Source organism: Rhizobium sp. 01L410 (assembly GCF_056400165.1).
The window spans coordinates 1-109,165 of the sequence record NZ_JBFTST010000007.1 but is presented as its reverse complement, the minus strand read 5'-3'; the positions used below and the strand labels follow the sequence as shown (position 1 = coordinate 109,165).

General features: G+C 61.3%; 112 protein-coding genes and 1 pseudogene (1 of these 113 cut by a window edge). 57 read left to right on the top strand and 56 right to left on the bottom strand.

Translation table 11 applies throughout. The features are described 5' to 3' along the window. Nucleotides 1-370, bottom strand: the 5' portion of a protein-coding gene (locus AC1DV9_RS16800; RefSeq protein WP_112386270.1) for a 50S ribosomal protein L25/general stress protein Ctc. Its footprint begins 245 nt before the window's first position; 370 of the gene's 615 nt are visible here — the first part of the coding sequence; it begins with the start codon at nucleotides 368-370; its stop codon lies beyond the left edge, outside the window. Nucleotides 371-690: 320 nt separating this feature from the next. Between AC1DV9_RS16800 and AC1DV9_RS16795 the strand changes: the two genes are divergently transcribed. After that, on the top strand, nucleotides 691-2,778 hold the full coding sequence (locus AC1DV9_RS16795; protein WP_477949220.1) for a bifunctional diguanylate cyclase/phosphodiesterase: 2,088 nt from the start codon (nucleotides 691-693) through the stop codon (nucleotides 2,776-2,778). Nucleotides 2,779-2,873: 95 nt separating this feature from the next. Further along, entirely contained in the window at nucleotides 2,874-4,481 is a 1,608-nt protein-coding gene (locus tag AC1DV9_RS16790; RefSeq protein ID WP_477949219.1) for a hypothetical protein, read from the top strand. A gap of 61 nt (nucleotides 4,482-4,542) precedes the next feature. On the opposite strand, the gene AC1DV9_RS16785 is transcribed toward AC1DV9_RS16790, so the two are convergent. The 7 genes from AC1DV9_RS16785 to lgt all read right to left on the bottom strand — a co-directional run bounded on the left by AC1DV9_RS16785 (nucleotide 4,543) and on the right by lgt (nucleotide 11,154). Next, nucleotides 4,543-5,049, bottom strand: coding sequence for a Kazal-type serine protease inhibitor family protein (locus tag AC1DV9_RS16785; protein WP_477949513.1), 507 nt, complete (start codon nucleotides 5,047-5,049; stop codon nucleotides 4,543-4,545). Between the two features lie 118 nt (nucleotides 5,050-5,167). Further along, nucleotides 5,168-6,100: a ribose-phosphate pyrophosphokinase gene (locus AC1DV9_RS16780; protein ID WP_112386272.1), complete on the bottom strand. Its 933-nt coding sequence runs from the start codon at nucleotides 6,098-6,100 to the stop codon at nucleotides 5,168-5,170. 105 nt (nucleotides 6,101-6,205) lie between these two features. Further along, nucleotides 6,206-7,033 (bottom strand): hypothetical protein, encoded by an 828-nt coding sequence (locus AC1DV9_RS16775; protein ID WP_477949217.1) that lies wholly within the window; start codon nucleotides 7,031-7,033, stop codon nucleotides 6,206-6,208. 98 nt (nucleotides 7,034-7,131) lie between these two features. Then, entirely contained in the window at nucleotides 7,132-8,283 is a 1,152-nt protein-coding gene (locus AC1DV9_RS16770) for a M24 family metallopeptidase (protein WP_477949216.1), read from the bottom strand. Between the two features lie 4 nt (nucleotides 8,284-8,287). After that, nucleotides 8,288-9,082 carry a peptidoglycan editing factor PgeF gene (gene pgeF / locus AC1DV9_RS16765; RefSeq protein ID WP_477949214.1) on the bottom strand — a complete coding sequence of 265 codons (795 nt, stop codon included), beginning with the start codon at nucleotides 9,080-9,082 and terminating at the stop codon, nucleotides 8,288-8,290. Nucleotides 9,083-9,182: 100 nt separating this feature from the next. After that, nucleotides 9,183-10,283 (bottom strand): class I SAM-dependent methyltransferase, encoded by a 1,101-nt coding sequence (locus AC1DV9_RS16760; RefSeq protein ID WP_477949511.1) that lies wholly within the window; start codon nucleotides 10,281-10,283, stop codon nucleotides 9,183-9,185. A 22-nt stretch (nucleotides 10,284-10,305) separates the two neighbouring features. Beyond that, nucleotides 10,306-11,154, bottom strand: coding sequence for a prolipoprotein diacylglyceryl transferase (gene lgt, locus AC1DV9_RS16755; RefSeq protein ID WP_477949213.1), 849 nt, complete (start codon nucleotides 11,152-11,154; stop codon nucleotides 10,306-10,308). A gap of 193 nt (nucleotides 11,155-11,347) precedes the next feature. On the opposite strand from lgt, the gene AC1DV9_RS16750 reads away from it, so the two are divergent. The 4 genes from AC1DV9_RS16750 to AC1DV9_RS16735 all read left to right on the top strand — a co-directional run bounded on the left by AC1DV9_RS16750 (nucleotide 11,348) and on the right by AC1DV9_RS16735 (nucleotide 13,675). After that, complete coding sequence (locus AC1DV9_RS16750) at nucleotides 11,348-11,608, top strand: accessory factor UbiK family protein (protein ID WP_112386278.1); 261 nt, start codon at nucleotides 11,348-11,350, stop codon at nucleotides 11,606-11,608. A gap of 394 nt (nucleotides 11,609-12,002) precedes the next feature. After that, nucleotides 12,003-12,503, top strand: coding sequence for a type III secretion system chaperone family protein (locus tag AC1DV9_RS16745; protein ID WP_477949211.1), 501 nt, complete (start codon nucleotides 12,003-12,005; stop codon nucleotides 12,501-12,503). Nucleotides 12,504-12,509: 6 nt separating this feature from the next. After that, the gene (proC, locus tag AC1DV9_RS16740; protein WP_477949209.1) at nucleotides 12,510-13,328 is read left to right on the top strand and encodes a pyrroline-5-carboxylate reductase; all 819 of its coding nucleotides are present in this window, start codon (nucleotides 12,510-12,512) and stop codon (nucleotides 13,326-13,328) included. Nucleotides 13,329-13,333: 5 nt separating this feature from the next. Further along, complete coding sequence (locus AC1DV9_RS16735) at nucleotides 13,334-13,675, top strand: tRNA-binding protein (RefSeq protein WP_112537855.1); 342 nt, start codon at nucleotides 13,334-13,336, stop codon at nucleotides 13,673-13,675. On the opposite strand, the gene AC1DV9_RS16730 is transcribed toward AC1DV9_RS16735, so the two are convergent. The 5 genes from AC1DV9_RS16730 to AC1DV9_RS16710 all read right to left on the bottom strand — a co-directional run bounded on the left by AC1DV9_RS16730 (nucleotide 13,676) and on the right by AC1DV9_RS16710 (nucleotide 17,867). Further along, on the bottom strand, nucleotides 13,676-14,254 hold the full coding sequence (locus AC1DV9_RS16730) for a DUF1349 domain-containing protein (protein WP_477949207.1): 579 nt from the start codon (nucleotides 14,252-14,254) through the stop codon (nucleotides 13,676-13,678). It lies immediately after the preceding gene. 10 nt (nucleotides 14,255-14,264) lie between these two features. Next, complete coding sequence (locus AC1DV9_RS16725) at nucleotides 14,265-15,641, bottom strand: ATP-binding protein (protein WP_477949206.1); 1,377 nt, start codon at nucleotides 15,639-15,641, stop codon at nucleotides 14,265-14,267. A gap of 28 nt (nucleotides 15,642-15,669) precedes the next feature. Then, nucleotides 15,670-16,368: a response regulator gene (locus tag AC1DV9_RS16720; RefSeq protein WP_112386284.1), complete on the bottom strand. Its 699-nt coding sequence runs from the start codon at nucleotides 16,366-16,368 to the stop codon at nucleotides 15,670-15,672. Further along, on the bottom strand, nucleotides 16,369-16,812 hold the full coding sequence (locus AC1DV9_RS16715; protein WP_112386341.1) for a MarR family winged helix-turn-helix transcriptional regulator: 444 nt from the start codon (nucleotides 16,810-16,812) through the stop codon (nucleotides 16,369-16,371). 428 nt (nucleotides 16,813-17,240) lie between these two features. Continuing rightward, on the bottom strand, nucleotides 17,241-17,867 hold the full coding sequence (locus AC1DV9_RS16710) for a DUF1236 domain-containing protein (protein WP_477949204.1): 627 nt from the start codon (nucleotides 17,865-17,867) through the stop codon (nucleotides 17,241-17,243). Nucleotides 17,868-18,124: 257 nt separating this feature from the next. Between AC1DV9_RS16710 and AC1DV9_RS16705 the strand changes: the two genes are divergently transcribed. Continuing rightward, on the top strand, nucleotides 18,125-18,769 hold the full coding sequence (locus AC1DV9_RS16705; RefSeq protein ID WP_477949202.1) for an MBL fold metallo-hydrolase: 645 nt from the start codon (nucleotides 18,125-18,127) through the stop codon (nucleotides 18,767-18,769). A gap of 57 nt (nucleotides 18,770-18,826) precedes the next feature. Here the strand turns inward: AC1DV9_RS16705 and AC1DV9_RS16700 are convergent, their stop codons facing one another. From AC1DV9_RS16700 to AC1DV9_RS16690, 3 genes are all read right to left on the bottom strand, one after another. Continuing rightward, nucleotides 18,827-19,243, bottom strand: coding sequence for a BA14K family protein (locus AC1DV9_RS16700; protein WP_112386286.1), 417 nt, complete (start codon nucleotides 19,241-19,243; stop codon nucleotides 18,827-18,829). 178 nt (nucleotides 19,244-19,421) lie between these two features. Next, nucleotides 19,422-19,637, bottom strand: a complete 216-nt coding sequence (locus tag AC1DV9_RS16695; RefSeq protein WP_003581120.1) for a cold-shock protein — start codon at nucleotides 19,635-19,637, stop codon at nucleotides 19,422-19,424. Nucleotides 19,638-20,119: 482 nt separating this feature from the next. Then, entirely contained in the window at nucleotides 20,120-21,010 is an 891-nt protein-coding gene (locus AC1DV9_RS16690; protein WP_477949200.1) for a DMT family transporter, read from the bottom strand. Nucleotides 21,011-21,165: 155 nt separating this feature from the next. Here AC1DV9_RS16690 and AC1DV9_RS16685 point away from each other — a divergent pair, with 155 nt between their 5' ends. Continuing rightward, a complete protein-coding gene (locus AC1DV9_RS16685; protein WP_477949198.1) occupies nucleotides 21,166-21,585 on the top strand; it encodes a DUF3052 domain-containing protein in 420 nt (139 codons plus the stop codon). On the opposite strand, the gene AC1DV9_RS16680 is transcribed toward AC1DV9_RS16685, so the two are convergent. The 3 genes from AC1DV9_RS16680 to AC1DV9_RS16670 form a co-directional block, all read right to left on the bottom strand. Beyond that, nucleotides 21,582-22,724 (bottom strand): PQQ-dependent sugar dehydrogenase, encoded by a 1,143-nt coding sequence (locus tag AC1DV9_RS16680; RefSeq protein ID WP_477949196.1) that lies wholly within the window; start codon nucleotides 22,722-22,724, stop codon nucleotides 21,582-21,584. The genes AC1DV9_RS16685 and AC1DV9_RS16680 overlap by 4 nt on opposite strands. Nucleotides 22,725-22,792: 68 nt before the next feature. Then, entirely contained in the window at nucleotides 22,793-23,560 is a 768-nt protein-coding gene (locus AC1DV9_RS16675) for a class GN sortase (RefSeq protein WP_477949194.1), read from the bottom strand. Next, entirely contained in the window at nucleotides 23,560-25,899 is a 2,340-nt protein-coding gene (locus AC1DV9_RS16670) for a marine proteobacterial sortase target protein (protein ID WP_477949192.1), read from the bottom strand. Before AC1DV9_RS16670 ends, AC1DV9_RS16675 begins: the two co-directional genes overlap by 1 nt. A gap of 364 nt (nucleotides 25,900-26,263) precedes the next feature. On the opposite strand from AC1DV9_RS16670, the gene AC1DV9_RS16665 reads away from it, so the two are divergent. The 5 genes and pseudogenes from AC1DV9_RS16665 (at nucleotide 26,264) to AC1DV9_RS16645 (ending at nucleotide 28,905) form a co-directional block, all read left to right on the top strand. Next, entirely contained in the window at nucleotides 26,264-27,466 is a 1,203-nt protein-coding gene (locus tag AC1DV9_RS16665) for a pyridoxal phosphate-dependent aminotransferase (RefSeq protein WP_477949190.1), read from the top strand. Between the two features lie 106 nt (nucleotides 27,467-27,572). After that, a pseudogene (locus AC1DV9_RS16660) lies at nucleotides 27,573-27,867 on the top strand (nucleotidyltransferase family protein). Between the two features lie 52 nt (nucleotides 27,868-27,919). Then, nucleotides 27,920-28,210, top strand: a complete 291-nt coding sequence (locus tag AC1DV9_RS16655) for a HepT-like ribonuclease domain-containing protein (RefSeq protein ID WP_477949189.1) — start codon at nucleotides 27,920-27,922, stop codon at nucleotides 28,208-28,210. A 45-nt stretch (nucleotides 28,211-28,255) separates the two neighbouring features. Further along, a complete protein-coding gene (locus AC1DV9_RS16650; RefSeq protein WP_477949188.1) occupies nucleotides 28,256-28,516 on the top strand; it encodes a type II toxin-antitoxin system Phd/YefM family antitoxin in 261 nt (86 codons plus the stop codon). A 2-nt stretch (nucleotides 28,517-28,518) separates the two neighbouring features. After that, nucleotides 28,519-28,905: a type II toxin-antitoxin system VapC family toxin gene (locus AC1DV9_RS16645; protein ID WP_477949187.1), complete on the top strand. Its 387-nt coding sequence runs from the start codon at nucleotides 28,519-28,521 to the stop codon at nucleotides 28,903-28,905. Between the two features lie 8 nt (nucleotides 28,906-28,913). Here the strand turns inward: AC1DV9_RS16645 and AC1DV9_RS16640 are convergent, their stop codons facing one another. Continuing rightward, the gene (locus AC1DV9_RS16640) at nucleotides 28,914-30,011 is read right to left on the bottom strand and encodes a calcium:cation antiporter (RefSeq protein ID WP_477949186.1); all 1,098 of its coding nucleotides are present in this window, start codon (nucleotides 30,009-30,011) and stop codon (nucleotides 28,914-28,916) included. A gap of 224 nt (nucleotides 30,012-30,235) precedes the next feature. Between AC1DV9_RS16640 and AC1DV9_RS16635 the strand changes: the two genes are divergently transcribed. After that, entirely contained in the window at nucleotides 30,236-30,520 is a 285-nt protein-coding gene (locus tag AC1DV9_RS16635; RefSeq protein WP_112515770.1) for a DUF2188 domain-containing protein, read from the top strand. 33 nt (nucleotides 30,521-30,553) lie between these two features. Here AC1DV9_RS16635 and AC1DV9_RS16630 read toward each other — a convergent pair whose 3' ends face one another. Continuing rightward, nucleotides 30,554-31,462 carry a LysR family transcriptional regulator gene (locus AC1DV9_RS16630; protein WP_477949185.1) on the bottom strand — a complete coding sequence of 303 codons (909 nt, stop codon included), beginning with the start codon at nucleotides 31,460-31,462 and terminating at the stop codon, nucleotides 30,554-30,556. 87 nt (nucleotides 31,463-31,549) lie between these two features. On the opposite strand from AC1DV9_RS16630, the gene AC1DV9_RS16625 reads away from it, so the two are divergent. Further along, the gene (locus tag AC1DV9_RS16625) at nucleotides 31,550-32,554 is read left to right on the top strand and encodes an NAD(P)H-binding protein (RefSeq protein ID WP_477949183.1); all 1,005 of its coding nucleotides are present in this window, start codon (nucleotides 31,550-31,552) and stop codon (nucleotides 32,552-32,554) included. On the opposite strand, the gene AC1DV9_RS16620 is transcribed toward AC1DV9_RS16625, so the two are convergent. The 6 genes from AC1DV9_RS16620 to trxB all read right to left on the bottom strand — a co-directional run bounded on the left by AC1DV9_RS16620 (nucleotide 32,551) and on the right by trxB (nucleotide 38,659). After that, a complete protein-coding gene (locus tag AC1DV9_RS16620) occupies nucleotides 32,551-33,348 on the bottom strand; it encodes an aminoglycoside phosphotransferase family protein (RefSeq protein WP_477949509.1) in 798 nt (265 codons plus the stop codon). The genes AC1DV9_RS16625 and AC1DV9_RS16620 overlap by 4 nt on opposite strands. A 253-nt stretch (nucleotides 33,349-33,601) precedes the next feature. Continuing rightward, on the bottom strand, nucleotides 33,602-34,726 hold the full coding sequence (locus AC1DV9_RS16615; RefSeq protein ID WP_477949181.1) for an alkene reductase: 1,125 nt from the start codon (nucleotides 34,724-34,726) through the stop codon (nucleotides 33,602-33,604). Nucleotides 34,727-34,753: 27 nt separating this feature from the next. Next, complete coding sequence (locus tag AC1DV9_RS16610; protein WP_477949179.1) at nucleotides 34,754-35,920, bottom strand: MFS transporter; 1,167 nt, start codon at nucleotides 35,918-35,920, stop codon at nucleotides 34,754-34,756. A 2-nt stretch (nucleotides 35,921-35,922) separates the two neighbouring features. Continuing rightward, nucleotides 35,923-36,216 carry an ArsR/SmtB family transcription factor gene (locus tag AC1DV9_RS16605; RefSeq protein ID WP_477949178.1) on the bottom strand — a complete coding sequence of 98 codons (294 nt, stop codon included), beginning with the start codon at nucleotides 36,214-36,216 and terminating at the stop codon, nucleotides 35,923-35,925. Nucleotides 36,217-36,764: 548 nt separating this feature from the next. Further along, nucleotides 36,765-37,661 carry a LysR family transcriptional regulator VtlR gene (locus tag AC1DV9_RS16600; RefSeq protein ID WP_112386304.1) on the bottom strand — a complete coding sequence of 299 codons (897 nt, stop codon included), beginning with the start codon at nucleotides 37,659-37,661 and terminating at the stop codon, nucleotides 36,765-36,767. Nucleotides 37,662-37,684: 23 nt separating this feature from the next. Then, the gene (gene trxB / locus AC1DV9_RS16595) at nucleotides 37,685-38,659 is read right to left on the bottom strand and encodes a thioredoxin-disulfide reductase (RefSeq protein ID WP_310294438.1); all 975 of its coding nucleotides are present in this window, start codon (nucleotides 38,657-38,659) and stop codon (nucleotides 37,685-37,687) included. A 235-nt stretch (nucleotides 38,660-38,894) separates the two neighbouring features. On the opposite strand from trxB, the gene AC1DV9_RS16590 reads away from it, so the two are divergent. The 3 genes from AC1DV9_RS16590 to AC1DV9_RS16580 are packed head-to-tail and all read left to right on the top strand — an operon-like array spanning nucleotide 38,895 to nucleotide 40,903. Beyond that, complete coding sequence (locus AC1DV9_RS16590) at nucleotides 38,895-39,359, top strand: Lrp/AsnC family transcriptional regulator (protein WP_112386306.1); 465 nt, start codon at nucleotides 38,895-38,897, stop codon at nucleotides 39,357-39,359. A 10-nt stretch (nucleotides 39,360-39,369) separates the two neighbouring features. Continuing rightward, entirely contained in the window at nucleotides 39,370-40,215 is an 846-nt protein-coding gene (locus AC1DV9_RS16585) for a hypothetical protein (protein WP_477949175.1), read from the top strand. Nucleotides 40,216-40,243: 28 nt separating this feature from the next. Further along, on the top strand, nucleotides 40,244-40,903 hold the full coding sequence (locus tag AC1DV9_RS16580; protein ID WP_477949174.1) for a glycosyltransferase family 29 protein: 660 nt from the start codon (nucleotides 40,244-40,246) through the stop codon (nucleotides 40,901-40,903). A 29-nt stretch (nucleotides 40,904-40,932) separates the two neighbouring features. Here the strand turns inward: AC1DV9_RS16580 and AC1DV9_RS16575 are convergent, their stop codons facing one another. Further along, a complete protein-coding gene (locus tag AC1DV9_RS16575) occupies nucleotides 40,933-41,982 on the bottom strand; it encodes a polysaccharide pyruvyl transferase family protein (RefSeq protein WP_477949172.1) in 1,050 nt (349 codons plus the stop codon). A 116-nt stretch (nucleotides 41,983-42,098) separates the two neighbouring features. Between AC1DV9_RS16575 and AC1DV9_RS16570 the strand changes: the two genes are divergently transcribed. After that, nucleotides 42,099-43,073 carry a glycosyl transferase gene (locus tag AC1DV9_RS16570; RefSeq protein ID WP_477949171.1) on the top strand — a complete coding sequence of 325 codons (975 nt, stop codon included), beginning with the start codon at nucleotides 42,099-42,101 and terminating at the stop codon, nucleotides 43,071-43,073. A 93-nt stretch (nucleotides 43,074-43,166) separates the two neighbouring features. Here the strand turns inward: AC1DV9_RS16570 and AC1DV9_RS16565 are convergent, their stop codons facing one another. Beyond that, the gene (locus AC1DV9_RS16565; protein WP_477949508.1) at nucleotides 43,167-44,216 is read right to left on the bottom strand and encodes a glycosyltransferase family 4 protein; all 1,050 of its coding nucleotides are present in this window, start codon (nucleotides 44,214-44,216) and stop codon (nucleotides 43,167-43,169) included. A gap of 30 nt (nucleotides 44,217-44,246) precedes the next feature. After that, nucleotides 44,247-44,723 carry a transcription elongation factor GreA gene (gene greA / locus AC1DV9_RS16560; protein ID WP_112515781.1) on the bottom strand — a complete coding sequence of 159 codons (477 nt, stop codon included), beginning with the start codon at nucleotides 44,721-44,723 and terminating at the stop codon, nucleotides 44,247-44,249. Between the two features lie 241 nt (nucleotides 44,724-44,964). Here greA and AC1DV9_RS16555 point away from each other — a divergent pair, with 241 nt between their 5' ends. The 3 genes from AC1DV9_RS16555 to AC1DV9_RS16545 all read left to right on the top strand — a co-directional run bounded on the left by AC1DV9_RS16555 (nucleotide 44,965) and on the right by AC1DV9_RS16545 (nucleotide 48,202). Then, entirely contained in the window at nucleotides 44,965-46,197 is a 1,233-nt protein-coding gene (locus tag AC1DV9_RS16555) for a putative DNA modification/repair radical SAM protein (protein ID WP_477949506.1), read from the top strand. Continuing rightward, the gene (locus tag AC1DV9_RS16550) at nucleotides 46,197-47,672 is read left to right on the top strand and encodes a UdgX family uracil-DNA binding protein (RefSeq protein ID WP_477949169.1); all 1,476 of its coding nucleotides are present in this window, start codon (nucleotides 46,197-46,199) and stop codon (nucleotides 47,670-47,672) included. The genes AC1DV9_RS16555 and AC1DV9_RS16550 overlap by 1 nt, the downstream gene beginning before the upstream one ends. 92 nt (nucleotides 47,673-47,764) lie before the next feature. Continuing rightward, nucleotides 47,765-48,202 (top strand): VOC family protein, encoded by a 438-nt coding sequence (locus AC1DV9_RS16545; protein ID WP_477949167.1) that lies wholly within the window; start codon nucleotides 47,765-47,767, stop codon nucleotides 48,200-48,202. Nucleotides 48,203-48,235: 33 nt separating this feature from the next. Here the strand turns inward: AC1DV9_RS16545 and AC1DV9_RS16540 are convergent, their stop codons facing one another. From AC1DV9_RS16540 to AC1DV9_RS16530, 3 genes are all read right to left on the bottom strand, one after another. Next, the gene (locus AC1DV9_RS16540; RefSeq protein WP_477949166.1) at nucleotides 48,236-49,264 is read right to left on the bottom strand and encodes an alpha/beta fold hydrolase; all 1,029 of its coding nucleotides are present in this window, start codon (nucleotides 49,262-49,264) and stop codon (nucleotides 48,236-48,238) included. A 67-nt stretch (nucleotides 49,265-49,331) separates the two neighbouring features. Continuing rightward, on the bottom strand, nucleotides 49,332-52,820 hold the full coding sequence (gene carB, locus AC1DV9_RS16535; protein ID WP_112515786.1) for a carbamoyl-phosphate synthase large subunit: 3,489 nt from the start codon (nucleotides 52,818-52,820) through the stop codon (nucleotides 49,332-49,334). A 173-nt stretch (nucleotides 52,821-52,993) separates the two neighbouring features. Next, nucleotides 52,994-54,019 carry a zinc-dependent alcohol dehydrogenase family protein gene (locus AC1DV9_RS16530; protein ID WP_477949163.1) on the bottom strand — a complete coding sequence of 342 codons (1,026 nt, stop codon included), beginning with the start codon at nucleotides 54,017-54,019 and terminating at the stop codon, nucleotides 52,994-52,996. Between the two features lie 157 nt (nucleotides 54,020-54,176). On the opposite strand from AC1DV9_RS16530, the gene AC1DV9_RS16525 reads away from it, so the two are divergent. After that, nucleotides 54,177-54,662, top strand: coding sequence for a DUF2306 domain-containing protein (locus AC1DV9_RS16525; protein WP_477949162.1), 486 nt, complete (start codon nucleotides 54,177-54,179; stop codon nucleotides 54,660-54,662). An 80-nt stretch (nucleotides 54,663-54,742) separates the two neighbouring features. Next, nucleotides 54,743-55,666 carry a KPN_02809 family neutral zinc metallopeptidase gene (gene ypfJ, locus AC1DV9_RS16520; RefSeq protein ID WP_112515789.1) on the top strand — a complete coding sequence of 308 codons (924 nt, stop codon included), beginning with the start codon at nucleotides 54,743-54,745 and terminating at the stop codon, nucleotides 55,664-55,666. A gap of 39 nt (nucleotides 55,667-55,705) precedes the next feature. On the opposite strand, the gene AC1DV9_RS16515 is transcribed toward ypfJ, so the two are convergent. Beyond that, the gene (locus tag AC1DV9_RS16515; protein WP_477949161.1) at nucleotides 55,706-56,701 is read right to left on the bottom strand and encodes an aldo/keto reductase; all 996 of its coding nucleotides are present in this window, start codon (nucleotides 56,699-56,701) and stop codon (nucleotides 55,706-55,708) included. Nucleotides 56,702-56,799: 98 nt separating this feature from the next. On the opposite strand from AC1DV9_RS16515, the gene AC1DV9_RS16510 reads away from it, so the two are divergent. From AC1DV9_RS16510 to AC1DV9_RS16500, 3 genes are all read left to right on the top strand, one after another. Further along, complete coding sequence (locus tag AC1DV9_RS16510) at nucleotides 56,800-57,705, top strand: LysR family transcriptional regulator (RefSeq protein ID WP_477949159.1); 906 nt, start codon at nucleotides 56,800-56,802, stop codon at nucleotides 57,703-57,705. 155 nt (nucleotides 57,706-57,860) lie between these two features. Continuing rightward, nucleotides 57,861-59,105, top strand: a complete 1,245-nt coding sequence (locus tag AC1DV9_RS16505; RefSeq protein ID WP_477949157.1) for a TCR/Tet family MFS transporter — start codon at nucleotides 57,861-57,863, stop codon at nucleotides 59,103-59,105. A gap of 144 nt (nucleotides 59,106-59,249) precedes the next feature. Then, a complete protein-coding gene (locus AC1DV9_RS16500; RefSeq protein WP_477949155.1) occupies nucleotides 59,250-60,653 on the top strand; it encodes an MATE family efflux transporter in 1,404 nt (467 codons plus the stop codon). An 87-nt stretch (nucleotides 60,654-60,740) separates the two neighbouring features. On the opposite strand, the gene AC1DV9_RS16495 is transcribed toward AC1DV9_RS16500, so the two are convergent. Both AC1DV9_RS16495 and carA read right to left on the bottom strand, forming a co-directional pair. Beyond that, a complete protein-coding gene (locus tag AC1DV9_RS16495) occupies nucleotides 60,741-61,772 on the bottom strand; it encodes an acyltransferase family protein (protein WP_477949153.1) in 1,032 nt (343 codons plus the stop codon). 80 nt (nucleotides 61,773-61,852) lie between these two features. Then, nucleotides 61,853-63,058 (bottom strand): glutamine-hydrolyzing carbamoyl-phosphate synthase small subunit, encoded by a 1,206-nt coding sequence (gene carA / locus AC1DV9_RS16490; RefSeq protein WP_477949505.1) that lies wholly within the window; start codon nucleotides 63,056-63,058, stop codon nucleotides 61,853-61,855. A 273-nt stretch (nucleotides 63,059-63,331) separates the two neighbouring features. Between carA and AC1DV9_RS16485 the strand changes: the two genes are divergently transcribed. Then, nucleotides 63,332-63,784, top strand: coding sequence for a GatB/YqeY domain-containing protein (locus tag AC1DV9_RS16485; protein WP_112537821.1), 453 nt, complete (start codon nucleotides 63,332-63,334; stop codon nucleotides 63,782-63,784). Between the two features lie 14 nt (nucleotides 63,785-63,798). Here the strand turns inward: AC1DV9_RS16485 and AC1DV9_RS16480 are convergent, their stop codons facing one another. From AC1DV9_RS16480 to AC1DV9_RS16470, 3 genes are all read right to left on the bottom strand, one after another. Next, complete coding sequence (locus AC1DV9_RS16480) at nucleotides 63,799-64,656, bottom strand: hypothetical protein (RefSeq protein WP_477940235.1); 858 nt, start codon at nucleotides 64,654-64,656, stop codon at nucleotides 63,799-63,801. Nucleotides 64,657-65,229: 573 nt separating this feature from the next. Continuing rightward, entirely contained in the window at nucleotides 65,230-65,571 is a 342-nt protein-coding gene (locus tag AC1DV9_RS16475; RefSeq protein ID WP_477949152.1) for a BrnA antitoxin family protein, read from the bottom strand. Further along, nucleotides 65,537-65,863: a BrnT family toxin gene (locus tag AC1DV9_RS16470; protein ID WP_477949150.1), complete on the bottom strand. Its 327-nt coding sequence runs from the start codon at nucleotides 65,861-65,863 to the stop codon at nucleotides 65,537-65,539. Before AC1DV9_RS16470 ends, AC1DV9_RS16475 begins: the two co-directional genes overlap by 35 nt. A 130-nt stretch (nucleotides 65,864-65,993) precedes the next feature. Here AC1DV9_RS16470 and dnaG point away from each other — a divergent pair, with 130 nt between their 5' ends. Together dnaG and recQ are read left to right on the top strand one after the other, a co-directional pair. Then, nucleotides 65,994-67,991 (top strand): DNA primase, encoded by a 1,998-nt coding sequence (gene dnaG, locus AC1DV9_RS16465; RefSeq protein ID WP_477949149.1) that lies wholly within the window; start codon nucleotides 65,994-65,996, stop codon nucleotides 67,989-67,991. Further along, nucleotides 67,991-69,847, top strand: a complete 1,857-nt coding sequence (gene recQ / locus AC1DV9_RS16460) for a DNA helicase RecQ (RefSeq protein ID WP_477949147.1) — start codon at nucleotides 67,991-67,993, stop codon at nucleotides 69,845-69,847. Before dnaG ends, recQ begins: the two co-directional genes overlap by 1 nt. A gap of 6 nt (nucleotides 69,848-69,853) precedes the next feature. On the opposite strand, the gene AC1DV9_RS16455 is transcribed toward recQ, so the two are convergent. Beyond that, nucleotides 69,854-70,096 (bottom strand): type II toxin-antitoxin system VapB family antitoxin, encoded by a 243-nt coding sequence (locus tag AC1DV9_RS16455; protein WP_477949145.1) that lies wholly within the window; start codon nucleotides 70,094-70,096, stop codon nucleotides 69,854-69,856. A 143-nt stretch (nucleotides 70,097-70,239) separates the two neighbouring features. On the opposite strand from AC1DV9_RS16455, the gene AC1DV9_RS16450 reads away from it, so the two are divergent. From AC1DV9_RS16450 to AC1DV9_RS16410, 9 genes are all read left to right on the top strand, one after another. Next, nucleotides 70,240-71,427: a glycine C-acetyltransferase gene (locus tag AC1DV9_RS16450; protein WP_477949143.1), complete on the top strand. Its 1,188-nt coding sequence runs from the start codon at nucleotides 70,240-70,242 to the stop codon at nucleotides 71,425-71,427. Nucleotides 71,428-71,625: 198 nt separating this feature from the next. Continuing rightward, nucleotides 71,626-72,663 carry an L-threonine 3-dehydrogenase gene (gene tdh, locus AC1DV9_RS16445; RefSeq protein WP_477949142.1) on the top strand — a complete coding sequence of 346 codons (1,038 nt, stop codon included), beginning with the start codon at nucleotides 71,626-71,628 and terminating at the stop codon, nucleotides 72,661-72,663. 17 nt (nucleotides 72,664-72,680) lie between these two features. Beyond that, the gene (locus AC1DV9_RS16440) at nucleotides 72,681-73,028 is read left to right on the top strand and encodes a GFA family protein (RefSeq protein ID WP_477949140.1); all 348 of its coding nucleotides are present in this window, start codon (nucleotides 72,681-72,683) and stop codon (nucleotides 73,026-73,028) included. Nucleotides 73,029-73,487: 459 nt separating this feature from the next. After that, nucleotides 73,488-75,545 carry an RNA polymerase sigma factor RpoD gene (gene rpoD / locus AC1DV9_RS16435; RefSeq protein WP_112386334.1) on the top strand — a complete coding sequence of 686 codons (2,058 nt, stop codon included), beginning with the start codon at nucleotides 73,488-73,490 and terminating at the stop codon, nucleotides 75,543-75,545. 187 nt (nucleotides 75,546-75,732) lie between these two features. Then, nucleotides 75,733-76,443 (top strand): DUF930 domain-containing protein, encoded by a 711-nt coding sequence (locus AC1DV9_RS16430; RefSeq protein WP_477949138.1) that lies wholly within the window; start codon nucleotides 75,733-75,735, stop codon nucleotides 76,441-76,443. Between the two features lie 121 nt (nucleotides 76,444-76,564). Continuing rightward, nucleotides 76,565-77,809, top strand: a complete 1,245-nt coding sequence (locus AC1DV9_RS16425) for a DUF930 domain-containing protein (protein ID WP_477949136.1) — start codon at nucleotides 76,565-76,567, stop codon at nucleotides 77,807-77,809. Nucleotides 77,810-77,883: 74 nt separating this feature from the next. Next, nucleotides 77,884-78,045 carry a hypothetical protein gene (locus AC1DV9_RS16420; RefSeq protein ID WP_442207817.1) on the top strand — a complete coding sequence of 54 codons (162 nt, stop codon included), beginning with the start codon at nucleotides 77,884-77,886 and terminating at the stop codon, nucleotides 78,043-78,045. A 62-nt stretch (nucleotides 78,046-78,107) separates the two neighbouring features. Beyond that, entirely contained in the window at nucleotides 78,108-78,908 is an 801-nt protein-coding gene (locus tag AC1DV9_RS16415) for a helix-turn-helix domain-containing protein (protein WP_477949134.1), read from the top strand. A 67-nt stretch (nucleotides 78,909-78,975) separates the two neighbouring features. After that, nucleotides 78,976-79,860 (top strand): DMT family transporter, encoded by an 885-nt coding sequence (locus AC1DV9_RS16410; RefSeq protein WP_477949132.1) that lies wholly within the window; start codon nucleotides 78,976-78,978, stop codon nucleotides 79,858-79,860. Here the strand turns inward: AC1DV9_RS16410 and AC1DV9_RS16405 are convergent. Continuing rightward, nucleotides 79,857-80,726 (bottom strand): helix-turn-helix domain-containing protein, encoded by an 870-nt coding sequence (locus tag AC1DV9_RS16405; RefSeq protein WP_477949130.1) that lies wholly within the window; start codon nucleotides 80,724-80,726, stop codon nucleotides 79,857-79,859. The two genes, AC1DV9_RS16410 and AC1DV9_RS16405, sit on opposite strands and share 4 nt — an antisense overlap. Before the next feature lie 132 nt (nucleotides 80,727-80,858). On the opposite strand from AC1DV9_RS16405, the gene AC1DV9_RS16400 reads away from it, so the two are divergent. Together AC1DV9_RS16400 and AC1DV9_RS16395 are read left to right on the top strand one after the other, a co-directional pair. Continuing rightward, nucleotides 80,859-81,800 carry a phytanoyl-CoA dioxygenase family protein gene (locus AC1DV9_RS16400; RefSeq protein ID WP_477949128.1) on the top strand — a complete coding sequence of 314 codons (942 nt, stop codon included), beginning with the start codon at nucleotides 80,859-80,861 and terminating at the stop codon, nucleotides 81,798-81,800. A gap of 283 nt (nucleotides 81,801-82,083) precedes the next feature. Continuing rightward, a complete protein-coding gene (locus AC1DV9_RS16395) occupies nucleotides 82,084-82,482 on the top strand; it encodes a DUF427 domain-containing protein (RefSeq protein ID WP_477949126.1) in 399 nt (132 codons plus the stop codon). Between the two features lie 40 nt (nucleotides 82,483-82,522). Here the strand turns inward: AC1DV9_RS16395 and AC1DV9_RS16390 are convergent, their stop codons facing one another. From AC1DV9_RS16390 to AC1DV9_RS16380, 3 genes are all read right to left on the bottom strand, one after another. Continuing rightward, entirely contained in the window at nucleotides 82,523-83,551 is a 1,029-nt protein-coding gene (locus AC1DV9_RS16390; RefSeq protein ID WP_477949124.1) for a quaternary amine ABC transporter ATP-binding protein, read from the bottom strand. Continuing rightward, nucleotides 83,544-84,431 carry an ABC transporter permease gene (locus AC1DV9_RS16385; protein ID WP_112387442.1) on the bottom strand — a complete coding sequence of 296 codons (888 nt, stop codon included), beginning with the start codon at nucleotides 84,429-84,431 and terminating at the stop codon, nucleotides 83,544-83,546. The genes AC1DV9_RS16390 and AC1DV9_RS16385 overlap by 8 nt, the downstream gene beginning before the upstream one ends. Nucleotides 84,432-84,545: 114 nt before the next feature. Further along, nucleotides 84,546-85,544 carry an ABC transporter substrate-binding protein gene (locus AC1DV9_RS16380; RefSeq protein WP_112386903.1) on the bottom strand — a complete coding sequence of 333 codons (999 nt, stop codon included), beginning with the start codon at nucleotides 85,542-85,544 and terminating at the stop codon, nucleotides 84,546-84,548. Between the two features lie 304 nt (nucleotides 85,545-85,848). Between AC1DV9_RS16380 and AC1DV9_RS16375 the strand changes: the two genes are divergently transcribed. The 4 genes from AC1DV9_RS16375 (at nucleotide 85,849) to AC1DV9_RS16360 (ending at nucleotide 88,414) form a co-directional block, all read left to right on the top strand. Next, nucleotides 85,849-87,072: an MFS transporter gene (locus AC1DV9_RS16375; protein WP_477949122.1), complete on the top strand. Its 1,224-nt coding sequence runs from the start codon at nucleotides 85,849-85,851 to the stop codon at nucleotides 87,070-87,072. Between the two features lie 90 nt (nucleotides 87,073-87,162). Further along, entirely contained in the window at nucleotides 87,163-87,516 is a 354-nt protein-coding gene (locus tag AC1DV9_RS16370) for a DUF1428 domain-containing protein (RefSeq protein ID WP_112386905.1), read from the top strand. A gap of 64 nt (nucleotides 87,517-87,580) precedes the next feature. Beyond that, complete coding sequence (locus tag AC1DV9_RS16365; RefSeq protein WP_112515810.1) at nucleotides 87,581-88,003, top strand: secondary thiamine-phosphate synthase enzyme YjbQ; 423 nt, start codon at nucleotides 87,581-87,583, stop codon at nucleotides 88,001-88,003. 105 nt (nucleotides 88,004-88,108) lie between these two features. Beyond that, nucleotides 88,109-88,414, top strand: coding sequence for a hypothetical protein (locus tag AC1DV9_RS16360; protein WP_112515811.1), 306 nt, complete (start codon nucleotides 88,109-88,111; stop codon nucleotides 88,412-88,414). Nucleotides 88,415-88,864: 450 nt separating this feature from the next. Here AC1DV9_RS16360 and AC1DV9_RS16355 read toward each other — a convergent pair whose 3' ends face one another. Beyond that, nucleotides 88,865-89,125 (bottom strand): hypothetical protein, encoded by a 261-nt coding sequence (locus tag AC1DV9_RS16355; protein ID WP_477949120.1) that lies wholly within the window; start codon nucleotides 89,123-89,125, stop codon nucleotides 88,865-88,867. Nucleotides 89,126-89,438: 313 nt separating this feature from the next. Between AC1DV9_RS16355 and AC1DV9_RS16350 the strand changes: the two genes are divergently transcribed. Genes AC1DV9_RS16350 through AC1DV9_RS16340 form a run of 3 tightly spaced genes read left to right on the top strand, consistent with a single transcriptional unit; the run spans nucleotide 89,439 to nucleotide 91,681 of the window. Continuing rightward, nucleotides 89,439-90,608, top strand: coding sequence for a DUF2325 domain-containing protein (locus tag AC1DV9_RS16350; RefSeq protein WP_477949118.1), 1,170 nt, complete (start codon nucleotides 89,439-89,441; stop codon nucleotides 90,606-90,608). After that, a complete protein-coding gene (locus AC1DV9_RS16345; RefSeq protein WP_477949116.1) occupies nucleotides 90,605-91,273 on the top strand; it encodes a GntR family transcriptional regulator in 669 nt (222 codons plus the stop codon). Before AC1DV9_RS16350 ends, AC1DV9_RS16345 begins: the two co-directional genes overlap by 4 nt. A gap of 57 nt (nucleotides 91,274-91,330) precedes the next feature. Further along, nucleotides 91,331-91,681 (top strand): hypothetical protein, encoded by a 351-nt coding sequence (locus AC1DV9_RS16340; RefSeq protein ID WP_112386912.1) that lies wholly within the window; start codon nucleotides 91,331-91,333, stop codon nucleotides 91,679-91,681. A gap of 57 nt (nucleotides 91,682-91,738) precedes the next feature. Here the strand turns inward: AC1DV9_RS16340 and AC1DV9_RS16335 are convergent, their stop codons facing one another. After that, nucleotides 91,739-92,167, bottom strand: a complete 429-nt coding sequence (locus AC1DV9_RS16335) for an NUDIX hydrolase (RefSeq protein WP_477949114.1) — start codon at nucleotides 92,165-92,167, stop codon at nucleotides 91,739-91,741. Nucleotides 92,168-92,259: 92 nt separating this feature from the next. On the opposite strand from AC1DV9_RS16335, the gene AC1DV9_RS16330 reads away from it, so the two are divergent. After that, the gene (locus AC1DV9_RS16330) at nucleotides 92,260-92,469 is read left to right on the top strand and encodes a TOBE domain-containing protein (protein ID WP_112386914.1); all 210 of its coding nucleotides are present in this window, start codon (nucleotides 92,260-92,262) and stop codon (nucleotides 92,467-92,469) included. 11 nt (nucleotides 92,470-92,480) lie between these two features. Here AC1DV9_RS16330 and tsaA read toward each other — a convergent pair whose 3' ends face one another. From tsaA to AC1DV9_RS16310, 4 genes are read right to left on the bottom strand one after another with little or no spacing between them, the layout of a single operon-like run. Then, complete coding sequence (gene tsaA, locus AC1DV9_RS16325) at nucleotides 92,481-93,005, bottom strand: tRNA (N6-threonylcarbamoyladenosine(37)-N6)-methyltransferase TrmO (protein ID WP_477949112.1); 525 nt, start codon at nucleotides 93,003-93,005, stop codon at nucleotides 92,481-92,483. A gap of 12 nt (nucleotides 93,006-93,017) precedes the next feature. Further along, entirely contained in the window at nucleotides 93,018-93,800 is a 783-nt protein-coding gene (locus tag AC1DV9_RS16320) for an ABC transporter ATP-binding protein (protein ID WP_477949110.1), read from the bottom strand. Next, nucleotides 93,797-94,831, bottom strand: a complete 1,035-nt coding sequence (locus AC1DV9_RS16315; protein WP_477949503.1) for a FecCD family ABC transporter permease — start codon at nucleotides 94,829-94,831, stop codon at nucleotides 93,797-93,799. The genes AC1DV9_RS16320 and AC1DV9_RS16315 overlap by 4 nt, the downstream gene beginning before the upstream one ends. Next, complete coding sequence (locus AC1DV9_RS16310) at nucleotides 94,831-95,865, bottom strand: iron ABC transporter substrate-binding protein (protein WP_477949108.1); 1,035 nt, start codon at nucleotides 95,863-95,865, stop codon at nucleotides 94,831-94,833. Before AC1DV9_RS16310 ends, AC1DV9_RS16315 begins: the two co-directional genes overlap by 1 nt. Nucleotides 95,866-96,017: 152 nt before the next feature. Between AC1DV9_RS16310 and AC1DV9_RS16305 the strand changes: the two genes are divergently transcribed. Next, on the top strand, nucleotides 96,018-96,506 hold the full coding sequence (locus AC1DV9_RS16305) for a GAF domain-containing protein (RefSeq protein ID WP_477949106.1): 489 nt from the start codon (nucleotides 96,018-96,020) through the stop codon (nucleotides 96,504-96,506). Between the two features lie 3 nt (nucleotides 96,507-96,509). On the opposite strand, the gene AC1DV9_RS16300 is transcribed toward AC1DV9_RS16305, so the two are convergent. Then, nucleotides 96,510-96,842 carry a hypothetical protein gene (locus AC1DV9_RS16300; protein ID WP_112386919.1) on the bottom strand — a complete coding sequence of 111 codons (333 nt, stop codon included), beginning with the start codon at nucleotides 96,840-96,842 and terminating at the stop codon, nucleotides 96,510-96,512. Nucleotides 96,843-96,882: 40 nt separating this feature from the next. After that, nucleotides 96,883-97,134 carry a DUF2188 domain-containing protein gene (locus AC1DV9_RS16295; RefSeq protein WP_112386920.1) on the bottom strand — a complete coding sequence of 84 codons (252 nt, stop codon included), beginning with the start codon at nucleotides 97,132-97,134 and terminating at the stop codon, nucleotides 96,883-96,885. A gap of 205 nt (nucleotides 97,135-97,339) precedes the next feature. On the opposite strand from AC1DV9_RS16295, the gene AC1DV9_RS16290 reads away from it, so the two are divergent. Beyond that, entirely contained in the window at nucleotides 97,340-97,522 is a 183-nt protein-coding gene (locus AC1DV9_RS16290) for a hypothetical protein (protein WP_477949105.1), read from the top strand. A 25-nt stretch (nucleotides 97,523-97,547) separates the two neighbouring features. On the opposite strand, the gene AC1DV9_RS16285 is transcribed toward AC1DV9_RS16290, so the two are convergent. Continuing rightward, the gene (locus tag AC1DV9_RS16285; protein ID WP_477949103.1) at nucleotides 97,548-97,694 is read right to left on the bottom strand and encodes a hypothetical protein; all 147 of its coding nucleotides are present in this window, start codon (nucleotides 97,692-97,694) and stop codon (nucleotides 97,548-97,550) included. 96 nt (nucleotides 97,695-97,790) lie between these two features. Then, nucleotides 97,791-98,378, bottom strand: a complete 588-nt coding sequence (locus AC1DV9_RS16280; protein ID WP_477949100.1) for a hypothetical protein — start codon at nucleotides 98,376-98,378, stop codon at nucleotides 97,791-97,793. A 175-nt stretch (nucleotides 98,379-98,553) separates the two neighbouring features. Here AC1DV9_RS16280 and AC1DV9_RS16275 point away from each other — a divergent pair, with 175 nt between their 5' ends. Beyond that, nucleotides 98,554-98,799 (top strand): BON domain-containing protein, encoded by a 246-nt coding sequence (locus AC1DV9_RS16275; protein ID WP_162702682.1) that lies wholly within the window; start codon nucleotides 98,554-98,556, stop codon nucleotides 98,797-98,799. 3 nt (nucleotides 98,800-98,802) lie between these two features. Here the strand turns inward: AC1DV9_RS16275 and AC1DV9_RS16270 are convergent, their stop codons facing one another. After that, nucleotides 98,803-98,943: a hypothetical protein gene (locus AC1DV9_RS16270; RefSeq protein ID WP_162698677.1), complete on the bottom strand. Its 141-nt coding sequence runs from the start codon at nucleotides 98,941-98,943 to the stop codon at nucleotides 98,803-98,805. A 195-nt stretch (nucleotides 98,944-99,138) separates the two neighbouring features. On the opposite strand from AC1DV9_RS16270, the gene AC1DV9_RS16265 reads away from it, so the two are divergent. From AC1DV9_RS16265 to AC1DV9_RS16245, 5 genes are all read left to right on the top strand, one after another. After that, complete coding sequence (locus AC1DV9_RS16265; RefSeq protein WP_162698676.1) at nucleotides 99,139-99,390, top strand: DUF982 domain-containing protein; 252 nt, start codon at nucleotides 99,139-99,141, stop codon at nucleotides 99,388-99,390. Between the two features lie 349 nt (nucleotides 99,391-99,739). Beyond that, nucleotides 99,740-101,683: a PrkA family serine protein kinase gene (locus tag AC1DV9_RS16260; protein WP_477949098.1), complete on the top strand. Its 1,944-nt coding sequence runs from the start codon at nucleotides 99,740-99,742 to the stop codon at nucleotides 101,681-101,683. 18 nt (nucleotides 101,684-101,701) lie between these two features. Beyond that, nucleotides 101,702-102,976, top strand: a complete 1,275-nt coding sequence (locus tag AC1DV9_RS16255) for a YeaH/YhbH family protein (RefSeq protein ID WP_477949096.1) — start codon at nucleotides 101,702-101,704, stop codon at nucleotides 102,974-102,976. Next, a complete protein-coding gene (locus AC1DV9_RS16250; protein ID WP_477949094.1) occupies nucleotides 102,973-104,517 on the top strand; it encodes a SpoVR family protein in 1,545 nt (514 codons plus the stop codon). The genes AC1DV9_RS16255 and AC1DV9_RS16250 overlap by 4 nt, the downstream gene beginning before the upstream one ends. A 181-nt stretch (nucleotides 104,518-104,698) precedes the next feature. Further along, on the top strand, nucleotides 104,699-106,423 hold the full coding sequence (locus tag AC1DV9_RS16245) for a peptidoglycan D,D-transpeptidase FtsI family protein (protein ID WP_477949092.1): 1,725 nt from the start codon (nucleotides 104,699-104,701) through the stop codon (nucleotides 106,421-106,423). A gap of 660 nt (nucleotides 106,424-107,083) precedes the next feature. Here the strand turns inward: AC1DV9_RS16245 and AC1DV9_RS16240 are convergent. Further along, nucleotides 107,084-108,583 (bottom strand): hypothetical protein, encoded by a 1,500-nt coding sequence (locus tag AC1DV9_RS16240; protein ID WP_477949090.1) that lies wholly within the window; start codon nucleotides 108,581-108,583, stop codon nucleotides 107,084-107,086. Between the last annotated feature and the right edge of the window lie 582 nt (nucleotides 108,584-109,165).

The window sequence follows — 109,165 nt, the reverse complement described above, 5'->3', positions numbered from 1 at the left end:
CGATCTTGAGACCCTGCGACTTCTCTTCATTGATGAAGTGAACCGGGATCTCAACGGTAACCTGCGTGTTGCCGGAAACGCGGAGGAAATCCACGTGCATCGTGAAGTCACGAACCGGGTCGAGCTGGTAGTCCTTCGGGAGAACCTGGTACTTCTTGCCGCCGAGGTCGATCGTGGCAACGGTGGTCATGAAACCGCCGGCATGGATACGCTTCGTCACCTCGTTGGTGTTGAGCGTAATGGAAATCGGGGCCTGCTTGTCACCATAGATGACAGCGGGAATCAAACCGTTGCGGCGAAGTTCACGGGCGGACCCCTTACCAACCCGTTCGCGCGCCTCGGCCTTGAGCTCGTAAGTTTCGTGGCTCATGGCTATTCCTTTCGAGGTTATATGGAGAGTCGAAGTCCGGCATATGCCGTCCTTTGACTGGAAGCACCTTTTTTGGGAAGCTTCATCCGCATTGCCTCCAAGGGTGTCTGTGCGGACGCGTGCGCTATAGTATAAGTCCGGCTGAAACGCAAGCTCGGCAAGGCCGGGCGCGCCCTTTGCTCCTGTGGTTGTGGCTTTCTTTTGCGCGGTTGTAAAATCTGACGGTTATTTAACCAATGAATCGCAATTAAAACGCCAATTAATGAATCCTACTATGCGAATACATATAGGTGATCACGGTTTCAATCGCGGTCTCAATCATGTTGCGTATCATCTCCTGCATCACAGTCGAACACAGCCTGTCGCATCTCCTTTTCGCGACCGTGATCTGCGTTCTGGGCTCACTGCTGACGATGCGGCTTTTCACCCGGGTACGGCGCACAGAGGGCCTGCAGAAGTTCAACTGGCTGTTTCTCTCCGGCTTCGTCGGCGGATCGACGATCTGGACGACGCATTTCATCGCCATGCTCGGCTACCAGTCGCCGGCGATGAACGGCTATGAGCCCGAACTCACCCTGATCTCGCTGTTCATCGGCATCGCTGCCAGCATCATCGGTTTCACCGTTGCCGCCAGCACGCCGAAGACCATGCTGGTCGAAGCGGGCGGGGCGATCGTCGGCCTCGGTATTGCCTGCATGCATTATGTGGGGATCGCCGGATACAAGGTTGCAGGCCACATGGTCTGGAGCCAGCCCTATGTCCTGACCTCGCTGGTGCTGGCCGCGGCCTTCGGCGCCGTTGCCACCAATCGCGTTGCGCGTCCGGTCACCCGGTTCTGCAAGCACGGCTCCGGCCTGGCCCTGATCCTGGCGATCGTGCTGACGCATTTTACCGGCATGGCTGGCCTGACGATCGTTCCCGACAGCGCCATTCCGGTCGCGGGAGAGCTGATTTCCGTCAACATCATGACCGGCCTTGTCGTCGCAGTCATGGTGGTTATCCTCGCGCTTGGTGCGTCGACCTATGTCATCGACATTCAGTCCAGCCAGGCGGCCGTCGAGCGCTATCGCCATCTGTCGCTGCATGATCCGCTGACTAACCTGCCGAACCGCGCCGCCTTCAACGAGCATCTTGCGGCGCTGACGAAACGGCCGAAGGACATGACGGCGAATATCGCCGTACTCTCCTTTGATCTCGACCGCTTCAAGGAAATCAACGACGTCCACGGCCATGCGGCCGGCGACGCCGTGCTGCGGACGGTTGCCGAACGGCTGATGCTGCTCAGCAACGACAGCCAGTTCATGGCCCGCGTCGGCGGCGACGAGTTCGTGGCCGTGATGCACAAATATTTCATCCGCGCCGATGCCACTGGCCTGGCGCAACGGATCATCGACGAGATCGCCAAGCCGGTTTCCTGGGAAGAGCAGACGCTCTGCGTCGGCACCAGCGTTGGCATCTCGACCTTCCCGGGCCAGGCAACCACGATCGACGATCTGCTGTCGCAGGCCGACATTGCCATGTACCGGGCGAAATCGACCTCCAGCAACAGCATCTGCTTCTACGATGCCTCGATGGACCAGATCTCCCGCGAGCGGAACGCGCTTGCAATCGAGATGCGTGAAGGATTGCGGCGCCGGGAGTTCGAACTGTTCTACCAGCAGCAGAACGATACGGTGACGCGCGAGGTCGTTGGCTTCGAGGTCTTGCTGCGCTGGAAGCATCCGGTGCGCGGCTATATCGCGCCGATGGAGTTCATTCCGATTGCCGAGCGTAACGGCTTCATTCTGGAGCTCGGCGAATGGGTACTGCGCGCCGCCTGTGCGGAAGCTGCAACCTGGAAGAACCCGCTGCGCATCGCCGTCAACGTCGCGCCGCAGCAACTGAGCGATCCCCGCCTGCCGCAGATCGTCCACGAAATCCTGCTGCAGACCGGCCTCCCGGCTTCGCGCCTCGAAATCGAGATCACCGAATCCGGCATCATCGCCGACCACCAGCACGCGCTGCATGCGATCCGCAGGCTGAAGGCGCTGGGGATCAAAGTGGCCATGGACGACTATGGGACCGGCTACTCGTCGCTTTCGACACTGCAGAGCTTCCCCTTCGACAAGATCAAGATCGATCGCGCTTTCGTCGATGGCGTCGTCACCAACAAGCAGTCGGCGGCAATCGTCCGCTCGACGCTGATCCTGGCCGCAAGTCTCGACATCCCGGTTCTGGCCGAAGGTGTCGAGAACGAAGATCACATCGACTTCCTGCGCCGGGAAGGGTGCCTGCAGGTGCAGGGCTTCCTTTTCGGCAAGCCGGTGCCGCGGTCGGGCATCGAGGCGATCGTCGGCACCGACGCGCCCGCCAAGCCTCAACCTGAAGTGATGGCTGTGGATGAGATTAAGGCCGCGGCAGCCGCCTGAGAAGAAAATATCAACCCGCGGATGAGGCTGGCTTGACATCCGGCCTCTGGCAATCTCACATGCGCGCCTTCATGCCCCAAGGGAGAATTATCGAGATGCGTCACAGGCTTATCACGGCGACGAGCGCCATTGTTCTGGCTTTGGCCACGGGAGCGTCCGCCGCTGACATCAGTCAGGACGGTGCGAACGCCATCCGTGACAATCTCAATCACCTGCTGCCGAAGGACATCGCCAAGAGCCAGCCGGTCACCGTGAAGCCGGCAGGCTCGCGTTACGAGATCACCTATGATTTCGCCAAGCTCCTGGAGAAGGTCAAGAAGCAGGATTTCGAGATCAAGGGTCTCGTGCCGTTCAAGATGTTCGCGACACCGCAGGATAGCGGGCTGTGGAACCTCGAAGGCAACAACAACCTGAATGTGACCGGCCATTTCGGCGGACCGGACAAGGCGCGCACGGACTTCACCTATTCGATCGCTCAGATGGATTTCACCTCGGTCTTCGACCCGGCGATCAGCTATCTGCGCTCGGGTGATTTCAGCGCCAAGGACCTGAAGATCAGCTCCACGACCGATACGGAATCCGTCAATGCCAGCTTCGGGGACATGGTCTACAAGCTGAGCTCCGCAGACAGCGCCACGGCGGGACGTCTGGATTTTGCCGCCAACGGCAAGTTCAGCGCCTTTGCCGAGCAGGTCAGCGGCAAGGAAATGCCGCCGATCCAGATCTCTGCCGACAGCCTGGATTTCGATGCCAAGGTCAATGGCATCGCCGCCAAGGACATCAAGGAGATGGTCCTTTTCGTGCTCGATCATGCCGATGAGAAGCAGCTGACCAAGGAGAGCGAGGCGAAGCTGAAGGGCATGCTCGGCAATGCTTTCCCGCTGCTGAGCTCGCTTGAGGAAACCATCAAGCTCAACAACCTCGCCGTCACCAGTGCGGTTGGCAGCGGTGGCGCCAAGTCCTTCGGCTATCACTTCACCGTCGATGGTCCGAGCAATGCGACGCGTATCGGCGTCGCGATGGATGCTGCCGACGTGACACTCGACAGCGCGCTCGTTCCTGCCGGTTACACCGCGTTCCTGCCGCAGGCGCTCGATATCCAGTTCGGCGTTCCCGGCATGGATTTCGCGGCCTTCGCGGACGAGTTCATGAAGATGGATTTCACCAAGTCCACCGACGACAGCGAGAAGGCCGGGCAGCAGGCTGCCGAGAAGCTTTTCCCAGGCGGTATTCTGAAGGTCGATTTTCCGAAGGTCAGCGCCAAGTCCAGCGTCTATGACGTCGAGGTCTCCGGCGAGCTGGAAGGCCGGGTCGATACGCAGAAAGATTACAAGCTGAATGCTTCGATCGTGGCGCGCGACTACGACAAGACGATCGCCGCCATCCAGGAACTGGCAAAGACCAACCCAGACCTGACCCAGGCATCCTTCGGCCTGATGATGATAAAGGGTTTTGCCAAGGCTGATCCCGATGGCGCGCAGCGCTGGGATGTGGCTGTAGCAAGCGACGGCTCGGTCAGCGTCAATGGCCAGCAGATCAAGGGTCCGGATGCACCGGCCACTGAAGAAGCTGCTCCCTCCGACGAGACGGATCCTTCGGATGAGGCCGCTCCTTCAGACGAGGCTACTCCGGATGAGACCGCTCCGTCTGACGATGCGGCGCCCTCGGATGATGCTACGCCGTCCGAAGAGACCAAGCCCTGATTTAGAAAGGCCCGCTTCGAAGCGGGCCTTTTCGTTTGGCTGGATAGTGGAGAGGCGCGGCCTACTGGCGGCACTCTCCACCGCTGATGATGCTGAAGCCCGCATTGCCGGCTTCGCAGGCATTTGGGAAGGTTTGCGTCTGGCGGCCGCGTTCGCCGCAGACCGGGCGGTATTCGCGGGTGCAGATGCCATCGGGGCGGCCCGGGCGGTCGGGTCTATCCGGTCTTTCGGGCCGGTCGGGCCTGCCTGGACCATCCGGCCAGTCCGGGCGGCCGGGACGGTCTGGTTCCGGACGCGGGAAGGGTGGCGGCCCGCCGCGGCATTCGCCGCGTCCAACGATCACGAAGCCGCTGCTGCGCGCCTGGCAGGCATTGCTGAATGTTTGCGTGCGCCCGCCGCGCTCGCCGCAGACCGGGGCATATTCCATCGTGCACATTTGTGGCTGAGGCGGCCGGGGACGCGGCGGTGGCCGCGAATAGCCGGGATCGACGTCGACGGTGCAGGCCGACAGCAGCGGAATAAGCGCTATCAGCGCCAGCCGCCTGCCGGTTTTCAGATGGTTTCGGATGTTCGTCACAATTGCTCCCCCGTGCAAACAAATCACAGGGGAAGCCTAGTCGAAACAGTCAGCGCGATGAAGCAGCAAATGCAACTTCGCCGCTCCGAACAGGGCAGGGATGGAACCGTCAGTCGAAGAGACTGGAGACGGACTCTTCCTGGCTGGTGCGGTTGATGGCTTCGCCGATCAGATTGGCGGTCGTGATGACGCGGATATTGTGGGCCGACTGCACAGCCGTGGTCGGCTGGATGGTGTCGGTGATCACAAGTTCGCGCAGCTTCGACGAGGTGATGCGGGTGACCGCGCCGCCGGAGAGAACGCCGTGAGTGATATAGGCCGTGACGCTGGCTGCGCCCTGCGCGAGCAGCGCATCGGCAGCATTGCAGAGCGTGCCGCCGGAATCGACGATATCGTCGATCAGGATGCAGTCCTTGCCTTCGACTTCGCCAATGATGTTCATGACTTCGGATTCACCCGGGCGGTCGCGGCGCTTGTCCACGATCGCCAGCAGACAGTCGAGGCGTTTGGCAAGCGCGCGGGCGCGCACCACGCCGCCGACGTCAGGCGAAACAACGGTGATGTTGCTGGTGTCGTAGTGAGCCTTGATGTCGCGCGTCAGAACCGGCACCGCATAGAGGTTGTCAGTCGGGATATCGAAGAAGCCCTGGATCTGGCCGGCATGCAGGTCGAGCGTCAGAACGCGATCGGCGCCGGCTTCGGTGATCAGGTTGGCGACCAGCTTGGCCGAGATCGGCGTGCGCCCCGAGGCGCGGCGATCCTGGCGGGCATAGCCGAAATAGGGAAGAACTGCCGTGATGCGGCGGGCCGACGAGCGGCGCATCGCATCGATCATGATCAGCAATTCCATCAGATGGTCGTTGGTCGGGAACGATGTCGACTGAACGAGGAACACGTCCTCGCCGCGCACATTTTCCTGAACTTCGACGAAGATTTCCTGGTCGGCAAATCTTCTGACGCTGGCCTTGCCCAAGGACACATTGAGATAGGTGCAGATCGCTTCGGCGAGATGCCGGTTCGAATTGCCTGCGAAAACCTTCATTTTGGCCCGCCTATTGTCTGCTGATAGCCGCGCTTTTTAGCCAGCTTGCTTCTGAATGCAAGCGCAAAGGCGACACAGGGCTTGATATTTATCAAAACCCTGTTGCTAACCGCCCTGAGATTGGCGCCAGACGTTGAATTCGGCGATGGTTTTGGTGCCGATCTGCTGCATGACCGAGGCGGGGACACCGGCCCAGGGGTCCTGAGCGGCGGAGGGGACCTTCTCTTCGCCTTGAATGCGGTGCAGCCGGCCGCCGCTGCTGTCGAGAACGTCCCAGACATAGGTGACGGTGACATTGCCCGCGTCGGTGAAGGCCGAGAGATAGCCCTTCAGGATGTAATCGCTGCTGTTGTCGGTGGAACTCTTGATCCACAGGCCGTGCGAACGGGCCTCGGTGCCGAGCTGACGCGAGAGCGGGGTGACGGCCTGAACGGGTGCACCGATAATCGGCAGGAAGCGGACGGTATTGCCACGGGTCGAGCCTGACTCGACCGGATCGATGGCGGCCACCTGCTGCGTCTCCTGACGCTGCCGGCGCGGCGGCGGCGCCTGGTCGCCCATATCCTGCTCTTCGGCTTCGGCGTTGGATAGCGGCTCGCTCTCGACGGCCTCGGGCGCGCGATAGCTTTGCGGCGCCTGCGCCGAAAGGGCGTCGGCCTGCGCCTGCATGGATGTCGGCGGTGCGCCGGGGCCGGGGCGGTAGGCTTGATTATAGGCGGGGTGATAGCCTTCCTGCGGCTCGGCGGCAAAGGCCTGGCGGGATTGCGACCCGGCCATGCGCTCGACTTCGCGCTGGGTCACCGGCGAGGAGCGCGGCGCCACGGAGGAATCGCCGATATCGACGAGCGGCGTCATCGCGTCGGTGGTATTGCAGGCGGCGAGCAGGCTGGCGAGGCATGCAAGAAGTGCTGGCGCAGTCAGCGATCGCGTCATCCTTCCAGCTTTCCTTCCGTCATTCGCATCAGCCCCGCCCAGTTTATGCGGGCGGGGATGGTCTTGTGTCAATTCCGGATTCTTGCCGGTGAAGTCTCTCAGGCGCCGAGGAAATCCAGTCCGTGGCGCGAAAGCGCCCGCGGTGCACCCGATGTCGTCAGGTAGGTCTGGCCGAGCGTCATGGCAGTTCCGCTGTCGGAATCGGCGATGATCATGTGGACGAAGAGCGACATGTTGGGCTCGATCGGCTGCGGATTGCCGACATGGAACATCTGGTGCTCCATCCAGGACGGCGAGAAGCGGGCGCCGAGCGAATAGCCGCAGGCGTTCAGGCGGTGGCGGGCAAGGCCGCGCTCGTCCATGATCTTGGCATGCATGTCGAACACGTCGCCGAAGGTGTGGCCGGGCGTCAGCACGGTCTCGATCGCCTGCAGGTTTTCCAGGCAGGCGCTGAACAATTCGCGGTGACGGTGGGTCGGTTCGCCGACGACGATCGTGCGCATCATCGCCACATGGTAATGCGCGTAGGTACCGGCCCATTCGATCGTCAGCTGGTCATTGGCATCGAGCTTGCGGCGCCCGGCCTTGTAGCGGCAGAGCAGGGCGTCGGCGCCGGAGCCGATGATATATTCGTTGGCCGGATAGTCGCCGCCGCCGCTGAAGACGGCACCCTGCATGGCCGCGAGAATGTCGGCTTCGTCGGCGCCGGCCTTGGTGAGCCGGATCGCCTGATCCAGCGCATCGTCGGCAAGGGCCGCAGCGCGCTCGACATAGGCGACTTCGGCCGGGCTCTTGATCAGGCGCAGGCGGCTGACGAGATAGGAGGCATCGCTGATCTGGCCGAAGCTCGAAAGCTGCGCGTCGAGCAGGCGGGCGACGCGGCCGGTCATGCCGTGGGTATCATATTCGACGCCGATGCGGGCGCCGAGCAGATCCATTTCGACAAGCAGGTTCTTGAGATCGACGGTCGGATCGGCGTTGACGCGATCGACCCAGACATGGACGTCCTCAAGGATCGAGGTGTGCTTGGCCTGGCGAAGGTCTGCCGAGCGGGTGATCAGCGCCATCGTGCCATCCGCCTTGACCACCAGCGTCTGGAAGAAGCAGTAGCCGAAGGTGTCATAGCCGGCCAGCCAGTACATGCTTTCCTGGGCGAAGATTAGCAGGGCGTCGAGCTTTTCCTCGCGCATCTGTTCGGTGACACGGGCTAGGCGGCTGGCGAACTCGCTCCGTTCGAAGTGCAGTGCCATTGTCTCAAATCTCCCTGATGCTGATCGCTGAAATCTGGCGGCCGTAATCCGGCTCGTTGTTATGGGTGGTGCGGCGGTACGAGAAGAAGCGCTCGCTGTCCGGATAGGTGCAGAGGCCGACGCTTTCGGCGCGCACACCGGCCTTCTTCAACCGGCCGACCGTCAAGGCAGGCAGGTCGAACATCGAATGACCGGGCTTTGCCGACGGAATGAAATATTGCGCGTAAGCAGGATCCTGCGTGACGAAGCGATCGACGAATTCCGGACCGACTTCATAGCTCGCCTGGCTGATCGAGGGTCCGAGGCAGGCGACGATCGCCTCGCGCCGGGCGCCGAGTTTCTCCATGGCAATGATCGTGTTTTCGAGCACGCCGGTCAGCGCACCCTTCCAGCCTGCATGGGCTGCGCCGATAACGCGGTTTTCGGGATCGGCAAACAGGATGGGGCCGCAATCGGCAGCCAGCACGCCGAGGACGATGCCGGGCGTGGCCGTCACCAGCGCGTCGGCCTGCGGGCGATCGCCATCGTAATTTCCATCGACGGTCACGGCGTCGGGTGAATGGACCTGATGGACGGTCGCCAGCTTCTCCAGCGGCTGGCCGAACCAGGCGGCGACGCGGCGGCGGTTCTCGTTGACATGGTCGCGGTTGTCGTTCGATCCGAGGCCGACATTGAGGCCGCGGTAGAGACCTTCGGAGACGCCGCCCTGCCGGGTGAAGTAGCCATGAATGATCGCGTCGTTCGCAACCTGTTTCAGCAGCGCGCTTTCGATCGGTGCGGGTGAAGCCGCGTTTTGCATCAGCGATTCCGGGATGTTTAGAACGGGGTCATTGTTCACCGGATCGTCCGGTGAAGCATTGTCGATTGCGCCGGATGTTGGCGCAGGGCGGCGCGCTCTGTCAATCCACCGGGCGGAAAGGCATGAGATCGACGGCGGGATAGGACACCGCCATCGCCTTGAAAAGCTCGCCCATGCGGCCTTCGCCCGAACCGGCCAGACGGTCGACGGCGCTCTGGATGATCTGCTGGGTCCGCGGCTCGCGGTCGCGCCCAAGAGCGCTGGCACGATCGAGAATGCCGAGGCCGACGAGGAGGTCGCCCTGATGCAGCGCACCGTTCAGATGCAGTCCCGCCGCAACGGCGGTTCTGGCCAGATGTTCGAAATCCACATGGCTGGTGAGATCGGCTTCGCCGGGATTGGCGAGCGGCGGGTCGAATTCATGCATCCGCACTGCCTGCAGCGTATCGCCGAAGCCGCTGACGAGGTGGCCGTAATCGATGGCGAGTGCTGTGCCGCCGAAGGCCTTGAGGCGCTCGCAGATAGCGATCATCACCGACTGGCGGGCCGGCGAGAATTCGAACAGCGTGCCTGCCGGCATGGTCTGCGCGCCATCTGGCAGCAGGGCCGGATCGATGCCGGCAACACCGGCGGCAAATGTCAGCTCGCCCTCGGCGTCGAGGCCGACCATGCGTTCACGGAAGCCGGTCGGTGTCTTGACGAACTGGCGGATCGGGATGGCGTCGAAGAGTTCGTTGGCAGCAATCAGCGTGAATCCGTCAGGGACTTCGTCGAAATCATTGTGCCAGGTGATTTTGCCATCATGAGCCTCGAGCGTCTGGCTCTGGACGTCGCGCAGCCGCTCGCTGGTCTCGACCAGATGCACGCTCATGTTTTCGAAGAGCGGCGGGGCGAGGCGGGCGATGACGCGCAGCATGTCCGACATCATGGTGCCGCGGCCGGGGCCGATCTCGACGAGGCGGACACCCGCCGGCGTGCCATGCTGCTGCCAGGCGTGAACGATGAACACGCCGATCATCTCGCCGAAGAGCTGGCTGACCTCCGGGGCGGTGACGAAATCGCCGGAACGGCCGAAGGGTTCGCGCACACGGTAATAGCCGTGTTCGGGGTCAGCGAGGCACAGCGAGAAGTAATCGGTCACGCTGATCGGGCCGTTCGCCTGGATGATCGCCTTGATCTTTTCACCGAGTGCGGTGGTCATGGTGGTCACGTCCGGTCTGCGTTCAGTTCTGCAGCGCGACCTGGCGGCGGGCGCGCATGATCGCCCAGAGGCCAAGCAGCATCATCGGGAAGGACAAAACCATCCCCATGGTCAGCCAGCCGGTGCCGAGCAGGTAGCCAAGCTGCGCATCCGGCTCGCGGAAGAATTCCACGAAGATACGCGAGAGGGCATAGCCACAGACGAAGACGCCGGAAATGAGGCCCGGCGATTTCAGGGCGCGAAAGCCGTAGATCAGAAGCGCCAGAACGGAGAGAAGCACGATGCCCTCGAGGCCCGCTTCATAAAGCTGGCTCGGATGGCGGGCAAAGGGACCACCGCTTGGGAAGACGACGGCCCAGGGCACATCGGCGAGACGGCCCCAGAGTTCACCGTTGATGAAATTGGCGATGCGGCCGAAGAACAGGCCGATCGGAACGACACCGGCGACGATATCGAACAGGCTCCAGATCGGGATGCTGTTCTTGCGGGCAAACAGGATCATGGCGATCGTCGTGCCGATGATGCCGCCATGGAAGGACATGCCGCCGTTCCAGATCTGGATGGCGCGGATCGGGCTCTCGATCACCGCAGGCATGTCATAAAAGAGGATGTAGCCGATGCGTCCGCCGAGAACGATGCCGAGGGCGGCCCAGACGACGAAATCGTCGAGCTGCGCCTTGGTGACCGGCGAAGCATTGCCCGGCCACAGGCTGTCATTGCCGGCGATGCGGCGCGCATAGGACCAGCCGAGCATGATGCCGACGACATAGGCCAGGCCATACCAGTGGATGGCGAGCGGGCCGATCGAGAAGGCGATAGGATCGATATCCGGAAACGGCATGATTGCCATAAGATTGGCTGCAGTCGGCAAAGCTTTCCCACCCGTTGATGTGCGCGGAACATGGCGTTGCGATACGAGGCGGTCAAGTCGATTGTGAGGCAGGGCAGGGCGAGGCGGGCTCTTATCCAGAGCAAAGCGCTTGCATCCTTAACGGCGAAGCCCTACCTCCATTTTCAGAGGCCACGGGCCTGAAGAAACTTGTCGCGCGAAGGAGAAGACTGCCATGACGACTGGAACAAACCGCATCATGGACGAATTCGCAAAGTTGATGACCGACGCAGCCGGCGCCGCCCAGGGCGTGCGCAAGGAGGTCGAGACGGCCTTCAGCGCTCAGGCCGAGCGCTGGCTGAACAGCATGGACGTCGTCAAGCGCGAGGAATTCGAAGCCGTGCGCGAGATGGCCATCAAGGCGCGCGACGAAAACGATGCGCTGCTGGCACGAGTCGCAGCGCTTGAGGCGCAACTCGCCGCAAAGAAGAAATAATTCCCGTTTTGCTACAAGATGTGGTGTGGCGCTTTTGCGACACGCCGCATCTCAGACAGAAAATCGGGTGGGTTTATCCACCTGTGGACACTGCCAAAAAAGCCAATGGGCAGAGTCGCTTATCTCCCCCTCCTGAATCTGATTTCGAGAAGCTGTCCACAGTACCTTTCGGGAAATAGCCCGGTCGGGGGCTGGCTTGTCGCCGGTCTGATTATACACTGATTTTAAATGATGATTCGAACCGGACGGCGGTAAGCTCCAGGCAGGTTTCCTGCGTTAAGTCTGGGTTGCGGTTCAAGGGTCATCGAAATGGTGTTCCGGTATTTGCGTGTGCTTTGCTTGTGTTTTGTAGACCCAAGTCAGTCGCATTCATTCCCGGTCAAGAAGGTGCTGCATGAGCCTGATGGAATTGGAATTCGAGCGTCAGTCGAACCCGGTCGATATGATCGAGTACGTCGCCGCCAATAATGACTGGGCATTTGAACGGTCAGGCGACGACGAGATCGCGATGACGGTCGAGGGGAAGTGGGCCGATTACCACATCTCCTTTTCCTGGATGGAGGAGTTCGAAGCCCTGCATCTCGGCTGCGCCTTCGATATCAAGGTGCCGGAAAATCGGGTCAACGAAGTCACCAAGCTGCTTGCAGCCATCAACGGCCAGGTGCTGATGGGCCATTTCGACCTGTGGCGCCAGGAAGACGTCGTGATCTTCCGTCAGTCGCTGCTGCTGGCCGGTGGCGCCGAGCCCACCAACCGTCAGGTCGAAGTGCTGCTTTCCAGCGCGCTCGATACCTGCGAAGTCTATTATCAGGCATTCCAGTTCGTCATCTGGTCCGGCCTCGATGCCGCCAAGGCGATGGAAGCCGTTCTGTTCGAAACTGTCGGCGAAGCGTAATTCCTCATGTCCACCCTGTCTTCTGATCCCATCGTTCTCATCGGCGCCGGCAATATGGGGGGCGCGATGCTCTCCGGCTGGCTGAAGAACGGCGTACCCGGTTCGTCCGTGGTCGTCGTCGATCCCGGTCCGTCGCCGGCGATGATGAAGACGATCTCCGATGCCGGTGCCACGCATGTGACGGCGGCTCCGGATGGTCTGAAGGCCGGCGTCCTGTTCATCGCGGTCAAGCCGCAGGTGATGGAAGCGGTTCTGCCGCCAGTGAAGAAGACGGTCGGGCCGAACACGGTCGTCGTTTCGGTTGCAGCGGGAAAGACGATCGGCTTCCTCGAAAAGCATCTCGGCGAAGCGGCCATGGTTCGCGCCATGCCGAATACGCCCGCCATGGTCGGCCGCGGCGTGACCGGCGCCTTCGCCAATTCAAAGGTCAGCGCCGAACAGCGCGACCGCGTTCATTCTCTTCTTCGCGTATCCGGTCCAGTTGAGTGGGTTCCGGCCGAGTCCGACATCGATTCCGTTACGGCCTTGTCGGGCAGCGGCCCTGCTTACGTGTTTTATCTCGTCGAGTGCATGGCTGAGGCAGGCCGTAAACTTGGCCTGCAGGCGGACCTGGCCATGCGTCTTGCACGGGAAACGGTCGCGGGGGCTGGTGAACTTCTCCACCAGTCCCCCGACGACGCTTCCAAGCTTCGCCAGAATGTTACGTCTCCGGGCGGCACTACTGCCGCGGCTCTTGCCGTGCTGATGGCGGAGAAGGGAATGCAGCCGCTGTTCGACGAAGCTCTCGAGGCGGCGCGCACGCGTGCGCAGGAACTGGCAGGCTGACCGAAATGGCTGACGAGATCACCTATGCCGATTTCGAACGCGTCGATATCCGTGTCGGCACCGTCATCGAAGCCTCGCCATTTCCCGAGGCGCGCAAGCCGGCGATCAAGCTGCTGATCGATTTCGGCCCCGAGATCGGCGTCAAAAAATCCTCGGCACAGATCACCGTGCACTATGATCTCGACAACCTCGTCGGCCGCCAGGTGCTCGGCGTCGTCAACTTCCCGCCACGCCAGATCGGCCCGTTCCGCTCGGAAGTGCTGACGCTCGGCTTTGAAGACGAAGCAGGCGCGATCGTGCTGGCGGCAACGGACAAGCCGGTGCCGAACGGCAAGAAGTTGATGTAATCAATGGATATCGCGCGAGACCGGGTCGGTCAGCGTGAAGGAATGGAATGTTGCCTCGAAGCCGCCGCGTTGCGGTGAGCAGAAGGCGGGGCCGACCTGCAATTCCTCTATCGATGGGTCGAACCATGCAAGGCGCGCCATGCGCCATTCGGTCATGACATCCGTGCGGTACTGGATGAACAGCGCGTCGCCGTTGCGGGTGACGCGGACGGACATGACGTTGAAGGCGTGGTCGATGCGGAAGGCGGACCAGTCGGAATTGCCGTTGGTGACGACGGTGCTGAAATGCATCGCGCCGTCGGTATATTCGATCCCGCATTTCATCCAGCGCTTCTCATCGGCGCGGATCATCAGGCCCGCTTGATCATAGAGCGCCTGGTAGCGGCCTGAGAAGGTGACTTCGGCGGTGAAATCGCCCTTGCGCTGCTGATGCAGGAAATGCCCGTCGTCGCGGTGGAACCCGTAATAGGTGCCTTGCCAGAAATCTGTCTTCTCGCCGGAACGCACCTGCAGCGCGCCGTCGCGGACATCTACTGAAACAGGCGGGTTGAGCCAGGTCATCTCATTGAAAGCGGCCATTGCGGGGAACTCACGCGGGAACGCGGATGATGGCGCGCAGGCCACCCAACGGGCTGTCGCCGAGCGTCACGTTGCCGCCGTGGCTGCGGGCGATATCGCGGGCGATGGCGAGGCCGAGGCCGGTGCCTGAATCGTCGAGGTTGCGGGCTTCGTCGAGGCGGAAGAACGGCTTGAAGACGTCTTCGCGGTTCTTCTCGGGAATGCCGGGGCCGTCGTCGTCGAACGTCAGTGTCAGCCACTTGGCGCTGTGCTTGGCCTCGATATTCAAGGAGCTGGCGTAGCGGCGTGCATTCGAGGCGAGGTTCATGACCAGCCGGGTGAAGGCGTTGGGACGGACGGAAATCTCGTCGTCGCCTTCGATGGAATAGGTGAGGGTCTTTTCGTGGAGCGAGAAGTCGGCCTCGATCCGTTCCATGATCTCGCTGAGCTTCAGCTCGCCGACATCTTCCTCCACCTCCGTGCGGGCGAAAGCCATATAGGCCTCGAGCATCGACTGCATGTCGTTGACGTCGTCGGCCATGCCCTGCAAGTCGGGATTGTTGCCAGCGAGCGCCAGTTGCAGCTTGAAGCGGGTGAGGATGGTGCGCAGGTCGTGGCTGACGCCCGTCAGCATGGCGGTGCGCTGCTCCATCTGCCGCTCTATGCGCTCGCGCATCAGGATGAAGGCAAGGCCGGCGCGGCGGACCTCGTCGGCGCCGCGCGGATAGAAGTTCTCGGCCTTCTGGCCCTTGCCGAAGCTTTCCGCGGCGGCGGCCAACGCCTGGATCGGCCGGATTTGGCCGCGCAGGAAGAGGATGGAGACGCCGATCAGCACCAGGGAGGCGCCGACCATCCAGACGATGAAGATGTGAGTGTTCGAGGCGTAGGTCTGATTGCGTTTGGTCAGAACCCGCAGGATCTTGCCGTCCAGCTTGATGCGGATTTCGACGAGATTGGAATCGCCGAGCGTATCGAGCCAAAAGGGCCGTTTGATCTGGTCGGTGAGCTCATCGGACAGGATGCCGTCAAGGATCGAGAAGAACGGTTTTTCGCGCGGCGGGGGCAGGTCGCCATCAGGCTCGACCGAAATCTGCAGCTTCATCTGCTCGCGGGCGATCCGCGTGATCGCGGTATAGTCGGCGTCCTGCGGATAGGTGTCGATGATCTGGATGATCGCGGCGATATCCTGGGTGACGGCCATCGACAGCCGCTGCGTCACCATCTGCCAGTGGCGTTCCATGAATACGGCGGCGACCACCGACTGCAAGAGCAGCATCGGCATGATGATGATCAGCAACGAGCGGACGTAGATGCCCGTGGGGAGGCGGCGGCGCAGAAAGCGCGCGAACCACTTCCAGCCGGTGGCGGGCAAGCGCTCTTCGCGCCGCAGGCTTTCGAAAGTCACCATCTCAGTTGCGATCCTGACGTCCGGAGCTTCAATCGATACTCAGCCTGTATCCTATACCACGAACCGTCTGCAGCCAGACAGGGTTCGCCGGATCGTCCTCGATCTTGCGGCGCAGACGGTTGATCTGCACGTCGATGGTACGTTCTCCAACCTCGACATCGTCGCCGATCAGCTCGTGGCGCGGAATGGTGTCGCCGGCGCGCTTGGCGAAGAGCAGCATGATTTCCTGCTCGCGATCGGTCAGGCGGATGACTTCCGCCGCCTTCTTCAGCTCCTTGCGAGTCAGCGAGAAGGTGTAGGGGCCGAACATGATCTGCTCGATCTTCGGCGCATCCGATGCGTTGCGGCGAAGAATATTGTTGACGCGCAGCACCAGCTCGCGCGGATCGAAAGGTTTCGACAGATAATCGTCGGCGCCGGCCTCAAGCCCGGCGATGCGATTGTCCGACTCTGCCAGCGCTGTCAGCATGATGATCGGAACGTTCTTGATCGCACGCAATCCGCGAGTGACGTCAATGCCCGACTCTCCCGGCATCATCACGTCCATGATGATCAGGTCGAAGTCGAGGCCGGCAAGCTTGCGCTGTGCCTCGGCGCCATCTGCCGCCACGGTTACCCTGAAGCCGTTCTCGGTCAGGTAACGGTTCAGCAGCGCCCGGATGCGTGTGTCGTCGTCGACAACAAGCAAATGCGCTGCATCATCTGAAATGATTGTCTTTCCCGTCATTCAGTCCGCTTTCGATGTTTGCCTGTCCCGCATGCCCCTCAGAAATGCCTTCACGCTCTCGCGCGTCTCAAGAGAAGCATTGTCGAATGCCCTCTCAATGCGGCGCGATTGCGGCTCCGCCAGAGCAAGCGCCAGTTCGCGCCCCGTCTTTGTCGGATAGAGTTTGCGCTGGCGCCGGTCTTCGGGGCCTGCGACTTGCCTAATGTATCCAGAATCGATCAGCTGTTTGAGCACTCGAGCGAGGCTCTGCTTGGTAATCTTCAATGTATCGAGAAGATCGGCAACGGTCATGCCGGGTTCACGGTTAACAAAGTGTACCACCCGGTGATGCGCCCGTCCGAAGCCGCTGGTTTCGAGGATCGCGTCCGGATCGGAGACGAAATCGCGGTAGGCGAAGAAGAACAGCTCGATGATCTCGAAGTCGATGATGCCGGTGTTTTCCATCGGCGTGGCCAACGGTTCAGGCTTGCCTGTTTTCTGGCCTGTCTGTCTTGCCGGCACGTCATTTCCTTTCTCATCCAATGCGTTCCGGGAAATACGCGCAGACAACGGCTCAGCATTATCCGATGCAAATCTATGCTGCCGACAGTTCCCCCGGACTTTGCAGAGTATCGGCCTCGACCCGCCTTTTTCAAAGCCGGCCGATCTCCGCTTCCCAATACAAGGCATATTTTCCCGGCGGCGTCAGTCGATAAAACGCAAATGGGACAACAATCAACAAGGGATGGCATGCGCGTGCCGGAGGATAAACTGCGGCTGCACTCTCCTGTTCACGCCTGCGGCAACCTTTACGGAGTAACTTGTCCACAGAAATGCAAAAAGGCGGCCAGGCGGCCGCCTTTTCTGTTTCATTGCGGAACGTCCGGCCGGTCTTACTGATAGACGTAGACGATGCGGCGCGTGCCGGGATCAACCAGGACGGGCCGGTCGTTGATCCGCGTATAGCGGTACTGATAGTCCGGAATCTCCTGGAAGGTCACGTCACCGGGCACTTCGGCACCGACGACCACCTGACCGCCAAGCTCGACAGTCTGACCGGGATTGGTGTCGATATAGGTGCGGACCATCTCCGGCGGCGTGACTTCCTCGACCGATCCGACCGGACCAATCAGTTCGTCACCGGGCTGCGGATCGACAGGCTGCGGATCTGTGGCAACCACGCTCGACGTGCTTTCATAGGTAACGACGGGCACGCCAAGCGTTGTCTGGTTCTGCTGGACGACGACAGGCGTGCCTTCGCGCTCGACCTGCAGATAATCGGCATAGACCCAGCCACGAACACCGTTCACATCGACGCGGCACCAGCGGCTACCTTCGATACAGCCATCGAGATAGGCGGAAGAACCGCGGGTTGCGATGCCGACAGATGGGTATTGAGGGCCGGGGCCGGCGCGGACGTTGAGATCGTTGATGGCCGTGGCGGCCATTTCCGCATTGGCAAAGCCAGCGCTTGCGGCAAGCACGGCGCCTGCCAGGAAAAGGTTTCTCGTCATGGTCATTTCCATTTCTCCTTTTTGCTGGGCTGGAAACGCACCGTTCACTTTCCGGTTCCAAAACCGGCCACTCTATTAATTCCACTTTCGGGCGATATTTCCGTAAGCCATTGATATTAAACAATTATCGCGGAATTTTTAACCTGCTTTTGCGCTGTAAACTGTTGTTACGGCCTGTCGCGGCCGCGTGAGGCCCGGGCAAAAGCTGCTTTCAACGGACGGCATTCCGGCTATAGCTAGGGCCTGAAACAAGAGAGGCACACATGGGCATGCTCCAGGCCGGCATCATTCCGGTGACACCCTTCCAGCAGAACTGCGCGGTTCTTTTCGACCCCGATACCAAGGAGGGCGTGATCGTCGATCCGGGCGGCGACGTTCCGGCGATCCTGGATGTGATCAAGGAGAACGGCTTCAAGATCAAGGAAATCTGGCTGACGCATGGCCATCTCGACCATGCCGGAGGAGCGAAGGATCTGAAGGCGGCGCTCGGTATCGATATCGTCGGTCCGCACAAGGATGACCTGCCACTGCTGCAGCGGATCGAAACGCAGCAGCAGAAATACGGCATAACGGGGCTGAAGAATGTCGAGCCTGATCGCTGGCTCGAAGATGGCGGCAAGGTGTCCTTCGGCAGCCACGAATTCGAGGTCTATCACACGCCGGGCCATGCGCCCGGGCATGTCATCTATTTCAACCGTGCGCAAAACTTCGCCCATCTCGGCGACGTGCTGTTCAACGGCTCGATCGGCCGCACCGATCTTCCGGGCGGCGATCACGAGCAGCTGCTTCAGTCCATTCGCGAGAAGGTGCTGCCACTGGGTGATGACGTCGGCTTCATTTGCGGTCATGGGCCAGGGAGCCGGATCGGCGACGAGCGGCGCAGCAATCCATTTCTGCAGGGCATCTGACAAAACAAAAGCGCCGCTCGATCAGCGGCGCTTCGTTATTCGCTACAGCTTGCGAACTCAGCCAGCGGTGCAGAAATGCTCACGGCCATCGTTGCCGATGAAGGTGCCGGTGCCCGGGTCGAAGCTGCGGTAACGGTACGAGCAATAACGCTGCCACTGCGGCGTCCAGGGCTCAAGGCCAGCGCGGACCGGCTGGTAGTAGCGAGGCGGCGGCGCACGATAGACCGGAGCGTCATATTCCGGCTCGTAGACCGGTTCGGCATAGCGCGGCTCGTCGTAATAGTAGCGCGGCTGGTTGGAGTTGGCGATTGCCGAGCCAACGATCAGGCCGGTTGCGAGGCCCACAGCACCGCCGACGAGGGCGTCGTTGTTGTGGTGACGGCGCCAGCTGTCGGCGGAGGCTTCGCTCACAGCGGAAAGGCTGAGAGCGGCGGCTGCGGCCGTCAGAATAAGTGTCTTTGCGATCTTGTTCATGACCTTGTCCTACTTTCCAAGACAGCGAGAAGTGCTGTCTATAAACTCTTCAAAGCGGCAGCGGGTTCCTGCGCCGTTAGGATGAGACGATAGTGGCGGCTATCTGAACGGATGCTGAATAACAAAACCCGGCATCTCTGCCGGGCTTCCACTCGAATAGATCGCGTTGTTTCGGGATTTAGCCGGAAATCTGAAGATTGACGGCCTTCGGTCCCTTGCCGCGGCGGTCCGGCTCCGTGTCGAAGCTTACCTTCTGATTTTCCGTCAGGCCGGCCAGGCCGGAAGCCTGAACGGCAGAGATGTGAACGAAGATGTCCGCGCCACCCCTGTCCGGCTTGATGAAGCCGAAGCCCTTGTCAGTATTGAAGAATTTCACAGTCCCAGTCTCGGCCATGCGTCAGGTCCTTTTCTCTCTGCCCGCCATCCACACGGGCAGCATCAATTAAGCCCCTTCCGGAGCGTTGGCAGGCAGTTCTTGAATTTCGAGAAAAAGGTCCCCTCTACCTCGGCCTGTCTCGTGGTGGGATTATTCCCCATCTTATTGAGACTGGCTGACCGGAATATTAGCGTTTCCGGCGCGCACTTTCTTAAGGACTTCCCATGCTCGCAAAATGCCCGAACGCCCCGAGATTGCTGCGATTATTGAGAATTGGCAAGCAAAAGTTTTTTAACGTGTTGTCGGAAGCGCAGTCCCGCCGGGTATCCTATTTGCGCCAAAACGCAAAAAATCGCTCCCCGCGCGCGCATGATTAACGTTTTGTATCGTCTGCAATATATTTTGTGAGGAGATTTTCCCAAAAACACAACGCTAGCGGGTTATCGGAGCATTCGAAAAAAAATTTCGAATCAGGCCGGGCGTGCGTGCTGGATGCGGTTTCAGGCAGGCTGGGTGCGGCGGCGGGTCAATTCCGGGACGATTTCGACCACAAGCATAGCGGTAAACATCAGCCCGCATCCGATATAGCCCACAGGCGGAATGGTTTCGCCGAGGATGAGGGCGGCCAGCGACGAACCGAACAGCGCTTCCGAAGACAGGAAGATCGCCGCCTGCGACGGCGTCGTGTAGCGCTGGCCGATGACCTGCAGCACGAAGGCGACGCCGGACGAGAAGATACCGACATAGAGGATCTCCGGTGCCGCGCCGCGGATGGCGTCCATGCTGATCGGCTCGACGATAGCGGCGACGATGAGGGCGCAGACCGCGGTGACGGCAAACTGCGATGCCGAGAGCGCCAGCGGCCGGCCGGTCTCCTTGACGGTGATGCCGGCAAGGGTGATCTGGATGGCCCAGAAGCCGGCGCAGATGACCGTCAATCCGTCTCCGACCGTGAGTGCCGAGAGATGGCCGCCCGATAGAAGAAAGATGCCGGCGATCGCCATGGCCGCTGCCGGCCAGATGATCCAGTGCGGCGGGCGGCGCAGGAAAAGTACCGCGATGACCGGGACGAAGACGACGTAGAGGCCGGTGATGAAGCTCGAGTTGGTGACCGATGTGGTCTGCAAGCCGATCTGCTGGGTCGAGGCGCCGCCGAAGAGGGCCAGTCCGATCGCAAGATAGATGCCGAGTTGCCGCTTGCTGGTTTTCACCTTCGCCTTGCGGCTTTCCAGAAAGACGAAGGGCAGGACGGCGGCGGTGGCGACTGCGAAACGAAGGCCAATGAACCAGAACGGGCCGATGGCTTCCATCGCCGTCGATTGCGCGACAAACCCGCCGCCCCAGATGGCGGCCGCAAGCAACAGCAACAGGTTCGCTTGGACGCGAGTCATGGCATTCCTCGATGCGGGGAGAGTGATGAAACCGTGGTTAGCAGTTGCCTTTTGTTTCAGCAAGCCGGAATAAACGGAGAGTTCGGTCTCAAGGGTGATCGCATGAGAGAGCATAACGGCAGGACGTTTTGCCATCAGCCGGCACGGCTAAGCCGATGAGCGCCGGCTATTCGGGAACGCCGCTCGAAAAGAAGCTGGGGCTGAAGGCAGGGCAGGCAGCGCTGCTGATCGGCGTGCCCCAAAGCGTCCCAGCGCTTGCCGATTTCGCGCATTTCAGCCGGGTCGAACTGGTAGCGCCTGAGAAGGAGGCGCGCTTCGACTACATCCATATCTTCGAGACCCGGCGCGCAGCGCTGGACGCTTTGGCGCCGCGATTGCGGCAGCTGGTGCAACCTGACGGGATGATCTGGATATCTTGGCCCAAGAAGGCATCGAAGCTGCCGACTGATGTTACCGAAGACGTGCTGCGGGAGGTGCTGCTGCCGACCGGTCTCGTCGATGTGAAAGTCTGCGCCATCGACGAGATATGGTCGGGCTTGAAATTCGTCGTCCGCAAGGAGTTCAGGGGCGGTTAGCCGTCCTGGTTTACGGCGCGCGCGACGCGCAACAAGGCGCCGTCGCTCTCGTCCGTCACCATCAGCAATGCTCCATCGGGTGCGACGGTGATATCGCGGATACGGCCGTATTGGCCTTCGAACATGCGCTCCTCGCCAACGAATTTGCCGCTGTCGTCGCGCTGCATGCGCGACAGCAGCTGGAATTTCAGTGCGGCGACCAGCATGTCGCCATCCCATTCGGGAAACATCTTGCCGCGATAGACGGCGATGGCGCCGGGGGCAATGGATGGATCCCAATAGTGGAGGGGCTGTTCCAGTCCTTCCTTGGCCGTGCCTTCGCCGATCTTGGCGCCCGAATAATCGACGCCATAGGTGATGACGGGCCAGCCGTAATTCTTGCCCGGCGCGATGAGATTGATCTCGTCGCCGCCGCGAGCGCCGTGCTCGACGGTGTAGAGGTTGCCGTCGGCGGCATCGAAAGTGATGCCCTGCGGGTTACGATGACCCTTCGACCAGATTTCAGGCCGTGCCTTGGCGCCGTCGCGGAACGGATTGTCCGCAGGAATGGTGCCATCGGCGTTCACATGGACGATCGAACCGGCGTCATCCTTGAAGTCCTGCGAGCGGTCGCGGCTGCCGCGGTCGCCGACGCTGATAAACAGGCTGCCGTCCCCGGCGATGGCGATGCGGGAGCCATACTGGATGTTGCCGCCGGTGAATTTCGCCATGGTGAAGATCGGCTTGACGTCCTCTAGTGTGCGTTCGTCTGCGGAGAGCTTTGCGGAGAAGGCTTCGGTGCCTGACCCTTGGTTATTGGCAATGGCGGCAGTGAAATAGAAAATGCGGCTTTGGGCGAAATCCGGGGCGAGCGCCACATCCATCAGGCCGCCCTGGCCGCGGGCGCTGACCTCAGGCATGCCGGCAAGCGGTTCGGAGACCTCGCCATCGCGGATGATCCGGATATTGCCGGGACGTTCGGTGACGAGATAAGCGCCATCGGGCATGACCTCGACAGCCCAAGGATGATCGAGCCCCGTTGCCAGCGTCTCGACGCTGACCGCGACGTCCTTGGTCTGCACCCTGTCGGCTGCATATGCAGCGCCTGCCATTGCAAATGCGGCACCTGCCGTCAAAGCGACGCGCAATCCCTTGAGCATGTTGATAATCTCCCCGTTTTACCATCCAGCCGGTTAGGTGGCGCGCGGGGGCGATCGCTTCAACCTCGCTAGGTGCCGGATAACGGCTTTGTGTTGCCGGGTTGAACGGTGCCGGTCTGCATCCTGTCGACCAGGTCGGCCTCGACGATGTAGCGCATCGGGCCGCGCTCGGTGGCGTCGAACGGCCAGCAGGTGGTCAGCACCAGATGGCGGCCATTTGCCGCCGCATCGATGCCGCTCTCATCCCAGCGGGCGACGCGGGCGTCGGTGGTCTTGAAGGTCAGCACGGTGCCGTCACGGCGCTTGATTTCGATGTCGTCGCCGGGCTTCACGTCTTTCAGCCAGCGGAAGTGGGTGTCCCTGTGGGCAGCGATCACCGATGTGCCCTCGTCGCCCGGCTGTGGCGTGTTGCTGAGCCGGGCCGGGCCGAAGGCCAGCGCTTCGCCGGATGCGCCCGACAGCACGATCGCCGTCTTGCCGAGACGCGGAGCGCTGACTTCGGCTTCGGTGGTGAAATCGGCCCAGGGCCACGGCTTGGCATCTTCGCCCCGCAGCTCGGCGGCGAAGGCGCGCTTCAGCAGAACCTGCGAAAGCTCCGCCTTACCCTTCAGATAGAAGCCGCTGCTGACCAGTGCGACACCATAAAGGCCAAGACCGAGAATGCCGAAGGCGACGACCTTTTCCATCGGCGAGAGCCGGGAGAAAAAGCTCCTGCGCGGCTGTTCCACATCGAACGCCGTAGCGGCGGCATTCGCCATCATCATTTCCAGATAGCTCGGAAGGGGCGCGAATTCGCCCGTTTCCTCGTTCCAGCTGCCTCTCTGCGTACCGGCCATCAGCGGCCTCCCGGGATGACGAGGCCGCGCAGGCGGCGGCGCCAGATGGCAAAGCCACCGGCTGCGGCGAGCGCTGCCGACAGCACGGTCAGGCCCTGCATGATCTGCTGGTCGGCGAGCGTTGCCGTCTGCGGCAGCTTTACCGAGGCGGAACGCTGAGCGATCAGATTGGCGGCTGCCGGGGTCGGGGCGGCGGCCATCTGGTTGGCGAGGGCCGCGAACTCCATCTGCGGCTTGGCCATCGCGTGATCCGGTGCGCTGCCTGATGGGGCAGGGGCTGCGGGTTCACCCATCACCTTCTCGAAATCCCAGCCATCGGGCAGGTTCAACGGCAGCTTCGTCGAGGTAACCGGCTGGCCATCTGGGCGCGACGGTGTGACGTCGACGGCAACGAGGCTGGTGACGCGGGAGACGAGATGATGCGCCATGGCGATCGTCTCGACATCCTTGTCGAGTGCGGCCGGATCCTGGCGCTCATAGGCGCGGGCTTCGAGATCGTCGATCTTGCGGCGGGCCCAGAGCTTGGAGAGGCCCTTGCCATCGGCGGCATTGGCGATGTCCATCTCGACACGCCAGGGCTGGGCGCCGGTCTTGCCGGTGATCTGCAGCTTGCCTGCGGGCTTGCCGTTCGGGAGTTCCGCGGTAAGGACAACCGGCTCGCCGGTATAGAGATCGGGCATCGGGTTCGGGGTGATGTCGCTTGCCTGCGTGCCTTCGAAGGTGGCGGCGATATCGGTCATCGCCGGGTTCTGCAGCTTGGCGAAGAGCTCGCCCATGCGGGTGGCCACCTGATCGGTGGAGCCGATATGGGTAAAGGTGCCGCGGCCAAGTTCGGCGGCCTTGGTCATGAAATAGGAGTTCGGCGCCGATCCGATGCCGACGGTGAAGACGCGGGCATCGCTGCGGTTGTTGGTGATCTCCATGAACAGCTGCTGCTCGTTGCCGATCGCGCCATCCGTGAGGAAGACGACCTGGCGGAGCGCGCCATTGGCCACCGAACCCTGATTGCGCAACGCGTCTTCGAGCGCCGGCAGCATCTCGGTGCCGCCGTCGGCCGTCAGGCCGCGGACATAGGCGATCGCCTTTTCGCGGTTGTCGGGCGTGGCGCCGACGAGGCCGCCGAAATAATCGGTCATCGTGTCGTCGAAGCGGATGACGTTGAAACGGTCGTCTGCACCGAGCTTGGAGATCGCCAGAGCCAGGCTTTCCTTCGCCTGGGCGATCGATTCTCCGGACATCGAGCCGGAATTGTCGATGACGAAGATGACTTCGCGCTTCAAAGGTGCCGCCGATGCATCCGGCGTTGCGGGCGGGGTGACGAAGGCAAGCAGATAGGTCTTGCCATCCAGCACTTCGCGGAACAGGCCGGCGCTCGGCGTCTTGCCGGGTGCTGCCTTCCAGGTCAGCTCGAAATCCTTGTCGGCCGGAACGGACTTTCCCTTCAGGCTGATGACGCGGTTCTGGTCGCCGTCCTGCTTGATATCGACATCGTGGAAGGCGGACTTGACGTCGCCGAGCGGGAAGCCGGCTTTCAGGTTCACGGTCAGCGCGACAGGATTGATCTTGGCATTCTCGCGCGGATCGAGCACCGGTGCCTCGATCTTGTCGCGGTTCGGAACCGGGTCGGTCGGCACAGCGAAGCCAGCGCCATTGTTGAACTCGACGGTCTGGACGACGGGAGCCGGATTGTAGCGGGGGGCGACGACCATCGGGAAGCGGAGCGAGAATTCGCCGCCGGACTGGTGGACGGCCTGCTGATACTCGATCTGCACGACGATGGTTTCGCCGGGACCGATATTGGCGACCTGGTTGGTGAAGATGTTCGGGCGCTGCTGCTCCAGCAGGGCGGCTTTCTTGCCCTCGGCTTTCGCCTGCTCGTAGATTTCGCGGGCTTCCTGGCGCGGCTTGATCTGGCCCTCGATGAAGCGATCGCCGATCTGCATCTTCAATTCGTCGACGGCAGAATTTTCCGGCAGCGGGAAGACATAGGTGCCTTCGACCCATCCCTTGCTGGGATTCTGGAAACGCTGGGTGACCTTGACGCGGGCGACCGGGCCAGAGACGTCCATCTCGACATCGGTCTTCAGCCGCGGCGCCTCGATGAAGAAGCTCGGGTCCTTCGATGGGAAGAGCAGCGAGCCGCTGTTGACATCGTTCGGGCGAACGAGACCGGTCAGCTGCGTGGCCTTCGGTGCAGCGGCTTCTTCGGCGCGGGCAACGGACACCAGCCCTGCCGTCATCATGATCGATGCAAAAAATGTGGTGAACGCAATCAGGAATGAAATGGCCACACGGCGGACGCGGAGCCGCTCCGTCGCAAACTCGTCTTCCAGAAACATTGGCATACCCTCAATAACCAACTTCGGATGTGCAAGATTGAGGCTCCGATCCCGGCGGGCTCACGACGGAATTGCGGCATGCCGCGGCATTTGTTGCGGCTTATTCGTGGCAAAGGCCCGAAACGGGGAAGTTTCTGTTTTTAAGGGGTAAATCCCGATGGCCTCAGAGATTGATTCAAGATCCTCGCAAACTGATTTAACCGGGCGTCACAAACGATCTCTCAGGGTGCGGCAATCGATCAATAAGAATCATCGGCGTCATCGCGCCTTTGCGCTTGAAATGCCTGCGCACATTGGACATAGACCTTAGCGCAGAACTCCGGTCCCGGTCTTCTGCCCGTTTCAACCGTATAGGACCGATATCATGGCCTTTCTTGCCGATGCTCTTTCCCGTGTGAAGCCTTCAGCCACCATCGCCGTCGCTCAGAAAGCGCGCGAGCTGAAAGCCAAAGGACGCGACGTGATCGGGCTCGGCGCCGGTGAACCGGATTTCGATACGCCTGATAATATCAAGGACGCAGCGATCGACGCGATCAAGCGCGGCGAGACGAAGTACACGCCGATCTCCGGTATCCCGGAACTGCGCAAGGCGATCGCCGCCAAGTTCAAGCGCGAGAACAATCTCGACTACACCTGGGAGCAGACGATCGTCGGCACCGGCGGCAAGCACATTCTGTTCAACGCCTTCATGGCGACGCTGAATGCCGGCGACGAGGTCGTCATCCCGACGCCTTACTGGGTTTCCTATCCTGAGATCGTCGCACTTTGCGGCGGCACGCCCGTCTTCGTCGCAACGACCCAGGAGAACAACTTCAAGCTCCAGGCAGCCGACCTCGAAAAGGCGATCACGCCTAAGACCAAGTGGTTCATGTTCAACTCGCCGTCCAACCCGTCGGGCGCGGCCTATACGCATGACGAGCTGAAGGCGCTGACCGACGTTCTCGTCAAGCATCCGCATGTCTGGGTGCTGACCGACGACATGTACGAGCACCTGACCTATGGCGACTTCAAGTTCGCGACGCCTGTCGAAGTCGAGCCGAAGCTCTATGACCGGACGCTGACGATGAACGGCGTCTCCAAGGCCTATGCCATGACCGGCTGGCGCATCGGCTACGCAGCCGGCCCGCTGCAGCTGATCAAGGCGATGGACATGATCCAGGGTCAGCAGACCTCGGGCACGACCTCGATCGCCCAGTGGGCTGCCGTCGAAGCGCTGAACGGTCCGCAGGACTTCATCCCGGCCAACAAGAAGATCTTCGAAGGACGCCGCGATCTGGTCGTCTCGATGCTGAACCAGGCCAAGGGCATTTCCTGCCCGGTTCCGGAAGGCGCCTTCTACGTCTACCCGTCCTGCAAGGGTCTGATCGGCAAGACTGCGCCCTCGGGCAAGGTCATCCAGAACGACGAAGACTTCGTCACCGAACTGCTGGAATCCGAGGGCGTCGCCGTCGTCCACGGCTCGGCCTTCGGCCTCGGCCCCAACTTCCGCATTTCCTATGCGACGTCGGAAGACCTGCTGGAAGAAGCTTGCCGCCGCATCCAGCGCTTCTGCGGCGCTTGCAAGTAAGCTACGTCAATATTCGGAATGACAGAAGCCCGCCGGAGACGGCGGGCTTTTTTTGTGTGGGCGGGCGCCTGTAGAGATCGATCCGGTGATGTGATAGTTTTTGCTCATGGATCGAAAAGACGTGCTCGAAAGTCTGCGGGAATATTCCGATGCCGTACGCAGCATGGGCGCGACGGGTCTTTATCTTTTCGGCTCTGCCGCACGCGATGAGCTCGGCAGCAATAGCGACCTCGACATCTTCATCGACTACGATAGCGGTTCGCATTTCCCTGATCGATCTGGTTGCCATCAAGCAGTTTCTCGAAGACGAGCTGAATGTCGAAGTAGACGTGACGACACGTGACAGCCTGCATCCAATGCTTAAAGCGGACATCGAGCAAAGCGCTATCCGGGTCTTTTGATGCCGAGAAAGCTCAAGCCTGTCATCACCGAGATTATCGAGACCTCGACGGTGTGCTGGCAGCGACGTCAGGCAAATCTCTCGACGATTTCAAAGGCGATTGGCTTCTACGACTGGCGATCCAGCGGGCATTGGAAATCATCTCGGAAGCGACCGGCCATTTGCCCGACGAAATCGTCGCCTCGGAGCCCGATATCCCCTGGAAGCAGATCCGGGGTATCGGCAATGTTCTCAGGCATGAATATCATCGCATCGCCGATGACATTGTTTGGGCCGTCGTTGCCAATGAACTCGGGCGGTTACGCGAGGCAGCGCTGAGATTACTCGCGCGAGCCGAAGACTGACTAGCGTGATTTGACGGTGTGGCTACAAGTAGCTACATTAGCCAGATGAAGACCGTATCGATCCGAGATGCCAAGAACAGGCTGACCGAACTTGCCCGTGAGGTCGAGGAGGGCGAGACGATTGTCGTGACTCGCAATGGCCGACCGGTTTTTGATCTTGTCCCACACAAGCCGCGCGGCGGTTTGGATCTCGCGGCGGGGCAGGCTTATTTGGTATCCAAAGGCATTACCAATCCTGTGCCCTTCATCGCCGATGATTTCGACGACCAATTGCCTGAAGATTTTCTCTTTAGGCCTTTGCCCTGAATATGAGGCTGTTGCTCGACACGCATATGATCTTGGCGATCTTGCGAAGGGATGTCGGTCAGCGTTTTCCGGACGTCCCCGAACTACTGGCTGATCCAGAGACTGTGAGCTTCGCCAGTATTGCCAGTTTATGGGAAATTGCCATCAAGACGAGATTGGGAAAGCTTGATCCGGGCATGCCTCTCAACGAAATAGCGCCGTCGCTTGATGCGATCGGACTCTCACTGCTTGGTATAGAGATTAGCCACGTGATCACCGCAGCTGAACCTGAGCCGAATACCCGCGATCCTTTCGACCGGCTTCTCCTTTCCCAATGTCAGATCGAAAATTTAAAGCTGCTAACAGTGGATCGCGCATTGGCTGATCATCCACATGCATTCAAATTCTGAAGCCGCCTCTACAGCCCCAGCGCCGTCAGCATCAGAAATGTTGCGAACAGGATGAAATGCGTCATGCCCTCGATGGCGTTGGTTTCGCCGTCGTTGAGGTTGATGGCGGCGGCGATCAGGGTGATAGCGACCATCACGGTCTGGACGGGCGTCATCGCCATGACGAAGGGCTGGCCGGTGTAGAGCGCGATTGCTTCCATCACCGGAACGGTCAGGATCACCGTCGAGAGCGAGGCGCCCATGGCGATGTTGACGGTTGCCTGCATGCGGTTTTTCAGCGCGGCGCGCAGCGCCGTCAGGATCTCAGGCGCGGCGGAGATGGCGGCGACGACGATGGCGGTCAAGGCGACCGGGGCGCCGGTGTCGCGCAGGCCCTCGGTCATGAAGGCCGACATGAACTCGGCAAGACCGCCGATGATGACGACGCCGACAAGGATTGTGATGATCGAGGCGGAGGCCGGTTCGTCGCTGTGATGCTCGTCGGCTGATCCGGCTTTCCGCTCGACGCGGGGATAGCTGTAGCTGAAAAAATAGCTGTGCTGGCCGACCTGCATGCGCAGGAAGAGCCCATAGAGGGCGATCATCGCGACGATGGTGAAGGCCGAGTAATAGTGCCATTTGGCTTCCGGCACGAATTCCGGGACGATCATCGAGATGCCGATGGCCGTCAGGATCATCACGCCATAGGTCTTGCCCGAGTTGTCGTTATAGGGCTGCTCGCCATGCTTCAAGCCGCCGAGCAGGGCGGCAAGGCCGAGGATGCCGTTGATATCCAGCATCAGCGCCGAATAGATCGTGTCGCGTACCAGCGTCGGCGAGCTTTCTCCTGACATCATGATGGCGAGGATGATGACCTCGACGAGCACCGCCGACAGCGTCAGGATCATCGTGCCATAGGGGTCGCCGACCTTGACGGCGAGGATTTCGGCATGGTGCGCCACCCGGATCGAGGCGAGCACGATGGTGCCGACAAGGGCGGCCGCGGCGATCAGGGCCACGCCGCGCCCCATCGCCATGAGGCTATGTTCGAGCCCGTAGCCGGCGATGGCGGCAAGGAACGCGACAATCAGAAATTTCTCGTCCCGCAATCGTGAAATCAGTGTCACGCCTGGCTCCGGATTTGATTCATGCGATCAATCTAAGTCAATGATTTCTTTAATCAAGATGGGGCTTCGAGGGGGTAATTTGCGCTAATGAGGATTTAATGGAATACTGCCTCATCGGTTTGCCGGACACAATCGCGGCGTGCCCTCGTCTTCTTTTGCCGCCGCGACCGGCCGGATCATTCCCGGAAGTTCTTTGCCGCGCCCACGAGAAAAAGGAGAGGTGCATGGTCAAGGTGGTTTATGAGGTTGTCCCGCATGACGGAGGCTGGGCCTACAGGCTCGGCGGCGTCTATTCCGAAGCCTTCCCGTCGCATGCCGAGGCGCTCGAAGCGGCCCGTATCGTTGCTGCAGAACAGCAGGTCGGCGGCGATTCCGCCGAGATCAGCTGGCAGGACGACAAGGGCAAGTGGCACGAGGAATATGCCGAGGGCGGCGACCGTCCGGAAACCGAAGTGGTGGATGGCCTGCTCGCCGGCCGCCGCGGGGCGGAAGCCTCTCCCGGCGTCTGAGACACCGGAAATCCGTCGTTCCATCGTGCGCCGTCAGGCGCGCGTGCTCACGCAATTGTCCAGATAGATCTTCAACCCGTCGACCAGGGCATCGAAGGCGGCGCGGCAGCGCGGCGAGGTCTTCAGGTTCTCATGCATCGCCACCCAGGTGCCGATATGCATGTCCATGATGCCAAGAAGGACGCGCACGAGGTTCGGGTCGGCGTCACCGAGACCGGTCTGGCACATGCCGATGCCGCAGCCGCTTCTGATGGCGGCGAGTTGCGCTAGGTAGCTATCGGTGCGGAACGCAAAGGCGATGCCGCCGGCGGCTGGAAAGCGCTGCACCATCGTCCGCACATAGGCTGTTTGCCGGTCGAAACCGATCAGCCGGTGATTCCTGATATCCTCAAGCGTTTCGGGTGTTCCGTGGCGCGCCAGATAGGCGCGGTGCGCGTAGCAGGCAATCGGAATATCGCCGATGCGCCTGACGACAAGGGCGTCCTGCTGCGGCTCCATCATCCTCACGGCAATATCGGCCTCGCGATTCAGAAGGTCCTCGACATCATCCGATGCGGACAGTTCGATCTCGATCGCCGGGTGGCGGTCCTGCAGGGATGCAAGGATCGGCGGGAGCACCTCGACGGCAATCACCTCGCTGGCACTGATGCGCACCGTTCCCTCGATCCTGTTACGGTGACCCGACGCGGCCCGCAACAGCGCCGACGAGCTTGACGCCATGGTTTCGGCGAAGGGCGCCAAGGCGCGGGCGGCCTCGGTCGGCAGCAATCCGCTCTGCGAGCGGGTAAACAGCTGCGTGCCGACAGCCTGCTCCAGCGCGTCGATATGGCGGCCGACGGTCGGCTGCGTCAGGCCGAGCTCGCGGGCGGCAGCCGAGAGCGACCCGTGGCGGAGCACGGTCAGAAAGGTACGGTAGAAATCCCAGCTTGGCTCTTCGATCATAAATTTATGTATAGATGATGCATTTATTTCGTCAATTTCGTTTATGTGTGATCTGCGGGACAATCATCTCTATCAAAGGAGATCGATATGACTGAAGATCGGAAGATTGCGCTCGTGCTTGGTGCGACAGGCGGCATCGGCGGCTCGGTGGCGCGGAACCTCGCTGGACGCGGATGGCATATTCGGGCGCTTAATCGTGATGCCGCGAAGGCTTCCAGAAGCCAGCCGGCATTCGAGTGGGTGCAGGGCGATGCGATGAATGCTGCTGATGTTGCCGCGGCAGCCGATGGCGCCAGCGTCATCGTCCACGGCGTCAATCCGCCCGGCTATCGCGATTGGGAAAAGCTGGTGCTGCCGATGCTCGGCAATACGATCGCCGCGGCGCGGGCTGTTGGCGCGCGGATCGTATTGCCGGGAACGGTCTATAATTTCGGCCCTGATGCCTTTCCCATCCTGCGGGAAGACAGCCCGCAAAACCCCGTCACCCGCAAGGGCGCGATCCGTGCCGAGATGGAGCGGCGGCTGAAGCGTGCGGCGGATGCGGGGACCGGCGTCATCATCGTCCGTGCCGGCGATTTCTTCGGGCCGGGTGCGACCGGCAACAGCTGGTTTTCGCAGATCGTCGCGCCCGGAAAGCCGGTAAAGACCCTGAAGAACCCGTCGCCCAAAGGCATCGGCCACCAATGGGCCTATCTTCCGGATGTCGCGGAAACGATGGCCGAACTTATCGAACGGGCATCCTTGCTGCCTGCATTCGCCGTCTATCACATGGAGGGCTTCTGGGACCGCGACGGCAGGCAGATGGCCGAGGCGATCCGCCGTGTCTCCGGCGGGCGGGCGAAGATCCGTACCTTTCCGTGGTGGATCGTGCCGCTTGCCGCGCCCTTCGTCACCGTGATGCGGGAGGTGAAGGAGATGCGCTATCTCTGGAAAGAGCCGATCCGGATGTCGAACGAGAAGCTTGTCGCAGAGCTTGGGCGTGAGCCGCAGACGCCTGTTGACGACGCTGTGCGGGCCTCATTGATGGCGCTCGGCTGCCTGCCGAAGCCGGCGGGATTGCTCAGCGATAGCCGTGCGGCGGTGCTGCGCTAGCCGAGTTCGGCGATAGCAATGCGGGCGATGGTGAGCTGCAGCTCGGCGCTCTCCGTCGAGCCGTCGCCCAGGAACCAGGCGGCGGAAAGACCGGAATAGGCGGCGATCCATTGCAGCAGGCGGCGTGGATCGATGCCTGTCTCTTCGGCGACGATGGGCAACTGGCGCTGCAGCCGGCCGGGTGTGGTAATGATCTCCAGATCCTCGTTGGCGAAGGTGTTTGCGAAATCGAAGCCGCGTTCGCCGTAAAGACCTTTCGGGTCGATGGCGAGCCAGCCGTCATCGCCGAAATCCAGAATGTTGCTGTGATGGATATCGCCGTGGAGGACTGCTTCGCCCTGCGGTGTTGCCAGCAATGCGCGGGCAGTCCGGTCGCAATCGGCGAACGTGCCGCCATGGCGGGCGGCGACGGGTGCAAGGTCGCGGAACCATCGCTCCAGCGGGATCAACGCGGGCAGGGGCTTTGACTGCGGCGCATGCAGCCTGTTGGCGCTGCGGCAGATGATCCGCGTTGCCTCGTCGTCCAATCCATCGTGAGCCATGGTTAGCAGCGAGTGGGTGCTGAGTGAGCGCTCCATGAGAACGGCATGCGCGTCATGCGCATAGACTTTGGCCGCGCCGTCGCCATCCCACCAGTCGAGCACCGCCCCGCCAGCGCGCTCGGCCTCGTCGTCGGACATCTTCAGCATCGCCGGTTTGCCGCGCCAGATGACGGGCAGGAGATTGCTGGAATGGGTGGTGATCGGCGAGCCGTCCGGGGTGAGCGCCCAGTGGGAAAGGTAAGGTTCGAACATGTGGGTGAAGGTAGTGGGCCGGGACGTGCGTTTGAAGAGTTTCGGCTCCCGCACGCCCTCATTTCTGTGCTCGTCACAGAAATCCAGCCACGGCGCGTCTGCGCCGTGAATGACCGCCTCAGGCAGTCTCCCGCCGTGCAGACGCGCGGCACTGGATTCCTGTGACGAGCACAGGAATGAGGGAAACGTGGAGGCGGGTCCAAAAAAGAAATCCCGCCACGAGGGCGGGATCTCCAACTGTCGTTTGGCAGGCTTACGCTACCTTGTCGGCCAGCGGATAGTCGATGTAGCCCTTCTGGCCGCCGCCATAGAAGGTGGCCTGATCCGGGGCGTTCAGCGGCAGGTTCTTTTCCAGGCGCTTCACCAGATCGGGGTTGGCGATGAAAGGCTTGCCGAAGGCGACGAGGTCGGCGCGGCCGCTGTCGACGGCGTCGATGGCCGTTGCGCGGTCGTAGCCGTTGTTGACCATCCAGTCGGCCTTGCCGCCGGCCTTTTCATAGGCCTGGCACAGCGCCTTGTAGTCGAAGGACGGGTTGTCGCCCTGCTTGTAGTCGCGCTCGCCGCCGGTCTGGCCCTCGACGATGTGGATATAGGCAAGGTCGTACTTCGCCAGGCCTTCGACCACATGGGTGAACAGCGCCTGCGGGTTGGAATCGTAGCTGTCGTTGGACGGCGTGACCGGCGACAGGCGGATCGCGGTGCGGCCGGCACCGATTTCCCTGGTCACGGCGTCGACCACTTCGAAGGTCAGCTTGGTGCGGTTTTCGATCGAGCCGCCATACTGGTCGGTGCGGTCGTTGATGCCGTCGCGCATGAACTGGTCGAGCAGGTAGCCATTGGCGCCATGGATTTCGACGCCGTCGAAGCCGGCATCGATCGCTGCGCGTGCGGCCTTGCGGTAATCCTCGACGATGCCGGGGATTTCAGAGGTTTCCAGCGCGCGCGGCTCGGACGTCTCGGCAAAGGAACCAGTGCCGTCGGCATTGACGAGATAGGTCTTGCCCTTGGCGGCGCGGTTTGTGGAGGAAACCGGCTTGCCGCCGTTTGGCTGCAGCGTGGTGTGCGAGATACGGCCGACATGCCACATCTGCACGACGATCTTGCCGCCTTCAGCATGAACGGCATCGGTGACACGCTTCCAGCCGTCGAGCGCTTCCTTGGTGTAGAGGCCGGGCACGTCGGCATATCCCTGGCCCTGATGGGTGATCGGGGTTGCTTCGGTGATGATTAGGCCGGCGGTGGCGCGCTGGCGGTAATATTCGACATTCAGGTCGTTCGGAACGGCACCCGGCGAGCGGTTGCGCGTCAGCGGCGCCATGACGATGCGGTTCTTGACGGCGATATCGCCAACCTGTGTCGGTTCAAAAAGCTTGGTCATAAAGGTATTTCCTTTTCTGGCGGGAGATCACTCGGCCGGGGCGGGGGCTGTCTTGCCCTTGGCGGAGAGATAGGTGAGTGCCGTTGCGCCGAGGCCGATAAAGGCCATCAGCGCTGCGGCCAGGGGAACGCGGGTCAGCTCGAAGCCACTCTCGATCACCATGCCGCCGGCCCAGGCACCCAGCGCATTGCCGGTGTTGAAGGCGCTGATATTGATGGTCGAGACGAGGTTCGGAGCACCCTTGCCGAAGCTGACGACGCCGACCTGCAGGGCGGGAACGGCGGCAAAGGTGGCGATCGCCCAGACGAGCAGGGTGATTTCGGCCGGGATGAAGAAGCGGCTGGTATAGCTGAAGACGATCGAGGTGACGGCGATTGCGGCGAAGACGCCGGCAAGCGTTACGCCGAGCTTCCAGTCGGCGAGCTTGCCGCCGAGCAGATTGCCGACGGTGAGGCCGAGCCCGATCAGGAACAGCGTCCAGGTGACGCCCTTCGGCGACAGGCCGGTGACGTCGCGTAGCAGCGGCGCGATATAGGTGAAGAGTGCGAACATCGAGGCCGAGAAGAACACGGTGGTCGACAGCGCCAGCCACAGGCGGCCGTTGCGCAGCGCCGAAATTTCGGCGAGCAGGCTGCCCTGCGTTTCGTTCTTATCCTTCGGCAGGATGGCGATCAGGCCGAGGATGGTGACGATGCCGACGACGGTGACCACGGCAAAGGTGGAGCGCCAGCCATAGGCCTGGCCGATGGCGGTGCCGATCGGCACGCCAAGCACGTTTGCCAGCGTCAGGCCGGTGAACATCAACGCCACGGCGCGCGCCTTGCGGTCTTCGCTGACGAGGCCGGCGGCGACGACGGAGCCTATACCGAAGAAGGCACCGTGGCAGAGCGCGGTGACGACGCGCGCGAACATCAGCACCCAATAGTTAGGGGCGATGGCGCAGAGCAGATTACCGGCGATAAAGATCGCCATCAACGCGATCAGCGCCGTGCGCCGCTTCAGCTTGGCGGTCGAGACGGCCATCAGCGGCGCGCCGACGGCAACAGCCAGCGCATAGCCGGTGACGAGCCAGCCTGCCTGGGGAATGTTGACGGAGAGATCGGCTGCGACCTCCGGCAACAGGCCCATGATGACGAATTCCGTGGTGCCGATCGCAAAAGAGCTCAGGGCAAGGACGAGGAGGGCGAGGGGCATGATCAGAGATCCCGGGAGAGCTGCTTAAGGAAGTCGGCGATCGTTTCTTCGTTTCGCTTGTAGAAAATCCACTGGCCAACCCTGCGGGTGGTCACCAGGCCGGCACGATGCAGGGTGCCGAGATGCGAGGAGACGGTGGATTGCGACAGACCGCAGCGTTCGAACTGGCTGGCGCATACGCCCATTTCCAGCGGATGCTCCTGAGACGTGAAATGCGCCTCGGGATTTTTCAGCCATTTGAGGATTTCCATCCGTGTCGGATGAGAAAGCGCCTTGAGGATTTCGTCCTTGTCCATCGTTCCGTGCCGATCCGTAAATCGAAATTTCTCGATATATGGATCGACAGTCTACGATATGCAAGTCACGACGGTGTGACCTCTTGCGAGATATTTTTCTGATTAAATTTTAAGCAAAAAAAGAGGGCCACCGGAAAGCCGGGGCCCTTTAAAGGTGTGAAGGTCAATAAACCTCCAGAGGGGAACAGCTAATGCGGTGGCACTGGGAGAGAACCACGAAATGCATCAGCTATGTGCGATATGGTGGTTTATTGGGCAGGTTGCAATGCACTTTTGTGCATGCCTGCTATGCGCTGCACAAATTATGCTGCGATGCAGCGAATTTTGGGCAAAAAAAGAGGGCCACCGAAAGCTCGGGGCCCTTTTAAGGTGTGAAGGTCAAAAACCTCCAGAGGGGAACAGCTAATGCGGCGGAACTGGGAGGAAAAGCCGCCATGTGCATCAGCTATGTGCGATATGGTGTTTAAATGGGCAAACGGCAACCCCCTTTTGTGCATGTCAGTCATGCGTGAGTTGCATAGTCGGCAATTTATTCCAGGAAACGCCGCCTAGAAATTCCAGTTTCTGGCCTTGGTGACGATGAAATCGCGGAAGGCCTTGAGCTTCGCGGCGTTCTTGATTTCATCGGGATAGCAGAAATAGGTGTCGAAGGACGGCACGTCCGCATTGATTGCCAGCTGGATCAGGCCGGGGTCGCGGCCGACGATATAATCCGGCATGCAGGCGACGCCCATGCCGAGCAGGCAGGCGCGCTTGATCGAGGTCTGGCTGTTGATCTGCAGATGCGGAATGCGCTTGTTGTCCGACGAGCGGCCGGCGATCTCCAGCCAGTTGACGTCGAGCAGGTAGTTCGGCGCCGGTTCGCCGAAGGTGATGATGCGGTGGTTGTCGAGATCCTCCACCGTCTGCGGCTCGCCGTAACGGTTGATGTAGGAGGGGGCCGCATAGACGTGCATATGCACGGTGAACAGCTTGCGCTGGATCAGATCGGATTGCTGCGGCTGGCGCAGGCGAATGGCGCAATCGGCGTGACGCATGTTCACATCGACTTCCTCATTGTCGAGGATCAGCTGGATCTGGACATCCGGATAGAGCTGCATGAACTCCTGGATCTTGTCCGTCAGCCAGCCCTGACCGAGACCGACAGTCGTGGTGACGCGCAGCTTGCCGGACGGCGTTTCCGTCGTTTCGGTGAGCTGCATCTTCACGGTTTCCAGCTTCAGCAGCACGTCATGCGCGGTGCGATACAGAAGCTCGCCCTGTTCCGTCAGGATCAGGCCGCGCGCATGGCGGTGAAACAGCTTGGTGCCGACATCCTGCTCCAGCGCGCTGACCTGGCGGCTGATGGCGGATTGAGACAGATGCAGTTTATCGGCCGCATGCGTGAATGAACCCGCTTCGGCAGCTGCGTGAAAAATACGCAGCTTGTCCCAATCCAATGGCATTCCCCCACCCCTCATAGCCGATCTTACTCCGCGGCCACGGCGACGGGCATGTGGCCCGTCAGATATCGCTCGGCCTCGAGCGCGGCCATGCAGCCGAGACCGGCGGCGGTGATCGCCTGCCGGAAGGTATCATCCGTCACGTCGCCGGCAGCATAGACACCTTCTACGCTGGTTGCGGTGGAATCGGGGGCAGTCCAGAGATAGCCGTTGTCCTTGAGCTTCAGCTTGCCCTTGAAGAGTTCGGTGGCCGGCGCATGGCCGATCGCCACGAAGACGCCGTCGATAACGGTATCGGAGATTGCGCCGGTGCGCGTATCGCGCAGCCTGACGCCCGAAACCGACGGCGGCATCGGCGGCTTGGCCGGGGTGCCGGTGATTTCGGCGATCTCGGTATTCCAGAGAATCTTGACGTTTTCCTTGGCGAACAGGCGCTCCTGCAGGATCTTTTCCGAGCGGAAGCTGTCGCGGCGGTGCACGACCGTCACCGACTTGGCGATGTTCGATAGATAGAGGGCTTCCTCGACCGCGCTGTTGCCGCCGCCAACGACGATGACGTCCTTGTTGCGGTAGAAGAAACCATCGCAGGTGGCGCAGGCCGAAACGCCGAAGCCCTGGAAATGCTGCTCGCTCTCGATGCCGAGCCACTTGGCCTTGGCACCGGTGGCGATGATCAGCGTATCGGCGGTCCAGACCTGGCCGCTGTCGGTGCGGGCGACGAAGGGGCGCTGGTTCATCTCGACTTCGGTGACGAGGTCGTTGACGATTTCGGCGCCGACATGCTTGGCCTGCTGCAGCATCTGCTCCATCAGCCACGGGCCCTGGATCGGATCGGCAAAGCCCGGATAATTCTCGACGTCGGTCGTGATCATCAGCTGGCCGCCTTGCTCCATGCCTGCGATCAGCACCGGCTTCAGCATCGCGCGCGCCGCATAGACGGCAGCCGTATAGCCGGCAGGGCCGGAGCCGATAATGAGCACCTTCGTGTGGCGGGCGGACATGTCTGAATTCCTTTCGACTGGCGGGGACGCTGCGGCTAGAGAGCGAATGAGGCCGTTTCGCGTTCCTCGCTCATTTATGAACGTCCAGTGCTTTTATTCAAGGGCAGCCTTGCATTACCAACAAGGCATTGCGATCTGCTGTGCAAGAATCCACCGCGACGGCGAAACATTCTTGCCTATTACGGCACTTTATATAGAAGCTGGCGCGATCGAATTAAAGAAAGGCTGAGGCTCTGTGCGTGCCGAACTCGATGTCATCGACATAAAGATTCTGAGAGAGCTGCAGGCGGACGGCCGCATGACCAATGTCGAGCTCGCCGACCGGGTCGGCATCTCGGCGCCGCCCTGCCTGCGCCGCGTGCGCAAGCTTGAGGAAGCCGGCATCATCGAGGGCTACCACGCGATGCTGAACAGCCCGAAGCTCGGCTTCGATCTCGTCGCCTTCTGCATGGTCGGTCTGAAGCACCAGTCCGAAGCCAACCTGAAAGCCTTCGCCGCCGCCACGTCCAACTGGCCGCTGGTCCGACAGGCCTGGATGGTCTCCGGCGACAGCGACTTCCTGCTGCATTGCGTGGCGGAGAATTTGACGCGGTTTCAGGACTTCGTGATCGAGGTGCTGACGGCGAATGAACATGTCGATACGGTCAGGACGATGCTGACGATCCGACAGGTGAAGCGGTTGGGACTGGTTGAGGTTTAAGGGGCAGGCTATGCTCACTGCCGAAAATACGCTGCTTTGCATCTTCTCCTATAATATGGGGCAGACCTTGGAGCGGTGTATCTTGTCGACGCTCAAGATGTGCCCGGGCTTCGATCTGGCGATCATCGATGATCAGAGCGAAGACGAAGAGACGAGGGCGGTCATCGACAGACATCGCGGTTCGTTCCGGTATTGCCTGACGTCGGAAGGTGCCAAAGAAGGGCGCCGCCACGGCCACTTATACAACAACATTCAAAGAATGTGCGAGCTGGCAGGCGCTCAGGGCTACGAGTATATCTTCCTGATTCAGGACGACATGCAGTTCGTGCGGCCGATGGATGAGGCTATTTGCCAGCAATATTACGATCTGTTCAACAGCGATAAAATGGTTCTGCAGGTCGATCCCCGGTTCCTGCGGAAGGGATACGAATATGAAATATTGGAGCCGCAGCGCGCTTACGCGTTTCCTGCAGGCGACCCGCGCCGCTCCTATGCTGACGTAGGCATCATCCGGCTATCTGTGCTGAATTCGCTCAAGTGGGAATTTCGCGACAGCGAGGCCGATAACAAGAAAATGTTGAGCCGTTTGGGATGCGTCCGGTTGTTTCCCTTCACCCCGATCATGATGCATGTACCGTTTCCGGTCTCATATCGCGGCGGCAAGAAGAAGCGTTCGCTTCTGCCGTTTTACCGGGGGACCTACGAGTTTCATGAGCTTTCGCAGCGTCAAAAGCGTGCGATGGATGAGCGGGATCTGTCTGACATCCCTTATTTTAGAAAGTTTCTGCGGCCGAAGAACATGTATCTGGCCCGGCTCGTCTATGCGCTGGTGACCGATGCATCAGCGCTTAGATGATCGGGGCGCGTCTGTGAGCAGAGGAACCTTGCAGCGGCTGACCAATCGCTTCAGCGCTAAACTGGAGAAGAGGCGAGGCCGCCTGGTCGGAAAGTTTCGCCGGCTGTTTGGCCTGACCTATGTGTCGCCGTTGAGCGAGGCCGATATGTTCGAAGCCCTCCGGTTCAAGTCCGTCGCCTTGGTTGGCAATGCGCGTAGCCTGTCTGAGAGTGATTTCGGCGCGTCGATCGATAACCACGACCTCGTCATTCGCTGCAATCAGGCGCCTATGCCTGACAAGCGTTCTCACGGGGCAAGAACAGACTGGATTGCGACCAGCATAGAACTCGATCGCCAGATCATGGCGCAAAAGGGAGCCAGCCACCTGTTGTGGATGTCGCCGCCACGCAACGCGCTACCGGGCTGGATATTGAAGTGGCCGAATTTTTTCCTTTACCCGTCTGCGAGCCACAAGGCACTCTGCGCTAAAGTTGGCAATAGGCCGACGACAGGGCTGATGCTGATTGATCTGCTCGAACGTTCGCCATGCCTGGCGGTGTCGCTCTATGGCTTTGATTTCTACCGGAGCCTTTCATTGTCCAACGAGCATAACAGCCGCGAGACACCGCACGACTACGGCACAGAGGAAAGCTATGTCCGGAAGCTTTTGGCTTCCGATCACCGATTCTCGCTGAATATCAATGCTTGAAGATTGAGGGCGCAGGCGGCGTAATTTCGTTAGCGCCGATCGTCAGCCAGAGCCCGCATGCGATCGAAAAGTCTGGAAGCATCGATGCTGGCCCGGTGGAGCGCACTGGCGATCGTTTTCTCTTCTTCCGATGTGTAGGCAAACTCTTCCGGTTTTTTCAGACGCTCCTGAAGCTGGCCGATTTCGGTCAGGCGGCCGTCATCTAGGCCAAGGTCTTTGAGCAGGGCTTTTGTCTTCCAGGAGTTGGATTCCAGAGCCAGGAAGGGCGTGCCTGTCAGGATGCAGAGGCAGACAGCGTGAAAACGGCCGGTCACATGCAGGTAGCCATGCTGAAGCGCATTGATGAAACCGGCTTCGTCCTTGTTGAACCAGACATTGCGCCTCCGCAGTCTGAAAGCTTCCGCATGGAGGCGAATGTAGGCCTCGCGTAACATTTTCAGCGGTGCTGGGAAATGTGGTTTGCTGGCCTTGATGGTCTTGAGGATTGGCAGCAAACGCGCGTCAGGGCGGGATGCAGCCAGATCAAGCAGGGCTTTCGATACCTCTCGGGACACTGAGTCTCCAACAAGAAGCATATCGCGCGCAACTGTGGCATTGGGGCTGATGGGGCCGCTGCAAAGCGAGAGGTCCGGCAGGAAGTCGATTTTTCGGCCAGCGGCAGCGGATGCGGCCTCGGCGCTCCAGGAATCACGGGTCGATATCAAATCTATGCGCTCAAGATATTGGGCCCATTCCGGTGGGTTCTCCTGGTAGAGCGCATTGATCAAGGCGACCGGCTTTTGGCCGCGCGCCGGATGGGTGGCTATCCGCAGCAAGCGTTCGCCGGCGCGCGCTCCATGATGCAGCGTGCCCTCGCCATTGATGATGATGAGGTCGCATTCAGTTATGGCACGCAAAAGCGGCTTGTCGTGTTCCCAGTCGTTGCGGACAATGCTCCGCGCGGCGATGTTGATTCTGCGACTGACGAGATTGTCTTCGATGGTTCGCATCACACGGAAACAGCCGAAATGATTGTCGCCGCGCGTATCGTTCAAAATGACTGCATTTATTGACAATTCGGTGCCTTCCCAGGTCGACATCTATTGAACTATCGATGCCTTTAACGCATTTACCCTCTCGCAGAATACCTATCAACTTTTGCATGCTTGACGTCTGCCGGTACGTTTGCGATTTCCTGTTCAAGTGGCAGAAGTAAATGGTGGGCAAGGAAGGCCTTATTGTGCTGGGATCCGAACGGCCGTGGCGCCGGTCCATCTTTAGAATTCTTATGTACGTTCTTTGGGGTAGAAGCGGAGCGCATACTCAGGACTGGCTGCCTGGTCTCTCTTTGACCATTCCACAGCAGCCATTTGAGACCGGAACCATCGTCTATCGCGGGAATAGCATTTCGCCCTTGTTGCACCCCGCTGTCTTGAAGAACTCTGCAAGTCAGGAAATTTTCATCATCGGCTCGGGCCCTTCTCTGCGGTCGAACGATTTGTCCCTTATTGGTCCGCGCACGGCTATCCTGCTGAACGGGGCGATCAGCCTGTTGACGGAAGGGATCGATGCGCCGCTGGCGGTCGCGATAGAGGATGAGCGCTTTGTCTGGCGGCATTTCCAGCTTATGGCCGAAAAGATCGGGGCGGGAAGTATCTGCCTGTTTTCGACGGCGGTTATCCGCGCCATATGCGAAATCAATGACGACTGGCTTGCTGACAAGACTGTGATCCTGATCGACAACATTCGCAAACCTTACGGCGGCAAGCGGCGGGAATATTCTCAGTTGACCGATTTGGATTTTGTTCGCGTCCATGCCGACGAGGCCGGATTTTCATCCGATCCATCCAAGGGGGTCTTTCAAGGTGGTTCGGTGGCGATTAGCGCATTTCAGTTTGCTGCCTACTGCAAACCGGCGACAATCGGGTTCTTTGGCGTCGATATTTCCAATGCGAACGGGCCGCGCTTCTACGAGAGAATTGGTAGCGTCGCCAAGTCAGGTATAGCGCATGCGAAGCGGCGCATTCTCTCCCACATCTCGCTTGGCATAGGCGCCTGCATCGCTCAGGGAACTGAAGTGCTGAATTTCTCGCCGATTTCCGCACTGTCTGAATGCGGCTTGCCGTATGATTCACGCTATGCCTGGGCGTCCGCGCAGAAGGATGATTTGGCCGTCGAACATAGTGAATGATGCATATCGTTCGCGAACTCAGACGCTAAGCTGTGCTCCGGAGCGGTCTGTAGCGCCTATATCGAGCTTTCCAAGCGCAGGCCGTAATTTGCGTCAGACGGAGCGGTAGACGGCGGCGATGCGCTTGGCTTCCATCTCGATCTGAAAATCTTCAAGAACGTGGGAAAGCCCTTTTTGGGCCAGCGTTTCGCGCAGCGGCATATCATCCATGTAGAGCGCTGCCGCGCTTGCCATCGCCTCGAGGCTGTCGCGTGCAATCATGGCCTCCGGGCCATCGCCGCTATTTACCAGCAGCTCCGGAAACGCCCCCACATCCGTGGCGATGACATGCACGCCCGATGCCATTGCTTCCAGCGGCGTCAGACCAAAGCCTTCCCAGCGTTGGGGGGCGATGAAGAGGTCGAGGGCGCGGTACCAGTCGTTGATATCGGTGTGCTCGCCGACGAAAAGGATGCGGTCCGCAAGGCCTGCGGTCGCCGCACGTGTCTTCAGGTTATTCTCGAAGTCGACATGTTTGGCCGTGGCGCGGCCGGCGATGATGGCGATCCAGTCCGGGCGATCCGGGAGGAGGCTGATCATCGTGTCGACGAAGAGGTCGGTGCCCTTCTGATGGCGGACGCGGCCGAAGCAGCCGGCAATCTTCTTCGTGGGGTCGAGGCCGACGGCTGCCTTTGCCGCCGCCTTGTCAGCAGGCGGAGAGAAGCGGGCAGTGTCGATGCCGTGGAGGATGACGGTGTTCGCGACTTCGAGATAGGCCGAGGTCTTGCCGCTGGTGGCGATCACCGCGTCCATTTTCGAGATCAGCCATTTGGTCCAGCCGGTATGCTTGCGCTGGGAGGCCGAGGTGAAAACGATCTTGAGCTTCATGCGCAGCAGATCGCGCATGATGATCGCGGGCAGCATCTCGACATTGCGCCGCGCGTGCCAGACGCGGTGTTTCCTGCCTGCTGGCGGCGTCCAGAGATGGACGAGGTCGCGGAAGCGGATATGCGGCAGGCTTGCGGGCAGGCCAGGGCCGAGCGCGGCGATCTTCTGGCCGAGCGCCCGCTGCACGGGAATCAACTGAATGATCGTCGACGTGACGCCGGACAGGCGCCGCTTGAAGTTCGGCGCGATGATCTCGACGTCACGGATATCGATGATGGCTGGGTCGCGATCTGCGGCCACGGAAGATCAGCCCCAGGAAACCTGGAGGATTTCATAGGCCTTCGAGCCGCCGGGCGCGTTGACCTCGATGGAATCGCCGACTTCCTTGCCGATCAACGCGCGGGCGATGGGCGAGGAGATGGAGATGCGGCCGGCCTTCACGTCGGCTTCCTGATCGCCGACGATCTGGTACGTCTTTTCTTCCTCGGTGTCCTCGTCGACGAGCTTCACCTTGGCGCCGAACTTGATCTTGTCGCCTGACATCTTGGAGAGATCGATGACTTCGGCGCGTGCCGTCAGATCCTCGAGCTCGCCGATACGGCCTTCGTTATGGCTCTGGGCTTCCTTGGCAGCGTGATATTCGGCATTTTCCGACAGGTCGCCATGGGCACGCGCTTCGGCGATCGCTTCGATGATGCGGGGACGCTCTTCCTGCTGGCGCCAGCGCAGTTCTTCCTGCAGCTTGACGAAACCACCCTGCGTCATCGGTACCTTATCTACCATTTTCCCGTCCTTTGATCTTCGTGTCTTCCGGTAGGCACAGACACAAAAGAAAACAGGTCCCGAAGAGAACTTCGGAACCGTGCAAACCATCCTAGTTGCTTTGCTTATAGCAGATCGCAAATGGCGATTGCCATAAAATTCGTATCGGGATCTCCAACCTAGCGCTGTATTCGCAGCCGTTTCCAGCAAATGCCCGTGGTTCGCTTGACTTTTAGCGATGGAACATATAGTGAACAAAACAATGAAGAAGACGCTGAAAGAAAGACTGGCGATCCTTTCGGATGCCGCGAAATACGATGCCTCCTGCGCTTCCAGCGGAACCACGAAGCGCGATTCGGGGGCGAGCGGCGGCCTGGGTTCGACGGAGGGGTCCGGTATCTGCCACGCCTATGCGCCTGACGGACGCTGCATCTCGCTCTTGAAGATCTTGCTCACCAATTTCTGCATCTATGACTGCGCCTTCTGCATCAACCGCTCGTCCAGCAATGTCGAGCGGGCGCGGTTCACGCCTGAGGAAGTGGTCTGGCTGACGCTGGAATTCTACCGGCGGAACTACATCGAGGGGCTGTTCCTGTCGTCGGGGATTATTCGCTCATCCGATCACACGATGGAGGAGATGGTGCGGGTAGTGCGCGAGCTGCGCGTCACCCATAATTTCCGCGGCTACATCCATCTGAAATCCATTCCGGAGGCGTCTGCGAAGTTGATCGAGGAGGCGGGGCTCTACGCCGACCGCCTGTCGCTCAATATCGAGCTGCCGACTGATAGCGGCATCACCCGTCTGGCCCCGGAAAAGAAGCCGTCAGGCATCCGCCGCTCGATGGGTGATCTCCGGCTGAAGATCGAGGAAGCCGGCGAGCCGACGCTGCAGACGAAGCGGCGCAAGCGCTTCGTGCCGGCCGGCCAGAGCACGCAGATGATCGTCGGAGCCGATGGCGCCAGCGATGCCACCATTCTCGGCACCAGTGCCCGGCTCTACGGCAGCTACGGGCTTCGCCGTGTCTATTATTCGGCCTTTAGCCCGATCCCGGATTCATCGAAGAACCTGCCGCTGATCAAGCCGCCGCTGATGCGCGAGCACCGGCTCTACCAGGCCGATTGGCTCTATCGCTTCTACGGTTTCGGGATCGACGAGATCACCGCGACGCAGGAGGGCGGCATGCTGGATCTCAATCTCGATCCGAAGCTTGCCTGGGCGCTTGGCCACCGCGAGCAGTTTCCTGTCGATATCAACCGGGCCGCCAAGGAAATGCTGCTGCGCGTGCCGGGGCTCGGCACCAAGGCGGTGAAGGGCATTCTCTCCGGCCGCCGTTTCCGCAGGCTTCGCATCGAGGATCTGGCGCGGCTCGGCGTGTCGATCAAGAAGGTACAGGCCTTCGTGACGGCCGAGGGGTGGACGCCGAGGCGGCTGATCGAGCGGCCGGATCTGCGCGCCATGTTCGAACCGAAACCCGAACAGCTGCAGTTGCTCTGATGCTGAAGGTGGCGCTGCAGGGCAAGGGTGACTTCTTCGAGTGGCGCGATGCCGCCCGGTCGCTGGCACTGGCAGGCATTCCGCCCGAGGATATCGAGTGGCGGGAGAGGGGTGGCGACAAGCAGCTGTTCTGGGAGGAAGACGTGCTGCCGCCGCAGCCCGCGGGTGGGAAGCCGATGACGGTGCCGCAGGCCTTCATCGATCTGGCATCCGCGGTCATCTGCCATTGCGATCCGGTGCGCTTCTCGCTTCTGTACCGGCTGCTCTGGCGGCTGCAATCCGACAAAAAGCTGCTTGATATCGTTTCCGACGAGGATGTGGCGCGAGCCCGCCTTCTGGAAAAGAGCGTGCGCCGCGACGCGCACAAGATGACCGCCTTCGTGCGCTTCAAGGAGGTCGGCAGCGGTATCTCAATGAACGGGCGGCGGAAGTTTCTCGCTTGGTTCGAGCCGGATCATCATATCGTCGTGCGCAAGGCGTCGTTCTTCCAGCGGCGGTTCAACGACATGGACTGGATCATTCTGACGCCGAAGGGTTCGGCCGGGTGGGACGGCGTGAAACTGACGACCAGCCACGAGCCCTGCGAGAAGCCTGATCTCACCGACGATGCCGACGAACTGTGGCGCACTTACTACGCCAATATCTTCAACCCGGCGCGGCTGAAGGTGAAGGCGATGCAGGCGGAAATGCCGAGGAAATACTGGAAGAACCTGCCGGAGGCCGATCTCATTCCCGGGCTGATTGCCAATGCGGAGAGCCGGGTGATCGAGATGGCCAAACGCGAGGCGAGCACGCCGCAGCCCTTTCACGATCGCCTGCAGGAAGCGGCTCGCAACCAGCCGCAGCCGGAGCCGTCGCCTGCCGGGACGCTCGAGGCGCTGCGCGAGCAGGCCGCCGTCTGCACGCGCTGTCCGTTGCATGCCAAGGCGACGCAGACAGTGTTCGGCGAGGGCCCCGGGAATGCCGATGTCGTTTTCGTCGGCGAGCAGCCGGGCGATCTGGAGGATCTGGCAGGGCGCCCCTTCGTCGGGCCGGCCGGCAAGGTGTTCGATCAGGCGATCCAGGCAGCCGGTATCGACCGCTCGGCGCTCTATGTCACCAATGCGGTCAAGCATTTCAAATACGAGCCGCGTGGCAAGCGGCGCATCCACCAGCGCCCCAATATGGGCGAGGTGCAGCATTGCCGCTGGTGGTTGAAGCTGGAGCTCGATCTGATCAAGCCGAAAATCGTCGTGGCAATGGGCGCGACGGCGCTCGCTTCGCTGACGGAAACGAAGCACAAGCTGACCGATATCAGGGGGCAGGCGATGCGGATGGCGAACGGGCGGCTGCTCTTCACCACCGTCCATCCATCCTATCTGCTGCGGCTCCCCGATGAGCGCGACAGGGCGGAGCAGACGGCGCTGTTCCAGCGGGATATGGTGGAAATACAGAGGCTTATGGCGGCGCTTTTGAAAACTGATTCCGCTGCCTGACAATCTGATTCAAAGAAAGGGCCCAAGAGCTGTCGGTTGCGGGCCGCCTCAAGCGTCCTTTGCCTGAGGTAACGATAAGGGAGACTGCAGTAATGGCACTGAAGCGGATGGACAACATCGGCATCGTCGTCGACGATCTCACGGGAGCGATCGCGTTCTTTGGCGAACTTGGTCTGGAACTCGAAGGGCGCGCCACGATCGAAGGCGCGTGGGCGGGGCGCGTCACGGGGCTGGGAGATCAGCATGTCGAGATTGCCATGATGCGTACGCCGGATGGCCACAGCCGGTTGGAACTCTCGCGCTTCATCCGGCCTGAGGTCATGGCGGATCACAGGAATGCCCCTGTCAACGCCTTCGGCTATCTCCGCGCCATGTTCACGGTCGATGATCTGAACGAAACGCTCGAGCGGCTTCGTGCATGTGGTGCGCAGCTGGTGGGAGACGTCGTCAGGTACGAGGATGCCTATCTGCTTTGCTACATCCGTGGGCCCGAAGGGTTGCTGATCGGGCTTGCCGAGGAACTCGGCTAAGGCGAGATCAACGATGGCATCTGAGCGCCGCCGTTATGGGTTCGAAGCGGCGCCATTCGTATCCGTCACCGGCAGCGACGTCATGAACGCGGCGATCAGGCTGGCGGTCTTCTCGGGCGCCTCGATCTGCGGGATGTGATTGACGCCGTCGAGCGCGGAAAGCTGCGCCTTCGGCAGCAGGCTGGCGATCTCTTCGCCCTGTACCAGCGGCGTGACGCTGTCTTCCTTGCCCCAGATGAGGAGCGCCGGCTTTTCGAAGCCGCGGTAATTTTCCGCTTTGAAGGCGCGCGAGCTTTCCTCGTTGCCGAACAGGCCGGTGACGAACCAGTCGGCGATCGCGTGGCTGGTGCCCTTGACGTCAAGCGGGCGGCTGTAGACTTCGATCAGTTCCGGTGTGGCGACGGCATCGTCGTCGGCGACGAAATCGCGCAGCGCTTTGCCGATCATGAGAGGGTTGGTGAAGGTGGCTGCCATGATCGCCTCACGCAGGCCCGACGCTGCGAAAAGCGGCGCCAGCGGCGGCTTTGATGGCGGGCGGCCAAGGCCGAGTGCGACATCGAGGAGAACAAGGCCGTCGATACGATCCGGCTGGGTCAGCGCGGTCTCGACGCTCGCGCCGCCACCGAAGGAATGGCCGAGCAGCACGAAGCTCTTCAGCCCCAGGGCATCTGCAAAGGCGAGGATGCGGCGCGCCTGTGCCTGACGGGAGTAATCGCCGGAAGAGGGCCGTTCGGAATAGCCGAAGGGAGGCAGGTCGGGGGCGATAACGCGGAAGCCGTCATTCCCCAGCCGTTCGGCGATCGGCGCCCAGGTTTCCGACCATGCCATGGCGCCGGGGATGAGCAGGATTGCCGGACCGCTCTGTGGTCCCCATTGCTTGTAGTGGAGGTCGAGGCCATCGGCCTGAAGGTATTGCCCGGGCTGACCATTGCGGCCCGGCGTCACGCTCTCGCGCCAGATTGAGGCGGCATAGAAGCCGGCGAAGACGAGAAGCGCTAGCCCGATCAGCGCACCGGCGATGCCGGCGAGGATTTTGACGATCCGGATGGCAATGCTTCTCATCTTGCTTCCCCGCCGCACTGTTACATGCGGCGAGGAATAGCAGAAAGCCGGTTAAGAATTTCGCGATTTACGCGAAATAGCTCTGCAGCGGGCGGACCTCGAGATTGCCGGCGCGCAGCGCCTTGATCGCCTGCGCTGCAGCCTCGGCGCCCGCCATCGTCGTGTAGTAGGGCACTTTCTGCATCAGCGTGGCGCGGCGCAGCGACTTGGAGTCCGAGATCGCCTTGTTACCGTCGGTCGTGTTGATGACGAGCTGGACCTGACGGTTGCGGATGGCGTCCTCGATATGCGGGCGTCCTTCCAGAACCTTGTTGATCTTGGTGGCGGTGATGCCCTGTTCGGCGAGATAGCGGGCGGTGCCGCCGGTTGCCAGAACCTTGAAGCCTTCGGCGACCAGCAGGCGGATCGCCGGCAGCACGCGCGGCTTGTCCTCGTCGCGCACCGAGACGAACACCGTTCCGTCACGCGGCAGCTCGACGCTGGCACCGAGCTGCGACTTGGCGAAGGCCAGCGCGAAATCGGTGTCGAGGCCGATGACTTCGCCGGTGGAGCGCATTTCCGGGCCGAGCAGCGTATCGACGCCCGGGAAGCGGGCGAAGGGGAAGACGGCTTCCTTGACGGCGATGTGCTTCAGATTGCGCGGATCGGGCTTTTCGCCGTAAGCGGCAAAGGTCGCGTCGAGCTTCTCACCGGCCATGGCGCGCGCGGCGATCTTGGCGATCGGCGCGCCGATGGTCTTGGCGACGAAGGGCACGGTGCGCGAGGCGCGCGGGTTGACTTCGAGCACGTAGACTGTGCCGTCCTTGATCGCGAACTGCACGTTCATCAGGCCGACGACGTTGAGCGCCTTGGCCATGGCCTTCGCCTGGCGCTCCAGCTCGTCGAGCATTTCCGTCGACAGCGTGCGCGGCGGCAGCGAGCAGGCCGAGTCGCCGGAGTGAATGCCGGCTTCCTCGATATGCTCCATGATGCCGGCGACATAGGCGTCGGTACCGTCGGAGAGGCAGTCGACGTCGACTTCGATGGCGTTCGACAGGTAGCTGTCGAAGAGCAGCGGGTTCTTGCCGAGCAGCGTGTTGATCTGGCCGGTCTTGTCGTTCGGGTAGCGCTGCTTGATGTCCTCAGGCACCAGTTCCGGAACGGTATCCAGCAGATAGGTCTGCAGCATCGATTCCGAATGGATGATCTGCATGGCGCGGCCGCCGAGAACGTAGGACGGGCGCACGACCAGCGGGAAGCCGATTTCGGTGGCGACGAGGCGGGCCTGCTCGACGGAGTAGGCGATGCCGTTGTTCGGCTGCGTCAGGTCGAGCTTGACCAGCAGCTTCTGGAAACGGTCGCGGTCTTCGGCAAGGTCGATCATGTCAGGCGCGGTGCCCAAGATCGGGATGCCGTTCTTCTCGAGCGCCTCGGCAAGCTTCAGCGGGGTCTGGCCGCCGAACTGGACGATGACGCCGACGACTTCGCCCTTTTCCTGCTCAGCGCGCAGGATCTCGATCACGTCTTCGGCCGTCAGCGGCTCGAAATAGAGGCGGTCGGAGGTGTCGTAGTCGGTCGAGACGGTTTCCGGGTTGCAGTTGATCATGATCGCTTCGTAGCCGGCATCGCGGAGTGCGAAAGCGGCATGGCAGCAGCAATAATCGAACTCGATGCCCTGGCCGATACGGTTCGGACCGCCGCCGAGGATGACGACCTTCTTGCGGTCGGAGACTTCGGCTTCCGAGCGTGCGGCGCCGACGAAGGGCGTTTCGTAGCTCGAATACATATAGGCGGTCGGCGAAGCGAATTCGGCAGCGCAGGTGTCGATGCGCTTGAAGACCGGGCGGACGTTCAGGCTGTTGCGGAGTTCCGCCACTTCCTTCGGGCGCTTGCCGGAGAGCGTCGCCAGGCGGGCGTCGGAGAAGCCCATGGCCTTGAGGCTGCGGAGATTGGCGGCATCCTGCGGCAGGCCGTGCTCACGGATGCGGGCTTCGGTGTCGACGATCGCCTTGAACTGGGCGATGAACCACGGATCGATCTTGCAGCCTTCGTGGACTTCTTCCGGGCTCATGCCCTGGCGCAGCGCCTGGGCGACCATGCGCAGACGATCCGGCGTCGGCGTGCCGATGGCGGCGCGGATGGCGTTCTGGCTGGATTCGCCTTCCTCGACGCCCGGGATCTCGATCTCGTCGAGGCCGGTGAGGCCGGTTTCGAGGCCGCGCAGGGCCTTCTGCAGCGATTCAGCAAAGGTACGGCCGATCGCCATGACTTCGCCGACCGACTTCATGGCCGTGGTCAGGACGGGCGAGGCGCCCGGGAACTTCTCGAAGGCAAAGCGCGGGATCTTGGTGACGACGTAGTCGATCGACGGCTCGAAGGAGGCCGGTGTCGCGCCGCCGGTGATGTCGTTGTCGAGTTCGTCGAGCGTGTAACCGACGGCGAGCTTGGCTGCGACCTTGGCGATCGGGAAGCCGGTAGCCTTGGAAGCCAGCGCCGAGGAGCGCGAGACGCGCGGGTTCATTTCGATGACGACGAGGCGGCCGTCCTTCGGATTGACGGCGAACTGGACGTTGGAGCCGCCGGTCTCGACGCCGATCTCGCGCAGAACCGCGATCGAGGCGTTGCGCATCATCTGGTACTCCTTGTCGGTCAGCGTCAGGGCCGGAGCGACCGTGATCGAATCGCCGGTATGGACGCCCATCGGATCGATGTTCTCGATCGAGCAGATGATGATGCAGTTGTCCGCCTTGTCGCGGACGACTTCCATTTCATATTCCTTCCAGCCGAGTACCGATTCCTCGATCAGCACTTCGGTGGTCGGCGAGGCATCGAGGCCGCCGCCGATGATTTCGAAGAATTCCGAGCGGTTATAGGCAATGCCGCCGCCAGTGCCGCCCATGGTGAAGGACGGGCGGATGATGGCGGGCAGGCCGACGACGTCGATCGCCTGCGCGGCGATCGCCATGGCATGGCTGATATAGCGCTGCTTGCGGTCGGTCTCGCCGAGGTTCCACTGGTTCTCGAGCGCATCGAGCGCCTTGTCGAGATCGGCGCCCGACAGGCTCTCCTTGAGCTTGTTGCGCTCGGCCTCATGCGTCTTGCGGTCAAGATCCTTGATGTCGGTGGCATTGGCCAGCATCGAGCGCGGAGTTTCCAGGCCGATGCGGTCCATGGCTTCGCGGAAGAGGGCGCGGTCTTCGGCCATGTCGATGGCAGCGGGCTTTGCGCCGATCATCTCGACATTGTAGCGGTCGAGAACGCCCATGCGCTTGAGGGAAAGCGCGGTGTTGAGTGCCGTCTGGCCGCCCATGGTCGGCAGCAGCGCATCGGGGCGTTCCTTGGCGATGATCTTGGCGACGACTTCGGGGGTGATCGGCTCGACGTAAGTGGCGTCTGCCAGGCCCGGATCGGTCATGATCGTTGCCGGGTTGGAGTTGACGAGGATGACGCGGTAGCCTTCCTCTTTCAGCGCCTTGCAGGCCTGTGTTCCCGAGTAGTCGAATTCGCAAGCCTGGCCGATGACGATCGGTCCTGCGCCGATGATGAGGATCGATTTGATGTCTTGGCGCTTCGGCATGGGCGATATCCGTTTCTAGCTGCGCAGAAAACCGGCCAGGGTGGGAGGCACCGGGTCGGGTCGCGCATTGAGGGTCTTTTCAGGCTAGAAGCGGCTTATAGGCAAAGCGAAACCGAAACGGAACCCCATAAATTGCGGAATCGACAGGAATCCGCTGACGCTCCCGAGGGGTGTCAAAGGCCCGGTATCACCAAGGCCCGGATCTCGCCTGCCGGTGTGGGGCTGATGATGGTCCTGAGGGCTTCCTCGAAGCCGATCCTGCGGGAAATCAGCGGTTCGACCTTGATGGCACCCGACGCGATCAGATCGGCGGCGCGGGCATGGGTGAAGGGGTTGACGAAGGAGCCGAGCAGGCGGATTTCCCGGAAGAGCAAGTCGAAGGGTTCGATCGAGACCGTTGCGCGCTGCGGCATGACGCCGAGGATGACGGCGGTGCCGCCTTTTCGGGCGAGGCGGGGCGCCTGTTCGATGGTCTCCGGAACGCCGGCGCATTCGATGACGACATCGGCGCCGTCAGGCAGAAGGCCATTCCTGCCGCAGGTCAGCTCGACGATATCGCCGGCCGACGGATCGACGGTCGCTGTTGCGCCAAGTTGTTCGGCGAGGCGGCGCTTTTCGGCGTTGCGGGTGGCGAGGACGACGCGCGTGGCGCCGGCAAGGCGGGCGAGCTGGACGACCAGCAGCCCGATGACGCCGCCGCCCAGCACGACGACCGATTGGCCGGTCGTGATGCCGGCCATGTCGACGCCGTGGATGCAGCAGGCCAGCGGTTCGCAGAAGGCGCCGTGCAGAGGATCGAGACCGGCGGGCAGGGCGTAGGCCTGCGTTTCCGGCATGCAGACATAATCGGCGAAGCCGCCGTCGCGGTGGATGCCGATGGCGCGCAGGTTGCGGCAGAGGTTGACCCGGCCGCGCTGGCATTCCGGGCAAAGGCCGCAGGAAATGTTCGGATCGCCGGTAACGCGCATCCCGGCCCGGAAATTCTTCACGCCGGAACCGACCGCCTCGACGATGCCGGTGAATTCGTGTCCGAGGATGACGGGCGGCGTCGAGGGAAATTCGCCGTGGAAAAGATGGCGGTCGGTGCCGCAGATGCCGCAGGCATCCACCTTGACCAGGATATCGTTCGGGCCGGGAACCGGCTTTTCGGCTTCCACCACGGCAAGTCTGCCGGTTGCTTCCAGACGCAGGGCCTTCATGATTTTCTCCTCGCTCCGACGCCATCAGGCGCAAAAATGGGCTGATGCGTCAAGGCTTGACGGCAAGGCCCCGGGAAGAGCCGAAAGAGTTGACGCCCGCCTCTTGCGCCGGGCCGCATCCGGCGGAAAGATCATGGCGTTCCCGAGGAGATAGTAGATGACCCTAGAACCCTTGCTCGATGCGCAGCCTGCAATCCAGATTCATGTTGCGACGGTCGTGCCCGCTGCCTTGCTCGGCGCCTATCTGCTGTCGCGGCCCAAGGGCACGCCGCGGCACCGGTTGCTCGGCAAGATCTGGATGGGGCTGATGGTGATCACCGCGCTCTCCACCTTCTTCATTCACGAGCTCAACATGTTTTACGGTTTTAGCCCCATTCACCTGCTGTCGATAGCAACACTGTTCGGTGCCTGGCAGGCGATTGCTGCAGCCCGGCGCCACGATGTCGTCAGGCATCGCCATATCGTCCGCTCGATCTATTTCGGCGGCATCGTCATTGCCGGGCTGTTCACCTTCCTGCCAGGGCGGATCATGAACTCAGTGGTGTTTTCCGGGCACGATATGGTCGCGCTTGCCGCCGGGCTTGTGGTGACCTCTGCCGCCGCAGCCATCGTGCTCTCTTCGCGGATGCGGCCGGCGGCATGAAGCCGCTGGAATTCACAGTCGCGGCGGATATATAACTGTTGGCTGCAGAGGTGCATTTGGCACTGCCGGGGAGAGTTGAGATGGAATGGAAGGGCCGCCGTCAATCGGACAATATCGAGGATCGCCGCGGAGACCCTTCCAGCGGCGGGCAGAGTCCCTTCGGCCGTGGCGGCGGGTTCAGCTTTCCCTCGGGCGGCATGCGCCGCGGTGGAGGCGGGCTGTCGATCGGCACGATCATCTTCCTCGTCGTCATCTATTTCATCTTTAAGGCGATGGGTATCGACCTGATGCAGGTCATGGACGGCACGATGAATGGCGGATCGGGCTACGAACAGAGCCAGTCGCAGGGCAATGGAACGCCTGCCAATGACGACATGACGGCTTTCGTGCGCACCGTGCTTGCCGATACCGAAGATACCTGGACCGGTATCTTCCAGGCATCGGGCCAGACTTACGAAAAGCCGGCTCTTGTGCTGTTCTCGGGCTCGACGCGTTCCGGCTGCGGCGCTGCATCTGCCGCATCAGGCCCGTTCTACTGCCCCGTCGACCGCAAGGTCTATCTCGACACCGATTTCTTCCGCCAGCTCAGCCAGCAGTTTGGCGCCAAGGGCGAATTTGCCGAGGCCTATGTCATCGCCCACGAGGTCGGCCATCACGTTCAGAACATTCTGGGCGTGCTGCCGAAGTTCAACGAGGCCCGCCAGCGGATGAGCGAGGTCGATGCCAACAAGATGTCTGTGCGCGTCGAGCTGCAGGCCGATTGCTTCGCCGGCGTCTTCGCCAAGTTCGAGCAGCGCAAGGGCTATATCAATCCCGACGATATCGCGGACGCGCTGAATGCCGCCCAGCAGATCGGCGACGATACGCTGCAGAAGCGCAGCCAGGGCTATGTCGTCCCCGACAGCTTCAACCACGGAACCTCGGCGCAGCGTGTCAAATGGTTCAAGCAGGGCTTCGACAGCGGCAAGGTTTCTGCTTGCGACACCTTTAGCGGTCCGGTCTGAGTGAGGGGGCCCTCGCAGTTTGTCGGCGGAGCCTTCTCGTCAGCGTTCACTATCCATATGCTTCAGCTGCGCGTCCGGATAACGGGCGCCAGCGGCAGAGTCTTTCGGGATTGCCCGTTCGATGGCCGCCATGTCTCCGCCCGTCAGTTCGACGGCGAGTGATCCCAGCGCTTCGCTGAGCCGAACGCGGCGGCGGGCGCCGATCAGCGGGACGATATCCTTGCCTTGTGCCGCGACCCAGGCGATGGCGATCTGGGCGACGCTGACCTGCTTTTCCGCAGCGATCTTGCGCAGTTCCTCGACGAGAGCGAGGTTCTGATCGATATTGGCAGCCTGGAAGCGCGGGCTGACGGCGCGGAAATCGCCTTTGCCGCCATCCTGGCCCTTCTGCCAGTGACCGCTGATCAGGCCGCGCGACAGGACGCCATAGGCGGTGATCGAGATGCCGAGTTCGCGGCAGGTGGGGAGGATCTGATCCTCGATGCCGCGGGAGATCAGCGAATATTCGATCTGCAGGTCGGCGATCGGGTGAACGGCGGCGGCACGGCGGATGGTATCGGCGCCGACTTCGGAGAGGCCGATATGGCGGACGTAGCCGGCCTTGATCATGTCGGCGATGGCACCGACGGTTTCCTCGATCGGCACGTTCGGATCGAGACGGGCAGGGCGGTAGATGTCGATATAATCGGTGCCGAGCCGCTGCAGCGAATAGGCGATGAAATTCTTCAGCGCTGCCGGGCGGGAATCATAGCCGTTCCAGGCGCCGAGCGGATCGCGCAGAGCGCCGGTCTTGACGCTGATGATGAGGTCCTCGCGCTTGCGGTTCTTCAGCGCTTCGCCGATCAGCATTTCATTGTGGCCCATGCCATAGAAATCACCGGTATCAAGCAGGTTGATCCCGGCATCGAGCGCGGCGTGGATGGTCGCAATGCTTTCGACCCGATCGGCGGGTCCATACATGCCGGACATGCCCATGCAGCCGAGGCCGATGGCGGAGACTTCGGGGCCGGTCTTTCCCAGGCGATAGGTTTGCATTGTCTTCTCCTTGTGATGCGTTCGGCACTCTTTCTATCGTCTGTGAATGTGTGCGATAATCCGGATAGTGGCGAATGAGCCGTACGGGAAAATGCACAATGGATGATCTGCCCCTCAGTGATCTGGATGCCTTCACGGCGATTGCAAGGGAGCGAAGCTTTCGTGCCGCGGCCCGCAAGCGCGGCGTCTCGCCGTCGTCGCTCAGCGATTCCCTGCGGCGGCTGGAAGAGCGGCTCGGCGTGCGGCTGCTCAACCGCACGACCCGCAGCGTCACGCCGACCGAGGCAGGCGAACGTCTCCTGGAACGGCTGGCGCCGGCGCTGGGGGAGGTCGCCTCGGCACTCGGACAGCTCGACAGTTTCCGCGACAGCCCGGCCGGCACTTTGCGGCTGAACGTGCCGACCATCGTGTCGCGGCTCTTCCTGCCTGAGATCGCCAGCCGGTTCCTGGCGCTTTACCCGGAGATCAAGCTGGAGATCCTTGCGGAGGACGACTTTGTCGATGTCGTCGAGGCGGGCTTCGATGCCGGTATCCGTTACGACGAACGGCTGGAGCGCGACATGATCGCCGTGCCGATCGGTCCGCGCCGCCAGCGCTATGTCACGGCTGCATCGCCTGCCTATCTGCAACGGCGCGGCACACCCGCTCATCCGCGCGACCTGCTGGAGCATGACTGCATCCGCCATCGCTTTCGCAGCCGCGCGCATTTCGCCTGGGAGTTCGACCGCGGCGAGGAGACGCTGACGCTATCGGTGTCCGGGCCGCTGGTTGCAAACTCGATCGAGATGGAAGTGGGAGCCGCGATTGCAGGCCTTGGCATCATCAGGACATTCGAGGAAGTGCTGCTTCCCGGATTTGAACGGGGCGAACTGGTGCCGATCCTCGAGGAATGGGTCACGGAATTCTCCGGGCCGTTCCTCTATTATGCCAGCCGCAAGCACATGCCGCCCGCACTTCGCGCATTCGTCGATTTCGTCAAGGCCGAGGGGCGGAGGGGCTCATAATCCCGTTTTGTTCGCGGGCGCGATCAATTTCATTGTCTTCGCCATCAAAAACTTTGAAATGTTCACGTATTGTTTCATTTTTCTGCTTCGGCTATGTAACATTCCCGGCGATGAGATCGTCTTTCCAGAAAACAGCAGCTGTTGAGAGATGACTCATGCTTGATCCCAAATTCGTAAGCCGCGGCCTGTTCCTGGTTTTCGTGATCCTGTTTCTCGATGTGATCGGGATTGCGATCATCATGCCGGTTCTTCCCGCCTATCTGGAAGAGTTGACGGGCGGCAGCGTCAGCGACGCGGCGCTGGATGGCGGCTGGCTGCTCGTCGTCTATGCGATCATGCAGTTTCTGTTCGCGCCGCTGCTCGGCAATCTCAGTGACCGGTTCGGACGCAGGCCGATCCTGCTGATTTCGGTGCTCACCTTCGCTATCGACAATTTCATCTGCGCGGTCGCCACCAGCTTCTGGATGCTGTTTGTCGGCCGGGCGCTGGCGGGCTTCAGTGGCGGCAGTTTCGCCACCTGCTCGGCCTATATCGCCGATATCAGCACCGAAGAGAATCGGGCGAAGAATTTCGGCCTGATCGGCATCGCCTTCGGCGTCGGCTTTACCGTTGGCCCTGTCATTGGCGGCTTTCTCGGCGAATTCGGGCCACGCGTGCCGTTTTTCGGGGCGGCGCTGGTGTCGTTCCTGAATTTCGCCGCCGCCTATTTCCTGCTGCCCGAGACCTTGGATGCGAAGCATCGCCGCCCCTTCGAATGGAAGCGCGCCAACCCGCTCGGCGCCTTGAAGCAGATGCGCCACTATCCCGGCATCGGCTGGGTTGCCGCCGTGATGTTCCTGTTCTGGCTGGCGCATTCGGTTTATCCAGCCGTCTGGTCCTTCGTCGGCACCTACCGCTATGGCTGGAGCGAGGGTCAGATCGGCCTGTCGCTCGGCATCTACGGCATCGGCGCGGCGATCGTCATGGGGCTAGTGCTGCCGAAGGTCGTTCCTGTTCTCGGCGAGTGGAAGACGGCGGTCATCGGTCTCTGCTTTTCGGTCGTCGGCCTGACCGGCTATGCCTTCGCCTGGGAGGGCTGGATGGTCTATGTGATCATCGTCATGACGGTCATGGAGAATGTCGCTGATCCGCCGCTGCGCAGCATTGCGGCCGGCAAGGTGCCGCCGTCGGCGCAGGGTGAGTTGCAGGGCGCGCTGACCAGCCTTAGCAGCATCACCACGATCATCGGCCCGGTGATTTTCACGCAGCTGTTCGGCTATTTCACCAAGCCGGATGCGCCGGTTACCTTTGCAGGTGCCCCTTATCTGATGGCGGCTTTCTTCATTCTCGTGGCGGCGGTGGTGTTCTTCATTAAGGTGCGACCGTCGCGGCCGAAGACGATCGAAGCTCTGGCAGAATAGCCATCAGATTCAGTGATGCTGTGATGAATATTTCAGCATTTGCCTGTTTTAGGGTAGCTCTTTGCCGGGCTTTGATCTAAGGCCCGGTAATAACTTGCCGCCATTCCGCGGCCGAAAACGATTCAAAACAATTGGACTTTTGCCATGGACACGCCTGTTGACGTGAACAAGCTCGCGCCGCACACCGACAACCATTGGGGATCGCATTTCCGTGCGACGCTGGCGCTCGGCATACCCTTCATCGGCGCGCAGCTCGCCCAGCTCGGCATCAATACGACCGACGTGATGATCGTCGGCCAGCTCGGCGCTGAAAACCTGGCGGCCATGGTGCTGTCGGCACAGTTCCTCTTCACCATCCTGATCTTCGGCTCGGGCTTTGCGATCGCCGTCATTCCGATGGTGGCGCAGGCCTATGGGCGTGGCGATATCGTCACGGTGCGCCGCTCGATGCGCATGGGTCTCTGGGTCGTTACCGCCTATTGGCTGGTCATGCAGCCAGCCTTCTTCTATGCAGAGGAAATCCTGCTGGCCGCCGGGCAGAAGCCCGAGGTCGCCAAGCTCGCACATGGCTATATCCTGATCGGCCATTTCGCCGTACTGCCGGGCCTGCTCTACAATGTCATGCGGGCGCTGGTGAGCGCCATCGGCAAGGCGGCTGTGGTGCTCAATGTCACGATTGCCATGCTGGTGCTGAACGCGATCTTTGCCTACATCCTGGTGCTCGGCCATTTCGGCTTTCCGGCGATGGGTCTAGAAGGCGCGGCGATCGTTTCCGTTGCCGTGCAGACGGCGGGCTTCCTGTTCATCCTCGCCTATGTGCAGATGAAAGAGGAGACGCGCCGCTACGAGATCCTGGTGCGCTTCTGGCGGCCGGACTGGCACGCGCTCTGGGACGTCGTGCGTCTCGGTCTGCCGATCAGCATCACGATCCTGGCCGAAGTCAGCCTGTTTACCGCAGCGTCGCTGCTGATGGGCCGCATCGGCACGATCGAGCTGGCCGCCCACGGCATCGCACTGCAATGGGCGTCGATCGCCTTCATGATCCCACTCGGCCTTAGCCAGGCGGCAACGGTTCGCATCGGCATCGCCCACGGGCAGGGCGATCATCTTGCCGTGGTGCGCGCCTCGATCACCGTGATGATCATCGCCTGTGTGGTTTCGGCGCTCGGCGGTATCCTGTTTGCCGTCATGCCGGAGTTTTTCGCGCGCTGGTTCCTCGATACCAGTCACCCGGAAGCGGCGGCGGTACTCGCCTATGCGGGTCCGCTGATCGTCGTTGCGGGGCTGTTCCAGCTGGTGGATGGGATCCAGGCGATCGCCAGCGGCCTGCTGCGCGGGCTGAAGGACGCGCGCGTGCCGATGATCCTGGCGCTGATCGCCTATTGGCCGATCGGCTTCTTCCTGGCATGGCTGCTGGCCTTCCCGCTCGGTTTCGGCGGCGTCGGTATCTGGTTCGGCTTCCTGGTGGGGCTTGCGGCAGCAGCGACCATGCTCTGCGCCCGCTTCTATATTCTCGTGCGCCGCGAGGGGAGAACGGCTGGCGCCTGAGCCCGGCCATTCGTCAACGTCAGGCCGCCACCGGGTCCGTGACTGGCAATGCCGGCGCGTGCGCCCACGCGGCTGTCATTCGTCAAGTCAAGTTGAGGTCAAGAGCTCTGCCTTGCGCGGATTGCGGCGCTTCCAGCGATTGACGAGGAAGATGCGGCATGGCGCCTCGATGACGTGGTAGCTCGCGGTGGCGACTGCGAGCGCGACGGCACATCCGATCGGGATGACGAGCCAGAGCGGCATGCCTGCGAGCAGCTTGGCCGTCAGGAACAGGCAGGGCACATGCAGGAGATAGAGCGAAAAGCTGATCGTTCCCAGAAAACGGAAGGGGCGGGAGGCGAACAGCGCGGCGGAAATCGGATGCTCGCGGGCGACGAGCAGAACGGAGAGAGCAGCGGCAAGCGCGGTCGACATGCCCCAGAGAGTGTCGGAGACCTCGATCGAGAGGGCGCGATGGCTGAGCAGAAAGGCCGGCAAGAGGATCGCCATGACGCCGACTGTTATGCCGCGGGCTGCACTTTGCAGGCGCGGGTGCAGGTAGCCGGCCAGCACGCCGAGCAGGAAATAGGGCAGCTTCGATATCAAGAGGATGCCGCTTCCCGGAAAGCCGAGAAGACCGTCGATCGCCAGCAGGCAGCCGATCAGCACAGCGATCCACTGGTAGCGCAACGGATTGGCCAGAAACATCCAGATGAACGGGAAGACCAGATAGAACTGGATCTCGGGCGGGATCGTCCAGAGAACGCCGGTCGAGCCGAGCATGACGATATGACGGACGATCTGGAAGGGTCCCGTTATCGGATCGATATAACCGAGACCGGGAACGGCCGAGAGGACAACGACCAGCAGCACGGCGGCGAGATAGACCGGATAGATGCGGGCAAAGCGGCTGACGAGGAAATCGGAGGCATTCTTTCTGGAGAATGGCCGGTCACCATAGAGATAGGCCATCAGGAAGCCGCTGATAGCAAAGAATATCGCCACGGCGCCGCTGCCGATATCAGGCAGAGGCAGCGGACCGAGCGCTGGAAAGACCAGATAGACATGCGCCATGACGACGGCGAGCGCGGTGATGCCGCGCAATCCGTCAAGGCTTGCAATGTGGCGGCGCTCTCTCATTCATTGTCCAGTCAACGCATAAACTGACTGATGAGTAACACCGCCGCACTTAAGGTGCTGTTAAGAAATAGCGGCTGCTCTTACCGTTCGGCAAGCGCCTCTTCACCCTTCTTGGCGCGCACCATGTTGATGAAGCGGCGGAAGAGGTAGTGGCTGTCCTGCGGGCCGGGCGAGGCTTCCGGGTGATGCTGCACCGAGAAGATCTGCTTGCCGGAGACGCGCAGGCCGCAATTGGTGCCGTCGAACAGCGAAACGTGAGTCTCCTCAACGCCTTCCGGCAGCGACTTCGTGTCAACCGCGAAGCCGTGGTTCATCGAGACGATCTCGACCTTGCCCGTCGTGTGATCCTTGACCGGATGGTTGGCGCCGTGATGGCCCTGGTGCATCTTTTCGGTCTTGGCGCCGAGTGCGAGACCCAGCATCTGGTGGCCGAGGCAGATGCCGAAGACCGGGATGTCGGTCTTGATCAGCGTCTGGATGACCGGGACGGCATAAGCACCCGTTGCGGCCGGGTCGCCCGGGCCGTTCGACAGGAAGATGCCATCGGGGTTGACCGCAAGCACGTCTTCGGCGCTCGCCGTTGCCGGCATGACGGTGACCTTGCAGTCGAGGCCGGCGAAGAGGCGCAGAATGTTGCGCTTCACGCCGTAGTCGAGGCAGACGACGTGGTACTTGGCATCGGCAGCGCCGAGTTCGCCATAGCCTTCGTTCCAGATCCAGGGCGTCTGCGTCCACTGCGAGGACTGGCCGGAAGAGGCAATCTTGGCGAGGTCGAGACCTTCGAGACCGCTCCAGGCCTTGGCTTCGGCCTTCAGCGTATCGACGTCGAAGACGCCATTCGGATCATGGGCGATGACGGCGTTCGGCGAGCCGTTCTCGCGAATCCAGGCGGTGAGGGCGCGCGTGTCGATGCCGCAGAGGCCGATGATGCCGCGGGCCTTCAGCCAGGCGTCGAGATGCTTGGCGGCGCGGTAGTTGGACGGTTCGGTGGTATCGGCCTTGAAGATGACGCCGACCGCGCCGTGGCGTGCTGCCGGCGTCAGGTCTTCGATGTCTTCTTCATTGGTGCCGATATTGCCGATATGCGGGAAGGTGAAGGTAACGATCTGACCGAGATAGGAGGGGTCGGTGAGGATTTCCTCGTAGCCTGTGAGCGCCGTGTTGAAGACCACTTCGGCCTGGACCTTGCCGGTCGCGCCGATGCCCTTTCCTTCGATGACGGTGCCATCTGCGAGAACGAGCAGGGCGGTCGGCTTTTCAATGGTCCAGGGGGCTGTCGCGGTCATCATCATCCCGTTTCCGGCTGCTCTCGACGTCTTGGGCCGTCAGGCTGCCATTTGTGTTCGCAAGCGTATGGGCGCAGCTCGCCGCCGCGCGTCTCAGGCCTGATCACGAATTTTGGTGCAGGTGGCGGTAGATAGCCACGCTCTCGCCTGCCGTCAATCTTTTCTAACGTATCGGAGCACGCTTTTCCTGCGGTTTCTGGCGCTGATATCGCAATTTATTTGATCCTCCCCATTTGCGTGGTTTATGTAGCGCCATTCAACAGGAGTGAAATAATGCTGCGCGATCAACTCGCCACCGCCCTCAAAGAGGCGATGAAAGCCAAGAATGCCGAGCGCCTTTCGACGATCCGTCTCATTCAGGCGGCCACCAAGGATCGTGATATCGCCAATCGCGGAGCCGGCAAGGAAGAAGCCAGCGACGACGAGATTCTGCAGATCCTCGCCAAGATGGTGAAGCAGCGCGACGAATCGGCGAAGATCTACGAAGAGAATTCGCGCCCTGAGCTGGCCGCGAAGGAACGCGCCGAAATCACCGTGATCCAGGATTTCCTGCCGAAACAGCTTTCGGATGCCGAAGTGCGCGCCAATATCTCGGCGATCATCGCGGAAACCGGTGCAGAAGGCCCGAAGGACATGGGCAAGGTGATGGCCGCTCTGAAGGAGCGCTATGCCGGGCAGATGGATTTCGCCAAGGCTTCAGGCGCCGTCAAGGAACTCTTGAAGTAAATCAGTGATGTAAATCAGATGGCGCGGCCGAGCACAGTCTCGGCCGCCGCATCGACGACCGCGAACTTGGCTGCCTGGTAATCGCGGTATTCGAGAATGAAGCCGCGCGAAAGCCACAGGTCGCCCTTGCGCGGCGGCTCGTCCCAGCCAACGCTTCCCATCTCCGCCGCCTGGCTGAGGAGGCGCTTCAGATGGGTGTTGGAAATCATGAACTGGGTGCGCAGGTCGCTGAGCGATACCGGGCCAATGGATATCCGTTCGGCCGCGCCATCGAATGCCGGCAGGCGGGACATCAGATAGTCCATGACAAGACCGCCGGAATTTGCCCAGTTAAAGAGATTGTAGGTGGCGCCGGGATCGCGCACCGCCTTTGTGGCGATGATAGCCTGAGCAATCAGGGGTTGAATTTTCGCAATGAGCGCCGGCTCGGTGCTGAGCTTTTCGGCGCGCTTGCCACCGTCCAGGTTGTCGAGAATGAAAAGATGTGTCTGCAGCCACTTGAAGAAGTGCTGCTCGGCAGTCTCCGTCGGCTCGACGAGGCGCGTGCGCCGGTCGGCCTGGCCGCTTGAGGGGCGCAGGAAACGGTAGACGAGCATTTCCTGCAGGAAGGCGGCGGCCGTGTTGCGGCTGGCGATCTTGTTGCTGACGACGAAATCCACGAAACGCCCGGAATACAGGCCTTTTTTCTCCTCGCCAGGCAATCCGTAATGCAATGCAAAGCCTGAATGCGCCATCAGCCACCGTTGCTGCGCAGCAAAAATGGAGGCGATTCTCGGGCTTTCCTTATAGATCGTCAGCATCTCGTTGGCGCAGATCAGTACTGCTCCAAAAAAGCGATCGTCTATAGCAAGTGTTTCGGCGGTCAAAGACATCTGGGAACTCGGCAAGGCGACGGCTATTCCATTTGCCTTCTCAGCGTCCCGAGTCAATGTCCGTTTTGAACGGAGTGTCCCAAAAATGGTTAGGTGAGTTAACCGGCAAGGTTAAATTGCAAAAATCCGGGACAGCTGTGCCTAAAATTAAAGAAGGCAGGAGCTGGGGGCGCTCCTGCCTTCTTGCTCTTTGCTGCCGACAGCGACGCTGGGCTAGGCCCACACTGGCGGTGTATTTGCAAAGGCACCCTTGCGAGGCGGCGCCGGGGGTAGGGATGGTGCCTCGCTCGGGGATCGCTTTGATGAGAAGACGGTATTGCGCCGCAGCGGAGTATTCAAATTACAAAAATATAATAATTGGGTTGTGGATAGTCTGAATGCCCGCCAAGGCTTTTCATTAGCACGCTTCCCATCAGGCGTTTTCAGCGCCGAGGATAGAAACAAGTCATTGAAATAATGAAAACATCAATATTTTCATATGTTTTTGGAAATGCTTGAAAACTGGCGTGACAGCGGCCCTGCGTGCACAATTGTCGCACCCTCCTGCCGCAGGGCGTCACGCTTTATTGATCGTCATTTCTGACGCTTTTCTTGCTTCATCTTCTGCTGATCGACGTAATGGCGCAGCACAGTGTTAATACGCGTCTGATATCCCTTGCCGCTCGATTGAAAGAAATCGATGACATCTTGATCCAGCCGGATCGAGAGAGGCCTTTTGGCCGGCGGCTGAACGATCTCTGCGGTCGACCAATCGATATCGAGAGTATTGGCCCAATTGGGGTCGTCGCGCATGGCGCGCTCAATTTCCGCATCGCTCATGGCCCCGACCCGGGCGTGATCAGTTCGATCCTTGCCCTCGGCGATCATTTTCTCGATGGCTTCAGCCGAATATCTGACGATACGCTCTTTGCTCATTGTCGCGTGCCGCACGGGCAGAAATGATGCGGCAGCATTCACCGCGCATCGTATAAACGATCGCGATCAGTCGCTGCGAATCGGGGCAAACTGCCAGTGTGCGAACTTCTCCATGCCGGTCGGACGTCTTTTCCAGATGCGGCTTGTTCAATGCGGCCGCCGCTGCCGGAAAATCGATTCCATGTTTCAGGATATTTGCCTGCCGCTTATTCTCATCCCATTCGAACGACGAGAAGTGCTTGGCTATAGGTTCCACGCTGCACCCGAAGTTCCATTGCTTCCAGGCACCCATGCGCCGCTGTATATGCAATTGTATATACAATCATCTTGGCGTCAAGCCTGTGAATAGCGCGCAATTCCCTCGAAGTTCGTGGCGGCGGGGGGGAAACCTGCTTATATGATCGCTCAGCCACGAGGTCCTGATGCGCTTTTCTAATTCCTTTCTCGATGACATACGCGACCGCGTCCAGATTTCGGACGTGATCGGCCGCCGTGTCAGCTGGGACAAGCGCAAGACCAATGTGCCGCGCGGGGACTACTGGGCCTGCTGCCCGTTCCATGGCGAGAAGTCGCCGAGCTTTCACTGCGAGGATCGCAAGGGCCGTTACCACTGCTTCGGCTGCGGGGTGACGGGCGATCACTTCCGGTTCCTGACCGAGCTCGAGGGCCTGAGCTTCCCCGAAGCGGTGCAGCAGATCGCTGATATGGCGGGCGTGCCGATGCCGGTTGCCGACCCGGTGATGGAGAAGCGCGAGAAGGAACGGACGTCGCTGCTCGACGTCATGGAGCTTGCGACGCAGTTCTTCCAGGATCAGCTGCAGACCGCCAATGGCGCCCGTGCGCGCGCCTATCTGCGCGACCGCGGTCTGACGGGACGGACGATCGAGACGTTCAGGCTCGGTTTCGCGCCAGACAGCCGCAACGCGCTGAAGGAATTTCTGTCGGGCAAGGGCGTGGGCAAGGAGCAGATCGAGGCCTGCGGTCTCGTGGTGCATGGATCCGACATTCCCGTCAGCTACGACCGGTTCCGCGATCGAATCATGTTTCCGATCCTCTCGTCGCGGGAAAAGGTGATTGCGTTCGGCGGCCGCGCCATGTCGCCGGATGCGCCGGCGAAATATCTGAATTCCAACGAGACCGAGCTCTTCCACAAGGGGCAGGTGCTCTATAATTTTGCCCGTGCCCGCCGCTCGCTGCAGGGTGCTGACGGCGAGCCGACGGTGATTGCCGTCGAAGGCTATATGGATGTCATCGCGCTGCATCAGGCGGGTATCGAAAATGCCGTGGCGCCGCTCGGCACCGCGCTCACCGAAAACCAGCTCGATCTGCTCTGGAAGATGACGTCGCAGCCGGTACTCTGCTTCGATGGCGACGGCGCCGGTATCCGTGCTGCCAACCGCGCGGCCGATCTGGCTCTGCCGCATCTGAAGCCGGGACGCACCGTGCGCTTCGCGCTGCTGCCGGATGGCAAGGATCCTGACGATCTCGTGCGCAACGAAGGTCGTGCGCCCTTCGACAAGGTGATGAGCCAGGCGAAGCCGCTGGCAGAAATGCTCTGGGGCCGGGAAGCCGGCGGCGGCAATTTCGATACGCCCGAGGCGCGCGCCGAGCTCGAAGCGCGGCTGAAGCAGATGGTGGCTGTCATCGGCGACGAGAACGTCCGCCGCCACTACCAGCAGGATATCCGCGACCGCCTGAACAGGTTCTTCCAGCCGCAGTTCCAGAACAGGGGCGGCGACCGCCGCAATTTCGAACGCGGTGGCGGTGGCGGCAATGTCCGCGGAAAGGATGGTCAGGGCCGCCCGCAGGCGGGCGGTGCCCGGACTGTCAATCTGGTCTCAGAGCGGTTGACGCGATCCGGTCTGGTGCGCGGTCATCAGGAAATTCCGGCGCTGCGCGAAAGCGTGCTGGCGCTCACCGTCATCAATCATCCGGCGCTGATGCAGGACGACTACGACGAAATCGCCGCCATCGAATATGACAACCGCGATCTGCAGCGCCTGTGGTCGGCGATGCTGGGTGCGGCGGCGATGGTCGCCAGCCCGCATCTAACGCGCGAGTATCTTTTCGAGGAGCTTGACCGCCAGGATTTTTCAGGCCTGCTCAAGGGGCTCGATCAGCAGGTGCGCAACGCGCGGCTCTGGACCGCCACCGAAGAGGCGGCGATGGAGGATGCGCGCGAGGGCTACCGTCAGGCGCTGGCCTTCCACAAGCGCGCCAAGGCGCTGCGCTGGCAGAAGATCGAGCTCGAGCGGGAAATCGCCGAGGCGACGGAAGAGGGCAATGCCGAGATCATCGACCAGCTGATGCGCGCCTTGCAGGAAGTGCATTTCGAAGGTTTGCGGCTTGAAAACCAGGAAGCGATCATCGACGGCTTCGGCGTGCTGTCCGGCCGGGTCAAGGGTGCGGCGAGCCATTGATGGACGGCGGTGACAAGGCATTTTCGGCGGGTAGTGCGCTGTTCGGCAATGGCAGGGCGCCGCTCGACATATTGAAGCGCGTCTATGGCTTTCCGGCTTTTCGCGGCAAGCAGCAGGCGGTGGTCGAGCATGTCGCATCTGGCGGCGATGCCGTGGTGCTGTTTCCGACAGGCGCCGGCAAATCGCTCTGCTTCCAGATCCCGGCGCTCTGCCGCGATGGCATCGGCATCGTCGTTTCGCCGCTGATTGCGCTGATGCGCGATCAGGTGGAGGCGATGAAGCAGCTCGGCATCCGTGCTGCAGCACTCAACTCCTCGATCAGCCGCGACGAATATGTCGAGATCCGCCGTGGCATTTCATCGGGCACGCTGGATATGCTCTACGTGACGCCCGAGCGGATCCTGATGGACGGCTTTCGCGAGATCCTCGGCGATGCCAGGATCGCGCTGTTTGCGATCGACGAGGCGCATTGTGTCTCCCAGTGGGGACATGATTTCCGGCCGGAATATCGCGAGCTCGGCAGGCTTTCCGAGCACTATCCCGGTGTGCCGCGCATCGCGCTGACGGCGACGGCCGATCCGCATACGCGCGAGGACATCATCGAGCGCCTCAGGCTCGAGGGCGCCGAAGTCTTTACCACCAGCTTCGACCGGCCGAACATCGCCTATGAAATCGTCGAGCGCGATCAGCCGCGCCAGCAGCTGCTGCGGTTCCTGTCCGGGCACAAGGGCAATAGCGGCATCGTCTACTGCCTGTCGCGCGCCAAGGTGGAGGACACGGCCGAGTGGCTGAACACGCAGGGGATCCGGGCGCTTGCCTATCACGCCGGCATGGACCGGGCGATGCGCGATGCCAATCAGGATGCCTTCCTCAAGGAAGACGAGCTCTGCCTCGTCGCCACCGTCGCCTTCGGCATGGGGATCGACAAGCCGAATGTGCGCTATGTCGCGCATCTCGATCTGCCGGGTTCCGTCGAGGCCTATTATCAAGAGACCGGACGCGCCGGGCGCGACGGGCTGCCCTCCGAAGTCTGGATGGCCTACGGGATGGCCGATGTCATCCAGCGGCGGCGGATGATCGACGAGGGCAACGCGGCCGATGAGATCAAGCGCATCGAGCGCGGCAAGCTGAATGCATTGCTCGCCATCTGCGAGACCGCCTCCTGCCGCCGCCAGGCCATCCTGGCGCATTTCGGCGAGGCGCATGCAGGCGGCTGCGGCAGCTGCGATACCTGCACCAAGCCCGTCGAGACCTGGGATGGAACGGAAGCCGCGATCAAGGCGCTGGCTGCCGTCTACCGCACCGGCGAACGCTTCGGTACCGGCCATGTCATCGACGTGCTGCTCGGCAATGCCAACGAGAAGACCGAGCGCTTCGGCCATACGACGATGCCGGTCTTCGGTGCAGGGAAAGATATCGCCGCGAAGACCTGGCAATCGATCTTCCGCCAACTGCTCGCCATGGGCCTGATCCGCATCGATCACGACGCCTATGGGGCGATGAAGCTGGAAGCGGAGGCCCGCACCGTCTTCAAGCATGAGCGGCAGGTGTTTTTCCGCAAGGACCGGGTGGTCGCCGGACGCAGCAGCCGGAAAGCCGAGCGGACCAACCGCCATGCCGGATTGTCGGGTGCCGACGGGCTGCTGTTCGAGGCGCTCCGGGCCGAGCGCACCTCGATCGCCAAATCGCTCGGGGTCCCGCCCTATGTCGTCTTCCCCGACACGACCCTGATCGCCTTCGCCACCGAACGGCCCCGCAGCCGCAAGGAACTGCTGGATATCTCCGGCGTCGGCCAATCGAAGCTCGAGCGCTACGGCGACGCCTTCCTGGACGTGATCCTCAGCCACGACGACTAAGGGGCGTCAAAGCTCCCAGTTTTCGTCGAGGAAGGCCTTCACGTTGAAGCCAGGCTGATTTGAGCCCATCTGATCAGCCATCGCTTTTGCTCGTGACAACTTCGAAGAGACTGATTGTTCATTGCGAGCCCGCATGACCGCTCCTTCCAGCGCGGCTTCGACCGCACTCGCCTTCGTCGGCGCGCCAGTGAGCCTTTGCAGCTCGACTACGAGGGCATCGATCTCAGGATTTCGGATATGCAGAGCCATTGGCGTGTTCTCGTTACTATCCCAGATAATAGCGGAACTGCCGCTTGATGAAAATATTTCGTACCGGATCGGCGACATCTGCACTTGCTTTGTGCTAATTGCAGCGCCCATCGGAGGAATTTTTGGGGATTATGGCGTTTACAATGACAAAAGCATTTCTTTCACACCTCACCACCGAGCTCGCGTCCCTCAAGGACGCAGGGCTTTACAAGTCTGAGCGTGTCATCACCTCGAAGCAGGCGGGGGAGATCGCCGTTGCTTCCGGCGACCGCGTCCTCAACTTCTGTGCCAACAACTATCTGGGCCTTGCTGACAACGAGGAGCTTGCCGAAGCCGGCAAGCAGGCGCTCGACCGGTATGGCTACGGCATGGCTTCGGTGCGCTTCATCTGCGGGACGCAGGAAGAGCACAAGCAGCTCGAGGCGCGCATCTCCTCCTTCCTCGGCATGGAAGACACGATCCTCTATTCATCCTGTTTCGACGCCAATGGGGGCCTCTTCGAGACGCTGCTCGGCGAAGAGGATGCGATCATTTCGGACGCCCTGAACCATGCCTCGATCATCGACGGCGTGCGCCTCTCCAAGGCCAAGCGTTTCCGCTATGCCAACAACGACATGGCAGCGCTCGAAGAAGAGCTGAAGAAGGCCGAGGGCAGCCGCTTCAAGATGATCGCCACCGACGGCGTCTTCTCGATGGACGGCATCATCGCCAATCTGCAGGGCGTGTGCGATCTCGCCGATAAATACGGTGCGATGGTCATGGTCGATGACAGCCATGCGGTCGGCTTCGTCGGCAAGAACGGCCGAGGTTCGCCCGAATATTGCGGCGTCGAGGGCAGGATCGATATCATCACCGGGACGCTCGGCAAGGCGCTGGGTGGCGCTTCGGGCGGCTACACGTCCGGCAAGGCCGAGGTCATCGACTGGCTGCGCCAGCGCTCGCGCCCCTATCTGTTCTCGAACACGCTGGCCCCGGTCATTGCCGCTGCATCGCTGAAGGTCTTCGACCTGATCGAGAACGGCGATGGCTTGCGCGAAAAGCTTACGGCCAACGCGACGCTGTTCCGCACCGAAATGACCAAGCTCGGCTTCACGCTGGCGGGCGAGGGGCATGCGATCATTCCTGTGATGCTCGGCGACGCGAAGCTGGCGCAGGATATGGCGGCGCTGATGCTGAAGAAGGGCGTCTATGTGGTCGGCTTCTCCTTCCCGGTCGTGCCGAAGGGCCAGGCCCGTATCCGCACGCAGATGTCGGCGGCGCATTCGAGAGCCGATGTCGAGCGAGCGATTGCCGTCTTTGCCGAAGCGGGCAGGGAGCTGGGGGTTATCTAGATGCGGTCTCCCTCTTCTCCCCCACGGGGAGAAGATGTCCGTCAGGACAGATGAGGGGGCGAGCGAAGCGAGGCTCGGAGCGTAAGCGAAGAGCAGTTGATGTTTACGGGGGCAGCCCCCTCATCCGCCCTTCGGGCACCTTCTCCCCGCTGGGGAGAAGGGACGGTGAGGCCGGGCGCCAATCGAAGGAAGAAAATTATGTCGAACATGATGAAGGCGCTGGTGAAGTCGAAGGCGGAGGTCGGGCTCTGGATGGAGACCGTGCCGGTTCCCGAGGTCGGCCCGAACGACGTGCTGATCCGCGTGAAGAAGTCGGCGATCTGCGGCACCGACGTGCATATCTGGAACTGGGACCAGTGGGCGCAGAAGACCATTCCGGTGCCGATGGTCGTCGGTCACGAATTCTGCGGCGAGATTGCCGAGATCGGTTCCGCGGTCACCAAATACCATGTCGGCGAGCGTGTCTCCGGCGAGGGACATATCGTCTGCGGCAAGTGCCGCAACTGCCGGGCGGGCAGGGGCCATCTCTGCCGCAACACGCTGGGCGTCGGCGTCAACCGCCCGGGCTCCTTCGGCGAGTTCGTCTGCATTCCGGAAGCCAATGTCGTGCCGATCCCGGATGATATTCCAGACGAGATCGCGGCGATCTTCGATCCGTTCGGCAATGCCGTTCACACCGCGCTCTCCTTCGATCTCGTTGGCGAAGACGTGCTTGTCACCGGTGCCGGACCGATCGGCATCATGGGTGCGCTGGTTGCCAAGCGCTCCGGCGCCCGCAAGGTCGTGATCACCGATATCAACCCGAACCGCCTCGATCTCGCCCGCAAGCTCGGCATCGATTACGTCGTCGATGCATCCAAGGAGAACCTCGCCGACGTGATGAAGTCGATCGGCATGACCGAAGGCTTCGATGTCGGTCTCGAGATGTCTGGTGCGGCACCCGCGTTCCGCGACATGATCGACAAGATGAACAATGGCGGCAAGATCGCCATTCTCGGCATTGCGCCGGCCGGCTTCGAGATCGACTGGAACAAGGTGATCTTCAAGATGCTGAACCTCAAGGGCATCTACGGCCGCGAGATGTTCGAGACTTGGTACAAGATGATCGCCTTCGTCCAGGGCGGCTTGGATCTTTCGCCTGTCATCACCCATCGCATCAAGATCGGTGAATTCCGCGATGGCTTCGAGGCGATGCGCTCGGGCAATTCCGGCAAGGTGGTCATGGACTGGCTGTAAACGAGGAGGAAAACGGCATGAAATACGAGGGAAGCTGTCACTGCGGCAACGTCGCCTTCGAGGTCGAGGGTGAGTTCGCCGAGGCATTGGATTGCAATTGCAGCTTCTGCCGCAAGCGCGGCGGCTTGCTCGGTTTTGTGCCGATGACCCAGTTCGAGCTGAAGACGCCACGCGAGAAAGTGTCGACCTATACGTTCAAGAGCCACGCAATCCGGCACAATTTCTGTGCCGATTGCGGTATTGCGCCGTATAGCGAGGCGACGGCACCGGATGGAACGGCAATGGCGGCGATCAACCTGCGCTGCGTTCCCTCGGTCGATCTCCGGGCATTGAAGATCAATCCCTTTGATGGCGCATCGCGGTAGCGGCCTATACTGCGGCGCCAAGACATGGGGCCGCAAATGCCACTATAAAACCGCCATTGACTCGGATAAGAGGGGACGAGAGCTTTACGCCCTTGTCTTTCACTGGTGACATCCTATCTAAGGCTGGCAATCGCTTAAGCGGTTCGTCAGCCTGTGGATAAGGCATTTTCCGTGTTTTCGGCAGCTTTTTTTGTGGAAAAGCTTGACGAGATGAAAAATTGTGGGAATCACCGTTCGACTTAAAGCGGTGAACTTGGGTCAAGGCGGATCGCACAAACCATGGCCGGAAATTTAGAAGCATTGAAGCTCTGTCATCCGGCGCCGGCAATCGTGGTTAATCAGGCTTTAAAGGTCATCCCGTTAGGTGGGTAATTGGTGATTCGAGACCGGCGGTTGCACGCAGTCTCGTAGCGGCCATCACCAGCGAGTTTGAATAGCGTCAGGAAGGCGACGACATAAATGGCAACGAAGGTCAAAGAGAACGAAGAAGCGGAAGTCGAACGCGACGGCGCAACCGACGGCCCTCTTCTCGATCTTTCCGATGACGCGGTCAAGAAGATGATCAAGGCCGCGAAAAAGCGCGGCTATGTGACGATGGACGAGCTAAATGCCGTTCTTCCGTCCGAGGAAGTGACGTCCGAACAGATCGAAGACACGATGTCGATGCTCTCCGACATGGGCATCAACGTGATCGAAGACGAAGAAGCTGAAGAAGCCCAGGGCGGCGGCAACAGCGACGACGACGATAGCGGCAGCGATGACGACAACGAGGGCGGCGAACTCGCGCCTTCGAGCGGCACCGCGCTTGCGACGGCGAAGAAGAAGGAACCGACCGATCGTACCGACGATCCGGTGCGCATGTATCTGCGCGAAATGGGTTCCGTCGAGCTTTTGTCGCGCGAAGGCGAAATCGCCATCGCCAAGCGCATCGAGGCCGGCCGCGAAACGATGATCGCCGGTCTCTGCGAGAGCCCGCTGACCTTCCAGGCCATCATCATCTGGCGCGACGAACTGAACGAAGGCACGACGCTGCTGCGCGAGATCATCGATCTCGAAACGACCTATTCGGGTCCGGAAGCCAAGGCTGCGCCGCAGTTCCAGAGCCCTGAAAAGATCGAGGCGGACCGAAAGGCTGCCGAAGAGAAGGAAAAGACCCGCCGCGCCCGCACCGGCGACGACGACATCACCGATGTCGGCGGCGAAGGCATGCCGATCGAGGAAGAGGAAGAGGACGAAGACGAGTCCAACCTTTCGCTGGCCGCGATGGAAGCCGAGCTGCGCCCGCAGGTCATGGAAACTCTCGACCTGATCGCCGAGACCTACAAGAAGCTGCGCAAGCTGCAGGACCAGCAGGTCGAGCAGCGTCTTGCCGCGACGGGTACGCTGTCGTCGGCGCAGGAGCGCCGCTACAAGGAGCTCAAGGATGAGCTGATCAAGGCCGTCAAGTCGCTGTCCTTGAACCAGAACCGCATCGAGGCTCTGGTCGAGCAGCTCTACGACATCAACAAGCGTCTCGTTCAGAACGAAGGCCGCCTGCTGCGTCTGGCCGAATCCTACGGCGTCAAGCGTGACTCGTTCCTGGAACAGTACCAGGGTGCCGAGCTCGACCCGAACTGGATGAAGTCGATCGCCAATCTGGCCGCCCGCGGCTGGAAGGAATTCGCCAAGGGCGAAAACACGACGATCCGCGACATCCGCCAGGAAATCCAGAATCTGGCGACCGAAACCGGCATCTCGATCTCGGAATTCCGCCGTATCGTGCATATGGTGCAGAAGGGCGAGCGCGAAGCGCGTATCGCCAAGAAGGAAATGGTCGAAGCGAATCTTCGCCTCGTGATCTCCATCGCCAAGAAGTACACGAACCGCGGCCTGCAGTTCCTCGACCTCATTCAGGAAGGCAATATCGGCCTGATGAAGGCGGTCGACAAGTTCGAGTACCGCCGTGGTTACAAGTTCTCGACCTATGCGACGTGGTGGATCCGTCAGGCGATCACCCGCTCGATCGCCGACCAGGCCCGCACGATCCGTATTCCGGTGCACATGATCGAAACGATCAACAAGATCGTTCGTACCTCGCGCCAGATGCTGCACGAAATCGGCCGCGAGCCGACGCCGGAAGAACTGGCCGAAAAGCTTGCCATGCCGCTCGAAAAGGTCCGCAAGGTCCTGAAGATCGCCAAGGAACCGATCTCGCTCGAAACCCCTGTGGGTGACGAAGAGGATTCACACCTCGGCGATTTCATCGAGGACAAGAACGCGCTTCTGCCGATCGACGCCGCCATTCAGGCGAACCTGCGCGAGACGACGACCCGCGTTCTGGCCTCGCTGACGCCGCGCGAAGAACGTGTTCTTCGCATGCGTTTCGGCATCGGCATGAACACCGACCACACGCTCGAAGAAGTCGGCCAGCAGTTCTCGGTTACCCGCGAACGTATCCGCCAGATCGAAGCGAAGGCGCTGCGCAAGCTCAAGCACCCGAGCCGCTCGCGCAAGCTGCGCTCGTTCCTCGACAGCTGAGCGGACGGCGTCACGACATACAAAGCCCGGCCATGTGCCGGGCTTTTCTTTTGGGCCGGGTGCAACTAAGGCGTTTGCCTGCCGCCGTCATGCCACAATTCGGCAGAGGATGGCCGGAGTTCCAGCAAACAACGGGCCGCAGTGCATGACGATCACGTCGCATCCAAAGACAATGGCGGGATGACCGGTGGCGTGGGCCGGGCGACAGCCAGAGGCGGGTTTCAACTGGGGCGCTCCGGCTTCCCTGCTGGTGCACGCGCTGTTCATCGCCTTGCTGCTCGTCTATCTGCCGAGGCCTGCGATTTTCAATGCCTCTGGCGAGGATAGCGTCAGTGTCGATATCGTCCCGGCGCCGCCTGCGGATATGCCTTCTGAACGCCGCGCTGATCCTGCTCCGCAGGAAACCGAAGCGGGTACAGTTCCCGCAGAGCCTTCACCCGCCGTCCCAGTCTTCAGGCCGCTACAGCCGCCGGTGATCAAGATCGATCCGCCTGCCGATGCGTTGGTGCAAGCGAGCCAGCTGTTCTCCGGCCGGACGCTCAGCGATCCCCGCAGCAGAAAGGCCAAGGCGGCGCTGCGCCAGCTTTCCGGTGACGAACGCAATCTGCAGCTTTGCGGGCTCGAGGCGATGGAACAGCTGCGCCGGTCGCGGCCGGGGGTCAGCCCCGATGCAATCGCGCCCTATGCCATGGCACCGGAAAAGATCAGGGGCGGCAGCATCGATGTCGAAGGCGGCGCGTTTCGCAGCGGGAGGATGTGGTACGCGATCCGTTTCCACTGCGAGGTCGATATTGCTTCCGGCGTGGTGCGCTCGTTTGCCTTTGCCGCCGGCGATCCCATTCCGCGCAACCTCTGGCGGGATCACAATCTCGTGGCCGACGACGGTCCGGCAGACTAACCCCGTCATATTCGCTGGAAATCATGCATCTTTTCGTTTTGCGGCTTGATGCTGCCTGCTTTTGACGCCACATCGGCATCAAGCGGTTTTAGGTGCAATGCAGAAGCTATCGAAGAAGCATTTGGCAGGGATCAGTTGGGGTGTGGCGGCATCGGTTGCGCTGCATGTGCTGGTCGCTGCCGTGCTTCTGGTGAAGCTTCCGACGCCGCAGCCTGAGCCGCAGCAGGAAGAGGCTGTGCAGGTCGAAATGGTGCCGCCGCCGGAAGAGAAGAAAGAAGAACCGAAACCCGAGCCGCCGAAGCCCGAGGAGAAGAAGCCGGAAGAGCAGGCGAAGAAGGAAGAGCCGCCACCTCCGCCGCCACCGGAAGAGAAGAAGCCGCAGGAGGAGGCGAAGCAGGAACCGCCGCCGCCCCCTCCGCCTGAGGAAAAGAAGGCCGAGGAGCAGGTCAAGAAGGAAGAGCCCCCACCGCCGCCTCCGGAAGAGAAAAAACCGGAAGAGCAGGCAAAGCAGGAGCCGCCTCCGCCGCCACCACCTCCGCCGCCGCCGGAAGAGAAGAAGGCCGAGGAGCCGAAAGCCGAACCGCCGAAGGCCGAGCAGGACGCCGCAAACAAGCAGGCTGACGGCAAGCAGGGGGAGGGTTCGCCCATGCCTGTGCTCCGCCCGGTCTTCCAGTTCGGCGACAAGGATAGCGGCCCGAAGAAGTCCGATACCGGCAATAGCGCCGAGGGCGAAGCCAAGCCTGCCACCAGCGCGCCAACCCATGAGGATGCCGCGGGCGAGCCGAAACCCAAGGCCGATGCCGGCGACAAGCCCGATGGCGCCAAGGAGCCGCCTGCCAAGCCGGTGCCCGACGACATCAATCTGCCGCAGGTGGATATCGCCGACGCGCATTCGGAGAACAACGGCCCTGAGATCGATGCTTCGGGCACGGCGATGACCAGCATCGAGCAGGCAAAGCCTGTCGAAAAGCCCGTTGACGCCGCGAAGCCGGATGCGCCGAAGGACGGTCTTGCCGAAGCAAAGACGTTGTTTTCGCAGGATGACGACGGCGATCAGGTGGCGAGTACAGCAATGAACGGTATTCCGCGCGGCCGCCGCGCTGCGCAGCTCTGCAGCACCGAACTGCGCGAGCAGCTGGTTCACGGATCGCCCGCCTATCGTCCCGTCATCGTGCCGATGTACGCGTTGGCGAAGGGTACCGTTCTCGATGTGAAACGCGGCGCCTTCCGGACGGCCGAGACCTGGTATGACGTGCGCTTCCGTTGTGAGGTCAATGACGCCGCGACCGAAGTCGTGTCCTTTGCGCTCGATGTCGGCAATGCGGTGCCGCGCAGCGAATGGCGCAGCCGCCGCTTTCCGGAATAGCGCCAGCTTTGCGCAAGACAGCCCCCGTATTCTCCTGCAATCGCCGATGTTCCGGTGAATGAAAGGACGATGATATGTCGAACGATGTCGAGCACTTCCTCGAATCCCAGGATGAAGCCGTGGCTCTGGCTTTTATCGAAAACAAGTCGGACGAACTGACCGACATCCTTGTCGCAGCCCTTGAAGATGCGCTGCAGATCCTTTCCCAGGAATTCGGCCCGCAGACGGTCCACTGATCATCTGAACCTTGCGCCGCCATCCGGTGGCTGGCACTCTTGGCTATTGCGGAGAGTGCAGCATGGATGGCGAGTTCAGAATGTACCGCTCGGCGGTATCAGGTATCGACGCTGTCGAGGCGGTGAGCCGGCAGAGTTTCGCGCGCCATACGCATGAGCAGTTCGGGATCGGGCTGATCCATCGCGGCGCCCAGAAATCGCTGAGCGGCCGCGGCATGGTCGAGGCCGAAGCAGGCGATATCATCACCGTCAATCCCAATGAAGTTCACGATGGCATGCCGCTCGGCGAGGACAGGGCGTGGCGTATCCTTTATTTCGATCCCGGCGTCTTCGGCGATCTCGCCATGGAAGCGGCGGAGGGTGGATCGCGGCGCTGCGAAATTCCGCATCCCGTGCTTCGCGACAACCGGATGGCCCAGCGCTTCCTGGCGCTGTTTTCGGCCGTCACCGGCAGCGGGGAGCCGCTGCGCTCAGACGAACTTCTGGTGACGCTGACGGCCGATATTCTGCGGGAAGGGCGCCAGACTGCGGATGCCGCGCCGATTCCTGCCTCTGTCGGCCGCGCCCGGTCGCTGATCGATGACGATCCGGCAGCACCGGTCTCGCTTGCCGCATTGGCGCTGGAAAGCGGGCTCAGCCGTTTTCAGCTGGTGCGGGCCTTCAGCCGCGCCACCGGTCTCACGCCGCATGCCTATCTGGTTCAGGCGCGGGTGCATCTGGCGAGGCGGTTGATCGGCCGGAAGATGCCGCTTGCCGAGGTGGCGGCGGCCAGCGGCTTTGCCGATCAGAGCCATATGACGCGGGCCTTTACGGCGCGCTACGGGCTCTCTCCCGGCATCTATGCCCGCGGCGCTTCCAGATAGCCTGCAATTTCCTTCAAGACCCCGGCCTGCTTTCCCGCTCATCTGGCTTCGATCCAGGGAGCAGGACATGACACGGCAGCAGCAGGGTTATCTCTATCTGACATTGGCGATGACGACGGTCGGCAGCACCGTGATCGCCAGCAAACTGATTGCGGCGGGCTTACCGCCGTTCACGGCGACGGCGCTGCGCTTTGCTGCGGCACTGCCGTTCTTCCTGCTTCTGATGCGGGCAACCGGGACACGGTTTCCGCGGCTGCCGCGCCACGACTGGGGTATCCTCGTCATCCAGGCGGCAGCGGGCAGCGTCGGCTATACGACACTGTTGATCTCGGGGCTGTCTATCACTTCGGCCGCCAATGCCGGAGTCATCATCGGAACACTGCCGGTCGTCTCGGCTGCCATCTCCATCCTGCTGCTCGGCGAGCGGCCGGATCGCTTTCTGCTGCTGGCGATCGGCCTTGCTGCGGCCGGTGTGCTGTCGATCGTCTTTGCGCCCGGCGCCGGTCGTGGGTCTCTTGTCGGTGACGTCATGATCGCCGGCGCGGTTCTCTGCGAGGGGCTGTTCATTCTGCTCAACAAGCGGCTTGCGACTGCCATTCCGCCTCTGGCGCAATCGTCGCTGATGGCGGCGATCGGCCTTGTGGCTGCTGCCATCCCGGCGCTGTTCGAAAGCCACGCGATTTCGGCGGCGTCAGGAACGGCGCTGCTTTCCGTGCTCTACTACGCCCTGGTGCCGACGGTGGCGGGGTTCATGCTGTGGTATGCCGGGGCCGAAAGGGTCAGCGGCTCGGAAGCCTCGCTGTTCACCGCCGTAGCCCCTGTCTCGGCCGTTATCTTCGCCTTTATGCTGCTCGGCGAACCCGTCAGTCTCAACCAGGTCATCGGCATCGGTGCCGTGCTGGCGGCGGTCGCAGGGCTTGGCTTGGCCGGTCGCAGGCGCGGGACCGTCTAGCCTTCGTCGCGGCGGAAATGGGCGCGGTAATCGCGCGGCGTCATGCCCTTTTCGGCGCGGAACTGGCGATTGAAATTGGCAAGCGAGGCATAGCCGACGGCATCGGCGATATGGGCGACCGGCTGGCTGGTCGAGGAGAGGCGGGCGCAGGCATCGCCGATCCGCATGCGGATCAGATAGTCGCTGACCGTCGTGCCGGTATGGCGGCGGAACATCCGGTGCAGGCCCGATACGCTGAGAGCGGCGATATCGGCAAGCTCCTCGAGCCCGAGCGGCCGCGCATAATTCAGATGAAGGTGGGTGAGCACCCGGTCGATGCGCTCGCGGCTCTCCTGCAGCGCCGGCTGCTGGCCGGGCGCGCTGGCAAGCGGCGCTGCCTGGCGGTCGGTGGCGACCTGGGTGAGGATCGACAGCAGCGAGAGCAGGCGCTCGGCCGGTGGCCGGTCGAAGATGGTTTCGAACTGGGCGCGGACAGTCATTCCAGTCTCTTTCGAAAACTGCAGGCCGTTCTGGCCGCGGGCCATCAGCTGTTCGATCGGCCGAAGCTCGACCGCGCCCGCCGTCATCTGCCGCATCCAGTCCGGGTGAAACCAGAGAACTAGGGCGCGGTGCGGTGCGGCCGGATCAAGCTTTTCGCGTGACGCCCAGGTGTGGGGCAGGTTGGGGCCGACGAGAACGAGGTCGCCATCCTCATACTCGCCGGTGTGATCGCCGATGAAGCGCTGGCCGATGGAATTGAGCGTGAGCGTCAGTTCGAATTCTGGATGGTGGTGCCAGACGAAGGGAATGGCATCGTCGAGCCGCCGGTTCAGCATCGGCCAGCTGACATCGGATTGGCGGGGGAGGACTTCGAGATAGGGTCTCATCGGGCGCTGATCACGTTGACGACGCCAAAATAGTATCAGAATAGGCCATAGGCAGGCAACATTGCTGCCACGCTGCAGCTACACTCTCTCCATCGCCTGAACCGACAGGGATTACCGCAATGGGAGAGAGACATGCAGCAGACAGCCATGAAGCGCGACGCGCATCCGACCGCAGGTTCGGTCACCACGCAGCTCAAGGATATCAAGAAGAAGCTTCCGCTTCGCGTGCTCTCGGAGGCGGACTGGCAGCACTGGACGAAGAAGGGCTACGTCATTGTCCGTCAGGCGGTGCCTGCGGAGAATGTCGAGCGGCTTGTGGAAGTGCTCTGGCGTTTTGACGAGAAGGACCCGAACGATCCTTCGACCTGGTACGCGCCGCAGCGCCGCGAGCACAAGATGAAGGAACTCAACAATACCGGCATGCTGGAGATCTACAATCACCAGGCGCTGTGGGACAACCGGATGGAGAAGCGCGTCTACGACGTGTTCGTCGACATCTGGGACCGCGAGGACCTGTGGGTGACGATCGACCGCGCCAACCTCAATCCGCCGAAGAAGGTCAAGGGCCATCCGAACGGCTTCATCCATTGGGATGTCGATACCTCGATCGACCCTCTGCCGATCGGCGTCCAGGCGGTTCTCAGCCTGAAGAAGCAGGACGGAGATGTCGGCGGCTTCCAGTGCGTTCCCTATCTCTTCGAGCATTACGAGGAATGGGTGAAGACACAGCCTGCGGACCGCGATCCGATGCATCCTGACATGACCGGTCTGTCGACCGAGAATATCTCGATGGAGCCCGGCGACCTGATGATCTTCAATTCGCTGCTGGCCCATGGTGTGCGCCCGAACCATTCCGACAACCGCGTCCGCATGGCGCAGTACATCTCCATGCATCCGGCCGAATACGACAATGCCGAGGAACGCGACGAGCGCATCCGCCTGTGGCGCGAGCTCGACAGCCCGAAGCGCGACGCCTTCCCGGGCGACCCGCGCGAATGGGAGAAGCACAATGCGACGACGGCGGAACTGACGCCGCTGGGGCGGAAGCTGCTTGGGCTGGATCGTTGGGCTTGATGGGATACTGACACGGAGTTTGATTTTGCGGGGGGGCGCCTCTCAGGGTACCCCCTCATTCCTGTGCTTGTCACAGGAATCCAGTCACCGCGCGTCTGGGCGGTGGGAAGAGTCCTTTCGACCCAAGGACTTGGGCCGGCTAGATTCCTGTGACAAGCACAGGAATGAGGGGGAGGTTGGGGGAGCGCTCTCCGCTCACAATCGGCGTGTCCGGCACTCCCGCCCCTTGGGCATCTCACAAGTCCTCCCTATCTCTCCATGGATCAATCCATTGGAGGCACCCATGTCAGGCAGGCCCGTCAAGATTCCCGGACCCGATCATCCGATCAGCGTCGAGCACAATCCGGCCCGTATCGTTGTGAAAATCGGCGGCAAGGTGGTTGCCGATACGCATGATGCGCTGACGCTGCGCGAGGCGTCCTATCCGCCGGTGCAGTATATTCCCCGCAAGGATATCGACATGTCGCTGCTGGCGCGCACCGATCATTCGACCCATTGCCCGTATAAGGGCGATGCTTCCTATTACAGCATCGTGCTGGGTGGGGATCGCTCGAAGAATGCTATCTGGACCTATGAGACGCCGAACCCTGCGGTCAGCGAGATCAAGGACCATATGGCCTTCTATCCGGATCGCGTCGATTCCATCGAGGAGCTGCAGGTGCCCGAAGCCGGGCAGTTCTGACGCGGGGTGACGATGCGCGACTTGGCGCCGCGCATCGCGTTCAGTTCGTCCGGACGAGACAGCGCACCAGGCCTTCCAGCGAGACGCGGCCGGCGGGTGTGCCGCTCTCGCCGATGACGGTCGCCTGCGTGGCGTTGTTTTCCGTCATCATGCGCATGGCTTCCTCGACATTGTAGCTGCCGGGAATCCGGACCGACGAGTCGCCTGCGGGGTTGCTGAGCGGCTCCATCAGCGCGTCGATGCGGATGACCCGGCCGCGGTTCACTTCCTTGACGAAGGCCTTGATGTAGTCGTCGGCGGGGCTCAGCACGATATCGGCCGCCGTGCCCTGCTGGATGACCTCGCCGTCGCGCAGGATGGCGATCTTGTCGCCGAGGCGTAGCGCCTCGTCGAGATCGTGGGTGATGAAGACGACGGTCTTCTTCAATTCCCGCTGCAGCTCAAGAAGCACGGTCTGCATATCGACGCGGATCAGCGGATCGAGCGCCGAATAGGCTTCGTCCATGAGGAGGATGTCTGCGTCGTTGGTCAATGCGCGGGCGAGGCCGACGCGCTGCTGCATGCCGCCGGACAGCTGGTTCGGGTAGTGATTGGAAAAGCCTTCCAAACCCACCCGCTTGATCCAGATATCAGCACGGGCCTCGCGCTCGGCCTTCGGCACCCCCTGGATTTCCAGGCCGTAGACGGTGTTTTGCAGCACCGTGCGGTGTGGCAGAAGGCCGAATTTCTGGAAGACCATCGCCGTCTTGTGGCGGCGGAATTCGCGAAGTTCTTCCTCGTTCATCTGACAGACGTCGGTGCCGCCATAGAGCACTTCGCCCGATGTCGGGTCGATCAGCCGGTTGATGTGGCGGATCAGCGTCGACTTGCCGGAGCCTGAAAGCCCCATGATGACGGTGATACTGCCGCCGGGGATATGGATGTTGATGTCCTTCAGACCGAGAACGTGGCCGTGCTCCTTGTTGAGCTCGGTTTTCGACATCCCCTTGGTGACCGCTTCCACGAAGTCGCGGCCGCGCGGACCGAAGATCTTGTAGAGATTGCGGATTTCGATCGATTGACTAGCCATGCACGATTTCCCGGTGCTTCTGCAGGCGCAGACCGTAGGCCTGGCTGATGCGGTCGAAGATGATGGCGATGCCGACGATGGCGAGACCGTTGAAGACGCCGAGGGTGAAATACTGGTTGGCGATCGCCTTCAGCACCGGCTGGCCGAGGCCCTGGACGCCGATCATCGAGGCGATGACGACCATGGCGAGCGCCATCATGATGGTCTGGTTGATGCCGGCCATGATGGTCGGCAGCGCGAGTGGCAGCTGGACGTTGCGCAGTTTCTGCCAGCTGGAGGAGCCGAAGGCGTCGGCGGCTTCGAGCACATCCTTGTCGACCATGCGGATGCCGAGATTGGTGAGGCGGATCATCGGGGGGAGGGCGTAGATGACGACCGCGATGACGCCGGGCACGCGGCCGATGCCGAGCAGCATGACGACGGGGATCAGGTAGACGAAGCTCGGCATGGTCTGCATGACGTCGAGCACCGGATTGACGATGTTCTGCATGCGGTTCGAGCGCGACATGCCGATGCCGATCGGAATGCCGATGACGATCGACAGAACCGTACAGACGAAGATCATCGATACCGTTTTCATCGTGTCCTGCCACATGTCGAACCAGCCGATCAGAAGCAGTGTCACCACACAGCCGGCGACGATCTTCCAGCTGCGGCTCGCTACCCAGGCGATGGCGGCAACGGCAAGGATGACCACCGGCCATGGTGCGCCGGTGAGAAGCCTTTCGGCCCAGATCAGGAAACTTTGCAGCGGGCTGAAGAGCCCTTCGATGCTGTCGCCATAGGCGCGGGTGAAGCCGCGAAAGCCTTCATCCACGGCCCTTTTCAGGTCGCGCAGCATATCGTCGTTCATCGTTGGAAATTTCCAAAGCCAATCCATGTCGGTCCCCATGGCAAAAGCAGCGGCGGCCCATTTCTTACCGGCGTCGCTTGAAAACATCGGGCGGGCGGCGTCGTGGTGTCAAGACGCCGCTCGCTTGCGAAATATCGGGGATCAGAGAGAAGCCTTGATCTTCTCTGCGACTTCGGGGGAGACCCACTTGGTCCAGAGATCGCCGTTTTCCTTGAGGAAGTGCTTCGCACCGTCTTCACCGGTCGCCTGGTTGTCGCTCATCCAGGCGATCAGCTTGTTGACCGTGTCGTTGGTCCAGGCGCGCTTGTTGAGGTAGTCCATGGCAGGACCGGCGCGATCAGCGAAGCTCTTGCTGACGAGGGTCTGAACGTCGTCGGACGGCCAGGCGTTCGGCTTGGGATCGGCGCAGTCGGCGATCGAGGTGCAGCGCTTCCATTCGGCCGCATCATAATCGACACCGAAGCCGAGCTTTACCATCTCATACTTGCCGAGCAGCGAAGTCGGCGCCCAGTAATAGCCAACCCACGGCTGCTTGCCTTCATAGGCCTTGGCGATCGAGCCGTCGAGGCCGGCGGCCGAGCCGGTGTCGACGAGCGTGAAGTTGGCCTTGTCGCCGCCGTTCGCCTTGAAGAGCTGCGTGGTGACAACCGTGCCGCCCCAGCCCTGCGGGCCGTTGAAGACGGCGCCCTTGCTCTTGTCTTCAGGGGCCGGGAACAGTTCCGGGTGCTTGAAGAGATCGGGAATGGTCTTGATGTCAGGGTGGGCGTCGGCGACATACTTGGGGATCCACCAGCCCTGGATGGCGCCGTCGGAGAGAATCTTGGCGGCGGCGACGACCTTGCCGCCTTCGAGGCCGCGCTTGACGAGTTCCGGCTGCAGGCTGACCCAGGCTTCCGGCGCGATATCGGGCTCGCCCTTTTCAGCCATCGAGGTCAGCGTCGGCACCGTGTCGCCGGTGACGATTTCGGCGGTGCAGCCGTAACCGGTTTCGAGAATGACCTTGTCGAGATTTGCAGCAACTTCGGCAGACTGCCAGTTCATGCTTGCGATCGTGACATTGCCGCATTCAGCAGCGGATGCTGCGCCGCCCATAGCCAACAGGCCGGCAGCAAGGACGGTAGAAGCCAAAAGTGCTTTCATTTTTTTGTTCCCTCTGGTCGCGGTGCAACGTGAACCCGGGCGCTGGCAGCACCGCGTCTGCCAGCAAGCACATTGAGCCTGCACAGGGCGTGCAAGCGCCATTCCGATTGCGTCAGAATATGGCGCAATGGCGCTTTCTTTCAACGATTGCTTAAATGCTTTGTCGCGATCGAGACAATCGTCCCGAATCCCCAAATCGGTAGTGCACTTTCGCCGCAGTTGACATCGGGTTCATAGAGGCAGAACAGGGGCTTATAAAATTCCTATCAATGGCCCGTGGGTTCCGCCGGCCGGAAGTTTCCAAATGGACACAGTTCACGCTCCCCGGGACAGCGTTCTCAAGCACCCCGGCTATCTCAATTTCGCCGCCTCGCGCGTCTTCTCGTCGCTTTCGTTCCAGTGTGCCGCAATCGCGATGGGCTGGATGATTTACGACAAGACGCATAGCGCCTTTGCGCTGGCGCTTGTCGGGCTTTGCCAGTTCCTGCCGATGGTGGTGCTGACCTTCGTCGTCGGCCATGTCGCAGACCGGTTCGACCGGCGGCGGATCGGGCTGATCTGCCAGCTGATCGAGGCGGTCACCGCCGCGGTGCTGGCGATCGCCACATGGCAGGATTGGCTGACGCCGGCAGGCATTCTCGTCGCGGTGACGATCATGGGGGCGACGGTCGCCTTCGAGCGGCCGACGATGGCGGCACTGCTGCCGAATATCGTGCCATCCTCGATGTTGCAGCGGGCGGTCGCAACCTCGACCTCGATGATGCAGACGGCGCTGATCATCGGCCCGTCGCTCGGCGGTCTGCTCTATGGCGCGCATCCGGTGGCGCCGTTTGCGGTTTCGGCGGTGATGTTTACGGCCGCCAGTATCAACGTCATCTCGATCCGCATGAGCTGGACGCCATCGAAGCGTGAGCCGGTGACGCTGACCTCGGTGTTTGCCGGGGTGTCCTTCATCAAGAGCCGGCCGGTGATGCTGGGGACGATCTCGCTCGATCTGTTCGCGGTTCTGCTCGGCGGCGCCACGGCGCTGCTGCCGATGTTTGCCCGCGACATCCTGCATGCCGGTCCGTGGGGGCTTGGCCTCTTGCGTGCAGCACCTGCCATCGGGGCGCTTGCCATGTCGATCGTGCTGGCGCGGCGTCCGCTGAGCAGCAATGTCGGCAGGAAGATGTTCGCCGCCGTCGCCGTCTTCGGGCTGGCGACGATCGTCTTTGCCGTCTCGACCAATATCGCGTTGTCGGTGGTGGCGCTGCTGGTCGTCGGGGCGTCCGATACGGTCAGCGTCGTGGTGCGCAGTTCGCTGGTGCAGCTGCTGACGCCGGACGAGATGCGCGGCCGCGTCAACGCCGTCAACTCGCTGTTCATCGGCACTTCGAACCAGCTCGGCGAATTCGAATCCGGCATGCTGGCGGGCTTCATGGGGCCGGTCGCCGCAGGCATCATCGGCGGCGTCGGCACGATCGTGGTCGTGCTGCTCTGGACGCGGCTCTTCCCTGACCTTGCCAAGGTGAAGACGCTGCAGGGATAGCCGGTCCGCGTTTTTCTTTTTTCCGGTCTGTCGGTTTGACGGGGCGTCAATCGTCCTATGTCCGTCGACAGACGAAAAGGAGGAAGAGAAATGGCTTATGTGGATGGTTTCATCGTTCCCGTGCCGAAAGACAAGCTCGAGGCCTACAAGGAGTTCTCCGCCTATGCCGGAGCGATCTGGAAGGAATTCGGGGCGCTGGAATATGTCGAATGCGTCGGCGACGACGTGCCCTATGGCGAGGTGACGTCCTTCCCGCGGGCGGTGCATCTCAAGGAAGACGAGATCGCCGTGTTTTCCTGGATCCTATATCCGTCCCGCGAGGTGCGCGACGAGATCAACAAGAAGGTGATGGCCGATCCCAGGCTGGAAGGCGACAAGTGGCAGATGCCATTCGACGGCAAGCGGATGATCTATGGCGGCTTCAAGGAGCTGCTGCGCCTCTAGACGCCATTGACATGGGGCATGCGGAGCTACAGGTGACCCGGAGCTGATAACCGGAGCCTTTCGCATGCCAGTCACGTCAATCACGGTCGCAACCCGCGGCCAGGGCCTCTATGAATTCACCGGCGAGGCCGAGGCTTTCGTGTGGGCGCAGGATGCGGAAGAGGGGTTGCTGACCGTCTTCGTGCGGCACACGTCCTGCTCGCTGCTGATCCAGGAAAATGCCGATCCCGACGTGCGCACCGACCTGAAGGCCTTCTTCGCCCGCCTCGTGCCGCCGACATCGGATCCGTCGATGCGCTGGGTCGTCCACACGATGGAAGGGCCTGACGACATGCCGGCCCATATCAAGTCGGCACTGACGCAGGTGTCGATCGGCATCCCCGTGATCAATGGCCGGCTGGGGCTTGGGACATGGCAGGGGATCTATCTTTTCGAACACCGCGACCGGTCCCATCATCGCGAAATCCTGTTTCATTTCAGTGGCTGAACCGAAACTGAATGCGCAATTCGAACACCATTCAGAATTAGCTCTCTATTGTCGAATCATCCCCGCAAGGGAGCTTCGACCGCCACATGAAACGAGGAAAACCCCATGACCACCTTTATTGCCAAGGCTTCCTTTGCAGCATTGCTTGCCATCGCTTCGATTCCGTTCGGCACCACGGCGGCTTCCGCAGCCGGTGCTGACCGCGCCGCCACCGTCGATGTCCAGTATCGTCCGCCGATGCGCGGTTGCTCGCCGATGGAAGCCGTGCGCAAGGCGCGCTGGAGCGGCCTGCGCGATGTGCGCATCACTGCCGTTACGCCGCGCCGCGTCGTCGTCACCGGTCGTGACCGCCGTGGCCTTGATAGAATGACCTTTGCGAACGTTCGCGGTTGCCCGCTGATCCGCCGCTAACAGTAGCAGGCGCCGGTCTCCCCGATGCGGCGCCACAGAACCGCCCTTTGCCAAAGTCTCCCCGGATCGCGGCAAGGGCGGTTTTTTATTGCCCAAAACGAAAAAAGCCTCGCACGAGCGAGGCTGAGTTCTAGGTCGCCTCGGGGAAAAGAAGAGGCGACGGGGAGTTATCTAGTACTCCGCGGTACGGTTGCAAAGGACACTTTTGTCTATTCCGGTACGCTTTTGCTTCATTGATTCTGATGCTGGTATCAAGAATGCTGATAGCCGCCGGAATTCAGGGCTTCACGCCCGGATGAACAGGGCTCCCACGAGTCCGAAGACTGCGATCGATTGCAGGATGAACATCGGCAGCTGGTCAGACATGGTTCCCTCCCGTGGGGCGATGCGGAGATGTTCTGGTTGTCTGGAGACCCGGGCTCCGCTTCGGCCGGGCCTCCTTGCTGATTTTTAGCGGCAATGCCTGATCGTCTTGGTGACGGTGCGCTCGCCGTCATCGCGGGTGATGCTCTTGGTCACGCAACGATCGCGATCCCGCTCGCGATAGGCGCCGATGGTGACGCCGCGGTCGCTGATCCTGATGCCCGGGCGAACTTCGCCGCGGTCTTCGGTATAGACGCGCTTCTTGACCACGACCGTCTCGGCCATGGCAGGAACGCTGAAACTCAATGCTGCCACTGCAGCCATCGTAGCACAAATCATCTTTCGCATTATCGAATACCTCCGTTTAGCGATGGAGAAGGAACGGCGGATGCAGCCAGAGGTTCCGGCCGCATCTGCGCGGCGCCGTCACCTTGCGGGACAGGCTGTCACGGAAATTTATGGTGGAGAGGACGAACAATTTCGGCCTTCGCGATGTGACGGAGCCGCCCGAAGCGCTTGTCCGTTCCATGCCCTTGGTGATAGCGTCATATTTCTTTGAATATAACGCTTCGAGTTCACGATGCCGCCTCTGGCCGATTACAACCGACCGCAGAAGAGCTTCTCCAGCGAACTGACTCTCCTTTCGGGAGGCGATCGCTTGGTGGGTGTTTCCGTAAAGATGCAGAGGCGGAAGACCTGGGAGATTTCGCCCACCTTCCATTGCTCGATCATCGGCACATGCCTCACGGCCGGCGAATTGCGGCAGGTCATCGCCAAACTCGGCGATATCGATGCGAAGACGGCGAGCGATCATGCGCTACACAGCCGCGGCGTCCGCGCTGCCGGCCAGCGCGATCTGGCCGGCAAGCTCTTGAACAAGGCGCTCGACCGGCGCCATGAAGCTGTTCTGAAGCGCTTCGCGCGGCTCGGCACCGCAGCGGAGCTTCGCACGCTCTGGAATACCTGCATGGAGGAGGGAGAAATTTCCGGCGCCTATTGGGCGGTGATCAGCCATCCAGCTGCCGATCACGGCTTGCTGCAGGATGTCTTCGGCGAGGTGCATATGCTGTCGCATCTCGTTGGCAGTTCCAGCCGCCTGGATATCGCCCGGCTACGCGCGCTGCAGACCGAGCTTGCCCTGAAGGACGAGAAGATTGCCCGGCAGGAAGCGCAGCTACGCCGGTCTTCTGAGGAACGGAGTGCCTTGCAGCGCCGGGTCGACGCGCTTGAGGAGGTTGTGCTTCGCGCCAAGGCCGTGAATGTGGCGGCGGAGCATGGTGATGGTGTCAATGCCGCGCTGATCGAGAAGCTGCAGGCGGCGCGTGAGCGGGCCGAGGCATTAGAGCGGCGGCTTGACGAGAGCGAAGCGCAGGCACTGGCGGCCGGCAAACGCGCGGCGGCGCTGGTCCGGGAAAATCTGGCGCTGTTGCGTGAAAATGCCGGTCTTGAGCGAGCGCTGCTCGATGACGGGGATGCAGACGCGCCGTCTGCTGCTGCGCGATCCGGCACAACGCTTCTCTATGTCGGTGGGCGGCGGAGCCTTTTCGAGAGGCTGCGGCTGCTTGCCCGCCAGGCGGGCGTCGAGCTGCTGTTCCATGATGGCGGCGTCGAAGAAAGCACATCGCTGCTTCCCGGGCTGATCGCGCAGACGTCGGTGACGTTGTTTCCGGTCGATTGCGTCAGCCATACCGCCGCTGGGATCGTCAAGCGGCACTGCCGGGACAGCGGCAAGGCGTTCATGCCGCTGCGCTCGGCCAGCCTTGCGAGCTTCATCGCTGCCCTCGGCGACCTGGCCGCAACCGGGCCGCAAAGCGGGAGAGTGCCGGCATGAGCAATCTCGGGCTCAGCCTGCCGCGAAGCATCTCGCTTCGCGAACAGGTGACGGATGCGCTGCGCAACTCGATCCTTTTCGGCACGCTGAAGCCCGGGCAGAAACTGATCGAGCGGCAGATCTGCGAAGAGATGGGCATCAGCCGCACCGTGTTGCGCGAGGCGCTGCAGCATCTCGATGCCGAGGGGTTGCTGATCAATGCGCGGCGCGGGCGCTCGGTGATTGCGATCGAGATGCAGCAGGCGCGGGAAATAGAAGAAACCCGCGAGGCACTCGAACGGCTGATCGGCGAGGGTTTTACCCGCAATGCCACGAAGGCGCAGGTCCTCGAACTTCACGCCATTCTCGCCGCTCTGGAAGCTGCCGCGGACGAGCGCGATGCGCTGATGAAAGAGAGTGAGTTCTTTTCGCTGTTGGCGGCTGGATGCGGAAACAAGGTCGCAGCCGGCTTCTTCCGGCAGCTGAATGGACGCGTCATCATGCTGAGACGGCTGTCCAGCAAGACTGGCGGCAAGCGCGGCGAGCGGCTTGCCGAGCTGCGGGCGATCACCGAGGCGATCGATGCCGGTGATGCAATCCGGGCAGGGGCGCTCTGCGCTGCGCGTGCCGCAGGCGGACGCGAGCGGGCGGGGCGCGGCAGGCAGGGCATTGCTGCCGTCTCCTAGCGGTAAAGTGGAACCTTTTGCCGCAGTTCTCCGTTTAGCGCGTACAGGAGGACACCCATGACAAACGATTTCAACAGACCAAACCCTGATTTGCGTACCACGCCGCCCGTGGCCGATCGCCGTTCGCCCTGGACGATGTGGATCGGTATTGCGGCCGTCATTGTAATTATTGCATTGGCGGCATCCTACTGGCCGCGTTCCGGCCCGGCTCCGGCAACGGCGCCTGCAGGCGAAACCAGCACCACGACGACACCGGCGGCTCCTGCTGCTCCGGCCACTCCGCCGGCAGCAACGAGCGAACCGGCTGCTCCGGCAACGCCACCGGCCGCTGCTCCGGCTCCTGCCGCACCAGCGCCAGCAACTCCGGCACCCGCAGCACCAGCTCCGGCCGCACCTTCGGCGCAGTAAATATCAGCGAATAGTCAAAGGCCCGGCCTCAGCGCCGGGCTTTTCTTTGCGCGCTCTTCAGGTGCCTGCCAGCTGCTGGCGCCAGAAAGGCAGGATGTGGTCCGCTGTGAGTGCCGCCATCGGAAGGTCTCCCGGGTTGTGCGGATCGATCCAACGGATCTCTTCGATCTCGGCGCGCGGCGCGATCGTTCCGGCGGGCTTGGCCAGCAGGAAGAGATCGGCGATGACGCGGTGATCCGGTTCGTTCGCCGCAAGCGCTTCGAATGTGCCGAGCGGTTCAAGTCGGTCTTCAGGTGTTTGCAGGCCGATCTCTTCATCGAGCTCGCGCACCAGCGCGGAAATCGCAGTTTCCTCGCCATTGATCTTGCCGCCCGGCTGCATGAAAACCGCGCTGCCCCGTTTGCGCACCAACAGCACGTCGCCATTTTCGCGGGCAATCAGCGCCGCAGCGATCCGCATCACCTTCACGACTACCTTCCCCTCCATGATGCCACGCGCGATCCACTGGCTATTCGCACGGCTTTTGACATGAATGGTGCGGGCCGTCTAAGGTCTCGCCAAATCAAGGAGGACACCGGATGAAAATCAGCGCGCGCAACCGTCTCAAGGGCAAGGTTGTCGAAGTCACCAAGGGCGCAACGACGGCGCATGTCCGCATCGATATCGGCAATGGCGCCATCGTCACCGCGTCGATCACCAACGAGGCCGTCGACGAGCTCGGGCTGAAGCCCGGCGCCGAAGCCTATGCTGTGGTCAAGGCTTCGGACGTCATGGTCGCCGTCGACTGACATCGTTCCGGTCACGCCTTCTGGCAGTGGGTAGCGGTACCGGTGTCGCCGGTCTCGTAGTCGCCCTTCTGCGGTGGCGCGATCGGCTTGAACAGCGTCCGGTCGGGCTTGAGGTCGAGCAGCGGCGTGCCGTCGAGGCAATCCATGCCGCGCACGAAGAGCATGCCGTCTTCGATCCGCTCCAGCTTGACGATCGAGGTACCGATCGGATTGGGACGGACGGGGGAGCGCAATGAAAACGTGCCGTGGACCTTGCCGTTGCTGGCCGGGCTCTGCAGCACCAGATCCCGGCGTGAGCGGTCGAGCCAGTACAGGATCTCAAGCCGCTCGAAGGCATCGACACCCTTCAGCGCAGCAATCCACGGCTCGAAAATCTCGATGCGGCAGAGCGGTCCGTCGTGCCTGCCTTGGCGCGGCGTTTCCATACGTGAGGTCCAGGGCGTGTGGACGCGGCCGATGAAGACCAGCCCGGCATCGCTTGCCTCCGGCGGTTCGATCGCCACCTCGTTTTCCCGTAATTCGTTTTCGCGGACCATGGTTCTTCCTTTCTAGGCGGGAAATTGATCGAGGCGCGGAGCGCAGATGCGGGCGCTGCCGTCGAGGGCGCCGACGACGACGTCGATATCGTAAAGCCCTTTCAGCGTCTCGGGCGTCAGGACGTTAGCCGGTGTTCCGAGCGCCGTCAGCGAACCGCCGTTCAAAAGCGCAACGCGATCGGCGGCGAGGAAGGCGTGATCCGGATTGTGGGTCGACAGGACGATCGAAAGGTTCTGGCGGGCGAGCCGGCGGATATGGGCGAGAAGGCGCATCTGGTTGCCGTAGTCCAGGCTGGCGGAGGGCTCGTCCATGATCAGGATCTGCGGTTGTTGCGCCAGGGCGCGGGCGATCAGCACCAGCTGCCGCTCGCCGCCGCTGATTTCGGTATAGGGCTTGGCCGCAAGCGGCGACATGCCGACGCTCTCCAGCGCTTCCTGGGCGATGATGCGATCCTGCCTTGAAGGCATGGCGAAGGGAGCGATGCGGGCGGCGCGGCCCATCAGCACGACATCCAGCACAGCAAAGGGAAAGAGTGCGGCATGGGCTTGCGGCACATAGGCGATGCGGGCAGCGCGTTCCCGGCCGGACCAGCCGGAGAGCGGGCGGCCATTCAGCAGGATTTCGCCCGCCTTGACCGGGAGCAGTCCAAGCATGGTCTTGAAGAGCGTTGTCTTTCCGGCGCCGTTCGGGCCGAGCAGGGCGAGCACCTCGCCCGATCTCAGCGCGAGGTCGATGTTGCTGCCGATGACCCTGTCGCCATAGCCGAAGGTCAGCGATTTCAGCTCGAAGCTCATTGCCAGCCCCGCTTTCCCGATGTCAGCAGCCAGAGGAAGAAGGGGGCGCCGACCACGGCCGTCAGGATGCCGAGCGGCACCTCGATGGTGGCGATGCTGCGGGCCAGCATGTCGACGATCAGCAGATAGGCAGCGCCGAGGATCATCGATGCGGGGAGGAGCCTGCGGAAGTCGGGCCCGGCAAGCATGCGGGCGATATGCGGGATGATCAGGCCGATCCAGCCGACGATACCGGTGACCGAGACGGTCGCCGCGGTGATCAGCGTGGCGCCGCAGACCAGGGCCAGCCGGGTTTTCTTGGTATCGATGCCGAGCGTCTGCGCCTCCTCGTCGCCGAGCGTCATGACGTTCATTCGCCAGCGCAGGAGGATGAGTGGGACGAGGCCGATCAGCACGGCAGGCAGAATGGAGAGCACGTCGAAGCGGGTGACGGCGGTCATGCTGCCGAGCAGCCAATAGGTGATGGCGGGGAGCTGATCATAGGGATCGGCGAGAATCTTGATCAGCGAAATGCCGGCACCGACCAGCGCCTGGATGGCGATGCCGGCCAGAACCAGCGTCAGCGCCGGATCGCGGTGGCGAACGGCCGCGCCGACCGCATAAACGGCGGCGACGGCGAGCAGGCCGCCCGCAAAGGCGAGCGCCTGGATGGCGAGCACCGGCAGCGACAGAAAGATGCCGAGCACCGCGCCGAGACTGGCGCCGACGGAGACACCCAAAATATCGGGTGAGACAAGCGGATTGCGGAAGATGCCCTGATAGGTGGCGCCGGCCGCTGCCAGCGCCGCGCCGACGACGATTGCGGCAGCAACGCGGGGCAGGCGGACGTTCCAGAGGACGGTTGCAAGCAGAGGATCACCGGCCTTGCCACCGGCCAGCGCCGTCAACGCCTCGATCAACGGCCGTGGCCCGCCGCCATATTTGCCGGTCATCATCGACAGCAAGGCGAGCAGCAGCAGACCGGCGAGCCCGGGCCAGAGCCATCGATTGCCGGGTGGCTCGGCTCCCTCGCTCTCATCCCGCGCGGCCATCATTGCGGCGAAACGCCGGAGCCCTTCAGCAGCGTTGCGAGCTGATCCTCGGTCAGGTCGACCTGATAGAAGAGCTTGAAGAAATCACGGACCTCGGCTTTCAGATCGCCGGTGAAGACTTTCGGGTAGAAGAGGCGCTCCAGCCAGGCGATGCCGATCAGCCGGTTGATGCCGGGCGGGGAATCGAACCAGCCGAAGGGCAGGCTGGGCGTGACGAAGACGCGGCCGTTCTTGACGGCATCGAGGCCGGCCCAGAGGGGATCGGTCTTGACGCTGGCCGCGAATTTTCCGGAGGCGGCGAGAATGGTGTCCGGCTTCCAGGAGAGGATCTGTTCGAGCGAGACCTGCGTCAGCCCGCCCTTGCCGGCAGCCGCCGCGACATTGGCCGCGCCGGCAGCTTCAAGGATCTCCAGATTGATCGAGCCAGCCAGGCCAGTTTCCAGACCTTCGGGGCCACGGCCGTAATAGACGCGCGGCCGGTCGCTCTGTGGAATGGCGGCCAGCCTGGCGTTCAGTCCGCCGATTGCCGTCGATGCGTAGTTGGCAAGCTTGGCGGCGCGTTCGGTGACGCCCAGGATCTCGCCGGTCTGGCGCAACGTTTCGGCGCTTCGGGCAAAGCTGCCATCGATGAGCACATAGGGGATGCCGGTCTGGGCCTGCACCTTGTCGGCGAGCGACGCATAGGTGGGATTGATGGTGCCAACATCGATGATGATATCGGGTTTGGCGGCGAGCACCGCTTCCATATTGGCGGTTCCGCCCTTGCCGGTCAGCTGGCCGAAAACGGGCAGATCGCGGACCGATGGCAGCAGGAAGGCCTTTTCGGCATCACCCGGCTGGCGCACCCAGCCCGTCAGCTTATCCGGCGCCAGGACGTAGATCAGAACCGATGCCGGAGGGCCGGCGGCCAGCACGCGGCTCACCTTGTCCGGGATCTCGACCTTGCGGCCCGCCGCATCGGTGATGACGCGGGCCTCGGCGCCTGCGGAAAGAAGACTGAAGGCAGCGACGAGAAGGGCGGTAAAAAGCTTCATGGGAAGGGCTGGCTCATTGGATCGGAGCCGCACTATGGCATAGCGTTATATCTGTTGGAATATCTCCGCGATGCCTGAGCTTTGCTTCCTTGCCCTTGAAGCCGGGTGGTGGCCGGGACTATATCTGCGGCAACCGAAAAGGCGGATTTCCCATGTTCCAGGCAGCGACGATCGACACCACCAGCAAGGCGGAATTCTACCGCGAGCTTGCGCAGCAGCTCGAGGCGCTGCTGTCGGGAGAGAGCGACATGATCGCCAATGCCGCCAATACGTCGGCGCTGATGTACCAGATGATGCCGGAGCTGAACTGGGCAGGATTCTATCTTCTGAAGCAGGAAAACGAGCTGGTGCTTGGTCCCTTCCAGGGCAAGCCTGCCTGCGTGCGCATCCCGGTCGGCAAGGGTGTCTGCGGCGCAGCCGTCGAGCGCAAGGCTTCAGTGGTCGTCGAGGACGTGCATGCGTTTCCGGGGCATATCGCCTGCGATGCCGCGTCGCGTTCGGAGCTGGTCGTGCCTGTGATCCATGAGGGACGCGTGCTTGGCGTCATCGATCTCGACAGCCCGGTGCCATCGCGCTTCGATTCCGAAGATCAGGCCGGAATCGAAAAGCTCGCGGAAATTTTCATCGCCGCGAGCTTTTGATTGTCACATCCGCCGCTGGCGGCTGAGAGAGGAGCCGGTACCCGGTCTGGCGCCGTCAGGCGCACGAAGGCCGCGGTGCTTGCTGGTAAACACCCATTCCACATTGCCCGGCTCGAAGGGGCGGCGCGGGTTGCGTAGCGCCAACTGGCGCTCTGCCAGACGCCGGGGGAGGCTATCCATCATGTCGTTGATGAAGGCATCCGGGGATTCCCGCCAGCGCGGCGCGACAGCCACGTCGATGCCGCCATAACGCGAGAAGTCTGGGTGCTTCGAGGAGTAGCAGGCGCCGATCATCCACGCGTGCTGCGATTTCAAGAAACGTTCTTTCAGGGTCATTCCGTCGTCTTTTTCGGCCGAAGCCTTTTATTGATCTGCATTATGTGTCCGGCGCATCGTCGACGACATCAGCCTGCGGGCGGTCACCACCGCTCACACGCTCTGTTGCCCACGTGCCATCCGCACGCTGAAAGGTAATCTCCGCATCCTGACCGCCAAGCTGTTGCCGCTCTGCGGCTTGCTTTGCCGCGGCCAATGCGAGTTCGTGAGTTGGAAAGGCTTCTGACCAGACATCGCCCAAGCGGTAAGCCCAGGCCTCGTCATGTTCGCCGACGTGGTAGGTAATCGACATCGGTTTTTCCTTCAAGCGTTTAATGTTGATTTTTTCGGGGCAGCTGCCATGCACAGGGATCAACGCTTGGCGGTGCTGCCGGTTCCTGAGGACGAGGCATGCGTGGGGCTGGATAAGCGGTGAGGGCCGTCTTGCACGGTGATGGAACGCTTCGTAGGCTGAGTGCGTTGAAAGATTCGCATCAACATATTTCGACAGGACATTTATGCGCGCTCAATCGAAGCCTTTCATCGTAGAAGTCAAATCGTCCCGCCGCGTCGATCGCAGCAAGGAAAAGTCGATCTGGGGTAACATCGATCTGTCGGCGATTGCCGGCGAGGTCACCAATAACGGCCACGTTCCGGCCGAAGATGCAGACGCCGCCGCTGATCGCCTTAGCGCCCAATAGTTTTTCTCTTTTTATCGCCGGCAGGCTATTTCTTGTCCAACGGCTTCTTGCCGGTATGGCCGGGTGCAATCGGATCGCTGGCCGGGAAGGTTTCTTCCAGGGCTTCTTCCAGATAGTCGTCCTGTTCCTTGTCCGTCTTCTGTTCCTTGCCGGATTTCTTCTTGTCGCTCATGCCGAAACTCCCGTTTCCAATGCGGGTGAGATAGCGCGTCTCGTTTTACTGCCAAGCAGGGGAGGCCGGCATTCGGCGGCCTCCCTTGTCTTCAGGTCAGTGGTCGCGGCGATAGCCCGGCGCCATCTGGTCGAAATGGTAGGCACGCACCCGCGGCGAGCTGTGATCCGGATCGCGGCTGCCGACCGGGCTTTCCTCCGGCACGGCCTGCTCTGACGTGGAAAAATCTTCGGCAGCGCGGCCGCTATTGGCGCTGCCGGCAAAGCTGCTGTTGCGGGCCTCCCAGCCGTCGCTGCGCCACATGTCTGCACGTTCGTCCATGTCGATGCTGCCTTCGTCATCGAGAATGTCGTGGGCGGTGTCATAAAGCGCATCATCGACACTGACCGAAATCAGGAAGCCGCCGCGGCGCAGGCCCTCGGCATAGGTTTCGCGATCGTCATCCGGGAAGAACCAGTCTTCGAGCGCTGCCCAGAAGCCCGAGCGTTCGCCGGCTCTGGCGGCAGCTTCCGGGTCTGCTTCGTAGCCAGGCATAAAGCGGATGCTTTCATCGGCGACGCCTGCATCCTTCAGCCGCGCGACGGCGCGGTCTGCATCGGCGCGGCTGTCGAAAAAGGCCGTCAGCGTGTTGTAGGCGGAACCCAGCGTGCCAGCCGGGGCATTGTCATTGTAGAGATTTGCCATTGCCGTTTCCTCCGGTTACCCGGTCCCGCGCGCCATGCGTGGCATCCGGGCGTTCCTTTCCGGCTAACGGTGCGGGTTCGGCTTTGTTCCCGGCTGCCATCTTCTGCACAAAGATGAATGCTAGATGAACGGAATGCGCCGTTGTGCGTTTCACCATCACAGGAGGAACACGACGATGTTCAGCTCATTCATTCAATCAAGCCGGCTTGTCGGCGCCACGCTCGCCGGAGCGGCCGAGAGTGTCTCTTCTGCAATCGCCTATGGCGTTGGTATGGAAGATGCCCATATCGAAGTCGTCGAAGAGGCCGGCACGATCTTTCTCGAAGGGACGGCACCAAGCACGTCGGTGATCGAAAAAGCCGGCGAAATCGCCCGATCGATCGTCGGCGCGCATGTCTGCAACCTTGTCAGAACGCTCTGAGGTTCAATGCACCGGGGACGCCGCGGGAATGCTTCCCGTGGTCACCGGGTCGCCGAGGTTGCGGCCGAAAGGGTTGAGCACGACCAGCCCCGCCATGATGATGGCCAAAACGGATATGCGGAACACCGGCGACTTTAGCAACATCTGACTATTCCCCGTTCAAGCAAAAACACATGCGGAAGCGTAAAGTTCCCGCTCAGCGCGAACCTCCGGCGATTTTCCGGTGTGCCATGGCGCGACACCATAGAGGCGATCGGCAAACGAAGCGTAAACCACACATGCCAACCGGTGAAAACCAAATGCGCGCCTGCGCCGTTAACCATGCAGGAGGTGTTCACGATGGACAAGAACTATTGGGAAAATCCGGTCGCTCTTCGCCTTCCGCATCTCGGCCTTCGCACGGTCGAGAATACCTATGACGCGGCGGCCTATCTGATGGAGGAGTGGCCAGTCGATCACGGCGAGGCCTATGACCGGGCAATCAGGATGTGCCTGCTGTCGATTCGTGGAAAGAAGCAGCCCACCACCGCGCGGCGCGCATTCATCGATGCGGCAAACGAGGCACATATCCACATAAACGTAGCGGCCTAAGCCTTCTGGTGATTGTGCGGCGCAAAAATAACCGAGTGCATTGCGAAAAACCTGCGCGGCAGAGTCGGTAATACGCCAAAAGAATCAGTGGCGAAATAACACACCTTTTTGACGGATATGTCATGTCCCCAAATTTTCCGATACCGCTTGGCGGCGTAATTCGCTAATATAGCAGATAGTTTGGTACGACCCTCGACTTCGGTGAATGCACGTAAACGTGCATTGAAATGGTTGACCGTCAGGTGTCCTATCAATTCACGAAACATATTGATTCCCAATGGGATGCAAGATCACGTGTGACGTGATCAGGCACTCCGGAGGCTGTGGCACAACCCGCAATGGAGGCCCCATGCTGAATGAATCGTTGTTCGATGCGTTTGCGAGGAGTTACGAAGCGCGACGCGAAACGGATATGTCGATCGCCGACTATCTGACCCTCTGCAAGAAAGATCCGATGGCCTATGCCAACGCCACCGAGCGGCTGCTCGCGGCGATCGGCGAACCTGAAATGGTCGACAGTTCGAAGGATGCCCGCCTCGGGCGGATCTTCATGAACCGCACCATCCGAACCTATCCTGCCTTCACTGGTTTCTACGGCATGGAAGAGACGATCGAGCGGATCGTGTCCTTCTTCCGGCATGCCGCCCAAGGTCTCGAAGAGCGCAAGCAGATCCTCTATCTGCTCGGCCCGGTCGGCGGCGGCAAGTCGTCGCTCGCAGAACGGCTGAAGCAGCTGATGGAGGTGCATCCGATCTATGTGCTGAAAGCCGGCGACGATGTCAGCCCGGTCTTCGAAAGCCCGCTCAACCTCTTCGATCCCGCGATCATGGGCCCGATGCTGCTGGAGCAATACAACATCCCGACGCGGCGGCTGACCGGGCTGATGAGTCCCTGGTGCCTGAAGCGGCTCGATGAATTCGGCGGCGATATCTCCAAGTTCCGGGTGGTCCGGATGCAGCCGTCGCGGCTTCGCCAGATCGGCATCGCCAAGACGGAGCCGGGCGACGAGAACAACCAGGACATCTCCTCGCTGGTCGGCAAGGTCGATATCCGCAAGCTTGAGCACTATTCGCAGAACGACCCCGATGCCTACGCCTATTCCGGCGGTCTCAACCGGGCCAACCAGGGCATTCTCGAATTCGTCGAGATGTTCAAGGCGCCGATCAAGATGCTGCATCCGCTGCTGACGGCGACGCAGGAGGGCAACTATATCGGCACCGAGAATATTGGTGCGGTACCATTCTCCGGCGTCATTCTCGCCCACTCGAACGAAGCGGAATGGCAAACCTTCAAGGCCAACAAGAACAATGAGGCCTTCATCGACCGCATTTGCGTCATCAAGGTTCCCTATTGTTTACGGGTGACCGAGGAAGAGAAGATCTACGACAAGCTCATCGAGGGATCCGAACTGGCCAATGCGCCATGCGCACCCGGCACGCTCGAAATGCTGGCCCGCTTCTCGGTTCTGTCGCGGCTGCGCAAGCATGAAAACTCGACCTACTTCTCGAAGATGCGGGCCTATGACGGCGAGAGCCTGAAGGAAACAGATCCGCGCGCCAGAAGCGTCCAGGAATACAAGGATGCGGCCGGTGTCGATGAGGGCATGGATGGGGTCTCGACCCGCTTCGCCTTCAAGATCCTCGCCTCGACCTTCAACCACCATACGAGCGAGGTCGGCGCCGATCCGGTGCATCTGATGTATGTGCTGGAACAGGCGATCCGCAGGGAGCAGTTCGCTGACGATACCGAGAAACGCTATATGGAGTTCATCAAGGCCGATCTTGCGCCGCGCTATGCGGAGTTCATCGGCAACGAGATCCAGAAAGCCTATCTGGAATCCTATTCCGACTACGGCCAGAACCTTTTCGACCGCTATGTCGACTATGCCGATGCCTGGATCGAGGACGTCGATTTCAAGGATCCCGACACCGGCCAGCTGCTCGACCGCGAGCTCCTGAACCAGGAGCTGACAAAGATCGAAAAGCCTGCCGGCATCGCCAATCCGAAGGACTTCCGCAACGAGATCGTCAAGTTCTGCTTGCGGTCGCGGGCGAATAACACAGGCAAGAACCCCTCCTGGACGAGCTACGAGAAGATCCGGGAAGTGATCGAGAAACGCATGTTCTCGCAAGTCGAGGATCTGCTGCCGGTCATCTCCTTCGGCTCGAAGAAGGATGGCGAGAGCGAGAAGAAGCACAGCGAATTCGTGTCCCGGATGACGGAGCGCGGATATACCGAGCGGCAGGTGCGCCGCCTGGTGGAGTGGTACATGCGCGTCAAACAGGCGGGTTAATGTAAAACTGGAGCCAACATGCACATCGTCGACCGCCGGCTGAATCCGCGCGGTAAAAGTCTGGAAAATCGTCAACGGTTCCTGCGGCGTGCCAAGAGCGCCGTGCAGCAAGCGGTAAAACGCTCGCTGCAGAACCGGAGCATCCGTGATGTGCTCGATGGCGGCGAGATCAGCCTGCCCATCGACGGAATGACCGAGCCGAGCTTCCGGCGCGGCGAGGGCGGCATCAGCGATCAGGTGCTGCCCGGCAACAGAGCCTTCGTCGAAGGCGACATCATCCCGCGGCCGCCCGGCCGCGGTGGCGGAAAGCCGAAGGAAGCAGGCGAGGGCGAAGCGGAAGACAGTTTCCGTTTCGTGCTGACCCGCGAGGAGTTCCTCGACGTCTTCCTCGATGATCTCGAGCTTCCCGATCTCGCCAAGCGCCGTCTCAGCGAAACCGAGGAATACAGCCCGGCGCGGGCGGGGTTCTCCGTCTCGGGCTCTCCATCCAACATCGCTGTCGGGCGCACCACGCGGCTTGCCATGATGCGCCGCATCGCGCTGAAGCGTCCGCGCACCGACGAGATCGAGGCGCTGAAGCGGGAGATCGAGGAGACCGACGACGAGGAGAAGAAGATCGCGCTGACGGCCGAGCTGAAGTCGCTCACCGAAAAGAGCAAGCGCATTCCCTATATCGATCCGCTCGACGTGCGCTACCGCCGCTTCGAGGATGAGCCGAAGCCGGTCGCGAAAGCCGTGATGTTCTGCCTGATGGATGTGTCAGGGTCGATGTCCGAGCATATGAAGGATCTCGCCAAGCGCTTCTATCTGCTGCTCTACCTGTTCCTGTCGCAGCGCTACAAGAAGGTGGAGATCGTCTTCATCCGTCATACGGACCGGGCTGAGGAGGTCGACGAACAGACCTTCTTCTATGGTCCCGCGACTGGCGGCACGCTGGTCTCCAGCGCGCTCGCCTGCATGCGCCAGATCATTGCCGCCCGCTTCGATCCGGCCGAGTGGAACATCTATGCCGCCCAGGCGTCCGACGGCGACAATTCCTATTCGGATGGTTCGACGACCGGGCAGCTGCTGCGCCACGAGATCCTGCCGCTCTGCCAGTACTTTGCCTATATCGAGGTTGACGAGGAAAGCGGTGACTCCTCGGTGTCACGCTCGCCGCTCTGGCAGCTTTACGACAGCATCCGCGCCGAGGCGCTGCCCCTATCGATGCGCAAGGTCTGCCGGAAGAACGAGATCTTCCCGGTCTTCCATGATCTCTTCCAGAAACGCGAGGGCGAAAGGGTGGCGCCATGACGGCTGCGGTGAAGGAAAGGCTGCTTTTCGACGGATCGGACTGGGACTTCCCGACGCTGCAACGCATTCACGATGCCTGCGAGGAGATCGCGCTCAAGGAGCTCGGCCTCGACGTCTATCCCAACCAGATCGAGGTGATCACCTCGGAACAGATGCTGGACGCCTATTCCTCGACCGGCATGCCGCTCTTCTACCGCCACTGGTCGTTCGGCAAGCATTTTGCCCATCACGAGGCCTTCTACCGGCGCGGCATGCGCGATCTCGCCTATGAGATCGTCATCAACTCGTCGCCTTGCATCTCCTACCTGATGGAGGAGAACACGGCGACGATGCAGACGCTGGTCATCGCCCATGCTGCCTTCGGCCATAACCACTTCTTCAAGAACAACTATCTCTTCAAGCTCTGGACCGATGCGGAGGGCATTCTCGACTATCTCGATTTTGCCAAGGGCTATATCGCCCGCTGCGAGGAGCGCTATGGCGAGATCGCCGTCGAGCGGACGCTGGATGCGGCGCATGCGCTGATGTCGCATGGTGTCCACCGCCACGCCGGCAAGGTGAAGCTCAACCTGCGCGAGGAGCAGAAGCGCGAGGAAGAGCGCCGACGCCACGAAGAGCAGATCTTCAATGATCTCTGGCGCACGGTGCCGGCAGGCAAGACGGCAACGGCCGCCAATGTCGATTTGGAGCGCCGGCGGGCAGCCCTTGGCCTGCCGCAGGACAATCTCCTCTATTTCCTCGAAAAATCCGCACCGCGACTAAAACCCTGGCAGCGCGAGATCCTGCGCATCGTCCGCCACGTGGCGCAATATTTCCATCCGCAGCGCCAGACCAAGGTGATGAACGAGGGAACCGCCACCTATGTGCACTACCGGATCATGAACCGGCTGCACGAGAAGGGGCAGCTGTCCGACGGAAACTATCTCGAATTCCTGAAATCCCACGCCAACGTGGTGTTCCAGCCGACCTATGACGACCGCCGCTTCTCGGGCTTCAACCCCTATGCGCTCGGCTTTGCGATGATGCAGGACATCGAGCGGATCGTCACCAACCCGACAGAGGAGGATCGCGCCTGGTTCCCCGATATTGCCGGGCGCGGTGATGTCATGGGCGTGCTGCGCGGCATCTGGGCCGATTACCGCGACGAGAGCTTCGTCAGCCAGTTCCTCAGCCCCAATCTCATCCGCCAGCTCAGGCTCTTCCACCTCTATGACGATCCGGAGCAGGAGGAGGGAATCCTGGTCTCGGCGATCCACGATGAACGCGGTTACCGCCGCATCCGCCGCCAGCTCTCCCGCGAATATGATATCGGCTGGACGGATCCCGGCATCGAGATCGTCGACGTCGATCTGGCCGGCGACCGGCGCCTGCTGGTCCAGCACAAGGTCACCAACGACTGGATGCTGCAGGAAAACGACACCAAGCTCGTCCTCCAGCACCTCGCCGATCTCTGGGGCTACGACGTGCTGCTGCAGGAGATCGACGGCAGCGATGCCGTCATCGCCGAGCATCATGCAAGCCCGCGCGGCAAGCTGTTCTGAGCCGTCAGGGCGATCACGTTCTCGTGATCGTGCCGCGCGTCTGCGGCCTCTGGCGGTAGCAGGCGGTTGAAATATGACAATCCATAATACGGATTAAGGGTCTGTTAGCCTTACCGGCGCTAGCTGGTCTCATGTGCGGAAAGAGGCGCGCCGGCTTCATCCTCCGCAATGTGCATAGCCCATGTCTATTATTCATGCCGTTACCTCCAGAAGTGGCCGGGTCGTCAGACTGACGTTCGGCTCCGGATCCCGAGCCAACAGCCGCGGGGCCAGCCATCGCCGGGACAAGCAGACGCGATCGCGTATCTTCACGCTCGCGGGTGCGCTGTTGCTCGTCTTTTCGACCATGTCGGGAAAGCTCGTCTATTACGCGATGCTGACCGACGACGAGACGTCGAGCATTCCGCCGAACGCCATCGTTGCCTCGCGCCCCGATATCGTCGATCGCAACGGGCAGGTGCTGGCGACCGACGTGCGCACGGTCTCGATGTTTGCCGAGCCGATCCATGTCGTCGACGCCGACGAGGCGGTGGAAAAGCTGACGCAGGTCTTTCCCGATCTCGATCGCAAGTCGCTCTATCAGCGGCTCGCCGACAGGAAATCGCATTTCACCTGGCTGCGCCGTCAGTTGACGCCGAAGCAGCAGAGCGAGGTTCTGGCGCTCGGCCTGCCGGCGATCGGCTTCCGGCCCGAGGTGAAGCGCTTCTATCCGGCGGGGCGAACGGCCGCGCATATTCTAGGCTATGTCGATATCGACAATCACGGCGTTGCCGGCATGGAGAAGTATCTCGATAACCAGGGAATGTCGGACCTCGCTTCGACCGGGCTTGCCAGTGACAACAGCCTGGAGCCGGTGAAACTGTCGATCGATATCCGCGCCCAGAACATCGTCCATGACGTCGTTTCCGACGCGCTGACCACCTATCAGAGCAAGGCGGCGGGCGCCGTCATCCTCGATATCCATACGGGCGAAGTGATCGCGATGGCCTCGGCGCCGGATTTCGATCCGAACGATCCGAAGGCGACGGGCGGCGAGGGGTGGCTGAACCGGATGAGCAACGGCACCGACGAGATGGGCTCGGTGTTCAAGACCTTCTCGATCGCCATGGCGATCGACACCGGAACGGTGAAGCTCAGCGACAGCTTCGATGCCAGCGCGCCACTGCATTATGGCGGCTTTACCATCCATGACGACCGCGACGTGCCGCGCCGCGTGCTGTCGATCCCGGAAATCTTCCGCTACTCGTCCAACATCGGCACCGCCCGGATGATGGACAAGGTCGGCATGGATATCCAGAAAGACTACCTGACGCGCTTCGGCCTCTTGTCACGGATGCAGACGGAACTGCCTGAAGTGAAGGCGCCGAGCCAGCCGAAGGTATGGAAGAAGATCAATTCGATCACCATCGCCTTCGGCCACGGCGTTGCGACGACGCCGATGCAGACGGCGGTCGCGGGTGCAGCGCTGATCGACGACGGCAAGCTGATCGAGCCGACCTTCTTCCCGCGCACGCAGGAGGAGGCGGAAAAGACCGAAACGCAGGTGGTCAAGAAGAGCACCAGCGATACGATCCGCTACCTGTTCCGCCTGAACGGCGAACAGGGCACCGGCCGGGCCGCCGATGTTCCGGGCTTCCATGTGGGCGGCAAGACGGGGACGGCCAACAAGGTCATCAACGGCGTCTATTCGCACAAGCTGAGCTTCAACTCGTTCCTCGCCGCCTTTCCGATGAGCAACCCGAAATATGTGGTGCTGTCCTTCATCGACCAGCCGCTGACGGGGGTGCACAACCTGAACCTCGCCGCCGAAACGGCCGCCCCGATGGTGCATGACATCATCGCGCGGACGGCACCGTTGCTCGGCGTCGAACCGGATTTCGGACAGAACCTGCTGGCGGGATATTGAGGAGCTAAGGAACGGCCACGTGATCTCGTGGCAGCAGCGTGACGTCAATCGGCCGCCCGACCCCATTCTAAAGTTAATGGCAGTCGCGTTCGCAGGCAGGATTTATAGCATCCTGCCTGCGGCGCAAGGCGGGAGTGGGCGCCTGCCGAAGAAAAGTGAGGCGGGTTTCAATGCACCGAGACGTCGTCATCCTCGACGAACGAGACAATGCCATCCCGGGCAATCGTCGCGAGAAACCAGTAGAAGGCTTCCCTGGTCGTCCGTCGCCGTGCTGACGGCCTTGCTATCGAGCGTCTTCTCGGGACAACGGAAAAGAGAGAACATGGTGGGCCCGGAGGGACGGGAAGCAAATTCCTTTAAAGCAATAAAAAGCAATACGTTAATTGATCGGTTTTAGGGTTTGTGTGACACTCATATGTAACACATTGATAGCTGTCATCAATGGCCCTTAAACCGGACCATAAATAAAATTCTCATCGCATTCGTTGCATTCACGCGTGGTTGACGCATCGCTATTACGCAGGCCAGTCCGGGGCAGGAAGGCGGTACGCAACCCTGAGGATGGCTTTTTAGCGTTCTCGAACTTCTGAGTTTCAGCTTTTGGGGCAGGGCTTATGAAGATGCCGCGTCTCGGCCTTAATTCTTCGGAAGAAATTGGAGCTAAACTGCGCTCTGGTCGCCGCGTAACCGCGCCAGCGCGACTTCGAAACATGGGGCGACCACCCACGTGTAATCCTGTCCATGCATGCCCCCGCGCCGCAGCACCCGCCGTCGCACAAGGCGCCGGATGCCAGCAAGATCGCTTGGAAACTCAGGGCCGGTCGCGATCCGCCCGTTCGTCACAAGCATTGAGACAATCGCACTGGCTTTCGCAGGAGATGAAGCACACCTAAAGATTTCGGCGAAAAGCTCGTGAACCTGCCGCGCCTCTTCCGGCGCAGTAATCTGGGGCCGGATAAAATCGAGCAATTCATTAATCCGTTCAGCGCCGCGTTCGCGAGCAAACGCAAGACGCTGCAATAGCTGTTCGAGCGACAGGGCATTGATCGGCTGGAACAGATGCCGGGCCTCCGCGCAGTCAAAGGCGACCTCAAAACGTAAACGGCTATCAGTTTTTGCGTATATCCGAACATCGCACCCCCGTCCGGAGCGCATCAGAATACGAGGTGAATTGTCGTCGGTGCCGATTTCAATTGCACCTGCTGTCGAGAGTGCGGCGCTCGCCTCGTCAGTCAGCGGGTGCCACGCGGTCCGTGATGAAGCGGCCAATCTTCGAACAGGATCAGCGAGCCGCTGCATCTCCTCAAGCGGCCTTGTGCTCGCGAACTCCCAATAAGGCTCCACTTCTTTCAGCGTGAAACTGGGTTCCGGTGAGTTGATCGTGAGACCGGCGGCTTCATGCGCTGCCAGCCCCAACGTGCGTCGTAAAAGCCGTACGACGCCAAGCAGATATCGCTCTACTTGGATCATCCATGACGATGGTCGGGCGAGCGCGAGAATGCGGGGCACGCCAAGATGCACGTTGTCGCTTCTGACCAAAGACAGTTCTTGCGTGTAGTTCTCTCCTCTATGAAACATGTGCGCTGGGATGGTCGCCCACTGGGCCTCAGGCGTGCGGAGGAGGGTGATTGATTGCTGAGCAATCCAGCGCGTGGGATTGATAGCTAGCCGGAAGGTCAAGTCCCATCGGTTGCCGCCACTAAACTGGTTTGCGCCGCGCAGCCGCGCTTCGAGTTTTCCTGTCAGAAGAGGCCTACGCCTGTAGGTGTTCCCCTCCTGAATACCCGCGCAGACCCTCCATATGGTTGCGGGATGGAGATGATTTCCGGGGCTTCTGAAAAGCCTGTACTCCTCACCATGTTCGTCTTGAAATATTCCCGCTAGGTTCGTGCGGAACTCTGCGAATGCCTCGGGTGAGCCCGTTGCTGACCACCCTTCCAAATCGACCGTGATTTTATCATGCCGTCCGGAAAAGGGAGTGGCTTCCACCCTGTCAGTGTAATCAGGAAGTACATCAGGACGTATAGACATGTGCTGTTGATTAGCATGGCTATCGTAATCATATGGTATATGTCGTTTGCCCTGTGTGTGCCCGGCACGTTCTATGTAGATCGCTTCTGTCTTTTTGACCTTGTTCGCAAAGTTTGCAACGTGTTGCAAATTTTAACCTAGCAAAAGCACGTAATTGCAGAACTGGTGGAGCACCCCTCCTAAACTTTGACGAACGTCCCCACGGTGCAACTATTGTCTCTGCAAAGCACCTCGCGGCAAGAGACGTAAGTGGAAAGCCTGCCCGTATAAGTCTGCCATCTACGCGTATCGGGCGGGCGCTAGTGATTGGCAGGTGCGCTGGCGTCACGCTCCGCCAAGCAGAAAGTGCTGAATTTGAAAGTCGATGTCAAAGTAGTCCCCGCTCATGGCAGACTGTCGCTATTGCTTCTCGTTCACTAGGCGAGCCTGCGATACCGACAACCGCAAAAAAGACCTTAGGGCCTTCGCCGATGAGCATTCCGCTGTAGGGCTGCTCGCCCGTATATCCGCCGAAGCTATTTTTTGCATTGATGGAACCACAGACGTAAACGAAACCGGCGGGTGTTGGTTTCCATGCGGAACTGAGCCGGTTTTTCCACCGAGAAGTGAGCCACCTCTCAGTATGGTTTTCTGATCAGGGTTTGGTCAAGGGATTGGCCTTTTCTCCTCTCTTCTGTGCTGCTGCGGCCGAGCTGGCCTTGAAGCGAAAGC

Excerpts from the sequence above, each read along its gene's own strand:
- AC1DV9_RS16795 (WP_477949220.1), top strand. The coding sequence starts at position 691 with ATGTTGCGTATCATCTCCTGCATCACAGTCGAACACAGCCTGTCGCAT.
- AC1DV9_RS16790 (WP_477949219.1), top strand. The coding sequence starts at position 2,874 with ATGCGTCACAGGCTTATCACGGCGACGAGCGCCATTGTTCTGGCTTTG.
- AC1DV9_RS16780 (WP_112386272.1), bottom strand. The coding sequence starts at position 6,100 with ATGAAGGTTTTCGCAGGCAATTCGAACCGGCATCTCGCCGAAGCGATC.
- AC1DV9_RS16775 (WP_477949217.1), bottom strand. The coding sequence starts at position 7,033 with ATGACGCGATCGCTGACTGCGCCAGCACTTCTTGCATGCCTCGCCAGC.
- AC1DV9_RS16770 (WP_477949216.1), bottom strand. The coding sequence starts at position 8,283 with ATGGCACTGCACTTCGAACGGAGCGAGTTCGCCAGCCGCCTAGCCCGT.
- pgeF (WP_477949214.1), bottom strand. The coding sequence starts at position 9,082 with ATGCAAAACGCGGCTTCACCCGCACCGATCGAAAGCGCGCTGCTGAAA.
- AC1DV9_RS16760 (WP_477949511.1), bottom strand. The coding sequence starts at position 10,283 with ATGACCACCGCACTCGGTGAAAAGATCAAGGCGATCATCCAGGCGAAC.
- AC1DV9_RS16750 (WP_112386278.1), top strand. The coding sequence starts at position 11,348 with ATGACGACTGGAACAAACCGCATCATGGACGAATTCGCAAAGTTGATG.
- AC1DV9_RS16745 (WP_477949211.1), top strand. The coding sequence starts at position 12,003 with ATGAGCCTGATGGAATTGGAATTCGAGCGTCAGTCGAACCCGGTCGAT.
- proC (WP_477949209.1), top strand. The coding sequence starts at position 12,510 with ATGTCCACCCTGTCTTCTGATCCCATCGTTCTCATCGGCGCCGGCAAT.
- AC1DV9_RS16735 (WP_112537855.1), top strand. The coding sequence starts at position 13,334 with ATGGCTGACGAGATCACCTATGCCGATTTCGAACGCGTCGATATCCGT.
- AC1DV9_RS16730 (WP_477949207.1), bottom strand. The coding sequence starts at position 14,254 with ATGGCCGCTTTCAATGAGATGACCTGGCTCAACCCGCCTGTTTCAGTA.
- AC1DV9_RS16725 (WP_477949206.1), bottom strand. The coding sequence starts at position 15,641 with ATGGTGACTTTCGAAAGCCTGCGGCGCGAAGAGCGCTTGCCCGCCACC.
- AC1DV9_RS16720 (WP_112386284.1), bottom strand. The coding sequence starts at position 16,368 with ATGACGGGAAAGACAATCATTTCAGATGATGCAGCGCATTTGCTTGTT.
- AC1DV9_RS16715 (WP_112386341.1), bottom strand. The coding sequence starts at position 16,812 with ATGGAAAACACCGGCATCATCGACTTCGAGATCATCGAGCTGTTCTTC.
- AC1DV9_RS16710 (WP_477949204.1), bottom strand. The coding sequence starts at position 17,867 with ATGACCATGACGAGAAACCTTTTCCTGGCAGGCGCCGTGCTTGCCGCA.
- AC1DV9_RS16705 (WP_477949202.1), top strand. The coding sequence starts at position 18,125 with ATGGGCATGCTCCAGGCCGGCATCATTCCGGTGACACCCTTCCAGCAG.
- AC1DV9_RS16700 (WP_112386286.1), bottom strand. The coding sequence starts at position 19,243 with ATGAACAAGATCGCAAAGACACTTATTCTGACGGCCGCAGCCGCCGCT.
- AC1DV9_RS16695 (WP_003581120.1), bottom strand. The coding sequence starts at position 19,637 with ATGGCCGAGACTGGGACTGTGAAATTCTTCAATACTGACAAGGGCTTC.
- AC1DV9_RS16690 (WP_477949200.1), bottom strand. The coding sequence starts at position 21,010 with ATGACTCGCGTCCAAGCGAACCTGTTGCTGTTGCTTGCGGCCGCCATC.
- AC1DV9_RS16685 (WP_477949198.1), top strand. The coding sequence starts at position 21,166 with ATGAGCGCCGGCTATTCGGGAACGCCGCTCGAAAAGAAGCTGGGGCTG.
- AC1DV9_RS16680 (WP_477949196.1), bottom strand. The coding sequence starts at position 22,724 with ATGCTCAAGGGATTGCGCGTCGCTTTGACGGCAGGTGCCGCATTTGCA.
- AC1DV9_RS16675 (WP_477949194.1), bottom strand. The coding sequence starts at position 23,560 with ATGGCCGGTACGCAGAGAGGCAGCTGGAACGAGGAAACGGGCGAATTC.
- AC1DV9_RS16670 (WP_477949192.1), bottom strand. The coding sequence starts at position 25,899 with ATGTTTCTGGAAGACGAGTTTGCGACGGAGCGGCTCCGCGTCCGCCGT.
- AC1DV9_RS16665 (WP_477949190.1), top strand. The coding sequence starts at position 26,264 with ATGGCCTTTCTTGCCGATGCTCTTTCCCGTGTGAAGCCTTCAGCCACC.
- AC1DV9_RS16650 (WP_477949188.1), top strand. The coding sequence starts at position 28,256 with ATGAAGACCGTATCGATCCGAGATGCCAAGAACAGGCTGACCGAACTT.
- AC1DV9_RS16645 (WP_477949187.1), top strand. The coding sequence starts at position 28,519 with ATGAGGCTGTTGCTCGACACGCATATGATCTTGGCGATCTTGCGAAGG.
- AC1DV9_RS16635 (WP_112515770.1), top strand. The coding sequence starts at position 30,236 with ATGGTCAAGGTGGTTTATGAGGTTGTCCCGCATGACGGAGGCTGGGCC.
- AC1DV9_RS16630 (WP_477949185.1), bottom strand. The coding sequence starts at position 31,462 with ATGATCGAAGAGCCAAGCTGGGATTTCTACCGTACCTTTCTGACCGTG.
- AC1DV9_RS16625 (WP_477949183.1), top strand. The coding sequence starts at position 31,550 with ATGACTGAAGATCGGAAGATTGCGCTCGTGCTTGGTGCGACAGGCGGC.
- AC1DV9_RS16620 (WP_477949509.1), bottom strand. The coding sequence starts at position 33,348 with ATGTTCGAACCTTACCTTTCCCACTGGGCGCTCACCCCGGACGGCTCG.
- AC1DV9_RS16615 (WP_477949181.1), bottom strand. The coding sequence starts at position 34,726 with ATGACCAAGCTTTTTGAACCGACACAGGTTGGCGATATCGCCGTCAAG.
- AC1DV9_RS16610 (WP_477949179.1), bottom strand. The coding sequence starts at position 35,920 with ATGCCCCTCGCCCTCCTCGTCCTTGCCCTGAGCTCTTTTGCGATCGGC.
- AC1DV9_RS16605 (WP_477949178.1), bottom strand. The coding sequence starts at position 36,216 with ATGGACAAGGACGAAATCCTCAAGGCGCTTTCTCATCCGACACGGATG.
- AC1DV9_RS16600 (WP_112386304.1), bottom strand. The coding sequence starts at position 37,661 with ATGCCATTGGATTGGGACAAGCTGCGTATTTTTCACGCAGCTGCCGAA.
- trxB (WP_310294438.1), bottom strand. The coding sequence starts at position 38,659 with ATGTCCGCCCGCCACACGAAGGTGCTCATTATCGGCTCCGGCCCTGCC.
- AC1DV9_RS16585 (WP_477949175.1), top strand. The coding sequence starts at position 39,370 with ATGCTCACTGCCGAAAATACGCTGCTTTGCATCTTCTCCTATAATATG.
- AC1DV9_RS16575 (WP_477949172.1), bottom strand. The coding sequence starts at position 41,982 with ATGTCGACCTGGGAAGGCACCGAATTGTCAATAAATGCAGTCATTTTG.
- AC1DV9_RS16570 (WP_477949171.1), top strand. The coding sequence starts at position 42,099 with ATGGTGGGCAAGGAAGGCCTTATTGTGCTGGGATCCGAACGGCCGTGG.
- greA (WP_112515781.1), bottom strand. The coding sequence starts at position 44,723 with ATGGTAGATAAGGTACCGATGACGCAGGGTGGTTTCGTCAAGCTGCAG.
- AC1DV9_RS16555 (WP_477949506.1), top strand. The coding sequence starts at position 44,965 with ATGAAGAAGACGCTGAAAGAAAGACTGGCGATCCTTTCGGATGCCGCG.
- AC1DV9_RS16550 (WP_477949169.1), top strand. The coding sequence starts at position 46,197 with ATGCTGAAGGTGGCGCTGCAGGGCAAGGGTGACTTCTTCGAGTGGCGC.
- AC1DV9_RS16545 (WP_477949167.1), top strand. The coding sequence starts at position 47,765 with ATGGCACTGAAGCGGATGGACAACATCGGCATCGTCGTCGACGATCTC.
- AC1DV9_RS16540 (WP_477949166.1), bottom strand. The coding sequence starts at position 49,264 with ATGAGAAGCATTGCCATCCGGATCGTCAAAATCCTCGCCGGCATCGCC.
- carB (WP_112515786.1), bottom strand. The coding sequence starts at position 52,820 with ATGCCGAAGCGCCAAGACATCAAATCGATCCTCATCATCGGCGCAGGA.
- AC1DV9_RS16530 (WP_477949163.1), bottom strand. The coding sequence starts at position 54,019 with ATGAAGGCCCTGCGTCTGGAAGCAACCGGCAGACTTGCCGTGGTGGAA.
- AC1DV9_RS16525 (WP_477949162.1), top strand. The coding sequence starts at position 54,177 with ATGACCCTAGAACCCTTGCTCGATGCGCAGCCTGCAATCCAGATTCAT.
- ypfJ (WP_112515789.1), top strand. The coding sequence starts at position 54,743 with ATGGAATGGAAGGGCCGCCGTCAATCGGACAATATCGAGGATCGCCGC.
- AC1DV9_RS16515 (WP_477949161.1), bottom strand. The coding sequence starts at position 56,701 with ATGCAAACCTATCGCCTGGGAAAGACCGGCCCCGAAGTCTCCGCCATC.
- AC1DV9_RS16510 (WP_477949159.1), top strand. The coding sequence starts at position 56,800 with ATGGATGATCTGCCCCTCAGTGATCTGGATGCCTTCACGGCGATTGCA.
- AC1DV9_RS16505 (WP_477949157.1), top strand. The coding sequence starts at position 57,861 with ATGCTTGATCCCAAATTCGTAAGCCGCGGCCTGTTCCTGGTTTTCGTG.
- AC1DV9_RS16500 (WP_477949155.1), top strand. The coding sequence starts at position 59,250 with ATGGACACGCCTGTTGACGTGAACAAGCTCGCGCCGCACACCGACAAC.
- AC1DV9_RS16495 (WP_477949153.1), bottom strand. The coding sequence starts at position 61,772 with ATGAGAGAGCGCCGCCACATTGCAAGCCTTGACGGATTGCGCGGCATC.
- carA (WP_477949505.1), bottom strand. The coding sequence starts at position 63,058 with ATGACCGCGACAGCCCCCTGGACCATTGAAAAGCCGACCGCCCTGCTC.
- AC1DV9_RS16485 (WP_112537821.1), top strand. The coding sequence starts at position 63,332 with ATGCTGCGCGATCAACTCGCCACCGCCCTCAAAGAGGCGATGAAAGCC.
- AC1DV9_RS16480 (WP_477940235.1), bottom strand. The coding sequence starts at position 64,656 with ATGTCTTTGACCGCCGAAACACTTGCTATAGACGATCGCTTTTTTGGA.
- AC1DV9_RS16475 (WP_477949152.1), bottom strand. The coding sequence starts at position 65,571 with ATGAGCAAAGAGCGTATCGTCAGATATTCGGCTGAAGCCATCGAGAAA.
- AC1DV9_RS16470 (WP_477949150.1), bottom strand. The coding sequence starts at position 65,863 with ATGGGTGCCTGGAAGCAATGGAACTTCGGGTGCAGCGTGGAACCTATA.
- dnaG (WP_477949149.1), top strand. The coding sequence starts at position 65,994 with ATGCGCTTTTCTAATTCCTTTCTCGATGACATACGCGACCGCGTCCAG.
- recQ (WP_477949147.1), top strand. The coding sequence starts at position 67,991 with ATGGACGGCGGTGACAAGGCATTTTCGGCGGGTAGTGCGCTGTTCGGC.
- AC1DV9_RS16455 (WP_477949145.1), bottom strand. The coding sequence starts at position 70,096 with ATGGCTCTGCATATCCGAAATCCTGAGATCGATGCCCTCGTAGTCGAG.
- AC1DV9_RS16450 (WP_477949143.1), top strand. The coding sequence starts at position 70,240 with ATGACAAAAGCATTTCTTTCACACCTCACCACCGAGCTCGCGTCCCTC.
- tdh (WP_477949142.1), top strand. The coding sequence starts at position 71,626 with ATGTCGAACATGATGAAGGCGCTGGTGAAGTCGAAGGCGGAGGTCGGG.
- AC1DV9_RS16440 (WP_477949140.1), top strand. The coding sequence starts at position 72,681 with ATGAAATACGAGGGAAGCTGTCACTGCGGCAACGTCGCCTTCGAGGTC.
- rpoD (WP_112386334.1), top strand. The coding sequence starts at position 73,488 with ATGGCAACGAAGGTCAAAGAGAACGAAGAAGCGGAAGTCGAACGCGAC.
- AC1DV9_RS16420 (WP_442207817.1), top strand. The coding sequence starts at position 77,884 with ATGTCGAACGATGTCGAGCACTTCCTCGAATCCCAGGATGAAGCCGTG.
- AC1DV9_RS16415 (WP_477949134.1), top strand. The coding sequence starts at position 78,108 with ATGGATGGCGAGTTCAGAATGTACCGCTCGGCGGTATCAGGTATCGAC.
- AC1DV9_RS16410 (WP_477949132.1), top strand. The coding sequence starts at position 78,976 with ATGACACGGCAGCAGCAGGGTTATCTCTATCTGACATTGGCGATGACG.
- AC1DV9_RS16405 (WP_477949130.1), bottom strand. The coding sequence starts at position 80,726 with ATGAGACCCTATCTCGAAGTCCTCCCCCGCCAATCCGATGTCAGCTGG.
- AC1DV9_RS16400 (WP_477949128.1), top strand. The coding sequence starts at position 80,859 with ATGCAGCAGACAGCCATGAAGCGCGACGCGCATCCGACCGCAGGTTCG.
- AC1DV9_RS16395 (WP_477949126.1), top strand. The coding sequence starts at position 82,084 with ATGTCAGGCAGGCCCGTCAAGATTCCCGGACCCGATCATCCGATCAGC.
- AC1DV9_RS16390 (WP_477949124.1), bottom strand. The coding sequence starts at position 83,551 with ATGGCTAGTCAATCGATCGAAATCCGCAATCTCTACAAGATCTTCGGT.
- AC1DV9_RS16385 (WP_112387442.1), bottom strand. The coding sequence starts at position 84,431 with ATGGATTGGCTTTGGAAATTTCCAACGATGAACGACGATATGCTGCGC.
- AC1DV9_RS16380 (WP_112386903.1), bottom strand. The coding sequence starts at position 85,544 with ATGAAAGCACTTTTGGCTTCTACCGTCCTTGCTGCCGGCCTGTTGGCT.
- AC1DV9_RS16375 (WP_477949122.1), top strand. The coding sequence starts at position 85,849 with ATGGACACAGTTCACGCTCCCCGGGACAGCGTTCTCAAGCACCCCGGC.
- AC1DV9_RS16370 (WP_112386905.1), top strand. The coding sequence starts at position 87,163 with ATGGCTTATGTGGATGGTTTCATCGTTCCCGTGCCGAAAGACAAGCTC.
- AC1DV9_RS16365 (WP_112515810.1), top strand. The coding sequence starts at position 87,581 with ATGCCAGTCACGTCAATCACGGTCGCAACCCGCGGCCAGGGCCTCTAT.
- AC1DV9_RS16360 (WP_112515811.1), top strand. The coding sequence starts at position 88,109 with ATGACCACCTTTATTGCCAAGGCTTCCTTTGCAGCATTGCTTGCCATC.
- AC1DV9_RS16355 (WP_477949120.1), bottom strand. The coding sequence starts at position 89,125 with ATGCGAAAGATGATTTGTGCTACGATGGCTGCAGTGGCAGCATTGAGT.
- AC1DV9_RS16345 (WP_477949116.1), top strand. The coding sequence starts at position 90,605 with ATGAGCAATCTCGGGCTCAGCCTGCCGCGAAGCATCTCGCTTCGCGAA.
- AC1DV9_RS16340 (WP_112386912.1), top strand. The coding sequence starts at position 91,331 with ATGACAAACGATTTCAACAGACCAAACCCTGATTTGCGTACCACGCCG.
- AC1DV9_RS16335 (WP_477949114.1), bottom strand. The coding sequence starts at position 92,167 with ATGGAGGGGAAGGTAGTCGTGAAGGTGATGCGGATCGCTGCGGCGCTG.
- AC1DV9_RS16330 (WP_112386914.1), top strand. The coding sequence starts at position 92,260 with ATGAAAATCAGCGCGCGCAACCGTCTCAAGGGCAAGGTTGTCGAAGTC.
- tsaA (WP_477949112.1), bottom strand. The coding sequence starts at position 93,005 with ATGGTCCGCGAAAACGAATTACGGGAAAACGAGGTGGCGATCGAACCG.
- AC1DV9_RS16320 (WP_477949110.1), bottom strand. The coding sequence starts at position 93,800 with ATGAGCTTCGAGCTGAAATCGCTGACCTTCGGCTATGGCGACAGGGTC.
- AC1DV9_RS16315 (WP_477949503.1), bottom strand. The coding sequence starts at position 94,831 with ATGGCCGCGCGGGATGAGAGCGAGGGAGCCGAGCCACCCGGCAATCGA.
- AC1DV9_RS16310 (WP_477949108.1), bottom strand. The coding sequence starts at position 95,865 with ATGAAGCTTTTTACCGCCCTTCTCGTCGCTGCCTTCAGTCTTCTTTCC.
- AC1DV9_RS16305 (WP_477949106.1), top strand. The coding sequence starts at position 96,018 with ATGTTCCAGGCAGCGACGATCGACACCACCAGCAAGGCGGAATTCTAC.
- AC1DV9_RS16300 (WP_112386919.1), bottom strand. The coding sequence starts at position 96,842 with ATGACCCTGAAAGAACGTTTCTTGAAATCGCAGCACGCGTGGATGATC.
- AC1DV9_RS16295 (WP_112386920.1), bottom strand. The coding sequence starts at position 97,134 with ATGTCGATTACCTACCACGTCGGCGAACATGACGAGGCCTGGGCTTAC.
- AC1DV9_RS16290 (WP_477949105.1), top strand. The coding sequence starts at position 97,340 with ATGCGCGCTCAATCGAAGCCTTTCATCGTAGAAGTCAAATCGTCCCGC.
- AC1DV9_RS16285 (WP_477949103.1), bottom strand. The coding sequence starts at position 97,694 with ATGAGCGACAAGAAGAAATCCGGCAAGGAACAGAAGACGGACAAGGAA.
- AC1DV9_RS16280 (WP_477949100.1), bottom strand. The coding sequence starts at position 98,378 with ATGGCAAATCTCTACAATGACAATGCCCCGGCTGGCACGCTGGGTTCC.
- AC1DV9_RS16275 (WP_162702682.1), top strand. The coding sequence starts at position 98,554 with ATGTTCAGCTCATTCATTCAATCAAGCCGGCTTGTCGGCGCCACGCTC.
- AC1DV9_RS16270 (WP_162698677.1), bottom strand. The coding sequence starts at position 98,943 with ATGTTGCTAAAGTCGCCGGTGTTCCGCATATCCGTTTTGGCCATCATC.
- AC1DV9_RS16265 (WP_162698676.1), top strand. The coding sequence starts at position 99,139 with ATGGACAAGAACTATTGGGAAAATCCGGTCGCTCTTCGCCTTCCGCAT.
- AC1DV9_RS16260 (WP_477949098.1), top strand. The coding sequence starts at position 99,740 with ATGCTGAATGAATCGTTGTTCGATGCGTTTGCGAGGAGTTACGAAGCG.
- AC1DV9_RS16255 (WP_477949096.1), top strand. The coding sequence starts at position 101,702 with ATGCACATCGTCGACCGCCGGCTGAATCCGCGCGGTAAAAGTCTGGAA.
- AC1DV9_RS16250 (WP_477949094.1), top strand. The coding sequence starts at position 102,973 with ATGACGGCTGCGGTGAAGGAAAGGCTGCTTTTCGACGGATCGGACTGG.
- AC1DV9_RS16245 (WP_477949092.1), top strand. The coding sequence starts at position 104,699 with ATGTCTATTATTCATGCCGTTACCTCCAGAAGTGGCCGGGTCGTCAGA.